101 protein-coding genes and 1 pseudogene (2 of these 102 running past the window's edge) are annotated in these 113,493 nt (G+C 61.7%); 36 read left to right on the top strand and 66 right to left on the bottom strand.

What is annotated here, in order from left to right; all coding sequences use genetic code 11:
* From M5B98_RS02850 to M5B98_RS02840, 3 genes are all read right to left on the bottom strand, one after another.
* Positions 1 to 640: the 5' portion of an anti-sigma factor family protein gene (locus M5B98_RS02850; RefSeq protein WP_248741745.1), read on the bottom strand. 119 nt of this gene lie to the left of the window's left edge; 640 of the gene's 759 nt are visible here — the first part of the coding sequence; the start codon lies at positions 638 to 640; its stop codon lies beyond the left edge, outside the window.
* Complete coding sequence (locus M5B98_RS02845) at positions 637 to 1,122, bottom strand: RNA polymerase sigma factor (protein ID WP_412548532.1); 486 nt, start codon at positions 1,120 to 1,122, stop codon at positions 637 to 639. The genes M5B98_RS02850 and M5B98_RS02845 overlap by 4 nt, the downstream gene beginning before the upstream one ends.
* Before the next feature lie 62 nt (positions 1,123 to 1,184).
* Positions 1,185 to 1,718: a tetratricopeptide repeat protein gene (locus tag M5B98_RS02840; protein WP_248741744.1), complete on the bottom strand. Its 534-nt coding sequence runs from the start codon at positions 1,716 to 1,718 to the stop codon at positions 1,185 to 1,187.
* 158 nt (positions 1,719 to 1,876) lie between these two features.
* Between M5B98_RS02840 and M5B98_RS02835 the strand changes: the two genes are divergently transcribed.
* From M5B98_RS02835 to nudC, 3 genes are all read left to right on the top strand, one after another.
* Positions 1,877 to 2,650, top strand: a complete 774-nt coding sequence (locus M5B98_RS02835; protein ID WP_248741743.1) for a class I SAM-dependent methyltransferase — start codon at positions 1,877 to 1,879, stop codon at positions 2,648 to 2,650.
* 82 nt (positions 2,651 to 2,732) lie between these two features.
* Positions 2,733 to 3,545: a crotonase/enoyl-CoA hydratase family protein gene (locus M5B98_RS02830; RefSeq protein WP_248741742.1), complete on the top strand. Its 813-nt coding sequence runs from the start codon at positions 2,733 to 2,735 to the stop codon at positions 3,543 to 3,545.
* Between the two features lie 6 nt (positions 3,546 to 3,551).
* Positions 3,552 to 4,382 carry an NAD(+) diphosphatase gene (nudC, locus tag M5B98_RS02825; RefSeq protein ID WP_085709994.1) on the top strand — a complete coding sequence of 277 codons (831 nt, stop codon included), beginning with the start codon at positions 3,552 to 3,554 and terminating at the stop codon, positions 4,380 to 4,382.
* On the opposite strand, the gene M5B98_RS02820 is transcribed toward nudC, so the two are convergent.
* Complete coding sequence (locus M5B98_RS02820; protein ID WP_248741741.1) at positions 4,350 to 5,129, bottom strand: TSUP family transporter; 780 nt, start codon at positions 5,127 to 5,129, stop codon at positions 4,350 to 4,352. The genes nudC and M5B98_RS02820 overlap by 33 nt on opposite strands.
* Before the next feature lie 256 nt (positions 5,130 to 5,385).
* Here M5B98_RS02820 and sfnG point away from each other — a divergent pair.
* A pseudogene (sfnG, locus tag M5B98_RS02815) lies at positions 5,386 to 6,480 on the top strand (dimethylsulfone monooxygenase SfnG).
* A gap of 39 nt (positions 6,481 to 6,519) precedes the next feature.
* Here the strand turns inward: sfnG and M5B98_RS02810 are convergent.
* Both M5B98_RS02810 and M5B98_RS02805 read right to left on the bottom strand, forming a co-directional pair.
* The gene (locus M5B98_RS02810) at positions 6,520 to 6,999 is read right to left on the bottom strand and encodes a DUF1348 family protein (RefSeq protein WP_085709991.1); all 480 of its coding nucleotides are present in this window, start codon (positions 6,997 to 6,999) and stop codon (positions 6,520 to 6,522) included.
* A 52-nt stretch (positions 7,000 to 7,051) separates the two neighbouring features.
* On the bottom strand, positions 7,052 to 7,618 hold the full coding sequence (locus tag M5B98_RS02805; protein ID WP_248741740.1) for a TetR/AcrR family transcriptional regulator: 567 nt from the start codon (positions 7,616 to 7,618) through the stop codon (positions 7,052 to 7,054).
* A gap of 205 nt (positions 7,619 to 7,823) precedes the next feature.
* On the opposite strand from M5B98_RS02805, the gene pssA reads away from it, so the two are divergent.
* The gene (gene pssA, locus M5B98_RS02800; protein ID WP_248741739.1) at positions 7,824 to 9,167 is read left to right on the top strand and encodes a CDP-diacylglycerol--serine O-phosphatidyltransferase; all 1,344 of its coding nucleotides are present in this window, start codon (positions 7,824 to 7,826) and stop codon (positions 9,165 to 9,167) included.
* 64 nt (positions 9,168 to 9,231) lie between these two features.
* On the opposite strand, the gene efeO (M5B98_RS02795) is transcribed toward pssA, so the two are convergent.
* From efeO (M5B98_RS02795) to M5B98_RS02765, 7 genes are all read right to left on the bottom strand, one after another.
* Positions 9,232 to 10,056 (bottom strand): iron uptake system protein EfeO, encoded by an 825-nt coding sequence (efeO, locus tag M5B98_RS02795; RefSeq protein WP_085709988.1) that lies wholly within the window; start codon positions 10,054 to 10,056, stop codon positions 9,232 to 9,234.
* A gap of 21 nt (positions 10,057 to 10,077) precedes the next feature.
* The gene (gene efeB / locus M5B98_RS02790; RefSeq protein WP_119428205.1) at positions 10,078 to 11,376 is read right to left on the bottom strand and encodes an iron uptake transporter deferrochelatase/peroxidase subunit; all 1,299 of its coding nucleotides are present in this window, start codon (positions 11,374 to 11,376) and stop codon (positions 10,078 to 10,080) included.
* A gap of 17 nt (positions 11,377 to 11,393) precedes the next feature.
* Positions 11,394 to 12,593: an iron uptake system protein EfeO gene (gene efeO, locus M5B98_RS02785; protein WP_248741738.1), complete on the bottom strand. Its 1,200-nt coding sequence runs from the start codon at positions 12,591 to 12,593 to the stop codon at positions 11,394 to 11,396.
* 8 nt (positions 12,594 to 12,601) lie between these two features.
* Positions 12,602 to 13,450, bottom strand: coding sequence for an iron uptake transporter permease EfeU (gene efeU / locus M5B98_RS02780; protein ID WP_248741737.1), 849 nt, complete (start codon positions 13,448 to 13,450; stop codon positions 12,602 to 12,604).
* A 117-nt stretch (positions 13,451 to 13,567) separates the two neighbouring features.
* Entirely contained in the window at positions 13,568 to 14,572 is a 1,005-nt protein-coding gene (locus M5B98_RS02775) for a DUF3829 domain-containing protein (RefSeq protein ID WP_248741736.1), read from the bottom strand.
* Entirely contained in the window at positions 14,569 to 16,233 is a 1,665-nt protein-coding gene (locus M5B98_RS02770; RefSeq protein WP_248741735.1) for a J domain-containing protein, read from the bottom strand. Before M5B98_RS02770 ends, M5B98_RS02775 begins: the two co-directional genes overlap by 4 nt.
* Positions 16,230 to 17,933, bottom strand: a complete 1,704-nt coding sequence (locus M5B98_RS02765; RefSeq protein WP_248741734.1) for a molecular chaperone HscC — start codon at positions 17,931 to 17,933, stop codon at positions 16,230 to 16,232. The genes M5B98_RS02770 and M5B98_RS02765 overlap by 4 nt, the downstream gene beginning before the upstream one ends.
* 153 nt (positions 17,934 to 18,086) lie before the next feature.
* Here M5B98_RS02765 and M5B98_RS02760 point away from each other — a divergent pair, with 153 nt between their 5' ends.
* The 6 genes from M5B98_RS02760 (at position 18,087) to M5B98_RS02735 (ending at position 24,825) form a co-directional block, all read left to right on the top strand.
* Entirely contained in the window at positions 18,087 to 19,103 is a 1,017-nt protein-coding gene (locus M5B98_RS02760) for an AraC family transcriptional regulator (protein WP_248741733.1), read from the top strand.
* Between the two features lie 141 nt (positions 19,104 to 19,244).
* Entirely contained in the window at positions 19,245 to 20,909 is a 1,665-nt protein-coding gene (locus tag M5B98_RS02755; RefSeq protein ID WP_248741732.1) for an AMP-binding protein, read from the top strand.
* A gap of 15 nt (positions 20,910 to 20,924) precedes the next feature.
* Positions 20,925 to 21,686, top strand: coding sequence for an SDR family NAD(P)-dependent oxidoreductase (locus M5B98_RS02750; protein WP_248741731.1), 762 nt, complete (start codon positions 20,925 to 20,927; stop codon positions 21,684 to 21,686).
* A 12-nt stretch (positions 21,687 to 21,698) separates the two neighbouring features.
* Positions 21,699 to 22,889: an acetyl-CoA C-acyltransferase gene (locus tag M5B98_RS02745; protein WP_248741730.1), complete on the top strand. Its 1,191-nt coding sequence runs from the start codon at positions 21,699 to 21,701 to the stop codon at positions 22,887 to 22,889.
* Between the two features lie 20 nt (positions 22,890 to 22,909).
* Positions 22,910 to 24,037, top strand: coding sequence for an acyl-CoA dehydrogenase (locus tag M5B98_RS02740; RefSeq protein ID WP_248741729.1), 1,128 nt, complete (start codon positions 22,910 to 22,912; stop codon positions 24,035 to 24,037).
* Between the two features lie 14 nt (positions 24,038 to 24,051).
* A complete protein-coding gene (locus M5B98_RS02735; RefSeq protein ID WP_134827028.1) occupies positions 24,052 to 24,825 on the top strand; it encodes an enoyl-CoA hydratase in 774 nt (257 codons plus the stop codon).
* Between the two features lie 209 nt (positions 24,826 to 25,034).
* Here the strand turns inward: M5B98_RS02735 and M5B98_RS02730 are convergent, their stop codons facing one another.
* The 14 genes from M5B98_RS02730 to arnB form a co-directional block, all read right to left on the bottom strand.
* Positions 25,035 to 26,186 (bottom strand): acyl-CoA dehydrogenase family protein, encoded by a 1,152-nt coding sequence (locus M5B98_RS02730; RefSeq protein WP_085709979.1) that lies wholly within the window; start codon positions 26,184 to 26,186, stop codon positions 25,035 to 25,037.
* 3 nt (positions 26,187 to 26,189) lie between these two features.
* On the bottom strand, positions 26,190 to 27,296 hold the full coding sequence (locus M5B98_RS02725; protein WP_248741728.1) for an enoyl-CoA hydratase/isomerase family protein: 1,107 nt from the start codon (positions 27,294 to 27,296) through the stop codon (positions 26,190 to 26,192).
* Between the two features lie 190 nt (positions 27,297 to 27,486).
* Positions 27,487 to 28,173, bottom strand: a complete 687-nt coding sequence (locus M5B98_RS02720) for an HPP family protein (RefSeq protein ID WP_114883244.1) — start codon at positions 28,171 to 28,173, stop codon at positions 27,487 to 27,489.
* Positions 28,174 to 28,332: 159 nt separating this feature from the next.
* Positions 28,333 to 29,511 carry an MFS transporter gene (locus M5B98_RS02715; RefSeq protein WP_248741727.1) on the bottom strand — a complete coding sequence of 393 codons (1,179 nt, stop codon included), beginning with the start codon at positions 29,509 to 29,511 and terminating at the stop codon, positions 28,333 to 28,335.
* A gap of 100 nt (positions 29,512 to 29,611) precedes the next feature.
* The gene (locus tag M5B98_RS02710) at positions 29,612 to 30,130 is read right to left on the bottom strand and encodes a GNAT family N-acetyltransferase (RefSeq protein ID WP_248741726.1); all 519 of its coding nucleotides are present in this window, start codon (positions 30,128 to 30,130) and stop codon (positions 29,612 to 29,614) included.
* Positions 30,131 to 30,192: 62 nt separating this feature from the next.
* On the bottom strand, positions 30,193 to 31,791 hold the full coding sequence (locus M5B98_RS02705; protein WP_248741725.1) for an ArnT family glycosyltransferase: 1,599 nt from the start codon (positions 31,789 to 31,791) through the stop codon (positions 30,193 to 30,195).
* Positions 31,788 to 33,167: a UDP-glucose dehydrogenase family protein gene (locus M5B98_RS02700; protein WP_248741724.1), complete on the bottom strand. Its 1,380-nt coding sequence runs from the start codon at positions 33,165 to 33,167 to the stop codon at positions 31,788 to 31,790. The genes M5B98_RS02705 and M5B98_RS02700 overlap by 4 nt, the downstream gene beginning before the upstream one ends.
* Positions 33,164 to 33,577 (bottom strand): 4-amino-4-deoxy-L-arabinose-phosphoundecaprenol flippase subunit ArnF, encoded by a 414-nt coding sequence (gene arnF, locus M5B98_RS02695; protein WP_248739790.1) that lies wholly within the window; start codon positions 33,575 to 33,577, stop codon positions 33,164 to 33,166. The genes M5B98_RS02700 and arnF overlap by 4 nt, the downstream gene beginning before the upstream one ends.
* Positions 33,574 to 33,918 (bottom strand): 4-amino-4-deoxy-L-arabinose-phosphoundecaprenol flippase subunit ArnE, encoded by a 345-nt coding sequence (arnE, locus tag M5B98_RS02690; protein WP_065257283.1) that lies wholly within the window; start codon positions 33,916 to 33,918, stop codon positions 33,574 to 33,576. Before arnE ends, arnF begins: the two co-directional genes overlap by 4 nt.
* Positions 33,915 to 35,564 (bottom strand): lipid IV(A) 4-amino-4-deoxy-L-arabinosyltransferase, encoded by a 1,650-nt coding sequence (gene arnT, locus M5B98_RS02685; RefSeq protein ID WP_248741723.1) that lies wholly within the window; start codon positions 35,562 to 35,564, stop codon positions 33,915 to 33,917. The genes arnE and arnT (M5B98_RS02685) overlap by 4 nt, the downstream gene beginning before the upstream one ends.
* Complete coding sequence (gene arnD / locus M5B98_RS02680; RefSeq protein WP_085709968.1) at positions 35,561 to 36,445, bottom strand: 4-deoxy-4-formamido-L-arabinose-phosphoundecaprenol deformylase; 885 nt, start codon at positions 36,443 to 36,445, stop codon at positions 35,561 to 35,563. The genes arnT (M5B98_RS02685) and arnD overlap by 4 nt, the downstream gene beginning before the upstream one ends.
* Entirely contained in the window at positions 36,445 to 38,436 is a 1,992-nt protein-coding gene (gene arnA, locus M5B98_RS02675) for a bifunctional UDP-4-amino-4-deoxy-L-arabinose formyltransferase/UDP-glucuronic acid oxidase ArnA (protein WP_085709967.1), read from the bottom strand. Before arnA ends, arnD begins: the two co-directional genes overlap by 1 nt.
* Entirely contained in the window at positions 38,433 to 39,455 is a 1,023-nt protein-coding gene (gene arnC / locus M5B98_RS02670; protein ID WP_248741722.1) for an undecaprenyl-phosphate 4-deoxy-4-formamido-L-arabinose transferase, read from the bottom strand. The genes arnA and arnC overlap by 4 nt, the downstream gene beginning before the upstream one ends.
* The gene (arnB, locus tag M5B98_RS02665; RefSeq protein WP_192551789.1) at positions 39,452 to 40,603 is read right to left on the bottom strand and encodes a UDP-4-amino-4-deoxy-L-arabinose aminotransferase; all 1,152 of its coding nucleotides are present in this window, start codon (positions 40,601 to 40,603) and stop codon (positions 39,452 to 39,454) included. Before arnB ends, arnC begins: the two co-directional genes overlap by 4 nt.
* A 466-nt stretch (positions 40,604 to 41,069) precedes the next feature.
* On the opposite strand from arnB, the gene xerC reads away from it, so the two are divergent.
* Complete coding sequence (gene xerC, locus M5B98_RS02660; protein ID WP_240789138.1) at positions 41,070 to 41,915, top strand: tyrosine recombinase XerC; 846 nt, start codon at positions 41,070 to 41,072, stop codon at positions 41,913 to 41,915.
* Positions 41,916 to 41,922: 7 nt separating this feature from the next.
* Here xerC and M5B98_RS02655 read toward each other — a convergent pair whose 3' ends face one another.
* The 6 genes from M5B98_RS02655 to M5B98_RS02630 all read right to left on the bottom strand — a co-directional run bounded on the left by M5B98_RS02655 (position 41,923) and on the right by M5B98_RS02630 (position 49,978).
* Positions 41,923 to 42,981 (bottom strand): ABC transporter ATP-binding protein, encoded by a 1,059-nt coding sequence (locus M5B98_RS02655; protein ID WP_248741721.1) that lies wholly within the window; start codon positions 42,979 to 42,981, stop codon positions 41,923 to 41,925.
* Positions 42,978 to 44,573: an ABC transporter permease gene (locus tag M5B98_RS02650; RefSeq protein WP_248741720.1), complete on the bottom strand. Its 1,596-nt coding sequence runs from the start codon at positions 44,571 to 44,573 to the stop codon at positions 42,978 to 42,980. Before M5B98_RS02650 ends, M5B98_RS02655 begins: the two co-directional genes overlap by 4 nt.
* A gap of 3 nt (positions 44,574 to 44,576) precedes the next feature.
* The gene (locus M5B98_RS02645) at positions 44,577 to 45,590 is read right to left on the bottom strand and encodes an iron ABC transporter substrate-binding protein (protein ID WP_085709962.1); all 1,014 of its coding nucleotides are present in this window, start codon (positions 45,588 to 45,590) and stop codon (positions 44,577 to 44,579) included.
* A 202-nt stretch (positions 45,591 to 45,792) separates the two neighbouring features.
* Positions 45,793 to 47,322: an ArnT family glycosyltransferase gene (locus M5B98_RS02640; RefSeq protein WP_248741719.1), complete on the bottom strand. Its 1,530-nt coding sequence runs from the start codon at positions 47,320 to 47,322 to the stop codon at positions 45,793 to 45,795.
* Positions 47,319 to 49,031 (bottom strand): lipid IV(A) 4-amino-4-deoxy-L-arabinosyltransferase, encoded by a 1,713-nt coding sequence (arnT, locus tag M5B98_RS02635; protein WP_248741718.1) that lies wholly within the window; start codon positions 49,029 to 49,031, stop codon positions 47,319 to 47,321. The genes M5B98_RS02640 and arnT (M5B98_RS02635) overlap by 4 nt, the downstream gene beginning before the upstream one ends.
* A gap of 293 nt (positions 49,032 to 49,324) precedes the next feature.
* Entirely contained in the window at positions 49,325 to 49,978 is a 654-nt protein-coding gene (locus M5B98_RS02630) for a histidine phosphatase family protein (protein WP_114883219.1), read from the bottom strand.
* Positions 49,979 to 50,294: 316 nt separating this feature from the next.
* Here M5B98_RS02630 and M5B98_RS02625 point away from each other — a divergent pair, with 316 nt between their 5' ends.
* Positions 50,295 to 51,605 (top strand): sensor histidine kinase, encoded by a 1,311-nt coding sequence (locus M5B98_RS02625; protein ID WP_248741717.1) that lies wholly within the window; start codon positions 50,295 to 50,297, stop codon positions 51,603 to 51,605.
* On the opposite strand, the gene M5B98_RS02620 is transcribed toward M5B98_RS02625, so the two are convergent.
* The 5 genes from M5B98_RS02620 to M5B98_RS02600 all read right to left on the bottom strand — a co-directional run bounded on the left by M5B98_RS02620 (position 51,566) and on the right by M5B98_RS02600 (position 57,784).
* A complete protein-coding gene (locus tag M5B98_RS02620) occupies positions 51,566 to 52,114 on the bottom strand; it encodes a membrane integrity-associated transporter subunit PqiC (protein ID WP_248741716.1) in 549 nt (182 codons plus the stop codon). The two genes, M5B98_RS02625 and M5B98_RS02620, sit on opposite strands and share 40 nt — an antisense overlap.
* A gap of 16 nt (positions 52,115 to 52,130) precedes the next feature.
* On the bottom strand, positions 52,131 to 53,786 hold the full coding sequence (locus M5B98_RS02615; protein WP_248741715.1) for an intermembrane transport protein PqiB: 1,656 nt from the start codon (positions 53,784 to 53,786) through the stop codon (positions 52,131 to 52,133).
* A 96-nt stretch (positions 53,787 to 53,882) separates the two neighbouring features.
* Complete coding sequence (locus M5B98_RS02610) at positions 53,883 to 55,184, bottom strand: NAD(P)/FAD-dependent oxidoreductase (protein WP_248741714.1); 1,302 nt, start codon at positions 55,182 to 55,184, stop codon at positions 53,883 to 53,885.
* Complete coding sequence (locus M5B98_RS02605) at positions 55,181 to 56,269, bottom strand: polyamine ABC transporter substrate-binding protein (protein WP_248741713.1); 1,089 nt, start codon at positions 56,267 to 56,269, stop codon at positions 55,181 to 55,183. Before M5B98_RS02605 ends, M5B98_RS02610 begins: the two co-directional genes overlap by 4 nt.
* Before the next feature lie 156 nt (positions 56,270 to 56,425).
* Complete coding sequence (locus M5B98_RS02600) at positions 56,426 to 57,784, bottom strand: glutamine synthetase family protein (RefSeq protein WP_065257395.1); 1,359 nt, start codon at positions 57,782 to 57,784, stop codon at positions 56,426 to 56,428.
* 162 nt (positions 57,785 to 57,946) lie between these two features.
* On the opposite strand from M5B98_RS02600, the gene M5B98_RS02595 reads away from it, so the two are divergent.
* Both M5B98_RS02595 and M5B98_RS02590 read left to right on the top strand, forming a co-directional pair.
* Positions 57,947 to 58,852, top strand: a complete 906-nt coding sequence (locus M5B98_RS02595) for a helix-turn-helix domain-containing protein (RefSeq protein ID WP_248741712.1) — start codon at positions 57,947 to 57,949, stop codon at positions 58,850 to 58,852.
* A gap of 82 nt (positions 58,853 to 58,934) precedes the next feature.
* Positions 58,935 to 60,119, top strand: coding sequence for a DUF2252 family protein (locus tag M5B98_RS02590; RefSeq protein WP_248741711.1), 1,185 nt, complete (start codon positions 58,935 to 58,937; stop codon positions 60,117 to 60,119).
* 7 nt (positions 60,120 to 60,126) lie between these two features.
* Here M5B98_RS02590 and M5B98_RS02585 read toward each other — a convergent pair whose 3' ends face one another.
* Positions 60,127 to 60,873 (bottom strand): anti-sigma factor family protein, encoded by a 747-nt coding sequence (locus M5B98_RS02585; protein WP_248741710.1) that lies wholly within the window; start codon positions 60,871 to 60,873, stop codon positions 60,127 to 60,129.
* A complete protein-coding gene (locus M5B98_RS02580; RefSeq protein ID WP_248741709.1) occupies positions 60,866 to 61,378 on the bottom strand; it encodes a sigma-70 family RNA polymerase sigma factor in 513 nt (170 codons plus the stop codon). Before M5B98_RS02580 ends, M5B98_RS02585 begins: the two co-directional genes overlap by 8 nt.
* A gap of 154 nt (positions 61,379 to 61,532) precedes the next feature.
* Between M5B98_RS02580 and M5B98_RS02575 the strand changes: the two genes are divergently transcribed.
* Entirely contained in the window at positions 61,533 to 62,504 is a 972-nt protein-coding gene (locus M5B98_RS02575) for a metallophosphoesterase family protein (RefSeq protein WP_248741708.1), read from the top strand.
* A 14-nt stretch (positions 62,505 to 62,518) separates the two neighbouring features.
* Positions 62,519 to 62,827, top strand: coding sequence for a cupredoxin family copper-binding protein (locus M5B98_RS02570; protein WP_248741707.1), 309 nt, complete (start codon positions 62,519 to 62,521; stop codon positions 62,825 to 62,827).
* Between the two features lie 43 nt (positions 62,828 to 62,870).
* On the opposite strand, the gene M5B98_RS02565 is transcribed toward M5B98_RS02570, so the two are convergent.
* The 12 genes from M5B98_RS02565 to M5B98_RS02510 form a co-directional block, all read right to left on the bottom strand.
* The gene (locus tag M5B98_RS02565) at positions 62,871 to 63,920 is read right to left on the bottom strand and encodes a hypothetical protein (RefSeq protein WP_248741706.1); all 1,050 of its coding nucleotides are present in this window, start codon (positions 63,918 to 63,920) and stop codon (positions 62,871 to 62,873) included.
* A gap of 30 nt (positions 63,921 to 63,950) precedes the next feature.
* The gene (locus tag M5B98_RS02560; protein ID WP_248741705.1) at positions 63,951 to 65,768 is read right to left on the bottom strand and encodes a hypothetical protein; all 1,818 of its coding nucleotides are present in this window, start codon (positions 65,766 to 65,768) and stop codon (positions 63,951 to 63,953) included.
* Between the two features lie 3 nt (positions 65,769 to 65,771).
* Positions 65,772 to 67,064, bottom strand: a complete 1,293-nt coding sequence (locus tag M5B98_RS02555) for a hypothetical protein (RefSeq protein WP_248741704.1) — start codon at positions 67,062 to 67,064, stop codon at positions 65,772 to 65,774.
* Between the two features lie 19 nt (positions 67,065 to 67,083).
* Positions 67,084 to 68,004 (bottom strand): hypothetical protein, encoded by a 921-nt coding sequence (locus tag M5B98_RS02550; RefSeq protein ID WP_119428163.1) that lies wholly within the window; start codon positions 68,002 to 68,004, stop codon positions 67,084 to 67,086.
* Positions 68,005 to 68,069: 65 nt separating this feature from the next.
* Positions 68,070 to 70,439 (bottom strand): hypothetical protein, encoded by a 2,370-nt coding sequence (locus M5B98_RS02545; protein ID WP_248741703.1) that lies wholly within the window; start codon positions 70,437 to 70,439, stop codon positions 68,070 to 68,072.
* A gap of 10 nt (positions 70,440 to 70,449) precedes the next feature.
* Positions 70,450 to 71,592: a hypothetical protein gene (locus tag M5B98_RS02540; RefSeq protein ID WP_119428161.1), complete on the bottom strand. Its 1,143-nt coding sequence runs from the start codon at positions 71,590 to 71,592 to the stop codon at positions 70,450 to 70,452.
* A complete protein-coding gene (locus M5B98_RS02535; protein WP_248741702.1) occupies positions 71,571 to 73,016 on the bottom strand; it encodes an alkaline phosphatase family protein in 1,446 nt (481 codons plus the stop codon). The genes M5B98_RS02540 and M5B98_RS02535 overlap by 22 nt, the downstream gene beginning before the upstream one ends.
* Positions 73,006 to 74,238, bottom strand: coding sequence for a metabolite traffic protein EboE (eboE, locus tag M5B98_RS02530; protein ID WP_248741701.1), 1,233 nt, complete (start codon positions 74,236 to 74,238; stop codon positions 73,006 to 73,008). The genes M5B98_RS02535 and eboE overlap by 11 nt, the downstream gene beginning before the upstream one ends.
* Positions 74,235 to 75,119 carry a TatD family hydrolase gene (locus M5B98_RS02525; protein ID WP_248741700.1) on the bottom strand — a complete coding sequence of 295 codons (885 nt, stop codon included), beginning with the start codon at positions 75,117 to 75,119 and terminating at the stop codon, positions 74,235 to 74,237. The genes eboE and M5B98_RS02525 overlap by 4 nt, the downstream gene beginning before the upstream one ends.
* A 36-nt stretch (positions 75,120 to 75,155) precedes the next feature.
* Positions 75,156 to 75,911, bottom strand: a complete 756-nt coding sequence (locus tag M5B98_RS02520; RefSeq protein WP_248741699.1) for an EboA domain-containing protein — start codon at positions 75,909 to 75,911, stop codon at positions 75,156 to 75,158.
* The gene (locus M5B98_RS02515) at positions 75,908 to 76,798 is read right to left on the bottom strand and encodes a UbiA family prenyltransferase (RefSeq protein WP_248741698.1); all 891 of its coding nucleotides are present in this window, start codon (positions 76,796 to 76,798) and stop codon (positions 75,908 to 75,910) included. Before M5B98_RS02515 ends, M5B98_RS02520 begins: the two co-directional genes overlap by 4 nt.
* Positions 76,795 to 78,669, bottom strand: a complete 1,875-nt coding sequence (locus M5B98_RS02510) for a 3-dehydroquinate synthase (RefSeq protein WP_248741697.1) — start codon at positions 78,667 to 78,669, stop codon at positions 76,795 to 76,797. The genes M5B98_RS02515 and M5B98_RS02510 overlap by 4 nt, the downstream gene beginning before the upstream one ends.
* Positions 78,670 to 79,305: 636 nt before the next feature.
* Between M5B98_RS02510 and M5B98_RS02505 the strand changes: the two genes are divergently transcribed.
* From M5B98_RS02505 to M5B98_RS02480, 6 genes are read left to right on the top strand one after another with little or no spacing between them, the layout of a single operon-like run.
* Positions 79,306 to 80,478: an acyl-CoA dehydrogenase family protein gene (locus M5B98_RS02505; protein ID WP_248741696.1), complete on the top strand. Its 1,173-nt coding sequence runs from the start codon at positions 79,306 to 79,308 to the stop codon at positions 80,476 to 80,478.
* Positions 80,475 to 81,668 (top strand): acyl-CoA dehydrogenase family protein, encoded by a 1,194-nt coding sequence (locus M5B98_RS02500; RefSeq protein WP_248741695.1) that lies wholly within the window; start codon positions 80,475 to 80,477, stop codon positions 81,666 to 81,668. Before M5B98_RS02505 ends, M5B98_RS02500 begins: the two co-directional genes overlap by 4 nt.
* 14 nt (positions 81,669 to 81,682) lie before the next feature.
* On the top strand, positions 81,683 to 82,465 hold the full coding sequence (locus M5B98_RS02495; protein WP_248741694.1) for an SDR family oxidoreductase: 783 nt from the start codon (positions 81,683 to 81,685) through the stop codon (positions 82,463 to 82,465).
* A 1-nt stretch (position 82,466) separates the two neighbouring features.
* Positions 82,467 to 82,955, top strand: a complete 489-nt coding sequence (locus M5B98_RS02490) for a MaoC family dehydratase (protein WP_248741693.1) — start codon at positions 82,467 to 82,469, stop codon at positions 82,953 to 82,955.
* On the top strand, positions 82,952 to 84,154 hold the full coding sequence (locus M5B98_RS02485; protein ID WP_248741692.1) for an acetyl-CoA C-acyltransferase: 1,203 nt from the start codon (positions 82,952 to 82,954) through the stop codon (positions 84,152 to 84,154). The genes M5B98_RS02490 and M5B98_RS02485 overlap by 4 nt, the downstream gene beginning before the upstream one ends.
* On the top strand, positions 84,155 to 84,538 hold the full coding sequence (locus tag M5B98_RS02480; protein ID WP_248741691.1) for a steroid Delta-isomerase: 384 nt from the start codon (positions 84,155 to 84,157) through the stop codon (positions 84,536 to 84,538).
* A gap of 42 nt (positions 84,539 to 84,580) precedes the next feature.
* Here the strand turns inward: M5B98_RS02480 and M5B98_RS02475 are convergent, their stop codons facing one another.
* Complete coding sequence (locus M5B98_RS02475) at positions 84,581 to 85,036, bottom strand: SRPBCC family protein (protein ID WP_248741690.1); 456 nt, start codon at positions 85,034 to 85,036, stop codon at positions 84,581 to 84,583.
* A 23-nt stretch (positions 85,037 to 85,059) separates the two neighbouring features.
* Positions 85,060 to 85,833, bottom strand: coding sequence for an SDR family oxidoreductase (locus M5B98_RS02470; protein ID WP_248741689.1), 774 nt, complete (start codon positions 85,831 to 85,833; stop codon positions 85,060 to 85,062).
* A 162-nt stretch (positions 85,834 to 85,995) separates the two neighbouring features.
* Between M5B98_RS02470 and M5B98_RS02465 the strand changes: the two genes are divergently transcribed.
* Genes M5B98_RS02465 through dmpG form a run of 4 tightly spaced genes read left to right on the top strand, consistent with a single transcriptional unit; the run spans position 85,996 to position 89,601 of the window.
* On the top strand, positions 85,996 to 86,838 hold the full coding sequence (locus tag M5B98_RS02465; RefSeq protein ID WP_248741688.1) for an alpha/beta fold hydrolase: 843 nt from the start codon (positions 85,996 to 85,998) through the stop codon (positions 86,836 to 86,838).
* A complete protein-coding gene (locus M5B98_RS02460; protein ID WP_248741687.1) occupies positions 86,835 to 87,626 on the top strand; it encodes a fumarylacetoacetate hydrolase family protein in 792 nt (263 codons plus the stop codon). The genes M5B98_RS02465 and M5B98_RS02460 overlap by 4 nt, the downstream gene beginning before the upstream one ends.
* Positions 87,627 to 87,644: 18 nt before the next feature.
* Complete coding sequence (locus M5B98_RS02455; RefSeq protein WP_248741686.1) at positions 87,645 to 88,553, top strand: acetaldehyde dehydrogenase (acetylating); 909 nt, start codon at positions 87,645 to 87,647, stop codon at positions 88,551 to 88,553.
* Between the two features lie 13 nt (positions 88,554 to 88,566).
* A complete protein-coding gene (dmpG, locus tag M5B98_RS02450) occupies positions 88,567 to 89,601 on the top strand; it encodes a 4-hydroxy-2-oxovalerate aldolase (RefSeq protein WP_248741685.1) in 1,035 nt (344 codons plus the stop codon).
* Positions 89,602 to 89,680: 79 nt separating this feature from the next.
* Here dmpG and M5B98_RS02445 read toward each other — a convergent pair whose 3' ends face one another.
* The 3 genes from M5B98_RS02445 to M5B98_RS02435 all read right to left on the bottom strand — a co-directional run bounded on the left by M5B98_RS02445 (position 89,681) and on the right by M5B98_RS02435 (position 92,284).
* Complete coding sequence (locus M5B98_RS02445; RefSeq protein WP_167443775.1) at positions 89,681 to 89,848, bottom strand: hypothetical protein; 168 nt, start codon at positions 89,846 to 89,848, stop codon at positions 89,681 to 89,683.
* Positions 89,849 to 89,977: 129 nt separating this feature from the next.
* Positions 89,978 to 91,108: a helix-turn-helix transcriptional regulator gene (locus tag M5B98_RS02440; protein ID WP_248741684.1), complete on the bottom strand. Its 1,131-nt coding sequence runs from the start codon at positions 91,106 to 91,108 to the stop codon at positions 89,978 to 89,980.
* Between the two features lie 132 nt (positions 91,109 to 91,240).
* Entirely contained in the window at positions 91,241 to 92,284 is a 1,044-nt protein-coding gene (locus M5B98_RS02435) for a Rieske 2Fe-2S domain-containing protein (RefSeq protein ID WP_134826979.1), read from the bottom strand.
* Between the two features lie 143 nt (positions 92,285 to 92,427).
* Here M5B98_RS02435 and M5B98_RS02430 point away from each other — a divergent pair, with 143 nt between their 5' ends.
* From M5B98_RS02430 to M5B98_RS02420, 3 genes are read left to right on the top strand one after another with little or no spacing between them, the layout of a single operon-like run.
* Entirely contained in the window at positions 92,428 to 93,267 is an 840-nt protein-coding gene (locus tag M5B98_RS02430; protein ID WP_248741683.1) for an SDR family NAD(P)-dependent oxidoreductase, read from the top strand.
* Complete coding sequence (locus tag M5B98_RS02425; protein WP_248741682.1) at positions 93,254 to 94,180, top strand: alpha/beta hydrolase; 927 nt, start codon at positions 93,254 to 93,256, stop codon at positions 94,178 to 94,180. The genes M5B98_RS02430 and M5B98_RS02425 overlap by 14 nt, the downstream gene beginning before the upstream one ends.
* A complete protein-coding gene (locus M5B98_RS02420) occupies positions 94,177 to 95,289 on the top strand; it encodes a 3,4-dihydroxy-2-butanone-4-phosphate synthase (protein ID WP_248741681.1) in 1,113 nt (370 codons plus the stop codon). Before M5B98_RS02425 ends, M5B98_RS02420 begins: the two co-directional genes overlap by 4 nt.
* 46 nt (positions 95,290 to 95,335) lie before the next feature.
* Here the strand turns inward: M5B98_RS02420 and surE are convergent, their stop codons facing one another.
* The 3 genes from surE to M5B98_RS02405 all read right to left on the bottom strand — a co-directional run bounded on the left by surE (position 95,336) and on the right by M5B98_RS02405 (position 99,343).
* Complete coding sequence (gene surE / locus M5B98_RS02415) at positions 95,336 to 96,286, bottom strand: 5'/3'-nucleotidase SurE (RefSeq protein ID WP_248741680.1); 951 nt, start codon at positions 96,284 to 96,286, stop codon at positions 95,336 to 95,338.
* 76 nt (positions 96,287 to 96,362) lie between these two features.
* A complete protein-coding gene (locus M5B98_RS02410) occupies positions 96,363 to 97,742 on the bottom strand; it encodes a DUF1329 domain-containing protein (RefSeq protein ID WP_248741679.1) in 1,380 nt (459 codons plus the stop codon).
* Positions 97,743 to 97,765: 23 nt separating this feature from the next.
* Positions 97,766 to 99,343: a DUF1302 domain-containing protein gene (locus M5B98_RS02405; protein ID WP_248741678.1), complete on the bottom strand. Its 1,578-nt coding sequence runs from the start codon at positions 99,341 to 99,343 to the stop codon at positions 97,766 to 97,768.
* A gap of 274 nt (positions 99,344 to 99,617) precedes the next feature.
* Between M5B98_RS02405 and M5B98_RS02400 the strand changes: the two genes are divergently transcribed.
* Positions 99,618 to 101,363 (top strand): FAD-dependent oxidoreductase, encoded by a 1,746-nt coding sequence (locus M5B98_RS02400; RefSeq protein WP_248741677.1) that lies wholly within the window; start codon positions 99,618 to 99,620, stop codon positions 101,361 to 101,363.
* On the top strand, positions 101,360 to 102,229 hold the full coding sequence (locus M5B98_RS02395; RefSeq protein WP_248741676.1) for an SDR family NAD(P)-dependent oxidoreductase: 870 nt from the start codon (positions 101,360 to 101,362) through the stop codon (positions 102,227 to 102,229). The genes M5B98_RS02400 and M5B98_RS02395 overlap by 4 nt, the downstream gene beginning before the upstream one ends.
* Before the next feature lie 39 nt (positions 102,230 to 102,268).
* Here the strand turns inward: M5B98_RS02395 and M5B98_RS02390 are convergent, their stop codons facing one another.
* The 6 genes from M5B98_RS02390 to M5B98_RS02365 all read right to left on the bottom strand — a co-directional run bounded on the left by M5B98_RS02390 (position 102,269) and on the right by M5B98_RS02365 (position 108,803).
* Entirely contained in the window at positions 102,269 to 103,840 is a 1,572-nt protein-coding gene (locus M5B98_RS02390) for a FadD3 family acyl-CoA ligase (protein ID WP_248741675.1), read from the bottom strand.
* 69 nt (positions 103,841 to 103,909) lie between these two features.
* Complete coding sequence (locus M5B98_RS02385; RefSeq protein ID WP_114883131.1) at positions 103,910 to 104,656, bottom strand: SDR family NAD(P)-dependent oxidoreductase; 747 nt, start codon at positions 104,654 to 104,656, stop codon at positions 103,910 to 103,912.
* Between the two features lie 100 nt (positions 104,657 to 104,756).
* The gene (locus M5B98_RS02380; RefSeq protein WP_248741674.1) at positions 104,757 to 105,842 is read right to left on the bottom strand and encodes a ferredoxin--NADP reductase; all 1,086 of its coding nucleotides are present in this window, start codon (positions 105,840 to 105,842) and stop codon (positions 104,757 to 104,759) included.
* A gap of 13 nt (positions 105,843 to 105,855) precedes the next feature.
* Complete coding sequence (locus tag M5B98_RS02375; protein WP_248741673.1) at positions 105,856 to 106,611, bottom strand: glucose 1-dehydrogenase; 756 nt, start codon at positions 106,609 to 106,611, stop codon at positions 105,856 to 105,858.
* Positions 106,599 to 108,278: an FAD-binding protein gene (locus M5B98_RS02370; protein ID WP_248741672.1), complete on the bottom strand. Its 1,680-nt coding sequence runs from the start codon at positions 108,276 to 108,278 to the stop codon at positions 106,599 to 106,601. Before M5B98_RS02370 ends, M5B98_RS02375 begins: the two co-directional genes overlap by 13 nt.
* Positions 108,279 to 108,287: 9 nt before the next feature.
* On the bottom strand, positions 108,288 to 108,803 hold the full coding sequence (locus M5B98_RS02365; RefSeq protein ID WP_248741671.1) for a flavin reductase family protein: 516 nt from the start codon (positions 108,801 to 108,803) through the stop codon (positions 108,288 to 108,290).
* A 257-nt stretch (positions 108,804 to 109,060) separates the two neighbouring features.
* Here M5B98_RS02365 and M5B98_RS02360 point away from each other — a divergent pair, with 257 nt between their 5' ends.
* The 4 genes from M5B98_RS02360 to M5B98_RS02345 all read left to right on the top strand — a co-directional run.
* Entirely contained in the window at positions 109,061 to 110,245 is a 1,185-nt protein-coding gene (locus M5B98_RS02360; protein WP_248741670.1) for a flavin-dependent monooxygenase, read from the top strand.
* A 124-nt stretch (positions 110,246 to 110,369) separates the two neighbouring features.
* Positions 110,370 to 111,491 (top strand): LLM class flavin-dependent oxidoreductase, encoded by a 1,122-nt coding sequence (locus tag M5B98_RS02355; protein WP_248739736.1) that lies wholly within the window; start codon positions 110,370 to 110,372, stop codon positions 111,489 to 111,491.
* Positions 111,492 to 111,716: 225 nt separating this feature from the next.
* Positions 111,717 to 112,613 (top strand): VOC family protein, encoded by an 897-nt coding sequence (locus tag M5B98_RS02350; RefSeq protein ID WP_248741669.1) that lies wholly within the window; start codon positions 111,717 to 111,719, stop codon positions 112,611 to 112,613.
* Between the two features lie 11 nt (positions 112,614 to 112,624).
* Positions 112,625 to 113,493, top strand: the 5' portion of a protein-coding gene (locus tag M5B98_RS02345) for a CoA transferase subunit A (RefSeq protein WP_248741668.1). 13 nt of this gene lie beyond the right edge of the window; the window shows 869 of its 882 coding nt (coding positions 1–869); the start codon lies at positions 112,625 to 112,627; the stop codon falls past the right edge of the window.

Genomic DNA, 113,493 nt, shown 5'->3' with positions numbered 1-113,493 from the left:
GCCGGCGCTCATGGGCCAGCGGCTGGCTGCCGCTGTTGGAGCGGGTAACGCACAGTGCGAGCGGGCCGTGGGCGGCATCGAGCCAAGTCATCTGTGCAATCGGCACGCCGTCGTATTCAAGCAGCTGCGCACGTTTGAACTGCGCACCGGGCAGTTTCAGCTTCGCGGGCGACAGGCTCAGGCCCAGCCGTGCGTCGACGGTGCGCAATTGCGCCAGTTGCGAGGCTTCGTCGGTGGCCAGATGTTCAAGGGTTTGCGGTACATACAACGCCATGTAATCGCCCACCAGCTCGCGCCAGCTATGCGATTGCCGCGCTTGCCAGCCGAGGAACAATCGATCCGCCGCGACACCTGCGAGCGCCACGCCCGCTGCTGCCGCGCCGATGAACCAGCGACGGCTGAATCCGGGCCGTTGCGGAGAGGGCGCGGCATCCAGTCGGGCTTGCAAACGATCGAGCGGTGCCTGTCGGGCCAGCTCGTCGTAGGCGTCGCGATAGGGCAGGTTGCTGCGGCTCAACCACTGCACGCGCAGGTTGAGCAGCGGATCGTCGGCGATGAGGCTGTCGAGCTGGCTGCGTTGTTCGCGGTCCAGTTCATCGTCCAGATACGCCACCAGTTGCTCGTCGGAAGGCGTATTCATTGCCGGTCTCCTGCGGGGGTGTTCGGTACCGCATGTAGCGGCGGGTATTCCGCCAGTTTCAGGCGGGCGGTGGCGAGGCGACTCATGACGGTGCCGATCGGCACTTGCAGGATGTCGGCGACTTCGCGATAGGACAGACCCTCGACGTAGGCGAGATAGACCGTTTCGCGCTGGGTTTCCGGCAGCGCATCGACGCGGCGGATCACCTGCGCCGCCATGACGTGGGTCTGTGCGGCGTATTCGCCGTCGAATGTCAGCTGGCTGTCGGCGTCCACCACGCCCTGGCCCTGGCGCACCCGGCGGGCGCGCACTTCATTGAGCCAGATCGAATGCAGAATGCTCAGCAGCCAGCGATCCATGCGCGTGCCGGCCACGTACTGGCCCGAACGTTCAAGCGCCCGTACGCAGGTGGCTTGCACCAGATCCTCGGCCACGTGCCGGTTGCGCGACAGCAGCAAACCGTAGCGCCACAGGCGCGCCAGGTGTTGTCCGAGTTCGGCTCTGAAGGCCTGTTCGCTGAAAATGTTCGCCTCCGCGTGTCGTGTCAGGTTTTCGATGAATCGTTGATGGCTTCGGCCAGGTCCCGGTATTCCTCGCAGGTCGTGCCGCAAATCTTCTGGATATGCTGCAACTGTTCCTGCGCCAGATCGACCCGCCCCTTGATGACATAAGCCTCGCCCAGGTATTCGCGGACTTGCGCGTACTGCGGATCGAGCTTCACCGATTGCAGGTAATAACCGATGCCTTCGTCGGTGCGCCCCAATTTGCGCGTGGCGTAACCGCGATAGTTGAGGGCCTTGGCGGTGTTCGGCTGTTTCAGGGTGTCGAGCAAGGCCAGGGCTTCTTCATAGCGACCGTCCTTCGCAAGACGATAGGCGTAGTCGGTGCGGTCGGCATCCGGTACCAGACTGCTGGTCTGCGTCACGCATTTGTGCGTTTTGCTGTCGTACACCTGACCTTTCGGGCAGTTGGGTTTCTGCACCGGCTCGTCTTCATCACCGTGGGCCAGGGCCAAAGGGCTGGACAACATGGCGGCCATCAGCAACGGGGCGGCGAACATAACGGAACGGATAGTCATGGGCAAGGCTCCATAGTGGGGTCATGTGTCACGTTGAACACCGCAAGGTGAAGTTTTATTCATTGCTTTGTCAGGTGCCATTCAAGGAAAGCTCAAAGTCGCGGGCTATGCTCGTGTCGTCTGTCGTCAATCCGCCGTTCTACTCCTGGAGTTGCGCCATGAAAGATCAGGTTCACCACTCCGCTGCCGCCGGTTACAAGACCGCAGCCGATACCTACGTCAAAGGCCGGCCGGACTATCCGCCGGCGGTGACCGATTGGCTGACGGCAACCCTGGATCTGGATGGCCACAAGACGGTTATCGACCTCGGCGCCGGCACCGGCAAGTTCACCGGACGATTGGTGGCGACCGGTGCCCAGGTGATTGCCGTGGAGCCGGTGGCGCAGATGCTGGCAAAACTGTCTGCCAACTGGCCCGATGTGCTGGCTGTCAGCGCCATGGCGACGGACTTGCCGTTGCCTGACGAGTCGGTGGATGCCGTGGTCTGCGCCCAGGCCTTTCACTGGTTCGCCAGCACCGAGGCGCTGGACGAAATCGCCCGGGTGCTCAAGCCCGGCGGCAAGCTCGGGCTGATCTGGAACCTGCGCGACACCAAGGTCGGCTGGGTACCGAAGCTCGATGCCATCGTCAACGCCCGGGAAGGCGACACGCCGCGCTATTACACCGGCGCCTGGCGCAAGGTGTTTCCGCACCCGGCGTTCGGGCCGTTGCAGGCCGAGCATTTTCACCACGGCCATACCGGCTCGCCGGAAGATGTGATTTTCAACCGGGTGCGTTCCACCAGTTTCATCGCGGCGCTGCCGGATGCCGAGCGTGCACGGATCGATGAGCAGCTGCGGGCGTTGGTTGCGTCCGATCCCGAACTGCGAGGCCGGGATGTGATGACCGTGCCCTACGAGACTGCCGCGTTTGTGGCGGTGAAGGGCGGCTAGAGTCCTGCATTTGGCCGAACCGCCGTTCTGAGGCCTTGATATAGTTCAGGCCTCATTTTCAGACCGGTAAAGGATTTCTGCCATGACTCAATACACCGCCTTCAGCGTCGAACTGGCCGACAACATCGCCCATGTGCAGATCAACCGTCCGGAAAAGATCAACTCGATGAACGCCGCGTTCTGGAGCGAAATCGTCGAGGTGTTCCAGTGGATCGACGACACCGACGAAGTGCGGGTGGTGGTGCTCAGCGGTGCCGGCAAACACTTTTCCTCGGGCATCGACCTGATGATGCTGGCCGGCGTCGCCAATGAACTGGGCAAGGACGTCGGCCGCAATGCGCGCCTGCTGCGCAAAAAGATCCTGACCCTGCAAGCCTCGTTCAATGCCGTCGACAATTGCCGCAAACCGGTGCTCGCGGCCATTCAGGGTTACTGCCTGGGCGGCGCCATCGACCTGATCGCGGCCTGCGACATGCGCTACGCTGCCGAAGACGCGCAGTTCTCCATCAAGGAAATCGATATCGGCATGGCAGCCGACGTTGGCACTTTGCAACGGTTGCCACGGATCATCGGTGACGGCATGCTGCGGGAGCTGGCTTACACCGGTCGAACCTTTGGTGCCGAAGAGGCCCGTAGCATCGGGCTGGTCAATCGCGTCTACAGCGACAAGGACAGCCTGATCGAAGGCGTGATGGACATTGCCCGGGACATCGCCAGCAAGTCGCCGATCGCGGTCACTGGCACCAAGGAAATGATCAGCTATATGCGCGACCACCGTATCGACGATGGTCTGGAGTACGTTGCCACCTGGAACGCCGCCATGTTGCAATCCACCGACTTGCGCGTGGCCATGGCCGCCCACATGAGCAAACAGAAACCCGAATTTCTGGATTGAGAAACCATGACACCTCGCTGGACCACCGCAGTACTGGACACCGATCAACCCGGCGGCTGGGCCGTCGCGCGCAGCCCCGAGGGCTTTCTGTTCGATGACAATGGCGCGCTGTTCCCCCGGGAATGGCTCAAGCGCCAGGACTTGTCGATCCTCGCCGAGCACGGCATCGGCCACCTCGATGGCGAGCCGGTCTATCTGTTGGAGCTACGCAGTACCAGCGAGGTGCCGGGTTGCAACTGGAAAGGCCTGCGGGCATTCATGCTTGACGGCGATCACACGATCTACAAAGTGCTGGGTTACGCGGCGCAGATCGGGACGTGGGCCCGTGAACACCGGTTCTGCGGCAACTGCGGTCAGCCCATGACCCAGGTGCCGCGGGAGCGGGCGATGTATTGCCAGCCGTGCGATTTGCGCAGTTATCCGCGCATTTCACCGAGCATGATCGTGCTGGTGACCCGGGGCGATGAAGTGCTGCTGGCGCGTTCGCCGCGTTTCGTCACCGGGGTCTACAGCACGCTGGCCGGGTTTGCCGAGCCTGGGGAGTCGGCTGAAGACTGTCTGATTCGCGAAGTGCGCGAAGAAGTGCAGATCGAAGTGAAGAACATCCAGTACATGGGCAGCCAGTGCTGGCCGTTCCCGCACTCGATGATGCTGGGCTTCCATGCCGAATACGCCGGCGGCGAGATTGTCTGTCAGGAAGACGAGATCGAAGACGCCCAGTGGTTCAACGTGCACGATCTGCCGCCGTTGCCGGCGTCAAAATCGATTGCACGTTACCTGATCGACGTCTACGTGGCGCGGCGCTTAGGCCACGCTGAACCAGTGCTGCCAGGCTAGACGCACGGTCAACCCCAGCACCACGGTGATGAACACCGGACGAATGAACTTGGCGCCACCGCTGATCGCGGTGCGCGCCCCGAAGAACGCGCCGACCATCACCGACAGGCCCATGCTCAGGCCGATGATCCAGTCCACCTGCCCGGAAAACACGAACACCGACAGCGCCGCAATGTTGCTGACGAAGTTCATGCTGCGCGCCACGCCGCTGGCCTTGACCAGATCGATCGGGTACAGCAGCAGGCTGCTGACGGTCCAGAACGCGCCAGTGCCGGGGCCGGCCACACCGTCGTAGAAACCAAGGCTGAAACCCTGACTCGATTGCCACTTTTTCTTGATCGGTGCGTCGCTGTCCAGCGGTGCTTTCGGCGTGCCGCCAAACAACAGATACAGGCCGCAGGCGAAGACGATCACCGGCAGCATCTTGTTCAGCCATTCCGCCGGCAGATAGTGAGCAACGATGGCGCCGGTCAGCGCGCCGACCAGCGTGCCGACGATGGCATGCATCCACTGCCGTGGGTGAAACAGCTTGCGCCGGTAGAAGGTGAAACTGGCGGTGGCCGAGCCGAAGGTCGAACTCAACTTGTTGGTACCCAGCACCAGATGCGGCGGCAGGCCGGCGGTGAGCAACGCAGGCGTGGTCAACAGACCGCCACCGCCGGCAATGGCGTCGATGAATCCGGCAATGAAAGCGACAAGGGCCAGAACGGCCAGGGTGGTGAGGTCAACGCTGAGTTCGAAAGGCATGGAATCGGCTTATTCGGCAGGTTGCAGAGCTGGGCTGCGGGGAGGGCAGTCATGTTACTCATTTCCAGGTGTTGCGGCGACCCATAAGGCCCGGCCACCGGCTGCTCAACTGTTGCCCAGCCAACACGTACACAACAAATCACCCTCCCGTCATGCATCCCGATCACCTGAAGCCTCAATAAAACCGGGCCATCGAGGCTGGCACGCTTGCTGCTCTACCTCTCTCACCGTCATCAACTGTCCCGAGGACACGCCAATGAGTCAGCAAGCCGTGAAATTTGCCTACTGGGTGCCGAACGTCAGCGGTGGGCTGGTGGTCAGCAAGATCGAGCAACGTACCGACTGAGGCATCGACTACAACCGTAAACTGGCGCAACTGGCCGAGGCGGCGGGATTCGAATACGCCCTGACCCAGATCCGCTTTACCGCCGGCTACGGCGCCGAGTTTCAGCATGAGTCGGTGGCGTTCAGCCATGCGTTGCTCGCCGCCACCAGCAAACTCAAAGTCATCGCCGCCATTCTGCCCGGCCCGTGGCAACCGGCGCTGGCGGCAAAACAGTTGGCGACCATTGATCAACTCACTAACGGGCGGATTGCGGTGAACATCGTCAGCGGCTGGTTCAAGGGTGAATTCCAGGCCATCGGCGAGCACTGGCTGGAGCACGACGAGCGCTACCGTCGTTCGGAAGAGTTCATTCGCTCGCTGCGCGGCATCTGGAGTCAAGACAACTTCACCTTCCGTGGCGATTTCTATCGTTTCGACAACTACAGCCTCAAACCGAAACCGCTGGGCCACCCGGAAATCTTTCAGGGCGGCAGCTCCCGTGCGGCGCGGGACATGGCGGCACGGGTGTCGGACTGGTATTTCACTAACGGCAACAGCGTCGAAGGCATCAAGGCGCAGGTCGACGACATTCGCGCCAAAGCGGCAGCGAACCAGCATTCGGTGAAAATCGGGGTGAATGCGTTTGTCATTGCCCGGGATACGGAAGAGGAAGCCAAAGCGGTGCTGGCGCAGATCATTGATCAAGCTGACCCGGAAGCGGTGAATGCCTTTGGTGATGCGGCGAAACAGGCGGGAAGGGCGTCGCCGGAAGGCGAGGGCAACTGGGCGAAATCGACCTTTGAAGATCTGGTGCAGTACAACGATGGCTTCAAGACCAATCTGATCGGCACGCCGCAGCAGATTGCCGAGCGCATCGTCGCATTGAAAGCGGTGGGTGTGGACCTGGTATTGGCGGGGTTCCTGCACTTTCAGGAAGAGGTGGAGTATTTCGGCCGGCGAGTATTGCCGTTGGTGCGGGAGCTGGAAGCCAAAGCGCAATCGGTCCCGACTGCCGAAGTTGCCTGAGAATCCCTCCTGCATTTTGTGCAGGAGGGATCGGCTGAATTACAGACCGAGTTCGGACAACCCCGGATGATCATCCGGGCGCCGGCCCAGCGGCCAGTGGAACTTGCGTTCGCTTTCCTTGATCGGCATGTCGTTGATGCAGGCATAACGCTGGAACATCAGACCATGCTCGTCGAATTCCCAGTTCTCGTTGCCGTAGGAGCGGAACCAGTTACCCGAGTCGTCGTGCCATTCGTAGGCGTAGCGCACGGCGATACGGGTGTCGGAGTACGCCCAGAGCTCCTTGATCAGGCGGTAATCCAGCTCCTTGGCCCATTTGCGGGTCAGGAAGGCCTTGGCTTCTTCGCGGTTGTTGGCGAATTCGGCGCGGTTGCGCCATTTGGTGTCCAGGGTATAGGCCAGCGACACGCGCTGCGGGTCGCGGGAATTCCAGCCATCTTCGGCCAGGCGAACTTTTTCAATGGCCGATTCACGGTTGAAGGGTGGCAATGGCGGACGCACTTCGGCTGCAGTAGACATGTTTGTCTCCCGATCAAATTAACGATTTAACAACTTGTCGCTTATTGAGGCTTTACAGGTCCAATAACTTTCGCGCCATGCATTGCGCATTATCGGCGGCACTGTGATCACCCATCACAAGCGCTACGGTAATGGCGCCGTCAATCAGGATCAGCAACTGTCTGGCCAGCAGTTGCGGGGCCTCGGCACCATGTTCGGTACACAGCTCGCACAGGTAGTCGAGCAGCTTCTGTTTGTGGTCTTTGGCGACCTGGCGCACCGGATCCTGCGGATCGCCGGTCTCGCCGCTGGTATTGATGAAGGCGCAGCCCCGGAAGCCTTCCGAGGCGAACCACCCCTTGAGCACGGTAAACAGGTTGAGCAGGCGGTCGGCCGGGGTTTCGGCCTGATCGACGGCGCTTCTGTACCAGTGCATCCAGCGCACGTCGCGGCGTTGCAGGGCGGCGACGGTCAGCTCCTCCTTGTTGGCGAAGTAGCGGTAGATACTCTTTCTGGAGACACCGGCGGTTTTCACCAGAAGATCCATGCCGGTGGCGGCGATGCCACTTTTGTAGATCAACTTTTCGGTGACATCCAGAATGATGTCGCGGGTCGTGTCGTTGCTGGTTATTTCGTTCATGTGGCGAACAGTAGAACGATCGTTCTCCTTGGTCAAGTGCTGATTTTGAAATGGCTTTCGCGAGCAGGCTCGCTCCCACATTGGAAATGTGATTCACGTGGGAGTCAGGCTGCTGGCGATGAAGTTATTACAGACACTCACAAGACCCGAAGGAGTTGATGGTGTAAGCTCTCGGGTTCTTCGGATTCGACCCATTGCGAGCCCTATGCCGTTGCTTTTCAAACGCTCTCTGCTGCCCAAGTTGCGCAGCTTTCCGCTGACCGCCGAGGCCGTGACCATTCTGTCCGGTGCCGCCGAGTTCCGTCGTTGCCTGCTGGAGAAAATCGCCCGGGCGACCCAGCGCATCTACCTCGTCGCGCTCTATCTGCAAAACGATGAAGCCGGTCAGGAAATCCTCGATGCCTTGCACGCCGCGAAACTCAAGCATCCCGAGCTTGAAATCGTTGTGGTCGTCGACTGGCTGCGTGCCCAGCGCGGTTTGATCGGTGCCGGCAAGCAGCCGGGCAACGCAGCCTGGTATCAGGAAATGACCCGCACCCACCAGAGCGTGGTGCCGGTCTACGGCGTGCCGGTGCAGACCCGGGAACTGTTCGGCGTGCTGCACCTGAAGGGCTTCGTGATCGACGATTGCGTGGTCTACAGCGGTGCGAGCCTGAACAACGTTTATCTGCACAAGTTCGACAAGTACCGCTTCGACCGTTATCACGTGTTGCAGAGTCGCGAACTGGCCGACTCGATGCACCATCTGGTCAAGCACGGCCTGATCGAATCGAAAGCGGTGCATCGCCTCGACCTGCCGCACCTGCCGACCACCCGCAGCCTGCGCAACGACATTGGCGATCTGCGCAGCCGCCTCAAATATGCGGCCTACGACACCAGCGCCGGCAGCACGGCGCATACCGGCCTGTCGGTCAGCCCGTTGCTCGGCGTGGGCAAGAACAACCCGCTGAACCGGGTGATTCTGGAGCTGATCGCCAGCGCCCAGAAGCAACTGACCATCTGCACGCCGTACTTCAACCTGCCGCTGGGGGTGATCCGCGAGATCAACCGGGCGCTGGCCCGTGGTGTGAAGATCGACATCGTGGTCGGTGACAAGACCGCCAACGACTTCTATATTCCGCCGTCCGAGCCGTTCAAGGTAATCGCCGCGCTGCCGTACCTGTACGAGATCAGCCTGCGCCGTTTCGCCAAGCGTCATCAGCGCAACATCGACAGCGGCCAGTTGAACCTGCATCTGTGGCGTGAGGGCGACAACAGCTATCACCTCAAGGGTATGTGGATCGACCAGCGCTACACGCTGCTGACCGGCAACAACCTCAATCCGCGGGCGTTCCGTCTCGATCTGGAAAACGCGCTGCTGATCGACGACCCGAAAGGCGAGTGGCTGGAGCCGCGCCGTCTGGAGCTGGAAAACATCTTCGAACACACCACGCGGATCGAGCGATTCCAGGATCTGGAAGCCTTGCCGGATTACCCGGCCGGGGTGGCCAAGTTCCTCAAGCGCGTGAGCCGGGTGCGGGTCGAGCGGTTGCTGTACCGGATTCTGTAACGCCGGAAAACAAAAAATCCCCCGAATGCAGAACGCGTTCGGGGGATTTTTTTGTGCGTAGAAATCAGTTCAGACCGAGTTTGCCACGCAAGGTCGACAGATCTTCAGCCAAGGTATTGACCGGACCCACCAGCGCCTTGCGGTCGTTGTCCTTCACTTTGTCATAGGTCTCGAAACCACCATCCTTGGTCTTGTACTTGGCCAGGATCTTGTCCACGGTGGCGAAGTTCTTGTCGACTTTGGCCACGAAGGCCTTGTCCTGTTTCTCGATCTGCGGACGGAACAGGTCGACGATTTTCTTCGCGCCGTCGATGTTGCCCTGGAAGTCATAGAGGTCGGTGTGGCTGTAGCGGTCTTCCTCACCGGAGATCTTGGTGGCGGCGACTTCTTCCAGCAGGGCGGCAGCGCCGCCCACGACTTTCTCGGGCGGGAAGGTCAGGCCGGCGACGCGGGTCTGCAGGTCCTGCACGTCTTTATCCAGCTTGTCGGCCAGATCGTTCAGGCCCTGGGTGCTCTTCTCCGAGAACAGCGAGTACTCGAGGCGGTGGAAACCGGTGAAGTCTTCGGCCTTAACGCCTTTTTCGTGGTCGTCGACGCGGGAGTCGATGGACGCATCGAGGTCACTGAACAGCTCGGCAATCGGCTCGATCGACTCGTAGTAGACGCGGGTCGGTGCGTAGAGCTTCTGCGCGGTAGCCAGGTCACCCTTTTTCACCGCATCGGTGAATTGTTTGGTGTGGGTGCCCAACTGGTCCAGTTGCTCGGTGACGTAGATCTTGTAGTCCGAAACCGGCCCGACCAGATCCAGCGGTGCAGTCGCCGCGAACGCCGACAGCGGGGTGTTGAGTAGACCAAGGGTCAGCAATAACGCGATGGGCGTCTTTTTCATGGGGGCGGCTCCTGTTGAATGCTATGCAGTTGTTTTTGGTTGGGTAGCGTTGAGCAGCGAGCGACCGATGAAATCCTTGTCGCCCGTAACACCCGGCAGGGTGAAGAAGTAACCGCCGCCGACCGGCTTGAGGTATTCCTCCAGCGGCTCGCCGTTGAGGCGGGTCTGTACAGTGATGAAGCCTTTTTCCAGGTCGGCCTGGTAGCAGATGAACAGCAGGCCCATGTCGAGCTGGCCGTTCTTGTTCACACCGTTGGAGTAGTTGAACGGCCGGCGCAGGATCAAATTGGCCTGGCTCGCGGCGGTGCGCGGGTTGGCCAGGCGGATGTGCGCGTCGAGTTTGGTCAACTTGCCTTCCGGGTCCTTGCTGTAGTCCGGGACTTCGGTCTCATGGCTGGCGCCCATCGGCGCGCCGGTGGTTTTCACCCGGCCGATGATGCTTTCCTGTTCCTGCAACGGCGTGCGGTCCCAGCGCTCGACGAAGTTGCGGATGATCCGCACCGCCTGATAACTGCCGTGGGCCGCCCAGGCCGGCTCGTCGCTGCCCGGTTGCACCCAGACGATGCGATCCATGGCCTTGCCGTCGTTGGAATCCGGATTGGCCGAACCGTCGCGGAAACCCAGGAAGTTACGCGCCGATTGCGCCGGCACACCGGGCTTGGCCGGGGCTTGTGGGGGTACGCTGCCTTCCTGTTTCCAGCGCACCAGCAGCAGGTCCGGCAGGTTTTTCACGATGTCGCGTAGGGCGTGGATGTTGGTGTCGGCGGTGTTGGAGCAGAACTGCAGGCTCAGGTCGCCGTGGCAGCAATCGGCTTCCAGCGCATCGTTGGGGAAACCGACCATGCGGATCAGGCGCTTGGGCTTGGCAGCGGCGAGGCCGAAACGCTCGTCGAACAGCGATTCACCTACCGACACGGTGATGGTCAGGTTGTCCGGGGTGACCACCGGGCCGAGGATGCCGGAATCCGGCGGCGGCAATTTCGGGTCGATCTGTGCCACCGGGCCGCCCTTCATCAGGAACGCGATGCGCTCGTTGAGGGTGCGGAACAGACGCTCCAGATCTTCACGGTCGCTGGCCAGCACATCGAACGACACCAGCATGCCGGACGCCGGCCGCGGGGTGACGATGCCGGTCTGGTGCACGCCATGAAAATCGTGGTGATCCTGGGTCTTGTCGCTGCTCGGTGCTTCGGTGACTTGTGCAGGCGCAGCGGCCATGGCCGGGCAGCTCAGGGCGGTGCCGGCCAGGGCGACACCGGCGGCGCCCATGCCCATCAGTACGCGACGGCGTTGCAGGTTGAAGTGTTCGGAATCGTTCATCGGTATTCGTCTTCTACTTACAGGCCGGAGAGGCCGAGGGCGGGATCGATGCCGTCGAGAGCGTCGGCCAGGGTCTTGGCCTTGTCGGCGATCTGTTTGCGTTGTTCACCGCTGACGGTGTCGTAACTTGCGTAGCCGTCCTTGACCTTGAAGCCGTTCAGGGTGTTATCGAAATCAGTCAGCGCGCTGTCGATTTTCGGCAGCAGGTCGGTGGCGGATTTCGTCAGCAGCGGGCGCAGCAGTTCGACGACTTTGTGCGCCGTCTCCAGATTGGCCGCGAAGCCGTTGAGATCACCGTGGCTGTAGCGTTCCTCTTCGCCGCTGGCGGCGCGCACGTCGGCCAGGGTGTTGAGGTTGCGCACGAGGATTTCCACCAGTTGCTCCGGCGGCAGCGATTGGGCCAACAACTGTTGTTTCAGCGTGTTGACGTCGCCCAACAGCCGCTCGGCAATTGGCGACAAACCGTCGAGGTTGCGTTGCTGGAACAGCGCGTACTCGATGCGATGGAAGCCGACGAAGGCCGGATCCTGCTCGCGTTTCTCGAAGTAATCGGCGCGGGCGTTGATGCTGTTGTCCAGCTCGGCCAGGCGTTGTGCGGCCGGGGCCAGACGCTGATATGCCGCGCGGGCCGGCAGGTACGCCGCTTGCGCCTGGGCCAGATCACCGCTGGTGATCGCCTGATTCAGTGCCGTGACGGCCCTGATCAGCACGCTGCCCTGGGTAGCCAGATACACCCGGAACTCCGACAGCGGCCCGACGAAAGCGACCATCGACGGCTTGGCCTTGGCGGCGGCATCCGAGGCAGCGGTCGGCGTCACATGTAGCACGCCGCGCGGGTTGCTCAGCAGGCCGCAGGTGATGGTGTAGTCGCCGGGTTGCAGGTTGGCGTTGATCACCTGGCTCAGGCCCGGCGCGATGTTTTCGCGTTCTTCGATCACCAGCACGCCGTCGAGGATTTCCCATTCCACCGCCCGGTCGGAGCGGTTGACGATGCGGAAACTGGCGCGGCCGGCCGGCACGCTCAGCTCGTTGGGCTCGCAACTGCCGGGGTGGATGTTGACCACCACTTCGTCATGGTTGTGCTGACGCTTGGCCGCAGCCATTTTCGAGGCGTAGTAGAACAGGCCGCCGGCGGCGATCATCACGACCACCGAACCGGCCACCGCCCAGCGCAAGGCGCGGGGAGGGGATGCCTGGGGAGTATTAGGCTTTGACATGGAGGCCCTTATTGGCTGGAAGCGGAATTCGAGGCGGCGGTTTTGGTCGCCGGGGCGGGAGCCGGATAGAAGAACATCACCAGCGCCACCACCAGATAGATCAGGTACGCGCCGAGAGTGCTGACGGTCGGCGCATCCTGATAACCGAACATGCCGGCCAGCACCGAGCCCAACGGGCCGTCCATCGGCAGCGTCGCGCTGAAATCGAAGAGCACGGTTTGCAGGTGATTCCAGACGCCGGCTTCATGCAGTGCCTGCACCGAGTTGGAGAGAATTCCGGCAGCGACCACCAGAATGAACAGCCCGGTCCAGCGGAAGAACGCCGAGAGATTCAGGCGCATGCTGCCGCTGTAGATCAGGAAGCCGACGACGATCGCCAGGATCAGGCCGAGCAGGGCGCCAATCGGCGCGCCCGGACCTTCGCTTTGCTGGAACACGGCGAGCAGGAAGAACACCGTTTCCAGGCCTTCCCGGGCGACAGCGAAAAACACCATGGCGATCAGCGCGATGACCTGATGCTTCGACGCCGTCAGCGCATGATCGAGGGACGCCTGCAGCGAATGCTTGATCGAACGCGCCACCTTGCGCATCCAGAACACCATGGAACTGAGAATGCCCACGGCGACGAGGCCGACCACGCCTTCGAACAGTTCCTGCTGTTTCTGCGGGAATTCGGCGCTGACCAGCTCCAGGCCACCGCCCACCAGCAAGGCCAGCGCAGCGGCAAGAAACACGCCGATCCACACCGCCGGCATCCATTGGCCACGACCGGTCTGTTGCAGGTAGCTGGCGATAATGCCAACGATCAGTGCGGCTTCAATGCCTTCGCGCAGCATGATCAGAAAGGGAACGAGCATTCGGCACCGTGTCATCGCAAGAGGAGATGACAATTTGTAACATAATGACACTCATTCTCAAACGGGCGCTATTGACAATTAGCTGAACGCAAGCTGAACGCATTGCTCAAGTGCAGGTTAAAACAGTCTGGAAACCTGGCTGTTGTAGACCTCGATCAGTTGGTCATAAGCACGGCCAATCCGCTCGAAATCGTCGCTCAATTGCTGGGCGGGCGCTTTCGACACCCAGTCTTCATGCAATCGGTTGACTGCGAGCAGGTAACGCTCGCCGGGTTCCCGCACATGATTCCAGATGCTCTCCGGGTAATCGGCGCTGCTGGTTGCCGTATTGAGCTGCATATACCGGTTGCCCGAATCCCAAGCGTTGCGCAACGCGATTGCGCCATCACTCAAATCATCGAGGGCCAGGCTGCGTTCGCGAACGCGCTCGTCGAGATCGAGCATGAGCGTCTGTGCTTGCAGCATGTAGTTGAGGATATGCGCGTATTTGAACTGCTCGCGGCCCTTCAACTGTTCGAGTTGGACCCGTCGCAAATCCTGTTCTTCAAGTGAGAGCGCCCGGCGCAGTTGGTCGGAGGCGTCGAGAAAAGCTTCGGCCAGCGGAATGAAACGATTGTCGCGTTCGGCTTTTTCGTCAGGGCTCACGGCATAGCGCAGCCTGTAACTGAAAAAATCGAAGCTTGCCGCCACCTCGTTGGCTGCCTTCAAAGTGGTTTCGAAGCGGTTCTGCAGCGGAAGCAGCTCGGGGGTGGACGTTTGCAGACTGGTTTTTTGCGCCGCATTCAACTGGCAGCCATACGCATCCTGAACACGGGCAAAGTTCAGTTCCTCGTAGATTTTGGCCATTCCGTCGAAATCCTCCGGAAAGCGTTGTTGCAAGGTCGTGTCGGCTTTCAGATCACGGTTGAGGTAGCTGTTGTAGGCGTGACGCCAGCGCGCGTCAGCGATGTTCAGGCAGGCAATCAACGGCCGCAGGGCGGCGGATTTTTCGCGCTCGGCGAGATCCGGTTGCTGCAGCCAGCGCTGGAGCGGCACGAGCACTTCCTGGTGATCTTTCACCAGATTGAGAAAGGCTCCGCTCAGCACTACGGCCAGGACGACCACGTTCACACGTTTGTTCATCGACGTGCCTCCTGCGCTTGTGAATGCCCGTACCACTGCTCCCGAGTGGGGGCGATCCGGCATTCCGGACGACTGTCGAACGCGCCGCCGCAGGCTCGCTGGGCAAACGGCTGCAGCCCTTGATCGGGCCCCATCAGTTGGGCGCGGACAACCAGAAAGACCAGTACGGTGATGCCGATAACACACGCCATCACGGCAATTGACCCGGCCGTGCCGAGGGCCGGAAAGCGCAATGCGGGTCGACTGACCGACAGGGTTTTGAACCGGTCGGTCCGGCTCAAGGCGCTCGCCGCCACCATCCCGGCGGCGTATCCGGCAAACGCTATCGGGCCGCAAGCAATCCAGGTCAGTGCCGCGATCAGCCAGCAGGGCACGATTTCACGAAGCAGCAGCGGCGAAGGGCGTCTGAAACTGAGCTGCGGCGACAGGACGCGACTCAAGCGCTCGTCCAGCGTCCAGATCCGGTCCGCCAGCGGGCGCCACGCCCACAGTAATGCTGCAGCGGCCCCTGACAGCACGCATACCCAAAGCAGCACCGCAACAAGGGTGGTGATGAGTACCGATTGATCGAAAATCAAAGGGCTGATCAATAACCCAAGCGACGCCCCGAGGATCCCGGCAGACATGGGCCATTTCTGGCCCGGCGGGACCAGCGCCTTCCAGAAAAATACATCGCCGTCCGGCATCTGCCGGACCCGCTCCGGGTTCATGCGCTTGAGTTGTTCGCTGAGTGTGAGGCAGGCATTCCAGTCCGCTTCCAGAAACCGCCGGGCGAAGGATCGGCGTTCATCGTTGCTCATTGGCGCGAGCAGCATGCGGGCGGCGCGGTTTTCGGGCACGCGGTCATTCAGCTCCGCGAGGCGCTCCAGGGTTTCAATGAAAACCTGCTCATCCCGGCGCTTCGACAATCTCGGCCAATAAGCACGCGGGCAGCGTGACTCGTCGTCGCTGGACCACTGTTGATGGGTACTGACCGTTTCGAACAGCTGCGAAGACCAGACGGTCGATTCCGCGAGCAAACGGGCCAGGGTGTTGTTGAACCAGTCGTGGCGTTCGAACGGCTGGAGCCAGTCGGCACGCTTGAGTGCCAGAAAACGCTCCGTGAAGTCGGCGATCCGCCCAGCGTCGAGCAGCTCACGCAGCTCCTGATACACGTGATCACAGTATTTCTTGAGCAATATTTCCAGGACCGTCGGTGACAGTCCCTTTCGCTGCCAGACATTGAACCAGTTGAAATGCTCCATTCCCCAGGCCGTCAGTTGCATGCGGTCATCGCGTGCCGAGAGGCACATCGCCAACAACCGGTCTTCGAACTCCCGCTCACAATGCGCCACACGTGCCTGAGCGAGCCGCTCGGCAAGCTGTTCGACGTGCACGTCCACCAGTAATTCTTCAGCCCGTTGTGCTGCCGGGTCGCGTGGTGCGAAATCGGCCTGCTCCAGTAACGAAGTCGGCAACGGACGTTCGATCACCGGCTCCAGATGAATCTGTGCAATCGCGCGATGGTTCAATTCCACCGCCTGCTCGTAGGCTTCACGCAGGCGCTGAAACCCGCTCGGGTCTTCATCCGGGCGATGCACTTTGAGCAATGCGGCGTACTGACGTCGGATGCTGCGTAAATCGCTATCGGGCTCCAGCCCCAGAATGGCCCAGCAGTTCAATGCCACACACCTTGTTCGAGTTCATCCAGCTGTTGTGTCAGTTGCAGGCGCATTTCGCGTATCAGGCGTTCATCCTGAGTGTCGAGTACTTGCTGAAAGCGGTGCGCCATCTGGTCGATTGTCTGGCGCAGATCGCCGAGGCTTTCCTGGTACAGACGTTCGAGGCGGGCGTTCAGCAGGCTGTTGACCTGTTGATCGCGCGGGTGAACCTTGAGGTTGGCCAGTTCCGCCAGACGTTTCTGGATCTCTTTCGGGTCCAGGACCCCGGGATTGTTTTCGATGACCAGAACCCGACGTTCGCCGGTACGCTGGATTAGCGCCTCGGTTTCGAGCAAGCCGTTGTTGTCGTAGGTGAAACGCACGTCGATGGCAATTTCGCCCGCCTGCGCCGAAGGCACTTCGACGACAAGTTCACCGAGCAGAATGTTGTCTTTTACCCAGCGACTTTCGCCCTGAAAAATATTCAACTGCACTCGGCGCTGTCCATCGCGCAAGGTCGAAACCGTTTTCACCCGACTGACCGGAACCACGCAGTTGCGCTCAATGATGGGCAGGTAATGCCCCGCTTCAACGCCTTTTGCAAGATCGACCGCGACTTCAATTCCCAGGGTGTAAGGGCAGACATCGGTCAGCACCACCTCTTCGAGCGCCGCGTCGCGAGCCTTGAGTGCAGCCTGCACTGCAGCCCCCAGTGCAATCGATTCATCCGGATTGAGCGCAATCGACGGAAACCGGCCAAACAAACCGGCGACCATCCGCCGGATCATCGGCATGCGTGTGGTGCCACCCACCAGCAGCACCTCGTCCAGTTCCGAAGGGCGGATGCGTGCGTCACGCAGTGCGGTTTCGATCGGCGTGCGCAGGCGTACCAGCAGCGGCGCGCAGAGCTCGGCCAGTTGCGCCTGGGTGAACGTCTGCTCCCACTGGCCGGAGCCATGGCGCAAGACGAAAGTCGCGCTGTCGGCTTGGCCAAGGGCATGGCGAACGCGTTCGGCTTCGCGGCGCAGGCGCTGGGCGATTTCGGCTTGCGTGAACGAGGGCATGTCCTTGCGATCGGCGTGTGCACTGATAAAGGCCTGGATCAGCACGTTGTCGAAATCTTCACCGCCGAGGAAGTTGTCGCCGGCGCTGGCGCGCACTTCCATGACCCCGTCGAACAGCTCGAGAATCGATACATCGAAGGTGCCACCACCGAGGTCGAACACCAGAAATGAACTGGCGCTGTCGCGCTGATGCAGCCCGTAGGCGAGGGCGGCGGCGGTCGGCTCGTTGATCAGGCGTTCGACCTTGAGACCGGCCAGCTCGCCAGCGATTTTCGTGGCTTTGCGCTGTGCATCATTGAAATAGGCCGGAACGCTGATCACGGCTTCAGTGACGGTTTCGCCATAGCGGCGTTCAACGTCCTCCTTGAGGCTGCGCAAGACCAGCGCCGAGAGTTCTTCAGCGCGAAAGGTACGCTTGCCGAGGCGGGTTTCCTGAGCACTACCCATGTGCCGCTTGAACAGGGCCGTGGTCAGTTGCGGATGCGTCTGCAAACGTTCCCGGGCGGCCTGGCCGACCAGCACGCGGCCCTCGTCATCAAGGCCGACGACACTGGGAGTCAGCAGGCATTCCAGTGCATTGGGCACCAGTACCGGCGCACCATCGTGCCAGACCGCTACGAGGCTGTTGGTGGTGCCCAGATCAATGCCAACCATCATACGTTTACGACTCCCTTTCAATTCCGCAATTCGCGACTACAACCTATCGGCCATCGGGTCGGGTAATTGAGTACGACGTTGCACAGGGCTGGCTTTTTACTCAGTGCTGCCTAAGATGGCCGACAGATAATCCGTACCCCCGAGTGACGTTCAATGTCGGAAAAGGACACCATTTCCATTCAACTGGTGCGCGAAGCACTGCAGCAAAGTTGTGCCCCGGGCGTGGCCACGGAAGAAGTCTTGAACAAGGTCGGCATCGATCCGGCGCTACTGGCCACCGACGACGCCCGCGTTCAGGCCAGCCAGTACGCGCGGTTATGGCGATTGCTGGCGCGGCGGGGCGATGACGAGTTCTTTGGCATGGACCCGCGCAAGCTGAAGTCCGGCAGCCTGGAATTCCTCTGCCGCAGCGCGATGGCCCAGCCGAATCTGGCTGCGGGATTGAGTACCGGTCTGAATTTCCTGTCGCTGATGCTCGAACGCATGCCCGCGCAACTGGTGCACCAGCAAAGTCTGGCGGAGATCGTGCTGCTGGAGGATGACCCCGAGCCGCGCCGCGCCTTCACCTATTTCACTTACTGGATGATCGTCCACGGCGTGGCGTGCTGGCTGGCGGGGCGGCGGATTCCGATCCTTGCCATCGAACTGCGTTGCCCGGCGCCGGATTTCTGCGATGACTACCGGGTGATGTTCTCGGAAAACCTGCGCTTCGACCGGCCGCGCACGCGGATGATTTTCGCCGCCGACGTGCTGGATCTGCCGATCAAACGCAGTGCCGAGGAGTTGAAACGCTTTCTGGCCCATGCCCCGGCCAACATTCTGGTGAAGTACCGCGACCCGGAAAGCCTCGCCAGCCGGATCAAGCAGGATCTGCGACAGTTGCCCGCCGAGCAGTGGCCGGAAACCGACGCACTAGCCCAGCAGTTGTGCATGTCGGCCTCGACCCTGCGTCGGCGTCTGGCAGAAGAAGGGCAGACCTATCAAGGCCTCAAGGACAGCGTGCGCAAGGAACTGGCGATCACCTGGCTGGCGGAACCTTCAATCAGTTTTGTCGACATCGCCACACGCCTGGGATTTGCCGATGCGAGCTCGTTTTACAAGGCGTTTCGCAAGTGGTCGGGGACCAATCCGGGGCACTATCGCAGCCTGATTCTCAACGAAGCGGTCTGATCCTCGAATCGACGCAAACCTTGGCCAAACCAGTCATCCACTTTGAAGGCTTTGGCCATTGCCGCAACCGGCGTGCGGCGCGAGTATTCCTCTGATGTTTACGGTTCCCCGACCTAATAAAAACACAGAGGGATTCTGGCAATGCGCGATTACTTGTCTGCCACCGAACAGTTCAATTATCAGCACACCGTGGACGCCGCACTCAGCGGCTCGCTCGAGGCGCTCAACGCCTGCGTCGAATGTTGTGACCGCCACGCCTTGCCGGGGCGCATCGCGCTGTTCTGGGAAGGCCGCGATGGCGCCAGTGCGACCTACACCTTCAGCGACCTGCAGGACAAGGCCGCGCGTTTCGCCAATTTCCTGCTCGCCCAGGGCGTGCAGAAGGGCGACAAGGTCGCCGGCCTGCTGCCGCGAAATATCGAACTGCTGATCACCGTGTTCGCCACCTGGCGCATCGGCGCGGTGTATCAACCGCTGTTCACCGCGTTCGGCCCCAAAGCCCTCGAACATCGCCTGAACAGCTCCGGCGCCAAAGTCGTGGTCACTGATGCAGTCAACCGGCCGAAGCTCAGCGAAGTGGCCGATTGCCCGACGCTGGTCACCGTCGGCGGCGCGAAAGGCCAAGGCATCGTCCGGGGTGATTTCAGTTTCTGGGCCGAGTTGCCCAACCATTCCAGTGTCTGCGAACCGGTGATGCTGACCGGCGAAGACCCGTTCCTGCTGATGTTCACCTCGGGCACCACCGGCCCGTCGAAAGCGCTGTCGGTGCCGCTCAAGGCAGTCGTGGCGTTCCAGAGCTACACCCGCGATGCCGTGGATCTGCGCCCGGAAGATGCATTCTGGAACGTCGCCGATCCGGGCTGGGCCTACGGCATCTATTTCGGCGTGACTGGCCCGTTGTCGATGGGCCATCCGATCACCTTTTACGATGGCCCGTTCACCCTCGAAAGCACCTGCCGGGTGATCAACAAATACGGCATCACCAACCTCACCGGTTCGCCCACGGCGTATCGCCTGCTGATTGCCGGTGGTGATGAGTTCGCCAGGTCGATCAAGGGCAAACTGCGCATCGTCAGCAGCGCTGGCGAACCGTTGAACCCGGAAGTGATCCGCTGGTTTGCCGACAACCTCGGCGTAGTCATTCACGACCATTACGGCCAGACCGAACTGGGCATGGTGCTGTGCAACCACCATGGCCTCGAACACCCGATCCACCTCGGCGCCGCCGGGTTTGCTTCGCCGGGCCATCGCATCGTGGTGCTCGACGATCAGTACAACGAACTCGGCGTCGGTCAGCCCGGCATCCTCGCCATCGACCGCACACAGTCGCCGATGTGCTGGTTCGCCGGTTACGAAGGCGCACCGACCAAGGCATTCGTCGGCGATTACTACCTGAGCGGCGACACCGTGGAGTGGAATCCGGACGGCAGCATCAGTTTCGTCGGTCGCAGTGACGATGTCATCACCACTTCCGGCTACCGGGTCGGCCCGTTCGACGTGGAAAGCGCGCTGATCGAGCACCCGGCCGTGGTCGAAGCCGCCGTGGTCGGCAAACCCGATCCGGAGCGCACCGAACTGGTGAAAGCCTTCGTCGTGCTCAACCCGCAATACCGCGCCGAACCGGCGCTGGCCGAAGAGTTGCGCCAACACGTGCGCAAGCGTCTGGCCGCGCATTCGTACCCCCGTGAAATCGAATTTGTCAGCGAGTTGCCGAAAACCCCGAGCGGCAAATTGCAGCGCTTTATCTTGCGCAACCAGGAAATCGCCAAGGCTCAAGAGGCCGCGGTGCACAACGTTTCAGCTTGAATCAGGAAGTCAGTCATGCAGATCGAGAACAAGGTTTTTATCGTCACCGGCGGCGCGTCCGGCCTGGGTGCCGCCACCGCTGAATTGCTGGTGAGCGCCGGCGCCAAAGTGATGCTGGTGGACATGAATGCCGACGCCGTCGCCGCCCAGGCTCAGCGTCTTGGTGCGCAAAGCGTGGTAGCCGACATCAGCAACGAAGCCGCCGCCGAAGCCGCTGTGCAGGCGACCCTGAAAGCCTTCGGCAGCCTGAATGGTCTGGTGAATTGCGCCGGCATCGTTCGGGGCGAGAAGATCCTCGGCAAGAACGGCCCGCACGCGCTGGCTAGCTTCGCCCAGGTGATCAACGTCAACCTGATCGGCAGCTTCAACATGCTGCGCCTCGCAGCGGCAGCGATTGCCGAAAGCGAAGCCAACGCCGACGGTGAACGAGGCGTCATCATCAATACCGCGTCCGTTGCTGCATTCGATGGCCAGATCGGTCAGGCCGCATATTCCGCCTCCAAAGGCGCCATCGCCAGCCTGACCCTGCCTGCCGCCCGTGAACTGGCGCGCTTCGGCATCCGCGTGATGACCATCGCCCCGGGCATTTTCGAAACCCCGATGATGGCCGGCATGACCCCGGAAGTGCGTGACTCCCTGGCCGCGGGCGTACCGTTCCCGCCGCGCCTGGGCAAACCGGCCGAGTACGCCGCGCTGGTGCGGCATATCATTGAAAACAGCATGCTCAACGGCGAGGTGATCCGTCTCGACGGTGCCTTGCGCATGGCCGCCAAGTAAGGAGGATTTCTCATGACCATCTCCAACGATCCGATTGTCATCGTCAGCGCCGTCCGCACCCCGATGGGCGGTTTTCAGGGCGAACTGAAAAGCCTGACCGCGCCGCAACTGGGTGCCGCTGCGATCAAAGCTGCCGTTGAACGCGCCGGTGTGGCCGCCGATGCGGTCGATGAAGTGCTGTTCGGCTGCGTACTGCCGGCCGGTCTCGGCCAGGCGCCTGCGCGTCAGGCTGCACTGGGCGCCGGGCTGGACAAATCCACCCGCTGTACCACGGTCAACAAGATGTGCGGCTCGGGCATGGAAACCACCATCCTCGCCCACGACATGCTGCTGGCCGGCAGCGCCGATGTGGTGATCGCCGGCGGCATGGAAAGCATGTCCAACGCGCCGTACCTGCTGGACCGCGCCCGCGCCGGTTACCGCATGGGCCACGGCCGGGTGCTGGACTCGATGTTCCTCGACGGCCTCGAAGACGCCTACGACAAGGGTCGCCTGATGGGCACCTTCGCCGAGGATTGCGCTGAAACCAACGATTTCAGCCGTGAAGCTCAGGACGCATTCGCCATCGCCTCGACCACCCGCGCCCAGCAGGCGATCAAGGACGGCAGCTTCAAGGACGAAATCGTTCCGCTGACCGTGACCGTCGGCAAGGAACAAGTGGTGATCAGCAACGACGAGCAGCCGCCAAAAGCCAAACTGGACAAGATCGCTTCGCTGAAACCGGCGTTCCGCGAGGGCGGTACGGTAACCGCGGCCAACTCCAGCTCCATCTCCGACGGCGCCGCCGCACTGGTACTGATGCGTCAGTCGCAAGCGCAGAAACAGGGGCTGAAACCGCTGGCGGTGATTCACGGCCACGCAGCCTTCGCCGACACACCGGGCCTGTTCCCGGTGGCACCGATTGGTGCGATCAAGAAGCTGATGAAGAAAACCGGCTGGTCGCTGGATCAGGTCGATCTGTTCGAGGTCAATGAAGCCTTTGCCGTGGTCGGCATGGCGGCGATGACCCATCTGGAAATCCCCCACAACAAACTCAACATCCACGGCGGCGCCTGCGCTCTGGGCCATCCGATCGGTGCCTCCGGCGCGCGGATTCTGGTGACCTTGCTCTCGGCCCTGCGCCAGAAAGGCCTGAAACGCGGCGTCGCGGCGATCTGCATCGGCGGCGGCGAAGCCACGGCGATGGCGGTCGAGTGCGTCTGAACCCGAGTTAAGGATTTGCCATGATTCCCAATGACGACCAGCAACAAATCCGCGACATGGCCCGGCAGTTTGCCGAGGAACGGCTGAAACCGTTCGCCGCCGAGTGGGATCGCGAGCACCGCTTCCCGAAAGAAGCCATCGGCGAAATGGCCGGGCTGGGCTTCTTTGGCATGCTGGTGCCGGAGCAGTGGGGCGGTTGCGACACCGGTTACCTGGCATACGCCATGGCCCTGGAAGAAATCGCTGCCGGCGACGGCGCCTGCTCGACCATCATGAGCGTGCACAACTCGGTGGGTTGCGTGCCGATCCTCAAGTTCGGCAACGACGACCAGCGTGAGCGCTTCCTCAAACCGCTGGCCAGCGGCGAGATGCTCGGTGCTTTCGCGTTGACCGAACCCCAGGCCGGCTCCGACGCCAGCAGCCTGAAAACCCGCGCACGGCTGGAAGGCGATCACTACGTGCTCAATGGCTGCAAACAGTTCATTACCTCCGGGCAGAACGCCGGGATCGTGATCGTGTTTGCCGTCACCGACCCGAGTGCCGGCAAGCGCGGGATCACGGCGTTCATCGTGCCGACCGACTCGCCGGGCTACAAAGTCGCCCGCGTCGAAGACAAGCTCGGCCAGCACGCCTCGGACACCTGCCAGATTCTGTTCGAAGACGTCAAAGTGCCGGCCGCCAACCGTTTGGGCGAGGAGGGCGAAGGCTACAAGATCGCCCTGGCCAACCTTGAAGGCGGCCGTGTCGGCATCGCTTCGCAATCGGTGGGCATGGCCCGCGCCGCGTTCGAAGCGGCCCGTGATTACGCCCGTGAACGCGACACCTTCGGCAAGCCGATCATCGAGCATCAGGCCGTGGCCTTCCGCCTCGCTGACATGGCCACCCAGATCGCCGTGGCGCGGCAGATGGTGCATTACGCGGCCGCCCTGCGTGACAGCGGTCAGCCGGCGCTGGTCGAGGCGTCGATGGCCAAGCTTTTCGCCTCGGAAATGGCCGAGAAGGTCTGCTCCATGGCCTTGCAAACCCTCGGCGGTTACGGTTACCTCAACGACTTCCCGCTGGAGCGCATCTACCGCGACGTGCGGGTCTGCCAGATCTACGAAGGCACCAGCGACATTCAGCGCATGGTCATTTCGCGCAATCTTTGAGAAGGAATCTGCACATGAGTTACGAAACGATTTTGCTGGAAACCCATGGCCGTGTCGGCGTCATCACCCTGAACCGCCCGCAGGCGCTGAATGCCCTGAACGCGCAACTGGTCAGCGAAGTGAACCGCGCCCTCGATGGTCTGGAGGCCGACGCGAACATTGGTTGCATCGTCATCACCGGTTCGAAGAAAGCCTTCGCTGCCGGCGCCGACATCAAGGAAATGGCCGAGCTGACCTACCCGCAGATCTACATGGACGACCTGTTCAGCGACAGCGACCGCGTGGCCAACCGCCGCAAGCCGATCATCGCGGCGGTCAACGGTTTTGCCCTGGGCGGTGGCTGTGAACTCGCGCTGATGTGCGACTTCATCCTGGCCGGCGACAACGCCAAATTCGGCCAGCCGGAAATCAACCTCGGTGTGCTGCCGGGCATGGGCGGAACCCAGCGCCTGACCCGCGCCGTGGGCAAGGCCAAGGCCATGGAAATGTGCCTGAGCGGGCGTTTGATCGACGCGGTGGAAGCCGAGCGTTGCGGCATCGTTGCGCGCATCGTGCCGAGCGACGAGTTGCTGGATGAAGCGCTGAAAGTCGCGGCGGTGATCGCCAGCAAGTCGCTGCCGATTGCGATGATGGTCAAGGAAAGCGTCAACCGCGCGTTTGAAGTGAACCTGACTGAAGGTGTGCGCTTCGAGCGCCGGGTGTTCCATGCGGCGTTTGCGACGCAGGATCAGAAGGAAGGGATGGCGGCGTTTGTGGCCAAGCGGTCGCCGGAGTTCCAAGGCAAATAACGCGGCGGACTTACAAAATGCCCTCACCCCAGCCCTCTCCCGGAGGGAGAGGGAGCCGACCGAGGTGTCTCAGGTCTGACATCGACCTGAGAGGCCGAGTCGATTATGGATTCACCAGCGATTGCTCAAGTCGGCGCAACTCGCGAATCTCGGTCAGTCCCCTCTCCCTTTGGGAGAGGGTTAGGGTGAGGGGGAAGGGGCCGACACGGTTACAACTGATAGTTCTTCAACTCCCGCGCAATCACCATCCGCTGTATCTCGCTCGACCCCTCATAAATCTGGGTAATCCGCGCATCCCGGTAATACTTCTCCACCGGGTAATCCTCCAGATACCCATACCCGCCATGAATCTGAATCGCTGACGAGCACACCTTCTCAGCCATTTCCGACGCAAACAGCTTGGCCTGCGAAGCCTCCGACAGACAGGGTTTGCCCGCCGTGCGCAGTCGCGCCGCATGCAGGATCATCAAGCGCGCCGCGTTGATCTGCATCTGCATGTCCGCCAGCAGGTTGGCGATACTCTGGTGTTCGACGATAGCCTTGCCGAACTGCACCCGATCACGGGCGTAACCCAGCGCTGCTTCGAACGCCGCACGGGCGATGCCCAGTGCTTGCGCGGCAATGCCGATGCGCCCGCCTTCAAGGTTGGAAAGGGCAATGGCCAGGCCTTTGCCGCGTTCACCCAGCAGATTGGCTTCGGGAATACGGCAATCGTTCAACGTCACCGCGCAGGTGTCGGAAGCGCGGATGCCCATCTTGTGTTCGGTGCGGTCGACAATGAAGCCCGGGGTATCGGTCGGCACCAGAAACGCCGAGATACCGCGCTTGCCCAGATCCGGATCGGTCACCGCAAACACGATCGCCAGTTTCGCCCGCTTGCCATTGCTGACGAATTGCTTGGCGCCGTTGATCACCCATTGCCCATCGCGCAGTTCGGCGCGGGTGCGCAGGTTGTGCGCTTCGGAGCCGGCCTGGGGTTCGGTCAGGCAGAAGCAGCCGATCACCGCACCGCTGGCCAGGTCCGCCAGCCAGGTCTGTTTCTGTTCTTCGCTGCCGTAATTGAGCACGGGGCCGCAGCCCACCGAGTTGTGGATGCTCATGAACGCGCCGGTGGCGCCGTCACCGGCGGAAATCTCTTCCACCGCCAGCGCATAAGCCACGTAGTCGACATAAGTGCCGCCCCATTCTTCCGGCACCACCATGCCCAGCAGGCCGAGTTCGCCCATCTTCGCCACCAGACCGTCATCGATCCAGCCTGCCTTTTCCCAGGCTTGTGCGTGGGGCGCGATTTCGCCACGGGCGAAGTCCCGGGCCATGTCGCGGATCATTACCTGGTCTTCAGTCAATTCGAGATCGTGCATGGCTCAGCTCCCGCTCTCTTCGAAACCGTGGAAGAAACTCGCGATGTGCTCGGCGTGCAGCGCGGCAAGGGTCGGCGGGTTCCAGCGTGGTGATTTGTCTTTGTCGATCAGCAGGGCGCGCACGCCTTCGATCAGATCGCCGCGTTCGAACCACTGGCGATCCAGATGCAGTTCGAGGGCGAAGCAGTGTTCCAGGCTCAGGTGCCGGCCGCGACGCAGCATTTCCAGGGTCACGCCCATGGCCAGCGGCGAGCGGGTTTCCAGCAGATCGGCGGTGGTGGTTGCCCATTCGTGGCTGTCGGCAACGGTCACGGCGCGCAGTTGTTCGACGATGCTCGGCACGTCAGGCAACGCAAAGAAATGGTCGATGGCCGGGCGCAAGGCTTCCAGCGGCGCATCCGGCAGGGTTTGCACGGCGTGGCGGGCCAGCAGGTTTTGCAGGTCTTTCAGCGGCGTGTCGTGCCATTGCAACTGGTCGAGCTGTTCGTCGAGGGTGCCGAGTTTGCTGCTGTCCAGATACCAGTCGGCGAGGCCGCAATACAGCGCATCCGCCGCACGAATCTGCACGCCGCTGACACCCAGGTAAATCCCCAGTTCGCCGGGAATGCGCGGCAGGAAATAACTGCCGCCGACATCCGGGAAATAACCGATGGCCACTTCCGGCATTGCCAGTCGGCTCTTCTCGGTGACCACCCGCAGATCGGCGCCTTGCACCAGACCCATGCCACCGCCGAGAACGAAACCGTCCATCAGTGCCAGCACCGGTTTGCGGTAGTGGTGGATCGTCAGGTCGAGGGCGTATTCCTCGACGAAGAAATCTTCGTGCAGCGTGTCGCCGCTTTTATGGCTGTCGTACAGGGAACGAATGTCGCCACCGGCACAGAAGGCTTTTTCGCCGGCACCGCGCAGTACCACGGCGTGGATATTGGCATCAGCCGCCCAGGCGTCCAGGTGTTGCTGGAGCTGGCGCACCATGTCGAGGGTCAGGGCATTGAGGCCGGCGGGGCGGTTGAGGGTCAGGTGACCGATGTGATTGCGAACCTCGGCCAGCACTTCGTTTTGCGTGGCATCCATGGACGAAGTCCGCGGGGATGAAGCCTGAGCAGTCATCACTAACTCCCTGCTTTTATTGTCTTTATTCGAGAAGCCCGCGCGCGGGCGTTAGCGGATCGTAACAGTGCAAATTTGCCGTGTACAACGGGGATATGTGCATGGGGTGTCTGCATTTTTGCCTTAGGCTGAATGCACGGGATCGCGGCTTCTTTTCAATCGACAACGCTGACAGGGGCAGGCTCTGGACTTAACGGAACACCTGGCCAATGCTCCGCCGCCTGGCGTGCAATTCACTGGCATGAATCAACTGTTCCAGATCCTCCGGCGTGACATCGATGAACGCCTCCATGTCCGCCAGTGCCAATTTCAGATCCTCGGCCGTGATGGCCTGAGAATCGACCGGCGCCACGGCCGGCGCGGGTTCGGCGGGGCGTTTCGGATAACGGATACGGGTCAAGTTGTTGTAGGCCAAAGCGGCGAGCAGCATGCACGCGGCGCTGAGCATCACCGGCTCCAGGGCTTTCCAGTCCATGGCGATGGTCGTCGGATCGGCCAGCACCATCGTCAATGCCACCGCGCCGGCCGGCGGATGCAGACAGCGCAGCCAGCACATCAGGATCAGCGCCATGCCCGCCGCCAGGCAGGCGCTGCCGAGGGTTCGGCCGAGCACATGAGCCACCAGCAACGCGACGACGCCCGCACACAGGTAACCGCCAATGATCGACCACGGCTGGGCGAGGGCGCCGGAAGATACAGCGAACAGCAACACCGCCGATGCACCCAGGGGGCCGATCAGGTGGTAGGCCACTTCGATGCCGAACACCTGACTGCAGGCCCACACGCTGAACAGCGTGCCGAGTGCCATGCCGATGGCGGCACGGCTCCATTCGGTGGGGCGGGTGTTGATGGCAGCGGGCAACCAGCGAGCGAGCATGAAGAAGCGATCCTTTGAAGAAAACCGAAGGCAAAAAAAAGGACTTGTCCGTCAATCCGGAAAGTCCTTCGAAGCGTTCCAACTATTGGGGGAGGAACGCGTACAGTGTGCCAAGCAATCTCGATGCTGACAAATTCATATAAATGCATCTTCAGTGCATTATTTTTGAACTGTTTTAATTCGACGGCCACTGACCACACATAAGTATCCTCCCAGCGCAGCCAGCGCACTCAGCGCATAGAACATGCTCGGTGCCGGGGTGTGCATCAACAGGAATCCACACATCACCGGGCTCAAAGCCCCGCCCAGTGCGGCGAGGTTCTGCGCGCCGTAGTAGCTGCCGCGCAGGGCTTCCGGGGCGAGGGTGTCGACGAACAGGAAGTCCGCCGGATAGATGATCATCTCGCCAAGGGTGAAGATGAACATCGCTATGCACCAGCCGATGAGACTGTCGGCCATGCTGAAACCGATCAGCCCGCCGATGAACAACGCTGTGCCGCCGGCGATCCAGCGCCGCAGATGTTCACGCTTGAGCAGACGACCGATCTGGTATTGCAGCAGGATGACGGTAATCGCATTGCAGGCGAGCAAAGCGGCCATGGTGTCGAGCGTCTGCTGCTGGGTGTGGGTGACCAACAGATACTGCGACAGGTACAGGGTGAACCGCCCGTGAACCAGTGTGCTGAGCAGGCAGCCCAAAGTGAACAGGACCATCGTGCGGTCGTTCTTGAGGATTTTCAGGGTGTCCAGGAAACTCTGCGGCTGTTTGCCCGACGATTGCGGATCGGCTTCCCGCGAGACACCGAGCAGCAGAAACATGCTGCCGCAGGCAATCGCGCCAGCAACGATAAACGGCGCGGTGGGCTGGATGCCGGCAATCACCACCCCAATCATCGGGCCGATGGCGTAGCCGATATTGGTCAGCGTGTAATTCAGCGAGAACGCTTTGACCCGTTGGCCGACGGGCAGGTTTTCACTGAGGATCGCCTTGGAGCCAATCAGGAACAGCGCCGAAGCGGTTTCGCTGATGATCAGCACCAGAGTGACCAGATACAGGTTTTGAGCGAACGTCAGCAGAATCAGGCCAACGCCGCTCGACAGCATGGTCAGGATCAGCAACCGACGTTTGTCGAGGCGGTCGATGATGTAGCCGCCATAAAGTGACAGCAGCGTGGCGCTGAACACCGCGATGCCCAGCAATAGACCGACGTCTTGAGGATCGAGCCCCAGTTTGTTGCTCAGGAACAGGGTCAACAGAGGGCTGATCAGGGCGCGGCTGATGACGATGGTCAACGAGGTGATCATCAGCCGGCGAATTAGGCGCGAGTAAGTGGCCACGAAAAGATCAATGTCCTTATTTCAGATTCGGATACGAGCGGCGTAGCCATCCTCACCGCGTGCCGGTTACCGGTCAAGCGTGCGCAAGGAGGTCGTGATTTCAGGGAAGCGACAGGCGCATGGCGCAGCGACGTTCACCGGGAAGGCCGTGGGCAATTTCGTCGCGCAAGGCCTCGGCAAGATGAGTTCCGATATTTTCGTCGTCCAGTACGACAAACCCCATTCGCTGATAAAACGGCGCATTCCACGGCAGGTCGCGAAAAGTGGTCAGCGTGATCGCCTCAAGTTGCTGTCGTCGCGCGTGTTCAATCACGGCCAACAGTAACTTGCGACCGATGCCCTGGCCCTGAAAGTGTTGGCTGACGGACAGCTCTTCGATGTGCAACTGGTTGTCGATTTCAACGGCCCTTAAAAAACCGGCAAGTTGTCCGACAGTATTTTCTGCAATCCATACATGTCCTTGCTCGATGGCCTGCAAATGCTGCGCGGCGTCGGGTACATCGCTGTCGGCCAGCCAGGCCAGGGTCGGGTCGAGGCGGAACAGCTCGGCGGCCGAACGTTCGATGGCGGGGAGGGTGGCCGCGTCTGCGGGCCGGGCGGGGCGAATGAGAAATGTCATGCGGGTACTGCCGATGGCTGCGATCCTGGGAAGCTCCGCAAGATCGCAGCCTTCAGCGAGGTCTACAAGGGTTTCAGGTACAACAGCACGTAATCGTTCTTGTCGAAGCGACCGCTCAGTACCGGTTGCAGGCTTGCCAGCGGCGTGCCTTGCAGTGACTGCATATCCTTGCTGTCCATGATCAGCCAGGCCGGCCCCTGGAGTGCTTCCAGTTGCTGGACGGTTTCGGTGAACTGCGGTTGCAGGTCCTGCTCGACGTTGACCATGAACTTGATCGCCTTGGCGTCCTTGCCCATGCCGTGCAGCACCAGCGGGGCCGGGTTCTGTTGAACCTGGGCGAACGCCGCACGACTGAAAGAACGGGTGTCATAGAGCGCGCGTTCCACCGGCTCGAACACGGCGGCATAGACCGTCCACAGCGCCAGTACCGCGCTCAGGGCCAGCACTTCGGCACGCCAGCGCGTCTTCCATAGTCGGGACAGCGCCAGCAGTTGCAGCACGCCCAGCACGATCAGCACCGGCATGACACCGGTCAACAGCTCCGGGAACTTGCGTCGCGCAACCAGCAGGGCAACGATCAGCAACAGCGGCGTCAGCAGCCACAGGGCCTGAATGATCCCGCGCAGCCAGGCGAATACCCGGCCGTGAGCCACCTGGAACGGATACGCGGCGATGATCGCGGCCATCGGCAACATCGGCAGCAGGTAACGCGCCTTCTTCGCCTGCGGAATCGACAGACCGATCATCACGATCAACCCGGCCGCCGCGCAGTATTGCACCAGGCGCAACGCCGGTCCGCGCTGATGCGGTTTGCTCAGCCACGCCGCCGCCAGCACCACAATGGCCAGCGGGTAAGCCAGCGCGTAGTTGCCCAGCGAACTGGTGAAGTAGTACAGCGAACCGCTGACACCTTCACTGCCATCCATGCGTCCCATGAACTGCATGCGGATCACGTCTTGCAGGAAAGCCTCGCCACCGCTGAGCTTGGCCAGCCACAACAACAGGCCGACACACGCCGCGAGCAGGATCGACGCCAGCACGCCGAACACGAACAGCCGTGTCCACTGACGGTTGAGCAGGTAATAGCTGCAGAGCATGCCGGTCGGCACCACCAGCCCGATCGGCCCGCGAATGCCGAAACCCAGTAACAGCAGGACGAAAATCAGCGGCCAGCGTCGGCCGGAGCCGAAATGGTCGTGCGCGTAACCCAGGTAGAACACCGACAGCGCGACGGCGGCCAGCATCAGGTCTTGCGATACCGCGCGGACTTCCGTGATGAACGTACTGGTGAGCATCAGCAGCGCAATGCTGATCAATGCCCAGCGTTGTGAATGCACCGCCAGCAAGCGGTACATCAACATCACGATCACCCCGCCGGCAATGGCGCTGGGCAACCACGCGGTCAGGGTATTGATCGCGCCGAAAGGCAACGCCAACAGCCAGATGAACAGCGTCGATAACGCCGAATAATCGGCGTACGGCTGGCTGTAGGTGGTCGGGAATACCGTTGGCCCGTGTCGCAGCATTTCCTGGGCAAACAGTACAAAGCGTGAATCAAAGCCAATGGGTGCCTGTCCATAAACCCCGGCGATAAACAACAACAGTGCCAGCAGCCCTGCGATCAGGGACTGCCGGCGGATGGCAGGCGACAACGTAATCAAGCGACGTCCGCGGAGTTAGGCCATTGTTGCAGCGGGATCGGCAGTTTGCGCGAGTCCCCACGGCCGATCGGGAAGTACTTGAAGCCATTGCGCGCCAGACGATCGGCGTCGTACAGGTTGCGGCCGTCGAAGATCACCGGATCCTTGAGGCGTTGCTGGATCAGGTCGAAATCCGGCGCCTTGAACTGTTGCCATTCGGTGCAGATGATCAGCGCGTCGGAACCGGCAAGTACCGATTCAGGGGTGCCCATCAGCATCAGTTTTTCTTCGTTCGGGTACAGATGCTGGGTTTCCTGCATCGCTTCCGGGTCGAACGCGCGAACGCTGGCACCGGCGGCGAACAGCGAGTCGAGCAGGACGCGGCTTGGCGCATCGCGCATGTCGTCGGTGTTCGGCTTGAATGCCAGGCCCCACAGGGCGAAGGTCTTGCCGCGCAGATCACCCTTGTAGAACGCATTGATGCGGTCGAACAGCTTGTGCTTCTGACGCTCGTTGATCGCCTCGACCGCTTGCAGCAGGTCGCTGGAGCAATGGGCCTGTTCGGCACTGTGGATCAGCGCGCGCATGTCTTTGGGGAAGCACGAGCCGCCGTAGCCGCAGCCCGGGTAGATGAAGTGGTAACCGATGCGCGTATCCGCGCCGATGCCCTGGCGAACCGACTCAATGTCGGCGCCCAGGTGTTCGGCCAGTTCGGCGATCTGGTTGATGAAGCTGATCTTGGTCGCCAGCATGCAGTTGGCGGCGTACTTGGTCAGCTCGGCGCTGCGCAGGTCCATGAACATGATGCGGTCATGGTTGCGGTTGAACGGCGAGTACAGATCGCGCATCACGTCGCGCACTTCATCGCCTTCGCAGCCAATGACGATGCGGTCCGGACGACGGCAGTCGGAGACCGCCGAACCTTCCTTGAGGAATTCCGGGTTGGAGACGATATCGAACTGCAGCGCGCGACCGACCTTGTCCAGCGCGGCCTGGATATGGGCGCGCAGGGTGTCGCCGGTGCCGACCGGTACGGTGGATTTTTCCACCAGGATCAGCGGTTGCTCGCGATGACGGGCAACGGCGTCGCCCACCGACAGCACGTATTTCAGGTCGGCCGAGCCATCCTCGCTGGAGGGTGTGCCCACGGCAATGAAGGCGACGCGACCGTGAAGCACGGCGGTTTTCTCATCGGAAGTGAAGTGCAGACGACCGGAATCCAGGCCTTCACGGACCAGGCTCGACAGGCCCGGTTCGAAGATGCTGACGTGACCCTGGCTGAGCAGCTCGACCTTCTTCTGATCGATATCCATGCACACGACATCATGGCCGACCTCGGCCAGAACCGCGGCTTGCACCAGGCCGACGTAACCGCTTCCAAATACTGTGATTTTCATGGAGCACTCCTCAAATCGGGCGCTTGTGCCGGACGAGTGTTGATAGTGATGACACCGAGCATGACCAGTGCCACGCCCAGTGATTTGGTGAAACTGAAGGATTCGTTGAACAGCGGCAGACTGGCCGCCAACAGGTACACCAGCGCATAGCTGATGCTCAGTAGCGAATAGGCCCGGCCCAGCGGCAGGTCGCGCAGGGCGGCGAGCCAGCAGAGCATCGACAGTGCGTAGGCGAGAATGGCCGTGAACACCACCGCCAGCGCCGACAGATCGACGCTGCCGCTGCTCAGGGCTGACAACCATTGTTCCGGCTGCGGCAGGCGCGTCATGCTCCAGCGCATGCCCAGCTGGGCGCCACTGACCAGCAAAACGCTGCCCAGGGCGAAGCCGATTCCGCGACCCTGACTCATGACTGTTGCCCCAGCAGTGCTACGCCGCCGATCACCAGCGCCACGCCGATCCAGTGCTGGCGATCGATCGGTTCGCGAAACACGAAACGCGCGATCAAGGTGATCAGCACAAAGTTGAGGCTGAGCATCGGGTAAGCGATGCCCACTTCAAGGCGTTGCAACACCAGCAGCCAGACCAGCAGGCCCGAACCCAGTGCGAACAGCGCCAGCCACAGCCACGGCGAGCGCAGTTTGTCGGCCCAGGACGAATCGACACCACGCCAGCTCTCCACCGCGTACTTCTGTGCAACCTGGCCCAGGCACGTCAGCAGACACGCCGTCAGCAACAGCAACCAGCTCATGACGGATCCTTGGGCAGGACGATGATCACCAGGTTGCCTTGCTCGTAGCGGGTGCCGTCCTTGGGCAGCAGGTCGACTTCATGCAGCTCGTCGTCGCCCTTGACCCGCATGACTACGCCGACCGAGCCGGTGCGGCGGGCATCGCGTACCCACTGCTGGACTTCATCGGTGGTGATCCGCTGTTCCGCGCCTTCCGGATAGCTCAGGCCGTACTTCAGCTCGCCCACGGTGTTGTACAACGCCACCTTGGGTTGCTTCAGGCGCCAGGCCAGTGCCGAAGCGGCACCGAGATCGTTGCTCAGCAGGTGCGTGGTGCCGGACAGTTCGTCGAGGTGATGCAGGATGAACTGGTCCGGCGTTTTGTTGGCCACCACCGACTTCGGCAGCGCGGCCGGCAGCACGCCGATCAGCAGCAGACTGCCGAGCGCCGGAGCGGCCCAGCACTGCAGCGGCAGAAACGCCTGCGCAAGGTTGGCGATGATCCAGCCGATCAGGGCAATGAACACCAGCACCATGCTGTGCAGCTCATGGTCGTACACCGGTTTTTTCAGTTGCAGGTAAACCAGTGCGATCAGCGTGACGACACCCAGCACCAGGTTCAGCAAACCGTTGATGCTCAAGGCCCGGCCCTGTTCCAGACGCAAACGGTCGGCCAGGGCATGACCCAGCAACAGCGCCAGCGGCAGCAGGCACGGCAGGATGTAGGTCGGCAGTTTGCCGTTGGCAGTGCTGAAAAACGCCAGCGGCATCACCAGCCACAGCAACAGGAAGGCAATGCCCGGTTGGCTACGGGTCTGCCAGGCTTGCTTGAACGCCGGCACCAGCATGCCGACCCACGGCAGGCTGAATGCAACCAGCAGTGGCAGGTAGAACCACCAAGGCGCGTCGTGTTGGGCATCGTCACCGGCAAAGCGGCGGATGTGTTCGTGCCAGAAGAAGAACCGCCAGTAATCCGGTTCCTGACTGTGCACGGCCAGCACCCACGGCAGGCTGACGACGATCGCCACGGCAACCGCCACCGGGCCGTAGATCAGCAGTTCACGCCAGCGTTTCTGCCAGAGCATCCAGGGCAGGGCGATCAGCACCGGCAGCAGCCAGGCGAGAAACCCCTTGGTCATGAACCCCATGCCGCAGGCCAGCCCCAATACGGCCCAACTGATCACGCGTTGCCGGGTGCTGCGACTGTCGACGGCAAACCACAGGGCCACGAGGCTCAGGTTGACCCAGAACGTGAATTGCGGATCGAGGTTGGCATAACCCGCCTGACCGGCAACCACCGTGAAGCTCATGTAGAGGAGGGCGCAGATGAAGCTTTTGCTCGGCTCGTTCCACAGGCGACGGGCAACCAGGAAGCACAACAGCACGCTCAAACCTGTGCTGAGGGCCGAGGCGAAACGCACGCCAAACAGGTTTTGCCCGAACAGTTCCTGGCCCAGCGCGATCATCCAGTAACCGGCAATCGGTTTCTCGAAATAACGCAGGCCCATGAAATGCGGGGACACCCAGTTGCCGCTCAGCAGCATGTCCTGACTGATCTGGGCGTAACGGGTTTCATCGGGAATCCACAGGCCATGGGTGCCGAGTGGCAGCAGGTAGGCGAGCAGAAACAGTCCGATCAGCAGCGGCAGTGCCCAGCGCTTGCTCATGCCCCTTGTACTCCCAGCCAGCCTTCACGGCCTTCGAGGACGCCACGCTGCACACGGCCGACAGGCAATGTGTTGAGAAACTCGGGCAACAGATCGCCCAAAGGCTTGAACTCGATTTCTCGCTGGCGTGCATCGGCCAGCAAACGGCGAAAATCGTCGGCCATCAGAATCCCTTCTACTTCGGCATGAATGGTGTAGTTGTTGAGGTTGTCCGGGCGGAACCGGTCAAGGATGAAGGCGTTGAAGTCCTTCGCCGCCACGGTCGGGCCGACCACCTCGTCGAAGGTCGGCATGTCCACCGGAATCTGCGGAGCACCCACTGAACCATCGGCCAGCAGTGGTCGAAACAGCCGATTCCCGCGGCAATCGCTGTTATAGCGAAAACCGAAGGTTTCTTTGGCTTCGACCACGCGCTCGTCCGCGCGCCATCCGGCAGCGGCCGAGCACTGGATTTTCTCGCCGATGATGTCGCTCAGGGTGTCGACGCCACGACGGATCTGCTCGATCAGTTGCGCGTCGCTCCAGGTGCCGGCATTGGCCTGCCAGCCGTGGTGATCCCAGGCGTGCAGGCCGACTTCATGGCCGGCGTCCCGGGCCTGACGCATCAGGTGCCCGAGGTCGCGACCGATCGGTTTGCCCGGCCAGGCGGTCCCGGCCAGCAGGATGTCCCAGCCATACAGGCCGGCGGCGTTGGAACGCAGCATTTTCCAGAGGAATTGCGGACGGATCAGGCGCCACAGATGTCGGCCCATGTTGTCCGGGCCGACACTGAAGAAAAACGTTGCCTTGACCTGCGCTTCGTCGAGGATTTCCAGCAACCGGGGCACCCCTTCACGGGTGCCTCGGTAGGTGTCGACATCGATACGAAGACCTGCCTGCATTAACGCTTGTCCGCGATTTCGAGCATGGCTTCACGCAGGAAGAAGTCCAGGGTGTTGCCGATGGTCTCGCGCATTTCCACGGTCGGCTCCCAGTTCAGCAGGCGCTTGGCGTTGGCGATGCTTGGCTTGCGGTGTTCCACGTCCTGGTAACCGGCACCGTAGAACGCCTTGCTTTCCACGTCGCGGAAACCGGCGAACGGAGGGAAGTTGCTGCGCAGCGGGTGAGCTTCGAACTGACGCAGCAGTTCTTCGCCCAGCTGACGGATGCTGGCTTCGTTTTCCGGGTTGCCGATGTTGATGATCTGGCCGTTGCAGACATCGTTGTCGTTGTCGATGATGCGGGCCAGTGCCTCGACGCCGTCGGCGATGTCGGTGAAGCAGCGCTTCTGCTCGCCGCCGTCGAACAGACGGATCGGGGTGCCTTCCACCAGGTTCAGGATCAGCTGGGTGATGGCGCGGGAGCTGCCGATACGGGCCGAGTCCAGACGGTCCAGACGCGGGCCCATCCAGTTGAACGGACGGAACAGGGTGAAGTTCAGGCCCTTGGCGCCGTAGGCCCAGATCACGCGGTCCAGCAGTTGCTTGGAAACCGAATAGATCCAGCGCTGCTTGTTGATCGGGCCGACGATCAGGTTGGAGCTGTCTTCGTCGAAGTTCTTGTCCTGGCACATGCCATAGACTTCCGAGGTCGACGGGAAGATCACGCGCTTGTTGTACTTGACGCAGTAACGAACCAGTTTCAGGTTCTCTTCGAAGTCCAGTTCGAATACGCGCAGCGGGTTGCGGGTGTATTCGATCGGGGTGGCGATGGCCACCAGCGGCAGGACCACGTCGCACTTCTTGATGTGGTACTCGATCCACTCGGAGTGAATGCTGATGTCGCCTTCGACGAAGTGGAAGCGTGGGTGGTCGCGCAGGCGGTCGATGGCGTCGGAACCGATGTCCAGGCCATAGATCTCGTAGCGGTCGTCACGCAGCAGACGCTCGGACAGGTGGTTACCGATGAAGCCGTTGACGCCCAGGATCAGCACACGGGTGCGACGTGGCGCACGGCCGGATTCGGCACCGCGCAGCAGCGAGCCGTCGACCAGACCCAGTTCATTGGCCAGTTGCGGGCCGCTCAGGTACAGGCCGTTGTCGTTGCGCTGACCGGCGTTGATCACCAGCGAGTCTTCACCGCAGGCAATGCGCAGCGGATCGACGCTGATCACACGGCCAGGGGCCTGGCCTTCGTTGCCCTTGACGACTTCGGCGCTCCAGACGATCAGCTTGTGCTCGCCCACGGCGCAGAAGGCGCCCGGGTACGGACGGGTCACGGCGCGAACCAGGTTGAACAGCTGCTCGGCCGGTTTGGCCCAGACCAGTTTGCCGTCCGCCGGAGTACGACGGCCGAAAACGGTGGCCTTGGATTCGTCTTGCGGGGTTTCGGTGATCTTGCCTTGCAGCATGTTCGGCAGGGTGTCGCGCAGCAGGTCGCTGGCGGCAGTGCGCAGTTTGGCGTGCAGGGTCAGACCGGTGTCGCTGCGCTCGATGGCAACGCGTTGCTGGGCAACGATGGCGCCGGCATCGGCGCGCTTGACCATGCGGTGCAGGGTGACGCCGGTTTCGGTTTCGCCGTTGACCAGCACCCAGTTGGCCGGAGCGCGACCACGGTAGCGTGGCAGCAGCGAGCCGTGCAGGTTGAACGCGCCTTTTTTGGCCAGTGCCAGCAGCGGCTCGCTCAGCAGGTTGCGGTAGTAGAACGAGAAAATGTACTCAGGGTCGAGCTTGGCGATGCGCTCGATCCACAGCGGGTGGTTGGCGTCTTCCGGGGCGTGGACCGGGATGCCTTTGCTGGCGCACAGCTGTGCAACCGAGGCGTAGAAGGCGTTTTCTTTCGGATCGTCGGCGTGAGTGAACACTGCTGCAATGTCGTAGCCGCTGTTAAGCAGGGCTTCAATGCCGGCGCAGCCAATATCGTGGTAAGCGAAGACAACAGTTTTTGCACTCATGAGAGAACCTGATCGGAAGTGGAATTGGAAGTAAGGCCGTCAACGGTGACCGCAGGTGCCGGGGAGGCCGGCTGGCTGCGCAACACCTTTTCAATGAAGAAGCGCGGGCGGGCGCGCACGTCGCTGTACATGCGTCCCAGGTATTCACCCAGCAGACCCATGCCGATGAACTGGCCACCGGTGAACACGAACAGCACCGCGAACAGTACGAACGTGCCGTCACCGGCCCAGCCTGCACCGAACGCCAGGCGCAGCACGATCAGCGCAATGGCGAACAGTGCGCCCAGACCTGCCATCGCGAAGCCGACGATGCTCAGCAGACGCAGCGGCGTGGTGGTCATGCAAGTGACCAGATCGAACATCAGGTTGATCAGGCGCATCGGGCTGTATTTCGAGTCGCCGTGTTCACGCTCGGCGTGGGCCACGACGATTTCGGTGGTGTGGCGGGCGAAGCTGTTGGCCAGGATCGGAATGAACGTGCTGCGTTCGCGGCAGGCGAGCATGGCGTCGATGATGGTGCGGCGGTAGGCGCGCAGCATGCAGCCGTAGTCGCTCATGGCCACGCCGGTGGAGCGCTGCACGGCGAGGTTGATCAGTTTCGACGGGTAGCGGCGCAGGGCCGAGTCCTGACGGTTGCCACGCACGGTGCCGACGACGTCGTAACCCTTTTCGGCTTCGGCCACCAGACGCGGAATTTCTTCCGGCGGGTTCTGCAGGTCAGCGTCGATGGTGATCACCACGTCGCCCTTGCACTGCTCGAAACCGGCCATGATCGCGGCGTGCTGGCCATAGTTGCGGTTGAGGATGACCGCTACGAACGGGCTGTTTTCGCGTCCGGCGGCCTCTTCCAGCATGTTGGCCGACTCGTCGCGGCTGCCGTCGTCGACCAGCACGATTTCGTAGTCATGTTTGAGTTGGGCGCAGGCCGCCTCTGTGCGCCGAAGCAGCTCAGGCAGACTGTCCTGTTCGTTGTAGACCGGGATGACGATCGACACGCATTTAATCGGGTAAGGTCTCACGAGCGTTTGTCCATAAGAGTGGCGATGGCGCCGACAACACGATCCAGATCCTGGTCGGTCATGTCGGGGAACAGCGGAATCGAGCACAGCCGCGCCGAGTTCCATTCGGTATTGGGCAGGTACAGGTCAGGGTCACGCTGGCGGTACCAGGTGTGCAGGTGGGTGGCGATGAAATGGATGCCGGTGCCGATGCCTTGCTCCTGCAGGCCCTTCATGAAGGCTTCGCGATCCATCCCGCAGCGCTCGCTGTCGATGCGCAGGATGAACAGGTGCCAGGCGTGTTGCTGGGCGTATTGCTGCGGCACGGCCAGCGGCTGTACGGGCAGGCCTTCGAGCTTTTGCAGGTACTGGCCAGCCAGCTCGGTACGGCGGGCGTTGATGGCGTCCAGACGCTCCAGTTGCACCAGGGCAATGGCGGCGTTGATGTCGGACAGGTTGTACTTGAAGCCCGGCTCAATGACCTGGGCCTGCGGTTTGCGGCCACCGGTCAGACGATCGTAGGCGTCGACGCCCAGACCGTGGAACTTGAGCATGCGCACGCGGCTGGCCAGGGCTTCGTCGTCGGTGACGAACATCGCGCCTTCGGCGCAGGTCATGTTCTTGATCGCGTGGAACGAGAAGATCGCCGTGCCCCGGGAGCCGACGTGGCGGCCCTTGTAGCGGGTGCCGGCGGCGTGGGCAGCGTCTTCGATGACGGCGATGCCGTGCTTGTCCGCCAGTGCGTACAGCGGATCCAGGTCGAACGCGGCACCGGCGTAGTGCACCGGAATGATGGCTTTGGTGCGTGGCGTGATGGCGGCTTCGATACGGGCGGCGTCGGTCATCAGGGTGTCGCGGTCGACATCGACGAACACCGGGGTGGCGCCCAGCAGGGAAATCATGTTGGCGGTGGAGACCCAGGTCTGCGACGGCGTGATGACTTCATCGCCGGGACCGATGCCCAGGGCCAGCAGGGTGATGTGCATGCCTCCGGTGGCAGATGACAGTGCAACGGCGTGCTTGCATCCCACGTACTGCGCGAACTGTTCTTCAAGTGCCTGGTTTTTCGGCCCGGTGGTGATCCAGCCCGAGCGCAGAACCTGCTCGACGGCCGCAATTTCTTCGTCGCCGATACTCGGGCGAGAGAAGGGGAGAAACGCCTGACTCATGGACACCTCATTGCGAAAAAAATGGACAGATCCATCTGTTCATCGGATCCAATCCCAGCGTAGACGCAAAAAACAGGTTTTGCATCAACGAGTTGCTTGGTAAGCATGACGTCGGGGGTTGGTTGACTTTTCAGGCGTTGCCCGGCAGGTTGGGCGGTACCGACTGAGGACCTATCTAGCTAAGGTTATTCCCGATTTTGTGAAAGGAATATGAAAAACCGGTCGGTGAATCGTTTATCTCAAATTCATACAGCCGCTGTTCAGATTTCCGCGGCTTTATCGGAAAAGTCCTACTACAAGACTCTTCCTTACATCAAGTTCATTGCAGTAGTTAGTTGTTGTGCTGGACTGTTTTTTACTCAAGGCCTTTCGTTTGAGCAGCTTATCCGTTACCTCTTCAGAGTCTATTGCAAGTAACCCTTTGTCCTTGTATTTGGCGCGTTTGGCACCTTCCAGCCAACTCACCATGCGGTACGTTTTACAGGATGCCGCCGATCGCCTCGGCTTTGAAGACATGAATGTCGAGGACATTCCCTGGCACGCCCTGCAACCCGAGGATGTTGTCGCGTTAGTCGCCGCTTTGCGCGCCGATAACTATGCTCCCAACACCTCTTCACTCTATGTAAACGCCATTCGCGGCGTCATGAACGAAGCCTGGCGCATGAGCCTGATCAGCCAGGATCACCTGTTGAAGATGCGCTCGGTCAAGGGGATTGCCGGTACGCGGCTGTCTCAGGGGCGCAATCTGAAGCGCACGCTGATTCATGAGTTGATGGAAGTCTGCGCGGCCGATCCGCGTCCGCAGGGGCTGCGTGATGCGGCGGTGATTGCGCTGTTGTACGGCACCGGCATGCGTAAGTCCGAGTCGGTGGATCTGGACCTGAACCAGGTGGATTTCACTGAGCGCAGTCTGTGCGTCACCGCCAAGGGCAACAAGCAACTGATCAAATATGCACCGGCCTGGGCGTTCGCCAAGCTCAATGCCTGGCTGGAGTTTCGCCGTTCAGAGCTCAAGGAAGGCGAGAGCGACGATACGTTTCTGTTCAACCGCATCCGCCGGGGCAGCCACATCACCCGCGAGCGCATCACCAAGCACGCGATCTATTACATCGCCCGCCAGCGCGGCACCCAGGTCGGGGTGAAGATCATGCCCCACGATTTCCGGCGTTCGTTCATCACCCGGGTGATCGAAGAGCATGACCTGTCGATCGCCCAGAAACTCGCGCACCACAGCAATATCCAGACCACCGCCAACTACGACGTGCGGGACGACAATGAACGGCGTCGCGCCGTGGATCGTTTCGATCTGTAGTCGAGTGTTACGACGCGTCGAAGACGTGGGCCGCCCCTAGAATCGACAGTTGTACCGCGCTGCCGGCCGGCGGCGCGTGCATCCCGGTGCTGCGTACCAGCAGCGAACGACCGGATTCTTCATTGGCTGCGGCACGCAACTCGACCGTCAGGGTGCACGTGTTGCCGCCGAAGTCGCGTTCGGTGACCACGGCGTTGCAACCCTCTGCATCGGCGGGAAGGTCGGACAGCTGAAGCTGTTCCGGGCGCAGCATGATCTGTGCGGGACCGGAGAAACCGTTGCTGTTCACCGCGATCCGCCCAAGATCGCAATGGGCCCAACCGGCCTCGATCTGCGCCGGCATGACCACCGCTTCGCCGAGAAACCGTGCGGTCTGCTCATCGTCCGGATAACGGTAGAGGTCCATCGGATGCCCTGACTGCACCAGTCGCCCGTCACGCATGACCGCCAACTGATCGGCAAACGACAAGGCTTCGCCCTGGTCGTGGGTGACCAGAATCGTCGTCACGCCGCTCTCTTCGAGCAGGCGGGCGACCATTTTGCGCATGGCACCGCGCAGGCCGGTGTCGAGGGCGGAAAAGGGCTCATCCAGCAGCATCAGGCGCGGTTGCTGGGCCAGTGCCCGGGCGAGCGACACCCGTTGCTGCTGGCCGCCGGACAATTCATGGGGCCAGCGGCTGGCCATGTTGGCGTTCAGGGCCACGCTGTCCATCAATGCCTGGATGCGTTCGGTTCTGGCGCTGCCGGTTTCACTCAGTCCGAAACCGATGTTGTCGGCCACGGTCATGTGCGGAAACAGCGCGCCGTCCTGCGGGACATAGCCAATCTGGCGCTGGTAGGCGGGCACGGCGTGGGTGCTGTCGACCAGCGTCTGGCCGTTGAGCGTCAGGCTGCCGGCATCGGGGAACTCGAAGCCGGCGATCATCCGCAGCAGCGTGGTCTTGCCGGAGCCTGACGGACCGACGATCACGGTGCGACTGCCGGTCGGAACGGACAGGTTGATGGTGTCCAGCGCGGTTTGCGCGCCGAAGGATTTACTGAGATTGATGATGTCGAGAGCGTTCATCGGCCGGCACTGCGCCTGGATTGGTGATAGAGGATGGCCGTGAGCGGCAGCGAAAGCACCACCATCAGCAGCGCGTAAGGCGCTGCGGCGGCGTAGTCGATTTCGCTGGTCATGGCCCAGAAACCGGTGGCCAGGGTGCGCGTGCCGTTGGGCGCGAGCAACAGGGTTGCGGTCAATTCATTGGTGATCGCCAGAAACACCAGCGCGGCACCCGCCGCCGCACCCGGTGCGGCCAGGCGCAGGGTGATCAGCCACAAGGCGCGCAGCGGCGAGCGGCCGAGGCTTTGCGCGATGTTTTCCAGCTCTACCGGCGCCTGGGCGAAACCGGCACGCAGGCTGACCAGTGCCCGTGGCAGGAACATCAGCAGATACGCCAGCAGCACGGTGATGGTGGTCTGATAGATCGGCCGGGCGAAGTGGATCGTCACGGTGACCAGCGCCAGCGCCACGACAATCCCCGGCAGGGAACTGGTGATGTAGTTGCAGCCTTCCAGTACACGTTGCAGCTTGCCGGGCGCGCGGATCGACAGCCAGGCAATCGGGATCGCCGCCAGACTGGTCAACACCGCACCGGCGACGCCGAACGACAGGGTTTGAAGCAAGGCCGGCAACAATTCTTCGCCTTGCCAGACTTCAGCGCCGCCAGCGATCAGCCATCTGCCCAACGTCAGCATCGGCACGCCGAGGGCCAGCAGGCAGGTCAGGATTTGCAGGCACAGGCCCAGGGCTGCGATGCCGGGTTTGAGACGCACGGTCCGCTGTTCCCGGGCGCTGCCGGAGCCGACCCGGGCATAACGTGCATGGCCACGGGCGGCAGACTCCACGGTCAGCATCGCCAGGCAGCACAGCGCCAGAACACTGGCGAGCATGTTGGCGGCCGGGCCGTTAAAGGTGGATTTGAACTGATCGAAAATGGCCGTGGTGAAGGTATCGAAGCGGATCATCGCGTACAGGCCATATTCGGCCAGCAAGTGCAGGCCTACCAGCAGCGCGCCGCCACAGATCGCCAGCCGCAATTGCGGCAGCACCACCCGGAAGAACACGGCCCACGGTTTCAGGCCGAGGGATTCGGCCACGTCTTCAATCGCCGGGTCGAGACGACGCAATGTCGCCGCAATCGGCAAATAAAGGAACGGAAAGTAAGCGATCACAGACACCAGTACACCGGCCGGCAGCCCATTGATCGACGGAACCAGACTGACCCAGGCATAGCTGTGCACGAACGCAGGCACGGCCAGCGGCGCAACCGCCAGCACTGACCACAATCGCCGACCGGGCAGATTGGTGCGTTCGGTCAGCCACGCCAGAGTGATGCCCAGCACAATGCAGATCGGCAGGGTAATCAACACCAGCAGCACGGTGTTGACCAGCAATTCGGCCACCCGAGGGCGGAAGATCAAGGCTTCGATGGTCGCCCAGCCGGTGTACCACGACACACCGACCACAAACCCGATCGGCAGTAACGACAGCAATGAAACACCGATCGCCAGTACGACCACCCAGGGGCTCCCGCGCCCGTTGAGGGCGCGGGACCTGCGTGAAAGGTTGGCGGAGGGCGCCGCAGCGATCCCCGCCGGCAGAGTTTCAGGCATCAATTAAAGCAGTCCCGCCTGAGTCATCAGTTCGACGGCTTTCTTGCTGTCGAGCTTCGATGCGTCGACTTTCGGTGCGTCCAGATCCTTCAACGGCACCAGTTTCGGGTTGGACGCCGAGTCCTTGCCCACGGCGTACTCAAAGGAATTGCCGGTGCGCAGCACCTCCTGGCCTTGCTTGCCGGTGATGTACTGGAGGAATTTCTGTGCTTCTTCCTGGTGTTTGCTGGACTTCAGCACGCCACCACCAGAGATGCTCACGAACGCGCCCGGATCCTGATGCTTGAAGTAGTGCAGGGCGGTGTTCTTGCTGTTTTCGCCGGTCTTGGACTGATCGACGAAAGCGTAATAGTGATAGATCACGCCGCTGTCCACCTGGCCGGCATTCACCGCTTTGAGCACCGAGCTGTTGCCACGGTAGGCGGTGAAGTTGGCTTTCATGCCCTTGAGCCATTCCAGAGTGGCGGCTTCGCCTTTCTGTTCCAGCACGGCGGCGACGATGGCCTGGAAGTCCGCACCGGCTGGGGATGCAGCCCAGCGACCTTTCCATGCCGGGGTCGCCAGATCCATCAGGGATTTTGGCAGGTCTTTTTCCGGCAGCTTGGCCGGGTTGTAGACAAAGACTGTCGAGCGAGCGGCGATGCCGACCCACTGGCCATGGGCCGGACGATAGGCCGAGCCCACTTGTTCAAGAGTGGCCGGAGCTACAGGGGCGAACAGCTTGGCATTGTCCACCAGCACCATGGCCGGGGAGTTTTCCGTCAGGAACACGTCCGCCGGGGAGGCTGCGCCTTCCTGCACGAGCTGGTTGCCCATTTCCGTGTCGTCGCCGTTGCGGATCGTGACCGGGATCCCGGTTTCCTCGGTGAAGCCGGCGACCCAGGCCTTGGTCAGGGTTTCATGCTGGGCGTTGTAGACCACGATGCCGACGGAATCGGCGGCAAACACCTGACCGGCTGCGAGCAGCGCGGTTGCCAGAGTAGCGTGCTTGAGAAAGGACGGAAGGGATGGACTCATGACGTAGCAGCTCCTGTTTTTTAGACGTTATGGGCAAGCATTCGCCGGAAAACTTCAATGCGAATGATTTGCATATGTTGGCTGGCTGGCAATGTAGAGAGGCAAATGAGAAAAAAACGTCAAACAAACCGTTAATACATGTCATTGCCATTCAGGTTAGCAGTCACTGGGCGGGGACGCCGGGCGAACCCGGCGTTGTCTTTCAGGAGCCTTGGGGCAGGTAGGCGACGCTTTGATCCTCGCGGCCATGGAACACTTGTTCGCCGCGGGTCGGGGTAGTCGTGATGACTTGATGGTCTTGACCGAGCCTGGAGAGCGGCACGGGTTCGCCGGTGCGGTACTGGGCAACGAAGATCGTACGCTTCGGATCCCAGTGCTTGCCGCTGGTGCGTTCCAGCCATTCGAACATCGCGGCAGCATCGCCATCGCGAGGGAAATCACGGGTTTCCGGCACGTAGTAGAACGGCTCGCCGCCGGTCTGCAGGTACATCGGAACCTTGTTGTCCACCTCGACCATGACGAAGTGCCATTGGCTCAACGGCGCACGCTGGCTGGCTTGCAGGCGCACGGTCTCGCCGAAACGGATTGCGCCGCCACCGCTGTTGGTCCAGGGGTAGAGCACGCCGAGAATCCCCAGCAGCAACACCGTGGTCACGGCAAAACCGATTTTCAGGCCGCGCCCGCCAAACGGGCTGACGGCGTTGCGCGCGGCCATGCGCCGGGTGATCCACCAGGCCCCAAGCAGTTGCGCGAACGGCACCAGTGGCAGCACGTAGTAACTGCGCCGGCTGCCGCTGGCGGTGAAGAACAGCATCAACAACCCGAGGCCCTGAATCAGCCAGCGGGTGTCCGGTTCGATGTGTTTCCAGTTCTTCGCCGCGACCCACAGGGCAATGATCCAGCACGGTGCCCAAGGCAAGGTGTAGATCGGCAGGTACAGCAAATAGGTGTAAATCGGGCCGATGTTGTCGAACGGCTGGAAAAACCGCACGACGTTTTCCCGCAACACCAGCCCCAGGCCGCTTTCCCCGTAGTTCGGCGCGCCGTAGAGGTGCGACAGCAGGAACGGCGTCATGTAGAACGCCCCGGCAATCACCAGCGCCGCAAGCAGGCGCAGGTTGAGATGGCGCTTCCAGCGGCCCTCACTCAGCAGGTGCGGCAGCAATACCAGCCCCGGCAGAATGAAACCGATCAGGCCTTTGAACAACGACGTCAGGGACAGCAGAACGCAGAACACCAGATAGCGCGAAAACCGCGTGTCGTCCGGCCCGCGCCAGTACCACCAGACCGCCGCCAGCACACCGCACACCGTCAGGATGTCAGCAGTGGCGACCCGCGCCCAGAACACGAAATAGAAGGTGGTCGCCAGCATCCACCCGGCGATCAGCCCCGTGCCTTTGCGAAACAACTGCTCGCCCAGCAGATACACCAGCCAGACGCTGAGCCACGCGGACACCACCGAAGACAGGCGCAGCGACCAGTGATCGAGACTGCCGGTCAGCCAGGCGGTCGCGGTGATCAGCCAGTACGACAAAAGCGGCTTGTCGTAGTAGGGATCACCCTTGAGGTACGGGTCGAAGTAATCGCCGCTTTGCATCATCTGCAACGCGATGTTCGCCCAGCGGGTTTCTGCGCCCCACAGTTCGCGGCTGCCCAGCCCGAGCAGCAACATCAGGGCGCTGGCGGCCAGCAGGAGCAGCAGGGCGCCCCGGTCGTTATTACGCAAGGTCATGGCTGGCGCTGCGGGAAGATGAAGATCTGCAGATTGCCGCGACGATAATGCTTGCCGTCTACCGGCAGCAATCCGACTTCCTGCTCTTCCTGCGTGCTGTTAACGCGCAAAACCACACCGACCGCGCCTTTCTTCCGCGCTTCGGTCATCCACTGGCCGACGCCGTCCATCGTGACTTTACGTGCTTCCATGGCCGGGTCTTCGAGGCCGTACTTCAATTCACCGATGGTGTTGAACAGATCCACCTGCGGACGCTTCAGACGCCACGCCAGTGCCGAGGCTGCGCCCAGGTCGTTGCTCAGCAGCGACGCGGTTTCACTCAGTTCCTGCTGATGCTCGGCAATGAACTGGTCGGGCATCTTGCTGTTGACGATTTGCCCCGGCATGGCCGCCGGCAACAACGCCACCAGCAGGCCGATACCCAGCGCCGGCATGGCCCACAACGTCAGCGGACGCAGCACTTGCAAGGCATTGGCGATGATCCAGCCCACCAGCACGATATAGGCCAGCGACAGACTGAACATCTCGGTGTTTTCGTAGATTTCCTTGGTTGCCTGCAGATAAAGCAGCGCCACCAGCGCCGCACTGGCGATGACGGTATTGATAACGCCGTTCAGGCGCAGGACGCGGCCACTGTGCTGATCCAGCCAGTTGACCACGGTCTGTCCCATCAACAGGGCGATCGGCAGCAGGCACGGCATAATGTAGGTCGGCAGCTTGCCGCTGCTCAGGCTGAAAAAGGCCAGTGGCAGCAGGAACCACAACGCCAGGTAGGCGGTTTTCGGGTCACGCTTTTCGCGCCAGGTGCGCAGGAGCGTCGAAGGCAGCAGAACGGCCCACGGCAGGGTGGAGGCAAACAGCAGCGGCAGATAGAACCACCATGGACGGGCGTGCTGCGCGGCATCGCCGGCGGCAAAACGACGGATGTGTTCGTGCCAGAAGAAGAATCGCCAAAAATCAGGTTCGCGGTAATGAACAGCCAAAACCCACGGCAGGCTGATCAGCACGCAAACCACCACGGCAACCAGCCCGTAACGCACCAGTTCGCCGAAGCGGCGTTGCCAGATCATGTAGGGCAGGGCGATCAGCACCGGCAGCAATAACGCCAGAAATCCTTTGGTCATCAGACCCATACCGCACGCGACACCGAGCAGCGCCCAGCCGCCCAGACGGGCGCGAGGGGTCTGGCTGTCGATGGCAAACCACACGGCGACCATGCTCAGGTTGACCCACAAGGTGAACTGCGGATCGAGGTTGGCGTAGCCGGCCTGGCCGGCAATCAGCCCGAAGCTCATATAAAGAAGGGCACTGGCAACGCTGATGCGCGGGTTGTTCCACAGCCGGCGGGCCATGAGGTAGGTCAGCCAGACGCTGACGCCGGTACTCAGGGCCGAAGCGATACGCACGCCGAACAGGTTTTCACCGAAGATCGCCTGGCCGATCGCAATCATCCAGTAACCGGCAATCGGTTTTTCGAAATAGCGGATGCCCATGAAATGCGGCGCGACCCAGTTGCCGCTGAGCAGCATTTCCTGGCTGATCTGGCCGTAGCGGGTTTCATCGGGGATCCACAGGCCGTGGGTCATCAGCGGCAACAGATAAAACACCACGAAAGCCAGAATCAGGCCGGGAATGGCCCAACGCTCGAAAGTCGTGGTGGGGGAGAAATGACGGGCAGCGTGTCGCAGCGGGTTGTTTTCAGACGTCATGACAAAGCCTTGGTGCCAAACGAAGTTCTTGTGTCGATGGCCTGCCCGGCGTGTTCCTGAGCGGGCGGGTCATCGTGTTGAATGAATGCAGGTGTGCGATCGGGGGACGGGCGTTTCCTGTATCCAGAGAGCTGCCGAACCTCCAGGCCGGAGTTCTCGCACTATAGCCAAGCTTAAAAAAAACCGTTGTCCAGTAAATCGGGGGCAGATACATCTTTCATTACAAATTAATGAAGTCCGTTCCTGACTAGTTGAAAAAAGTGCAACCTTGTCGGTTCGCCCAAACTAAAGCATTAATGACTATTGAGTTGAGACCAGGCATCGGCATTCATGATGCCCAACACTTTAAGTTGGCCTTTGTCATCGATGCGAGCAAACAGGGTACTACCGTATTCGGCGGCGACGGCGTGAGGAAAACCGGTCTGTTTTTCGAAGTCACTGATGCATCCGCTGTGGGTGACCAGCACCAGATTGCGCTTGGCAACCTTGTGCGCCACCACGTCGTTGCGCAGAGAAGAACCGCAGGACTCGAGCCAGATCTGGGTCGTGGCGTCCTGTCCGAACATGGCGCGCGCGGTCTGCACGGTACGGGTCAACGGGCTGGTGAACACCTGCGCCTGCTGCATGCCCAGACCCACGAAGCCTTTGCCTACAAGCGCTGCAGAGTCATTGCCGGCCTGGGTGATGCCGTCGGCCGGGCCCAGGCAGAGGTTGTCGGAACGGTCGCAGCGTTCGGCATGACGCACCAAAGCCACCACTTCGCCAGCCTGCCAGGCCTGGGTCCAGTCAGCCCGGGCGGCCTTGCCGGCGTTGCCCAGATCCACGGGCGAGCGGGTCACCCAGACGAAACCGCTGACCAGTCCGATGGCGACCACTACACCGATGCCGGTCAACAGTTTTCCAAGTCGAAGCGTGCGGCGTTGTTTATATGTCGCTGTTAATTGCATCTGTCGCTCCACGGCATGCCCCTTGACGTCGCAGGCGAGATTGGCCGGCGATTTAACCAATTTTTATAGTTGTGAACTTGAATAATGGCTGAACATTACGTTTGTGCACGTCGGGGGGCGGTGAAGAACATGTGAAAATTTCGCGAGAGTCGATAAAACACAACTAATCCGGTGTTTGATAACCAGACTCAAATACCCTTTTTTTACCGGCCAGTCTTAACAAATGTTTATGTTTGCGGTGAAGCTGCGCAGGTTCGGTCAATGTCGCTGTTTTTGACCGTGAAGTCTGAAATCAGCAGTGGAGTCATCGACCCGAATGGATCTCAAGCAAAGCCTGACGAAACGGATCGTCATCGTGTTCGCTTTGATGAGCGCTCTCGTCGCCGGGGTGTTTGCGCTGGGCATTGTCGCCGCCGTGCACGTCGTCGAGCACCGGCTTGCCACCAGCACCTTGAGCGGCGGTCTGCATCGCCTGCTGGCCATGGAGGACATCAATCGCTGGAGCCATCAGCCGGAAAAGAGCGAGTTGTTCTTTTTCGAAGGCGGCCCTGGTGCGATGGCTCTCATTCCCTCGTTGGCGTCACTGGCACCCGGTTTTCAGGAGATCAGCTTCGATGGCGATGACTTCTTTGCCATGGTCGAAGTGGTCGGTGGACGCAAATATGTGTTGTTGCGCGATCAGGAAAGCCTCGAGCAGCGCGAGCGGTTGCTGTTCATCGTGGTCACCGTCGGTTTTGTCCTGAGTGTACTGTTGGCGCTCGTGCTGGGGCGACTGCTGGCACGCCGGGTGATGGCGCCGGTGATTCGTCTGGCGCGTCAGGTGCGCCATCGCGATCAGTTGCTGGTGCTGGCGCCTCCGCTGCACCCGGACTATGCGGCAGACGAAGTGGGGGAGCTGGCGCTGTCGTTCGATCAGACCCTCGGGCGCCTGCGTGAAACCCTGAGCCGCGAAAAACTGTTCACCAGCGATGTCAGCCATGAACTGCGCACGCCATTGATGGTGCTTTGCGGCTCTTGCGAGTTGTTGCTTGCCAATCCGTCGCTCGATGCCCGTTCAACCGCGCAGGTCAATCGCATCGCCCGGGCCAGCCACGAGATGCGCCAACTGGTCGATACCTTCCTGATGCTGGCTCGCGCCGAGGACGATACCGGCAGCGACATTTGCGTCACGCTCAAGGACGTCGCGGATGCCCAGAGCGAGATCTGGGGCCGGCTGATTCGTGAAAAGGGCCTGGAGTTTTTCTACGAGGTGGAGCAGCCCTGCATGGAGCGCTTCAACCTGACGTTCCTGCAGTCGGTCATGGGTAACCTGTTGCGCAATGCCTGGCACTACACCGATCACGGGTTCGTCCGACTGACCCTGACCGGCAACGGTTTTGTGGTGGAAGACAGCGGCATCGGCATCCCGGAGGAACAGCGTCAGGCGGTGTTCCAGCCGTTCGTGCGTGGCGATGAGGGTCGCGGCGAGGGCCTTGGCCTGGGGTTGTCGCTGGTGCAGCGGATCTGCAAGCGTCAGCACTGGCGGGTGCAATTGAGCAGCGGCCAGTCCAGCGGCAGCCGCTTCAGCGTGGAATTGAAGCCGGCGACTCAGGACGGCGGGCAGCTGCGCGCATTGCCGGCGGCCTGACGGATCAGCTCGGCGAGGCGTTTGACGTTGTTCTGCTGAGCGTTCACCAGATCGTCGATGCTCGATCCGGAGGGCGTCTGCAGAATCGAACGGCAGGTGAGCAGACCGCTATCGCCCGCATCGGCCGGACGCAGGCGCCATTTCACGTCCATCAATCCGTATTGCCCGGGAATCGAATCGAAACGCTGCACATCGATGCGCACCGATGTTTTGCGCGGGACTCCAGCGTTGCTCAACTGATCCACCAACGCACTGCGCAGCTCGTCACTGAGGCTCGCGGCCCACCATTGAGTTTCCAGAATCGCCAGCCCGCTGTTGCCCTGGCGGATGACGATTTGCGGGCGGTCGACCTGGGGCGGCACGCTGATGCTTTCAATTGCGATGTCCTGTCCTGATCGGCCAGGCATCGGCTGTGCCGGGGTCAGGGTGTGGAAACTGATCGGGTCGCTGCGACAGGCACCCAGCAGCAGGCACGCGGCGAGCACGGTGAACTTCAGCGGTAAAGCCATGGCAAGGCTCCTGTGCTCAATTGCGCGGCGGTCCTTTGAGATCCAGTGGCGCAGCGTTGTCGGGGCGACCGCGAATCAGCGATTCCGGATGGCGTCCGAGGTAATCCGACAGTTCACGCAGCGAACGCGACATACGCCCGAGTTCGTCGAGGGTCTGGGTGAGTTTTTCTCGCTGCGGCGAATCTTCGGCCAGCGTCGAGTTGGCCGATTGAAGGGTCTTGCTCACGTCCGCCAGGGTGTTTTGCACACTGGGCAAGGTCTTGGCGTTGAACTGGGTCAGGCTTTTGCGCAGTTCGACGAGGTTGCCGTCGAGATTGCCGGCAATGCGCTCCACCGGTAGTTTGTTGAGCTTGTCGACCATCGCCTCGAGTTTTTCCTGCAACTGTTCGAGGCTGCCGGGAATGGTCGGAATGACGATCGGACGCGCCGTCGGGTCAAACGCGACTTTTTCGGCTTTCGGGAAAAAATCCAGAGCGATGTACAGCTGACCGGTCAGCAGGTTGCCGCTGCGAGCCTGGGCGCGCAGTCCGTTGTCGACGAAGGTGCCGATCAGGCGCACGGCGGCGGCTTCGTCTTCCGGGTTGTGGTTGAGCACCTTGAGCATCTTTTCGTGGGCCCGTCCGAGGCGTTGCGGGTAGATCACGATGCCGACGTTGACCGGGAAGCTGCGTTTCTTCTCGTCGTAGTCCAGGTTGATGCTCACCACACGGCCGATTTCCATGCCGAGGAATTCGACCGGCGCATCGACCTTGAGGCCGCGCATGGCCTGATCGAAGCGCAGGCTCAGGTACTGCGGTTTACCGGCAGGCGGGGCGAGGGCGGTCTGCTGGTCGTCGAACAGGTCGAAGGTTTTTTCATCCGCTGCCGCCACATCGTTGGGGCTGTAATCCGGCGCACGGAAGGCAATGCCACCGACCAGCAAGGTCGAGAGCGATTCGGTCTTCACCGCAAAACCATTGGCACCGACGTTCACGTCGATACCGCTGGCGTTCCAGAACCGGGTGTTCTCGGTGACGAAGGCATCGTTCGGCGCGTGGATGAACACTTCGATATTCACCCCTTTGCCATCGGGATCGAGCGCGTAGGCCACGACCTGACCGACCGGAATCTTGCGGTAATAGACCGGGGAACCGATGTCCAGCGAGCCCAGATCCGAGGAATGCAGGTTGAAGCGTCTGCCCGGTTCGCCATAGGTGATCGGCGGCGGGTTTTCCAGGCCATTGAAGTTTTTGGCGCGTGAATCTGACTGGCCGATGTCGGCCCCGATGTAGTCACCGGACAGCAACGTATCGATGCCCGACACGCCGCCAGCACCGATACGGGGGCGTACCACCCAGAATTTCGAGTCTTCGCGGGTAAAGGTTTCGGCCTGCTTGGCCAGTTTGATGGTGGCGTTGACGCTCTTCTGGTCGTCGGCCAGTTCGACGTCCGAGACCTGGCCGACCACCACGTTGCGGTATTTGACTTCGGTCTTGTTGGCGGTCAGACCGCTGCCGGTCTTGAAGGTGACGACGATGGTCGGGCCTTCCTGCATCAGGTTGTGCACCACCAGCGAAATGCCCACCAGCACCGCGACGATCGGCACGATCCACACCAGCGAAATGCTGAGGCGCCGGGTCTTGACCGGTGCCTGGCCGGGTGCTCGCGGTTGATCGGCGGCTGACGACTCCATCCATGACCTCCAGAGTGTGTTGGGCACTGAGCGTCAGGAACGCAAAAGCACTTCATCAATATAGAAGTGCTTTGCGATAGAGCAAATCGGCGAGCCTCAGCCCAGCATTTCCCGCAGGCGATACCAGAACATGCCCAGTGCCAACAGCGGCGAGCGTAACGCCGGGCCGCCGGGGAAGGTCATGTGCGGCACGCCGCTGAACACGTCCATGCCCTGACTGTGGCCGGCATGAATCGCTTCGCCCAACAGCTTGGCGCACCAGTGGGTGACGTTCAGGCCATGGCCGGAGTAACCCTGGGCGTAGAACACGTTCGGGTGCTGCTTGAGCCGCCCGACCTGGGGGAAGCGATTGGCAGTGATGCCGATCTTGCCGCCCCACTGAAACTCGATGCCCACGTCCGCCAGTTGCGGGAACACCTTGAGCATCTTCGGTCGCATGTAGGCGGCAATGTCCGCCGGATCCCGACCGGAATAGTGACAGGCACCACCGAACAGCAAGCGCCGGTCCGCCGAGAGCCGGTAATAGTCGAGGCCGACTTTCTGGTCGCAGAGCGCCAGGTTCTGCGGGATCAGTTCGGCGGCGCGTTCTTTGGACAGAGGCTCGGTGGCGATGATGTAGCTGCCGGCGGGCAGGACTTTACCGCTGAGCTGTTGCTCGAGTTCATCCAGATGCGCGTTGCAACCGAGCACCAGACTGCCGGCGCGCACCGTGCCCGAGGCGCAGCGCACTTTTACCGTCGCACCGTGGATGATTTCCAGCACCGGGCTCTGCTCGAAAATCCGCACCCCGAGCGAGGCTGCCAACCGCGCTTCACCCTGGACCAGATCCAGCGGATGCAGGTGGCCCGACCCCATGTCGATCAGGCCTCCTTTATAGACACCCGAATTGACGACTTGCCGGCGCATGTCTTCAGGGCTGACCAGTCGCGTTTGATGGGCATAACCCGAGGCCGCGAGACTGTCCTGTTCGGACTTGAACGCTTCGAACTGCGCCGGGGTGTTAGCCAGTTCGCAGAAGCCCCAGCGCAGGTCGCACTCGATGGCATTGTCTTCGATGCGCCGGCGTACCAGTTCCACCGAATCGACGCCGGCCTGTTGCAGGTAGCGCACGCCTTCGGCGCCGACATGACGGGCGAAGCCCTCGACTTCATGGCCGATGCCACGGATCAACTGGCCGCCGTTGCGCCCGCTGGCGCCCCAACCGATGCGCCGGCCTTCGAGCAGCACCACCGAGAGGCCGCGCTGGGCCAGCTCGATGGCGGTGTTGACGCCGGTGAAGCCGCCGCCGATCACGCAGACATCGGCGATCAGGTCGGCTTCAAGTGCAGGGTATTGCGTGCTCGCCCGAGCCGATGCAGCGTAGTAGGAGCGGGCGTGTTCCTGGGTGTACTGATTCATTTGTTCGACTTCACTTTGCTCCAGGAGCGGGTCATCAGACGCATGATCGACTGGGGCGGGGTGGTGGAAATATAGAGTTTGTCGAGGACTTCCTGAGGCGGATACACCTCTGGATTGTTGACCAGTGCCACGTCCATGTATTGCTTGGCCGCCGGGTTCGGGTTGGCGTAGCCGACCGAGGCGCTGACCTTGGCGATCACCTGCGGATCAAGCAGGTAATTGATGAAGGCGTGGGCTTCCTTGGTGTTGCCGGCATCGGCGGGAATCGCCAGCAGGTCGAACCACAGGTTGGCGCCTTCCTTGGGAATCGCGTAGGCGATGTTCACGCCGTTCTTCGCTTCCTTGGCGCGGTTGGCGGCCTGGAACACGTCACCGGAATAACCGAAGGCCACGCAGATATCGCCGTTGGCCAGATCCGACACGTATTTCGACGAGTGGAAATAGGTGATGTACGGGCGGATGCTCAGCAGTTTGGCTTCGGCTTTCTTGAAGTCTTCAGGGTTTTCGCTGCGCGGGTCCATGCCCATGTAGTTGAGGACGGCCGGGAACACCTCATCGGCCGAATCCATCATCGACACGCCGCACTGGGTGAGTTTTTTCAGGTTCTCCGGTTCGAACAGCACGGCCCAGGAATCGATGTGATCGACGCCCAGCACCTGCTTGACCTTGTCGACGTTGTAGCCGATGCCGTTGGTGCCCCACAGGTACGGCACCGAGTGTTCGTTGCCCGGATCGTTTTTTTCGAGCAGGGCCAGCAGTTTCGGGTCGAGGTTCTTCCAGTTCGGCAGTTGCGAGCGGTCCAGTTTGAGGAAAGCGCCGGCCTTCACCTGACGGGCGAGAAAGTGGTTGGAAGGCACGACTACGTCGTAACCGGTGCGCCCGGCGAGGAGTTTGCCTTCCAGGGTTTCGTTGGAGTCGAAAACGTCGTAGATCACCTTGATACCGCTGCCGGCCTGAAAGTCGGCGAGGGTGGTCGGACCGATGTAATCGGTCCAGTTGTAGATGCTGACCTGGGGTTCGGCTTGGGCACCTGCACTGCAGGCCAGAGCCAGGGCGGCGGGAATCAGGGATTTCAACAGACGCATATCGACACCTCTTCGAATTATTGGATTTTTCAGGTGATGGGTTGCTTCCTTGTGGGAGCGAGCCTGCTCGCGAAAGCGGTGTGTCAGTCGCCGTCTTCGTTAACTGAACTGGCCCATTCGCGAGCAAGCTCGCTCCCACAGGGGGTAGTGAAGGTCTCAGACGCTCAACAGCAGGAACTCACGCTCCCAGGAGCTGATCACGCGCTTGAAGTTTTCATGCTCGGCACGTTTCACCGCCACGTAGCCACGCACGAACTTGCTGCCCAGGTACTCGGCGACGGTGTCGCACTCTTCCATCTGGGTCAGGGCCTCTTCGATGGTGATCGGCAGGCGCAGGTTGCGGCGCTCATAAGCGCGGCCTTCGACGGCAGCGCTTGGCTCGATGCCCTCGACCATGCCGATGTAACCGCACAGCAGGCTCGCGGCAATCGCCAGGTACGGGTTGGCATCAGCGCCGGGCAGACGGTTTTCCACGCGCATCGCCTCAGGCCCGGAAGTCGGAACCCGCAGGCCGACGGTGCGGTTTTCTTCGCCCCATTCGACGTTGACCGGCGCCGAAGTGTCCGGCAGGAAACGGCGGAAGGAGTTCACGTTCGGCGCAAACATCGGCAGCACTTTTGGAATGAGTTTCTGCAGACCACCGATGTGATGACGGAACAGGTCGCTCATGCTGCCGTCGGCATTGGCGAAAATCGGTTTGCCGGTGGCGATTTCCACCACGCTCTGGTGCAGGTGCATGGCGCTGCCGGGCTCGTCGCCAATCGGCTTGGCCATAAAGGTCGCAGTGACGTTGTGCTTGAGCGCGGCTTCACGCAGGGTGCGCTTGAACACGGTGATCTGGTCGGCCAGATCCAGCGCGTCGCCGTGGCGGAAGTTGATTTCCATCTGCGCCGGGCCGTCTTCGTGGATCAGTGTGTCGAGGTCCAGGCCTTGCAGTTCGCACCAGTCGTAGACGTCTTCGAACAGTGGGTCGAATTCGTTGGCCGCATCGATGGAAAACGACTGACGACCGCTTTCGGCACGACCGGAACGGCCCAGCGGTGCTTTCAACGGCAAGTCCGGGTCTTCGCAGCGCTGGGTCAGGTAGAACTCCATTTCCGGCGCAACGATCGGCTTCCAGCCCTTGTCGGTGTACAGCTGCAGGACTTTCTTCAGCACGTTGCGCGGTGACAGTTCGATCGGGTTGCCGAACTTGTCGAAGGTGTCGTGGATCACGATGGCCGTCGGCTCGATGGCCCATGGCACCACGTACACCGCATCGCTCACCGGTTTGCAGACCATGTCGATGTCGGCCGGATCGAGCAGGTCGTAGTAGATGTCGTCGTCGACAAAATCCCCGGTTACCGTTTGCAGCAGCACACTTTCCGGCAGGCGCATGCCTCGCTCATGCAGGAACTTGTTGGTCGGTGCAATTTTGCCGCGGGCGATGCCGGTCAGGTCGCTGACCACGCATTCCACTTCGGTAATCTTGTGATCTTTCAGCCATGTGAACAGCTGATCGAAAGGGGCATTCATAAAGACCTCGTCGTTGGTTTTATTGACGCGGGGGAAATGCGATTTCATCTTTCGCAGGCTTCCCCTGTGGCGCGTTGACGACTATCTTGGGCGGGCCTTGCCGTTCCATCTATCCACTTTCAGCAGCACCAAAGCGCACCAAAAGAGTGCGCAAGGTCTCCCATGACAACGTGTAATCCGCTACAGGTTCAAGCTTTCAACACCGCCGATGTCGCCGAGCAGATCCGCGCGACACCGGGCTGGGTCCAGCATTACCAGCAGATGTCGCCGGGGCATTTCGCCGGGCGAATCCGCTATCTGGACCTGGAAGGCGTGGAGGTCTACGAAGAACAGATGAACACCCGGGTGGAGCAGAATTTCAGTGCGCCCTCGGGGTCTCTGGCGTTCTGTTTCGATCGCAGTGACAACGCGCTCTATCTGCTGAACGAAGAGAGCCGCAACATCTGGATCACCCCGGAGAACTACCAGGAAATCGCCGTGGTGTTCGGTCCGGAATTCGTCCGCCGCAACGGTCTTGACGTGGCCCGGCTGGAAGGCCTGTTCATGGCGCCGCTCAATGGCGCGCAGAATGCGCTGTTCAGCCGCTGGTTAAGCTCGACTCTCACAAAGTTGTCGCAAACCCTTGATCAGCCAAGCAAAGAGGCGCTGACCCAACAGCTGCTGGAGGATTGCCTGTTCATCCTCGACAACGCCCAGGTGTGTCTGGACAGCGGTGGTTTGCAGCGTCGCACCGAAGAGCGGCAAACCATGAAGCGCGTGGGTGAATGGGCGGCGGACTCGCCGGAGGAAACCCTCAATCTGCTGGAGCTGGCCCAGGTGGCCGGGGTGTCGTTGCGACAATTGCAACAGACGTTCAAGGCCTATACCGGGATGTCACCGACTCAATGGTTGCGTTTGCGCCGGCTCAACAGTGCCCGCCGGGAACTGCTCAAGGGTGCCGCTTCGGGCACCACGGTGGCCGAAGTGGCGATGAACTGGTCGTTCTGGCATCTGGGGCGGTTTTCCAATAGCTATCGGGCGCTGTTCAATGAGTTGCCGAGTGAAACCTTGAAGCGAACATGTCGCTGAAGAGACAGTTATTGCTCTGAAACAAATTGAAACATTCACGCGCACGAAGGGTCGATGGAATACACCCACTCAAGTATTTTCCATGAAAACCCCTCGACCCTCCCAGCGTCTGGAAACACTCAGCGAACTCAGAAATCTCAAGATGGCCAGGTCTGCCCATGCTTATGTCCGGGGCAGTACCGTTCAATTCTACGAATGGCTGCACAGCCAGCCCGGCAGGCGTTTGCCACGGGGGCCGGCGGTGTGGATCTGTGGCGATTGCCACGCCGGGAATCTGGGGCCGACGGGGGATTCGAAGGGCCGGATCGATATTCACATTCGTGACCTCGATCAGACGGTCATCGGCAACCCGGCGCATGACCTCGTGCGGCTCGCGTTATCCCTGGCGACGGCTGCCAGAGGCTCGGATCTGCCAGGTGTAACCACCGCCAGAATGCTCGAAGGCATGATGCGTGGTTACGAAAGCGCCTTTGAAGGCAACGTCGATGAAGACCCGACGCGCCCGCCTCAGGTCAAGGCCAGCATGCGCAGCGCCGTGCGGCGCACCTGGAAACACCTGGCCTATGAGCGTATCGAAAACACCAAACCTTCCATTCCTCTGGGCAAGCACTTCTGGTCACTTTCGCGAGCGGAACGCGCCGCGCTGAAAACGCTGTGCGCGACCGATGATGTCCATACGCTGGTGACGTCGCTCAAGGGCAGGTCGAAGGACGACAGGGTCCAATTGCTCGACTCCGCCTATTGGGTCAAAGGTTGCAGTTCGCTGGGACTGAAACGCTATGCGCTGTTGCTGGGTGTGGGGGCCGGAGACGATCAGGAGTTTTGCCTGCTCGATCTCAAGCAAGCCGTCGCCGCTGCAGCGCCACGTGTGCCGAAAGTCTCCATGCCGCGTGACAATGGCCGGCGGGTGGTGGAAGGGGCCCGACATCTCTCACCCGGTCTGGGCAATCGAATGATTGCAACACGCGTCCTGGACGAGGGTTTTTTCCTGCGCGAACTGCTGCCTCAAGACATGAAGCTGGAGTTGAACCAATTGAGCCAGTCTGAAGCGTTGCTTGCCGCCGCTTATCTGGCCAACGTCGTCGGCCTTGCTCATGCGCGGCAAATGGACCTTGCGACGCGAGCGGCCTGGATCCGCGACCTGAACAGTTGCCACACCAAGACGCTGGATGCACCGTCGTGGCTTTGGTCCAGTGTCGTGCAATTGGTGGGGCAGCATGAGCGCGGTTATCTGGAACATTGTCGTTTGTACGCGCTGCACCATTGAGGGACTCTCAAACACCATCCCTGAGTAACTTGCCGAACGTTTCCAGTTCGCCTTTTTCAACATCGGACACCAGCACGAAACGCATGTGGCCAGCCTGCCATGAAACCACGTTGAAACCGCGAATCGTCTGGCTCTGCGACGGTTTGTCGGCCTCGGTCGTCGGCAGGATAAACACATTGATGATGTGTTTGGCCCGGCCGTAACTCAGGGCGGCGGTGGTCTGGTGTTGCAGGTAATCGAGCCGCCCGCCGAGCAATGGAAAACCCTGTGCTGAGTAGTCGACGACGGGGGGCGAGAAGTCGAGTTTGCCGGTGAACCAGGGTTTTACCGTGTGGCGGTCGGAAGACACCACATCGTTCAGGTGCTGGCCCATCAACGAGCGCACATGGCTGGAGACGGCTTCATCCATCAACGGTTGTTCACTGCCGGGTGTTGCCACGTAAAGCACCATCGCCAGGGCCAGGGCCGCTGCGGAAAATGCCGGGGCGAACCATTTTCGCCAGCGTTCGAACGGGCTCGGCGAAGCCGGCGCAACGGCGGCAAACACGCTGGCCGTCAGTGATTCTGGTGCTGCGTAATAGGGCGCGTGGCGCTTTACGCTGATCTTCAGTACTTTCGCCTCGGCATGCAGTCGCGAACACTCGGCGCAGCTGATCAGATGCGCAGCCACTTGCGCAGCCGCCGCCGGATCAAGTTCCTGATCCAGAAAACCGTGCAGTTGCGTGCGGCAAATCGCGCAATCGAGTTCATTCATGATCGTGCCACTTCAGTAATTCGAGCTTGAGCATCGCACGGGCCCGGGCCAGCCTCGACATGACGGTGCCGATGGGAATATCGACCACCAGGGCAATGTCCTTGTAGGGCAAGTCTTCCAGGTCCTTGAGCACAATGACCTCACGAAACGCCGGCGGCAAGGCGCTCAGTGCCTGCTGGATCAATGCTGCGTTTTCCGTGTGAATGGCCAGCAGTTCCGGCGTGTGGTTGTGGCTCAATGCGCCTTCGTTGTGACTGGTTTCGTCGTCGATAGGCACCCAGTGGCGCCCGGCCGAAGCCTTGAGCCAGGTGTAGCTTTCGTTGCGCACGATGGTCAGGAACCAGGCCTTGGCGTTGCCATCGGCAAATCGCTGCAGAAACCTGAAGGCGCGCAAGGCGCTTTCCTGCACGACATCCCGTGCGGCGGCGTCGTTGCCCGTGATCCAGCGCGCGAGGTTGTAAGCCGCGTCCAGGTGCGGCGCAATCAGTTCCTCGAATCGATTCATAGTGGCTTCCGCACCGTCACACCCCTATAACCGTGATGCGTCGTGTTTTATTCCCTGAAAAGAATTTGTTTTGCGGCGTGGAATAAACGCCCGGACCGCAAAGTTCTCTCTGGTGTCAGCTACATCACTGTAGTCCGCCAGCGAGGACCTACCGATGGACAATCAAGCAAAACATCCACTGCGCACCGACGGCTTGCTGAGCAACCCGGACCGGCGAACGCTGCTCAAATGCTCGGCGTGGGCCGGGGCCGGGGTCCTCTGGGCCCTGAGCGGCGGCATTCCGAGAGCCTTTGCGATGGATGAGGCGGGCAACGTCAGCGATCCCAAGGCGTTGGCCAGCACTTTCCATTTCGTGCAGATCAGCGACTCGCACATCGGCTTCAACAAGGAAGCCAATCCGGAGCCGGTGAAAACCCTGCAAGTGGCGATCGACAAGGTCATTGCGCTGCCGAAACGGCCGTCGCTGATCCTGCACACCGGCGACATCACCCACCTGTCCAAGGCCGAGGAATTCGACACGGCGGCGCAAGTGCTCAAAGGCTTGCCGTCCACGGTGCATTACATCCCCGGTGAACACGACACCCTCGACGAGGGTGGCGGCAAGCTCTATCTCGAACGGTACGGCAAAGGCACCAAAGGCAATGGCTGGTACAGCTTCGATGATCACGGCGTGCATTTCATCGCGCTGGTCAATGTCTTCAACTTCCAGGCCGGACATGAAGCCAACCTCGGCGCCGATCAACTGGCGTGGCTGGCCGATGATCTGCGGGCAGTCTCGACCAGCACGCCCATCGTGGTGTTCACCCACATTCCGTTGTGGACGATCTATCAGCCCTGGGGTTGGGGCACCGAGGATGGCGATCAAGCGATTGCGATGCTGCGCAAGTACGGCTCGGTGACGGTGCTGAACGGGCATATCCATCAGGTGATCCAGAAGGTCGAAGGCAATATCACCTTCCATACCGCCCGTGGCACGGCTTATCCGCAACCGGCGCCGGGCGCGGCTCCGTCGCCGGGACCGATGACCGTGGCGGCCGATCAGTTGCGCAATTATCTGGGGATCACCGAAGTGCGCGCGACACAGGGCGATCATCCGTTGGCGCTGATCGATTCGACACTGGTCTAGGGGAGGGCGACTCAATGAAAGCGCGTCTGTTGGCAGTGCTGTGCCTGTTTTTGTCGATGCCGGTCTTGGCACAGGAAGTTAAGGTCGACATCAAGGAATTCATGTTCGGCCCCAAGGATCTGACCGTAGCGGTGGGCACCAAGGTGACGTGGGTCAATGACGACCAGATCCCGCACACCGTGGCCGAAACCCACAAGGTGTTCCGCTCGGGGGCGCTGGACACCAATGACAGTTTTTCCTGGGTGTTCAATACCCCGGGCGAGTTCGAGTATTTCTGCGTGCTGCATCCGCAGATGATCGGCAAAATTGTGGTGACTCAGTAAACAGAGGGCGCGGCTTCGATGAGGCCGCGCCCTTTTTCTGTTTTCAGAGCTGCACCCGACGCAGCCTGCCGCTCAACGCTACCACCTTGTTATCCGGCGTGGGCAAGGGTCGCCCGGTTAACCCCATGCCTTCGCTCACCAGTACCGCATCCTGTACCAGACACAGGTTGGACGGGGTATCCAGATCACGGGCGAGCACGGTCACTTCGCCGGTTTGCAGATTGCAGCTCAACAGTCGCCCGCTGAACCGGGTGAAGCCGCCATGCAGGGTTTCGCCATTCCAGTCAGGCGGCAACGGTTGTTGCAGACGGCTGCAAAGCTCCAGCACCAACACATTTCCTTGCGGACACAGTGCCAGCCCGGTGGGCAGTTGCAGGCCGCGAATCAGCACTTCGATCCGCCCGGTGTCGGGCCAGACCCGGATCACCTGGCCGGCCTGATCATCAAAGTCGATGCCTTTGCGGGCCGGGTCGCTTTGCAGCTCCCCGGAGAACAGGCTGATCAGCACCGCGTCTGTCGTCGGTTCGTACACCAGTGTGACGGGGACGGCTTCCTGTCCCATGTCCAGATCGGGCAATTCGACCAATACCTGTTCATCCTCGCCGCTGCTGAATTCCACCAGTTGGTTGGTATCGGGTTTGACCGCCAGCCAACTGCGGCGGGTCGGGTGATAACACAGCGCATTCAGATTGCCCCGGCTGTGAAACACCGCCTCCGGCGGGGTGTATTGCAGGTCCAGCAGTTTCGAGCCCGCGACATAGTCGGTCTGACTGACCAGACAGCGCCCGTTACCGCAGGCGATGTCCGACAGCCCCATGATTTCGTCGCGCAACATGCGGGCCTGCATGTTCATCGAGCGAAAGCCTTGCGCCAGTGTTTCCCGGGCAAGCCAGGCGCCGGGGTGGAGCGGGTCGGGTTGCAGGCGGCTGATGCGGCCGCTGAACGTCTGGTCCGGCAGGCCTGAACCGGCTTCGACCAGCAGCAAGCTGCCGTCTGCCTGCAGGCAGGCGCCACGCGGGTTCAGCAGGCCTTCGGCGATGATGGTGCTCGGGCGCAGCGTCTCGCGGGGGCGCGCAGGAATATGAACAGTCATAGGTTTTTCTCCATGGGCTGAGGGGCGCGATTACTGCGGCGGCTGCCACGGCTCGCCCGTGAGATAGGCCCGCAACAGCGCCCGCTGGCAGGACGACATCGACCTCACTACAGGCATGAACAGCGTGGTGCCCTTGTAGGCATCCGAGGTTCGGGCGAGGATCGGGTTCTTCGCGCCCATGATCGCGTCCGGCTGATTCAGCGGGATGTAGCGGGACATGGCCGGGAAGGCCAGATAGTGAAAACGCAGGACGTTCGGGTACATCTGTTCCCAGGTGATGGTGGTGCCCCTGGGAATGCCGAAGTCGGTCTCGGCGTATTTGCGGAAGTTGGTGAAATAGGTGCCGCTGTCCTGACCATTGACGGTGTAGGTCAGGGCGACGAAACCGGCGAGGGGCGCCGCTGCGGGTTTTACGTTGACGGAGAACGTGACGGACAACTGACCGGGGCTCACCGTCAGGGCCGGAGGGAAATAAAGGAAGTCGCAGTAGCGCTGTTGCGTGTAATACGGCCCCGAAGGCCCGGCGGTGAGATCGATTTCAGTCGTGCTGGTCACCGCAGCCCCCAGATACCGGACCTGCAGCGTAATCGACAGGCCCTGCGGGTAGTCCTCGGTATAGACGCTGCGTTGATCCGCGTAGATCCGATAGACAGACTCCGTGGCCTGCAACGTAGTCCCGGCGATCGAGCCGGGGGCGCTGATGCCCAGCGGCGAGGATCTGACCGCCGACTGCTGGGCTGTATTGAGCGGCAGATCGACAATGCCGCCATACACGTAATAGTCGAACAGGGGACTGCTGGTCGGATCGAGTGTGCCCAGGGTGGTCTCGCCGGCTGCCAGCGTGACAGTGCCGTAATTGCCGTTAGGCCCGATAGGGCTGGTGATGTCATCCCTGACGGCCCGGAACGTCTGTTTCGGAATGATATTGACCATGTCGACGCTCAGCATTGCCGGGTTGCTCAGGTCGGCATAACCGGTGCCGCCCGTGCCCTGATTGACGATTTGACGGCCCGCCTGACAGTCCAGCGGCTCATTGGCGAACGCCGGCGCCAATGTACCGATGACCCGGCCGATGCTCGGGTTCGGGGTGTCTCTGCCGGCGGCATAATCGGCTTGCAATTGGGGCGTGGTCATCGTCGGGCACATTTCGAACATCACGAAACGCAGGACGATACCGGTGGCGCCGGGCGCCTGGATGATTGATCGCAAACCGGCGCTGTTCTGGTTCCAGCTGACAATGCTGCTCAACGGGAAGGTCAGCTGGAAGGTGCCGCTGATACGGCAGGAACCGGGTGCATCCAGCTCCTTCGGCGTTGGCTGCAGCACCCGCTTGCCGAGATCCAGGCTGCTGCAGACTGCATTGTCGTGAATCAGCAACTGGATGTTGCTGCTGCCACCGATTTGCAGGCCACCGACAAATATCTGGGTGGTGGTGGTCGAGGTGGGGTCGAGGTCCACCATCATCGGGCCTGAAACCGGCTTCTGTCCGGTCATCGGGTCCACGGAGCCCAGCAGATAGACCGGCTGGCCCACCATATCCCCGGTGGTACTGACGCTGCCCGGGCTGCCCTGAGAACTGATCAGCGCATTCTGCATGTCGACGACATGTTGCCCGTAATGATTCCAGCCACCGGCGGTGTAGTAGTCGCCAGTAGGCGCATTGATCATGCTGTTCAACTGATTGTCGGTATAAGACCGGGCCCCCGATGCCAGGGTCGAAGTGGTCAGGTCAAAGATCGGCCAGTTGTCATCGCCGTCATAAGGAATGGTCGGTGAGTTGTTCGGCAGGCTGACATCCGTGCGGATGCCTCCCCAGAAATTCAGTCGCGGGCCGTTGAGGATGCTCATGATTTATTTCCCGTCCTTGATGGTTTTGCCGAGCGGCGAATTGGCGAATTTGAACAGGTAGGAGTAATCGGATTTGAAAGGGCTCTTGACCGGCGTCGCCATGGAATGGCAGTTCATGCAGCTGCTGTTGGGCTGGATGTAGCTTTCCATCGTCACGTTGGCCGAGAGTGCGGGCGTCGGCTGGCCCAGCGGGTTGCCGGGGTTGTCAGGCATCAGCGGGCGCTGGGTGGTGATGAGCTGGTAGTACTTCAACACGCTGTTTTGCAGCCCCGGATCGGCCTGGTAACTGGCGTTGATCTGGTTGGTGATGTCGGCGATCGGCGTGACCCGGTTCAGCGGGTTCGGGGTCTGGAACGTGGTGCCGGGTTTGGGCACGCAAACCTGATGCGGGCCCTGGGTCTGCCAGTCACACGGTGACTGGTTGAGGGACGCGGCGGGCGCGGCGGCGTTGAAATAGGAATAGGCCGTGCCCGCGACCGGCTGATCGACCCATTGGCCGTTCACCAATGCCTTGGGCGGAACGTTGTCGACCTGTTCGAACGTCGACCAGATCCACTGCGGATAACCGTTGGCCTTGGTGATGATGTGCAAGCCCACTAGCCCCAGAAACGCTTCGGTGACACCGTTCTTCCGGCCCTGCTCATCGAAGGTCGCCACCCGGGCAAGCATGGTCAGGTAACGGCTGGCGTTGTCGTGGGGAGTGAGGATGCGCCAGCTCGACTTGATCTCGATGACGCCCCACGGAAACGTGATGTTGTTGGCTTTGGAGACGACATCGGCGTTGTAGAAATTGTTGTTAACGATGTAGTTGTATGAAGTCTCGTTGGCCGAAATGTCGTAGTAGGTCGGGTTTTTCGCCTGATCGATCAACCAGCCACCGACCGCTTGGTCGACAGCGTTCACCTGAGCGCTGTTTTTCAAAGAGGCGATGTTGATGATGTTGAAGCTCTTGGCAATTTGCGGGGAATTCCACGGCCCGGGATTGGCAGCGTTCGGCAGAAAGATTTCCCCCACCGTCTTGTAGGTCTGCCAGACGGTGTAGCCGGCCGCACCGGGCTGTTTGGTGCAGTCGGGATTGCCGCGCTGCCCGCTCTTTGCCGGCCAGCTCAGGGCAATGAACATCTGCCAGCTGTATTGATCGAACTGATCCTGACCGGCCGTGGCGGCCGGTGCGGTGCTCGGCGGCTGGCAGTTCAACTGGCTGGCCTGCACCGATGGCATGGCTTGTTCCCTGGCCAGCACCGGCAGGCTGGCCAGACCCAGCAACATCACGGAAAAACAGAGTGTGGTTTTCATGGCGATCCTTCGTCGTTAATCACGGTTTACGCTGCATGAGCTTGTTCCATTGCGCCTTCTGGCCATTGCTCTGCGAAGCCGGCGGCTCGAACAACTGGCAGGGCGGCGGATTCGACGGGCACATGGCGGCGACCTGCGCCCAGGTCTGTTTCGGGTCCGGTTTGGCGATGCGGAAGTCGGTGTAGTTCTGGCTGACAATCGGCGCGTTGGCGACGCTGGTATCGCCGGAAAAGAAGAACGACTGCGGCGGCCGGTAGGGCGGTTGCCCCGACATTTTTTTGTAGAAGGCATAGCCGAACAGGATCGGTCCTTGCGGCGAGTCGAGATCCAGGGCGTAGGCCTGCACGCTGCCATCGAGGTTTTTGCTGCGCTCGGCGCTGTAGGGCAGGTGTTCGATGAAGTCCTGCCGCGGCGGATGATTCATCGGGGAAAACATGCAGCAGGCCGGCATGTCTTTCGGACGATCCTGCGGATAGGTCAGGAAGTACGCCTTGTTGCCCAGGGACACGAACGAGCAGGTGTAGTTGTTGTTCTTGATCGGGAAGATCGGCAGGCAGTATTTCTCGTAGTGCTCCATCATCGCGCCGAAACCGTCGCCGTCCGGCGGGATGTAGGTGGTGTCGTAGTAGCTGGTCCCGCGAGAGACGGTGTAGTCCGCAGGCTTCAGGGTTGTTGGTGGGTTGCTGTAGGGCGGCGGGTTGTTTTCATAGTTGTGCATCACCCGGTACATGGTCCAGTTACTGATCCAGAACGCCGGGAAGAACGGGTCGGAAGGCTCACCCGGATTGCGTTTGGCGATGCAGTTGCCGTTCTGTTCATTGCACCCCAGCGTGTTGTGTACGCCATTGGTGAAGTAGACGGCGCCGCTGTCCTGGGCGAATGCAGGCGGGCAGAACAACAGGATCAACAGCAACAGACGGTTCAAGAGGCTGACGTTCATGGGTCACTCCCTGGCAAGGCGCACTGCGGGCGCGAGGCCCGCAGTGGCTCATCTTTCCGGATGGATCAGAGGTCGTCGTAATCGCTCATCTTGAGTTGCATGGGCGGGAAGTTGCGCTTGACCAGTTTCTGCGCCCACAACTCCAGCACGGCGCGACGGCTTTGCGACAGGTCGCGGGTGATGGGCATCGCGAGGGTGCTTTCTTCCTGGTACTCCTTGCTGATCAGCCGGATCAACTGATCGACGGCGCCTTCCACCCGCGTGCGAGAGTTGAGCGGCATGAACTTGTTCATGATCGGGTACAGGTAATAGAACGTCTTCAGGACCCGTGGGTAGATGAAGTCATCCCAGATCGCTTCGGGCGCATTCTTGTTCTTGTAGATCTCGTTCCAGTAGTTGACGAAGTCCTGTTGCAGCTGCATGTCCAGAGGCAGGACGCGAAGGGGGGCGAGGAAGTCGATCTGGGCGTCCGTGAATGCGAAGCTGAAAGGGATGTCCGGGTCGCTGGCGCCTTCCTTGACGATGAAGCGCAGCGTAGGGAAACCCGGGGCCACAGCCTTGAAACTCACCTGGGCGATGCCGTCGCCGTTGGTGGTGGTGGCGACGTAGGAGTAGTCCACCGTCTGATCATTATCCAGCGTTCCGTGGGCGTAGACGCCGGCGTCGAATTCCAGGCAAGGAGTCAGGGGGACCGTGATCGGTTTACTTGAGCCATTCATGAATGACTGATAACTGACCTCAACGCCCACCGGTTTGTCTTTGGTTTCCAGATTGACCAGTCGACGACCGCTGCCGGTGGCCAGGTAGTTCGCTACAGGCGCCGTGCCCTTGAACTGTGGGAGGTTGGCGGTGTTTTTGTTGCGGTCTGCGTTGTCGTAGAACAGCGTGAAGTCGGGGTTATTCGAGAACGTAAGGTAGTAGTCGCTGGTGGTCACGTTGTAAGGGTTGCCGTATTCCACCACCCAGAGTGTGGTGTTGGCGGCCGGTTGACCATTTTTCTGCACCATGATGTTCAGCGTCTTGCGGTCGTTCACGTCGACGAAGGTGCCGCTTTCTACCACCTCGGCGGTCCAGACTTGCTGGGTGGCGGCTTTCACTGGGCCTGATGAAGTCTGTTGCTGCAACTCCAGCGGGCCGGATTGCAAGGTGGTCGCTTGTGTGGTGCTGAGGGGGATGTCCAGCAGGCCCGAACGTTTGTCGAAAGCCGACTGTCGATACTGCTCGAAACCGATGTCGACCACCGGCACGAAATTCCCGTTCTGCGATACGCCCAGCTTGAAGTCGCCGGCCTGGAACTTCTCGGCCGTCAGGACATCGGCGTTCTTGTCCAGCGGATAGAACGGGAACGTGTTGGCCAGATCCAGCGACAGCGTGTTGTTGGTGATCTGCGCCGAGGTCACACCCAGATTGGTGCTGGTCGGCTCAGACATGCCAGGGCGAGTGACCATGATCTTCTGGTCGGTGACCAGGCGCGGGCCGGCGGGCGCCGTGGGGTATTCGTGGTCGAACCACAGACCCAGGGTCGCGACGGTACGGTTGTAGGCGGGGTTGAAGAAAATACCGGAAACGTTGTCCAGCCCCTTTTGATACATCGCCGTCAAACGGGCCTGCGCCGCTGGGCCATTGTCGCGGGTGTCGACGTACGGGAAGTCGTTGAACACACCGTTCCTGTCGTAACAGGTGAGGTACGTGGCGAACCTGAACATCAGGCCCTGAGCGTTTTGCGCCTCCATCTGTTGCTGAAGATTGCTCAGCAGGACGGAATCGCCGATGACCCATTCCAGATTGTCCCGGGGAAAGCAGGTCTGCCAGGTGGTGGTGACATACACCAGACCACGGAAGTCGCCGGCCCAATTGAACGTCAGGAAGCGGTCGAGCATCCGGTATTGCCGGTTCAGGGTCAGGCCACAGGTGGCATCTCCCAGCTGCAACTTGTCGAAGTACAGTGCCGTGAAGGTGTTCTGCCACGGGCTGATATCGACGAAGCGGGCGGCCGTCGGGCTCTGACTGCCAAAGGGATTGCCGAGCAACTGGAAGTCCCTGCCGACCAGCGCGTCCTGAGCAATGTAGGTGTTGGCCTGCAACTCGCCGCCAATAATGGTCGAGCGGGTACTCTGGTAACTCACCGTCCCGCAGGCGTTGTCGCCAAACAGGTCCCATTCGGCGGGGATGAACGGGAAGGTGTTCGGGCCTCCGTTGCCCGGAACCTGCTGCACATAGGGCGGCAGATCATTCTGCTGCACGGGTGAAATGATCCAGGGCATCAGGGTGGTGGGAGCGTTCTCCTGGGTGATGTCGTAGTAGCGGGTAAACGGCCAGTTGATATCCATCTTCACCGCGTCATACAGCGGCAGCACATCATTGTTGTTGGCCGTCGGCGGGTTCCAGAACATATGGCCGTTGAGGTAGATCCGGGGGAAGTTCAATACGCTCATGTCGTGCTCCTTAGCGTTGCCACTGGGCGCGCTTCAGCGACCAGACAAAGTCCAGTTTTTTGTAGCCTTCGAAGTCGGAGGCCGGCAGCGGAGTGGTCGGGTAGACGATGCCGCCATCCTGTTTCATGGCGAAGTTGTAGTAGCCCTTGTCGTTCGAGTAGGCCGCTGTGCCGTGGCAGGCCAGACAGGACGAGGTGTTCTGGAACGCCGACTCCAGTTGCGAGTTGGCCAGCACCTGAGTGACGGGCTGGAACTCGACCCCGATCAGTTCGTACTTCGACAGCGTCGGGTTGCTCGCCTGGAAGCTGACGTTCACCGGTTTGGCGGCCGGGGTCGGCCCGGTGGTGTTGGTCATCGGCGTCGGCGTGGGGGCGTTGGTCACCGTGTATTTGCTGTTGTTGACGTTTTCGAAGGTGGTCCAGACCCAGTTGGCGTCCAGCTTGTTGACCACATGCAGCCCGCTCAACGCTGCATAGCCGACCTGATAGGTGCCGTCATCCTGCTCGTAATAAGCCTGGCCAATGTAGTAACCGTCGTTGGTCAGGGTTTGCCGGTAGGTGGTGTCCGAGCCGATCCACAGCCACGCCGCCTTCAACTCCCACGCGGTGGCCGGGAAGTTGAGGTTGTCCGGCAGCGCGGCCTGACCGTTCATGTTGTAGACCTGACGCTGCACGATGTAATCGAAGGTGTCCTGACCCATCAGCAGTTGAAAACGCACCGGATTGCCTTTCTGAGAAGCAGGCACGGCGCCGCCCATGTGCAGCGCCAGGCCGTCGACCTGTTGCGTGGCATTGATGTTGTGGAAGGTCCGGTTCAGGTCCATCCCCAGCGTACGGGCCTGTGTCAGCACCTCGGTCGGAGGCGGCACGGGACTGGCGTAGGCGCCGGGCGCCGCGCCATCGGGCAGGTAGACCTGGTCCGAAGGCTTCATGGTTTCCCACACCCGGTTGCTGGCCTGGGTGGGGCTGAACTGGTTCAGACAGACGAACCAGTTCCAGGCCATGGTTTCGGGACTCTGCTGGAACGCCGCCCGGGTCTTGGCGATGTCGGTTCCAAACTTGAGGAATTGATTGCAATCGAAACTGTTGGTGTCCTGTGCCTGAGCCAAACCGGCCAGTGCACTGAGAACGGTTAAAGAAATGGCTCGCCGCATGGAAGCTCCTTGGCATTGGCCGAGTGGTGGTAGAGGTGCCCCAGAAAATGCTGAAGGAGCAGTTGTTTCACCGCCGTAGCCGCCAGGGTTTGCGGCAGCGGCAGATCGCAATTGGTGATGAGCAGCGGGCCGGTTTCCTCACGCTCGGGCAGGCGGCCGTGACTGCCACGGACCAGTGCGGTGTCCAGTGGAATCAGGTCCATGTAGTAGCGGAAACCGAGTTTTTTCTGCAGCAGGCGGCGCGCGACTCGCAGTTTCGGAAAGCGAATGGCCGGGTCGATGAACAGCTCCAGCGGGTCGTAGCCCGGCTTGCGGTGGATGTCCACGGTGCGGGCAAAGTCGGGGGCCTTGCGATCGTCGAACCAGTAGTAGTAATCGAACCAGTACCCCGCTGCGGCCACGGCTACCAGCTCGCCGCTGCGCGGGTGATCCAGCGCAAAGGCCCGTTGCTCGGCCTTGTCCAGCACCTGCTCGATACCAGGCTGGCGTTGCAGCAACGCTTTGACGCGGGGTATGTCTTGAGCTTTTTTCACGTAGACATGGGCGATCTGGTGATCGGCCACGGCAAAGGCTGCACTGGCGCCGGGGTCGAGCAGTTCCCAGGTCAGCGACTGGCGTACTTCCAGCAAACCTTCCGAACGCAGGACGCGGTTGATGGACACCGATTGGCTGACCGCTTCGATCCCGTATTCCGACAGCAACATCACCGCCGCGCCCTGCGCCTCGGCAAAGGTCAGCAGCCGCCCGACTTCCTGGTCGATGGCCCGCACCTCATCGGCAATCGACGGATGCTCGGGCCCCACCCGCTGCAAGCTGTAGTCGAGGTGCGGCAGGTAGATCAATTGCAGGTCGGGCCGGTCGAGCTGGAATTCGGTGATGGCGCAATCGACGATCCAGCGGCTCGACGCAATGCCCGCCGCCGGCCCCCAGAACCCGGGAAAGGGAAACTCGCCGATCTGCCGTTCGATGGTTTCGTGCAACGAAGCCGGTGACGAATACAGGCCGAACATCTTGCGGCCATCGGCGGGGTAGTGAGGGCGTGGGGTGATGGCGGCGTCCACGTCGGCGTACATGTTGTACCACCAGAACAACTGGCTGCAGCGAAACCCGGGAATCTCGCGCTTGAGTGTTTCCCAGACCTTTTCCCCCTGGATCAACGCATTGGGCTGCAGCCAGAACTTCACTTCGGCCTGATCACGAAAGTACCAGCCGTTGCCGACGATGCCGTGTTCGGACGGCGGCCGCCCGGTGAGGATCGAAGCCTGCACCGACGAGGTGACAGCCGGGAACACCGGTTGCAGGCTGGCCATTTTTGCGGTTTTGAGCAGGGCATTGATGTTCGGGGTCGCGTCACCCAGCAACGCCGGCGTCAGCCCGACCACGTTGATCAGCAGCAGCGGTTGGCGCGTTTGTTCAGAAGGCATCGGCGTACGTCTCCTGCGCTTGTGGCTGCAACAGTTGCCGTTGGTGCAACTGCTCCTCGACCCATTTCAGTTCCGCCGCGATGCCCTGCAGCTGGGCGTGTTCGGTGGTCGGGCGCAACTGGGCGGGGAGGACGCCCCAGCTGTAGGTTTCCACCTCCAGCACAGGGCGAAACTCCCGATGGTCGGCGAGATAGTCGAAGGTCTGCGCCAGAGCGACCTGACTGCCGCTCAGCTCGGGCAACACCAGTTGTTCGCTGAACAGCGGGATATGGAAATGAATACGCAACTCGGCATAGCGATCTGGATGCTTTGCGCAATCGTCGAGGGCGGCGGGCAGGTCCGCCCAGGCCACCAAGCGGTCCTGCGCGTCCAGCGCCTTCACCTGATGCAGGTAGGTGGTTTCGCAAAAGTCGCTCAAGGTCTTGAGGACCCGTTCACGACGGCTGTCGTCCGGGGAGGGCAGGCGACAGACCAGAGCATTGGAAAGCTGGATCTTGCCGATGGGCACCCGTGCCTGACGCAGCCTGACCAGCGAGCGATAGCAGTCTTCGTACATCACGGCCTGGTGGCAGACGTCAAAGCACAGCGCCAGAAACTCATGGTGCGGATCGGTGGTTTGCCAGCGGCGGAAGAAGGCGATGGCCTGATCGGTGTTTTCCAGCACGCATTCCGGTTCCATCTCCAGACAGAACACGATTTTCTTGCCGGTCTCCCGGTGCAGCCTGGCCAGTGACGTCGTGAGCTCGCGCAATTGAAACTCGGCACGTTGCTGCAGCGTCGGGCTCCAGGTGGCGGCGTATCCCAGCGGCACGGTGGAAATCACCCCTTGATGACAGTCCGCCGGCAACGCCTGCGCGAGGATCTGCGCCAGTTCGAGGCTGTACGCCAGGCGCTTCGGCTCGGCCCAGCTCGGCAGGTACACGGCGGCTTTCACCGCTCCCTCATGAAATTGCCCGTAGGGAAAACCGTTGAGCGAGGTCAGTCGCAGTCCGCTGCGTTGCAGCAGATCGAGGAACTCCGCCCGCGCGGATTTTTGCTGTAACCCGGTGGCGGCGAGGGCGCTGATCCACAGACCACTGTCCTGTTGTTTCAGCCCGCGTTGTGCGCGCACGCCCTGAAAGTGCTGTTCGATGGAGGCCTTCAGCCTGGCAAGGTCATGGGTCGGGTGCACGTTGCTGCAATACCCGACCTGCGCGGCAGCCCAACCCATGCCGGTACTCATTTGATCACCGGCTCCTGCCCGCGCAGGGCAGAGTTGTCCTGCCATTGCCGACGCTGGTCGATGGGCAGCGGCGTGCTGATCAGGGTTTTGTCCAGTTGGCCGCTCTGGGCGAAAAAATCCACCGGGTTGTGGAACAGCACTTGTTCGACCTGGGCCTCGCTGAAACCCGCCGCCAACATGGCCTGACCGGTTTTCGGCACTTTGAGCGGATCGCTGATCCCCCAGTCGGCGGCGCTGTTGACCACCATTTTCTCGGTTCCATACTCCTGGAGCAGGGCGACCATGCGTTGTTCCGACATCTTGGTGTTGGGATAGATCGAGTGGCCGCGCCAGCAGTCGCTGTCCAGTACCAGCGGCAGCGTCAGTTCGTTGAGGTGATCGATGATTACCAGATTTTCATTGATCCCCACCTCGCGAATCACCGCCAGCGTGCGCTTGGTGCCGCCGATCTTGTCGCGGTGCGGGGTGTGCACCAGCACCGGCAGGTTGAATTGTCTGGCCAGTTCCAGCTGTGCGGCGAGAAAACGGTCTTCCTCGGGCGTGATGTCGTCGTAGCCGATTTCACCGACCGCCACCACGCCGTCCTTCACCAGATAGCGCGGCAGGATTTCCAACACTTCATTGGCCACCGACAAATCATTGGCCTCCTTGGGATTGAGGCCGATGGTGCAGAAGTGATGGATGCCGAACATGCTGGCGCGAAAGCGCTCCCAGCCCAGCAGGGTGTCGAAGTAATCGATGAAGCTGCCGACACTGGTCCGGGCCTGGCCTTGCCAGAACGCGGGTTCGATTACCCCGGTAATGCCGGCGGCGGCTATGTTCTGGTAGTCGTCGGTGGTACGGCTGACCATGTGAATGTGCGGATCGAAATACTTGGGCATGGTGAATCCTCGTCAAGGGAAAGGAGACGTTGGGTATCAGTTCAGGTGGGCGCGCCATTCCGGCGGCAAACGTTGCTGCTGGTTCAGCTCGACCAGTCGCTGACGTTGCGCCGGGGTGAGCCGGTCGAAGGCAATCGCCAGGGGCAAGCCGACGGTCACCGCCCGGTCAGCCGCGAGTTGCTCTTCCAGCAGGTCTAAGGCCAGTTGATTGAGGGTGAGACTGTGTCGCTGGCTCAGGCCGATCAGGCGTCGCACATCGAGCCCCATGCCCAGTGCTTTCAGCACCAGTTGGTGGAAGGCCCGTTCCGGGTAATGACGGTATGGGTAGAGAGTGTCGAGGGCGAGGGCGGCAAACACCTGGCTGTTGCTGGTGCGTCCGGCCTGCAACGCCAGTTCCACGCAGTGCCCATGGCTGTCGAGCCAGTCGAAGGCTTTGAGGGTGGCGATCTTTTCCTGATCGTCACCCCACAGAAAAAGCTGGCGCAGCAAGGACAATTGTCCGCCCTCGGAGGACTGTTCAAGGACCTGTGCCAGCAATAAGGCGCGCGCCAGCTGGATCAGATTCCAGTGGCTGTCGGGCAGTGCCCGGTCACGCAGATGACGTTTGCACTGGCCGCTCAGGAGCGATGCGGTATTGGCGTCCGGTTGCCTGGCCAGTTGTTCCTGTGCCTGACGCCACCAGTTCAATTCGCTGTCATCGAGTTGCCGGGCGAGGACCTGATGGTGTTCGGCAAGGCAATCGCGGCGCATGCCGAGGGCCGCCGTCGGCGGCGCGGTGACGTCCATGTTCATGTCGGTTTGATCCAGCGTTGAAAGTGTGGGAGCAGGAAAAACACCAGAACACACAGCAGGCTGCCCAACGGCTGGTTGGCCACTGCCATCACCAGCGCATCGAACAGTGGCAGCGCCGCGAGCCCGGCACCGATAAAGGCGCGGACCTTGCGCTGCTGCGGGTCGGCAAGATGCTGCCGGTAATGCCAGCCCAGCCAGCCGAGCCAGAGCAACAGCACCGGCCAGAACCACAGGCTGTCGGCGTAGATCGCCAACGCGAGCGGGCTCAACATCAAGAGCAAGGGCAGGCGGCTGAGCAACTGGTTGTTGTGCTCATTGCGCGCCAGGTAAGTCAGCCCGCTGATGTAGACGCCCAGCAAAATCGCGCAGAGCCAGATCGGCTCCGGCGGCACCGCCAGGCTGGCGGCTGCCGTGAGGTACAGCGCCGAGCGACAGGCGCCCATCAACCAGACGCTGTGGGCATATTTTTTGTGCAGCACGTTGTAGCCAATGATGCAGCCCACCAGCAGGGTGACACTGGCCAGCAGCCAATGCGGCTGGTCGATCAGTTGACTCAGGCCCAGCACCGACGCTGCCGCCAATGTCAGTAACAACACCGTGGCGAGGCGCACTTGCTGGCGACTGACCAGCCCCAGCGTGATGGGCCGAGGATTGTGGTGTTGCTGATCCCAGTCGGCATCCAGCAGATCGTTCAGCAACATGCCGGCCAGATACAGCAGCGACAGGGTGAACAGCAGCAGAATCCACACCAGCCACGAGGGCGGCGCCAGTGCACCCGCGCTGCTGGCCAGCAGCGCGGCGGCCAGGGTGTTGGTCCACACCGTGGGCAGGTTGGAGACTCGGCCGAGGGTCAGCCAGGTCTTGAGGCTTTGCGGAGTCTGGCTCATTTCGCGAAACCCTCGCTAAGTCCGAGTGCTGGAGCGTTGCGGGCGGACAGCTTCTGCAGCGCCCGCTCCATCCGCGTGTCGTCGATTTCATGCAGGCCCACCGACTGGCCGATTCCGCTGAGCATCGGGATCGAGAGTTGCCCGCCGAGGTGCTGGCGGAACTCTTCCAGCCCGAGCAACACCGGTGAGCGACCTTGCGCATCTTTGAGGGCCAGTTCCGGCGGGCACAGGTTGAAACCGAGTCGGGTCAACAGGCTCATCACCCGTTCACAGTCGATATCGCTCAACAGCCCGAGGGCATTGGCGTAGAGCCCGTCGAGGGCCATGCCCACCGCAACGGCTTCGCCATGGCGCAGGCGATGGTGGCTGAGGTTTTCCAGTTTGTGCGCGGCCCAGTGCCCGTAGTCCAGCGGCCGCCCATTGCCGCGTTCGAAAGGATCACCGGCGCCGGTGATGTGCGCCAGGTGCAGTTCGGCACAGCGGCGAATCGCGTAACGACTGGCCGGATGATCGAAGCGGGCGAGGGCGTCGGCCTGTTGCTCCATCCATTCGAAGAATGTCCGGTCCTTGATCAGCGCCACTTTCACCGCTTCGGCCAGCCCGGCGATCTGGTCGCGGCGGGTGAGGCTGGTCAGCAACTGGAAGTCATTGATCACGGCGGTGGCGGGGTAGAAGGCGCCGAGCAGGTTTTTCTGGCCGAAGGCGTTGATGCCGTTTTTCACGCCGATGCCGGCATCGTTCTGCGCCAGCACGGTACTCGGCACACGAATCAGGCGGATGCCGCGATGGAAGGTGGCGCAGGCGTAGCCCACGGAATCCAGCACCGCGCCACCGCCAAGGGCCAGTACGTAACAATGCCGGTCCAGCCCGTGTTTCAGCATGTCGGCGTAGAGCTGCTCCAACACCTGTGAATCCTTGCTCAGCTCTCCTGCCGGAACGGCAATCGGCGGTGCCTGCAAATGCAGGTCCGCTGCATGGGCAGCAACGTAGCCATCGATCTGTGCCAGCAGGTGCGGCGCGCTTTTCAGCAGTTGTTCATCGGCGAACACCATCACCGTCACCCGGCCGTTTTGCCGGGCGGTGAGTTGTTGATGCAGGCAGGGGTTGGAAGCGTCGAAGAGGTGATCGGTGAACACCACCGGATAGTCGTAACTGACCTCGAACCGCCCGTGCAGCACTTGGCCGGCGCTGTATTTGCGCAAGGCCTTGAACAGGCTGTAGCCGGCGATGAACAGCCCCGGCAACACCATGCTGGCGAGAATCGTCACCAGCAACGCGTTCTCCTCGACGAGGAATGTGCCGATGGCGCTGTAGGCCAGCGCCAGCCCGGCGTTGGCCAGGGTGGTCACCAGCAGGAATGCGCGCAGCGGATAACGCTGCATGCCCGCCGCTACCACCGAGGTTTCCGCCAGTACCGGCACCCCGCGCAGGCAGACCAACGACAGCGTGCCCAGTCGATAGGCCATTTGCCCGGGATTGCGTTGATGCAGGCCGAGACGACTGGACAGCATCCGGAAATAACCGGCACCCAGTGCGTAACCCAACCCGGCGCCCAGGCACAGGCCAATGAAGATCACCAGATAACCGCCGACACTGCCGAGCATGGCCACGGCCAGCAGCGCGACCACGCTGGAAGGCACGGGCAACACAACGTCCAGCGCCAACAGGGCGATCAGTAAAAGCGCCAGGTTGAGTTGTTGGGTGGGGGAACTCGGCAGGTACAGGTCGAGATGATTGAGGAAGTCCTGGATCTGCTGTTCGAACAACAGAAAGCTGGCAATCACCAGTACTGCAAAGCAAAACAGTGACAGCCAGAAATGTCCGGCCGACGCATTTTTCGAGAGCGCACGATACCAACGGCTGTGCTTCATCAAGCATCCCTCTTGATTGTGATGACTGAGTTCCGTTCAGCAACTAAAGCAGCGTCTTGTTTGTTTCAGAAGAATGAACGCTCCCGCCGGGAGGGCTGTTTTTATTATTCGATTGATAGCGCTTGCGAAGATATTCATGAACCTAGACGGTTGTCGTGGTTTTGCAAGTCGATTGGGAGATGGCGTTTTTCAGAGGGTGTTTAGTGGGTGAGAGAGTGTCGCAAGGGGTCGGGACTTGCCTGTAGGTATTTTCAGCTTATTCAACAAGTTGAGCGCTTTTGTTGAAGTGATTTAATTACTGTTTAAAGCGCAAGATGAGAAACAATTTCAACTGAGTTTATTAGCAAGCTACTTAGATGGTGGCTAAGTGGCATTATTTTTTGTTATTTGAGTTATTGCGGCTGGCTATAAGTGTTCTTGATAGTTGAGTGAATTGCTCGGTTAGTTGGCCTTTGAACTTGCAAGTTAGCCTTGAAAGAAAGATCCGGATGAAAGCCGATTCGTTCAAAACTTTCGACAACCTCCATTCGGACTAGGCAAGCCTGACGATTCTGCCGTGCACCGCCCGGACCAGACTCGCTACTCAAAGGGGCACCACTTCACGGGTGCTCCGCCAGACGAACAGAAGGCGCCGCGATGGAGTTTGCATTCAGCGACGAACAGGAAATGATCCGCGAATCCGCCGAAGGTTTTCTGGCGGATGTCTCGGATTCAGCCGCCGTGCGCGCGGCGATGGTCAGTGAACGGGGTTTCGACGAGGCGTTGTGGCAGCGTCTGTGCAGTGAAATGTACTGGCCGGCGATTCATATTCCCGAGGCCTATGGCGGGCTGGGACTCGGATTTGTCGAACTGGGAATATTACTGGAACAGATGGGCCGGCGTTTGCTGTGTTCTCCGTTCTTTGCAACGGCCTGCATGGCCACTCCGGCGTTGCTGCTGGCCGCTGACGATCAACAAAAGCAGCGCTGGTTGCCGTTGATTGCCGACGGCAGCGTCACCGCCGCGTTGGCATTCAGCAGCGCCAATGGCCGGGCCGCCGAAGACGTGCAGGCCACGGTGGTGCAGGAGGGCGACGGTTTTGTGCTCAATGGCACGCTCAATCATGTGCTCGACGGGCATGGCGCTGACCTGCTGATCATCGCCGCCCGGCTTCCGGGAACCGTTGGCAAGGCAGGCATCAGCCTGTTCGCCGTGGACGCCGATCACCCCGGAATCGAGCGGCAGATGCTGCCGACCATGGACCAGACCCGTCGTCAGGCCCGCATCCGGCTCAATGGCGCGTACCTCGACGGGCAATGTCTGCTCGGCGAATTCGGCGCGGGCTGGCCGCACCTTGAACACGTGCTGCAACTGGCCTGCATCGCCCTGGCTTGCGAACAGACCGGCGGCGCGCAACAAGTGCTGGATCTGAGCGTCGCCTACATGCAGGAACGCCAGCAGTTCGGCCGGCCGATCGCCAGTTTCCAGGCCCTCAAACACCGTGCCGCCGACATGATGCTGCAAGTGGAGTGCGCCCGTTCGGCCAGTTATTACGCGGCCTGCGTCGCCCAGAAAGTACTCGATCCCGAAGGCGATTCGCAGGTAGCCGCCGAGTTGCCGACAGCCTCCGCGCTGGCCAAGGCCCAGTGTTCGGAAACGTTCTTTCACTGCGCCTCGGAAGCCATTCAGTTGCACGGCGGGGTCGGCTTCACCTGGGAATACGACGTGCACCTGTATTTCAAACGCGCCCGCGCCAGCGAGAGTTTTCTCGGTCTGCCGGCCTGGCATCTGGAGCGTATCGCCGAGGCGATTCTGGGGGAGCAGCCATGAAAATCAGTTTCAGCGAACACGATGAACGCTTCCGTCAGGAAGTGGCCGACTGGTTGCGCATCAACCTCAGCGGTGAGTTCGAAGCCCTGCGTTTTCGCGGCGGCCCGGGTGACGAGCACATGTTCCCCGAGGAGCGCAAAGCCTGGGAGCGCAAGCTTGCCGAGGGCGGCTGGACCTGCGTGGGCTGGGCTCCGGAGCACGGCGGCCGAGGACTGTCGATCAGTCAGCAAGTGATCTTCCACGAGGAATACGCCCGCGCCGGCGGTCCCGGACGCATGGGGCATATCGGCGAAGGCCTGGCCGGCCCGACCATCGCCGCTTTCGGCAGTGCCGAACAGCAGCAGCGATTCTTGCCGGGCATCGTCAACGGCACGGCGTTCTGGTGCCAGGGCTATTCGGAACCGGGCGCAGGGTCAGACCTGGCCAACGTCAAGACCCGGGCCGTGCTCGATCAGGACAACGGCACTTGGGTCATCAATGGGCAGAAGGTCTGGACCTCGCTGGCCCACGAGTCGGACTGGTGTTTTGTGCTGGCCCGCACCGAGCCCGGCAGTGTCGGCCATCGCGGTCTGTCATTCCTGCTGGTGCCGATGGCGCAGGCCGAAATCACCGTGCGACCGATCGAGCAACTGACCGGCACGTCGGAATTCAACGAAGTGTTCTTCGACGACGCCCGCACCGACGCCGCCAACATCGTCGGCTTGCCGGGCGAAGGCTGGAAGATTGCCATGGCGCTGCTCGGTTTCGAGCGCGGGGTGTCGACCCTCGGCCAGCAGATGCAGTTTCACAATGAACTGAACGAGATCATCGGCATTGCCCGGGCCAATGGTGCCGCGCGCGATCCGGCCTTGCGTCAGCGTCTGGCCCAGGCCTGGAGCGGCCTGCGGATCATGCGCTACAACTCGCTGCGCATGCTGTCGGGGGCCCAGGACGGTTCGCTGCGCAAGGAGGCGACCATCTACAAGCTGTTCTGGTCCACCTGGCACGCCAATCTCGGCAAGTTGGCGATGGATGTGCTTGGCGCCGATGCCGAACTGCTCGAGGCCGCGCCGTATCAACTCACGCGCCTGCAATCGCTTTATCTGTTCAGCCGCGCCGACACCCTCTACGGCGGCAGCAACGAGATCCAGCGCAACATCATCGCCGAGCGCGCTTTGGGCATGCCCAAAGAGCCGCGCCTTCCTGTGTGATCAAGGAGTTTTCCATGTCTGTTCCTCACTATGTCGCCGGTCACGGTCTGTTGCGTGACAAGTCGGTGCTAATCACCGCAGCGGCCGGCGCCGGTATCGGTTTTTCCGCTGCGCTGCGAGCCGCCGAGGAAGGCTGTCGTGCCCTGATGATCAGCGACATCCATGAAGGTCGACTGGCCGAGGCAGTGCTGAAAATCCGCGAAGCCACCGGTCTGCAGCAGGTTTTCGGGCAGGTCTGCAACGTCGCCGACGAAGCCCAGGTGCAACAGCTCATAGCCTGCGCCGAGCGCGACCTCGAAGGTGTCGATGTGTTGATCAATAACGCTGGCCTTGGTGGCTCGGCGTTGCTGGTGGAGATGACCGATGAGCAATGGAACAGGGTTCTCGATGTGACGCTGACCGGCACCATGCGCATGACCCGGGCCATGCTGCCGAAGATGATGGAGCGCCGCGCCGGGGTCATCGTCAATAACGCATCCGTGCTCGGCTGGCGGGCGCAAAAAGAGCAGGCGCATTACGCGGCGGCCAAGGCCGGGGTCATGGCATTGACTCGTTGCGCAGCCGTCGAAGCTGCCGACTACGGAATCCGCATCAACGCGGTGAGCCCGAGCATTGCGCTGCACGATTTCCTGCGCAAATCCGCGCCGCAGGCCGTGCTCGAGCAACTGGCGGCCAACGAAGCCTTCGGCCGCGCCGCCGAGGTCTGGGAAGTGGCCAACGTGATGATGTTCCTGGCCAGCGACTACAGCTCCTACATGACCGGCGAAGTGTTGTCGGTCTCCAGCCAGAGGGCGTGACATGCCGCGTATTTTCGACACGCCTTTCGCCCTGCGCGATGCGGTGGGAGAAGAGCTGGGCGTCAGCGACTGGCTGTTGCTGGCGCAAGACCGGATCAATCAGTTCGCGGATGCGACTGGCGATCATCAGTGGATTCACGTCGATCCGGTCAAAGCCGCCAGCGGTCCCTTCGGCGGCTGTATTGCCCACGGTTACCTGAGCCTGTCACTGGTCAACCTGTTTCTGCCGCAGATCGTCGAGGTGCGCGGCATCGCCATGGGCGTCAACTATGGCTGCGAGCGCGTGCGTTTTCCCACGGTGGTGCCGGTGGGCTCCCGAGTACGCGGTCGTGCGCAGTTGATGGCCGTCGACGAGGTCAAGGGCGGCGTCCAGGCGACGATCCGCGTCAGCGTCGAGATCGACGGCGAAGAACGCCCCGGCTGCGTGGTCGACACCATCAGCCGTTACTACCCGCAAGATTCAGTAGCACCTTCGAGGAGTCCCGCATGAAAGAAGCCGTCATTGTTTCGACCGCCCGTACCCCGATCGGCAAAGCCTTTCGCGGCGCGTTCAACGACACCGAAGCGCCGCTGCTCGGTGGCCATGTGGTGCGCGAAGCCGTGCGCCGGGCCGGCATCGAGCCCGGTGAAGTGGACGACGTGATCATCGGCGCGGCGGCGCAGCAAGGCACGCAGTCCTACAACCTCGGTCGCCAGTGTGCGATTGCCGCCGGCTTGCCGTTTTCCGTATCGGGCATGTCCGTCGAACGCCAATGCTCGTCGGGGCTGATGAGCATCGCCATGGCCGCCAAAAGCATCATGTGCGACGAAATCGACATCGCCGTGGCCGGCGGCCTGGAATCGATTTCGCTGGTGCAGAACAAGCACAAGAACCTCTATCGCAACCAGTCCGGCGCAGTGCTAGAGCGCGATCCGCACGCTTACATTCCGATGATCGAAACCGCCGAGATCGTCGCCGCCCGCTACGGCATCAGCCGCGAGGAGCAGGACGAATACAGCTACCACAGCCAGGTGCGTACCGCCCTGGCCCAGAGTGCCGGGCTGTTCGACCGGGAACTGGCGCCGATGACCAGCCGCAAGGCGATTTTCGACAAGGCCACCGGCGAAACCCGCTTCGAAACTCTCAGCCTGCAACGCGACGAGTGCAACCGCGTCGACACCACCCGCGAGAATCTCGCCGCACTGGAACCGGTCTGGGCCGGTGGCGAATGGACCGAGAAGGGCCGTTTCATCACTGCCGGCAATGCTTCGCAGCTGTCCGACGGCGCGTCGGCTTCGGTGCTGATGAGCGCCAAACTGGCCGAGAAGCGCGGGCTGGAGCCTTTGGGGATTTACCGGGGGATGGCCGTCGCGGGCTGCAATTCTGACGAAATGGGCATCGGCCCGATCTACGCGATTCCGAAACTGCTCAAGCGCCAAGGCCTGACCATGGACCACATCGGCCTGTGGGAGCTGAACGAAGCGTTTGCCTGTCAGGTGCTGTATTGCCGCGACACGCTGGGCATTCCTCAGGAGCGATTGAACGTCAACGGCGGGGCGATTGCGCTGGGGCATCCGTTCGGCATGTCCGGTGCACGGATGGTTGGCCACGCGTTGATCGAAGGCCAGCGCCGTGGCTTGCGCTATGTTGTGGTGAGCATGTGCATCGGCGGCGGCATGGGCGCTGCGGCACTGTTCGAGGTGGTCTGAATGATCAGCGCACAGCAGATTCAAACCACCATGGCCCGTTATGTGGAGTTGGTGGATGCCGGTGACATCGACGGGATTCTTGCGCTGTACAGCGAGGGTGCGACGGTCGAAGACCCGGTGGGTCAGCCGCCCATTCAGGGCCTCGCAGACATCGAGCGTTTCTACCGTCAGGGCCTGGGCGCGAGCAAGGTCTCGGCCACGCTGACTGGCCCGGTTCGCGCGACATTGAACGGATGTGGGGCGATGCCGTTTCGGGTCGACATGCAGTGGGCGGGGCAACCGTGCTCGCTGCATGTGATCGACGTGATGGCGTTCGATGACGACGGCAAGATCCGCTCGATGAAAGCCTATTGGAGCGAAGCCAACATCGGCCAGCAGCCCTGATTGCGGTTGCAGGCTGCGCCATATCGCAGCCTGCAACCCGATTCATTGCGCGATGCCGCTCTCGTAGTAAACCTTCAAATTCTCGGCAATCTGCCGCACCACCTTGTCGAACGCCTTGCCCAGCAGTTTTTCCATCAGCCTGCCGCCGCGCAGGCTGTAGTGCATCTGGGTGGTCATGCGGCTGAATTCACCCTCGCGCTGCAAGGCATAACTGAAACTGGCTTCGCGAAACGGGAAGGGCGCGCCGGCGCTGGCCTTGTGCAGCACCAGGACAAAACCGACCCCGTCCTGCCATTGCACCACGCTTTCATCCAGCCACTGGCCGCCCTTGCGAAACACCCGGCGACTGGCGCCAAGCCCTTCGACCGGCCCGGGGTGCAGCTGGCAGCCGGTGAGCCCCGGCACATAGTGGGGCGCCAGGCGCAGATCCCGCAGTTTGGCCCAGGCGGCGGGCGGAGACAGTTCGAGCAGAACGCTGTGGCAGGCAGTTGCCGGCATGCTGGATTTCCTTTTTGCTGAGCTCAATGAGATTGGGCAGCGTCGAGAAACGCCGGGCGTTCGCCACCGCCGTGCACGGTGATGTCCGCGCCGCTGACATAACGCGCCAGAGGGGAGGCGAGATACAGGCAGGTGTCACCGATGTCTTCCGGTGCCGCCAGACGTTGCAGCGGAATGGTTGCAGCCACGCGGGCAATACCGGCCTGATCGCCGTAATGCAGCGCAGCCTGTTCGGTGAGGATCAGCCCGGCGGTGACCGCGTTGACCCGCACTTTCGGCGCCCATTCCACGGCCAGCGAGCGGGTCAGGTTCAACAATCCGGCCTTGGCCGCGCCATAAGCCGCCGTGCCTGGCGAAGGGCGAACCGCGCTGACGCTGCAGATATTGATGATCGCACCGCCGTTGTCCTGCATCTGCATCACCCGATTGGCCTGCTGACAGAGATTCAGCGGGGCCAGCAGGTTCAGGCGAATGATCGCTTCGCTGAAACGCGGCGAAGCGCTGGCGGCATCGGCATTGGGCGAGCCGCCGGCATTGTTGACCAGCACGTCGAGCCGGCCAAAACGCTCGACGATGGTGTCGATCAACCGCCCGGACTGCTCGACATCGCGCAGATCGCACGGCAGGAAAACCGCCTCGCGTCTTGCACTCACCGGCAATGACTCCGGCGCCTCACGCCCGCAGATCACCACCTCGGCACCGCCGTCGAGAAACCGCTGACTGATGCCCCGGCCAGCCCCTTTGCCGCCCCCGGTGACCAGCACCACTTTGCCGCGAAAATCCAGCGCATCCAGCATGCAAAAGCCTCGTTCAGTCAAAGATCAATGCCCTCGATGCTAGGGGCGCGGGGGCCGCCGGCCAACGTCCGAAAAGACTAGGACGGCTAGTCCTGTCGGACGATGTTGGGGGGCTGGTCAGAGGAAATAATCCGGCCACAACAATAGCCGGGAGCACACCTTATGAGCGCAATGGCGCAAGGGCACTTCGTTACGCTGCCGCAGGGGTTGCGGCTGCATTATCTGGATATCGGCGGGGAGGGCACCGGCAGCGCCGAGACGGTGGTGTTCATTCACGGCAGCGGGCCGGGTGCCAGCGGCCACAGCAATTTCAAGCAGAACTACCCGCTGTTCGTCACCGCCGGTTATCGCGTGATCGTGCCGGACCTGCCGGGTTACGGCGCGTCCGACAAACCGGACACCCTCTACACCCTGGACTTTTTCGTCAGCGCCCTGAGCGGGCTGCTCGATGCCCTGGATGTCCAGCGCTGCATCCTGGTGGGCAATTCTCTGGGCGGTGCCATCGCCATCAAACTGGCTCTGGACCAGCCGCAGCGGGTCAGCCGACTGGTGCTGATGGCGCCGGGCGGGTTGATGGATAAGGAACAGTATTACCTGCGGATGGAAGGCATCCAGAAAATGGGCGCCGCGTTTGCCCGAGGTGAACTGCACGACGCCGACGGCATGCGCCGCTTGCTGACCCTGCAATTGTTCGACGAGTCGTTGATCAGCGCCGAGACCGTCAATGAACGGGTCGCGGTGGTGCGCGAGCAACCGGTCTGCGTGCTGTCGACCATGCAAGTGCCGAACATGACCGAGCGCCTGAAGGAATTGCAGTGCCCGATCCTTGGGTTCTGGGGCATGGACGACAAGTTCTGTCCGGTGTCGGGTGCGCAAACGATGATGCAGCACTGCCGGAACATCCGGTTTGTGCTGCTCAGCGAATGCGGGCATTGGGTGATGGTCGAGTACCGCGAGCTGTTCAATCGCGAGTGTCTGTTCTTCTTTCAGGAAGGCCAGCGATGAGCGCGCAATTGCGTCGCCAGTTCGGCGAAGAGTTGTATCAGGCGCTGCTTGCGGGCAATACCGTGGCCCCGCTGACCGAGCGCTGGCCGTCGATCAGCATCGAAGACGCCTACCATGTTTCGCTCTTTTGCATCGAACGTCGGGTCGCGGCCGGTGACCGGATCGTCGGCAAGAAGATCGGCGTGACGTCGGCAGCGGTCCAGCGAATGCTTAACGTGCATCAGCCGGATTTTGGCTTCATCACCCGACAGATGTCGTTCGGCAATGACGCGCAGATCTCCCTGTCGGCCAACCGGCTGATCCAGCCCCGTGCCGAGGGCGAGATCGCCTTCCGGCTCAAGCACGACCTGATCGGCCCCGGCGTGACCGAAGCCGACGTGCTGGCAGCGACCGAATATGTCACGCCGTGCTTCGAGGTCGTCGACTCGCGGATCCACGACTGGCGCATCCGCATCCAGGACACCGTCGCTGATAACGCCTCCTGCGGCGTGTTTGTGCTGGGCGATGTGCAAGCCGACCCGCGAGCGCTGGACCTGCCGAACCTGCACATGCGCGTATTCAAGAACGACGAACCACTGAGCGAAGGACTGGGCTCGGCGGTGCAGGGCAACCCGTTGACGGCGGTTGCCTGGCTGGCCAACACCCTGGGTGCCTTCGGCATTCCGTTCAAGGCCGGAGAGCTGATTCTCTCCGGCTCTCTGGTTCCGCTTGAGCCTGCCCGTGCGGGCGACCGTTTTTCTCTGACCATCGATGGCCTGGGTTCTGCCCGGGTGTCTTTCTGCGCCTGACCCGTGGGGTTTAACCGGATGAACAAGAAACTCAGAGCGGCCATTATCGGCCCGGGAAACATTGGCACTGACCTGCTGATGAAAATGTGTCGATCGGAATGGATCGAGCCGGTGTGGATGGTCGGCGTCGACCCCGAGTCCGAGGGACTCAAGCGTGCCCGCGAACTGGGGGTGAAAACCACCGCCGAAGGTGTCGACGGATTGCTGCCCCATGTGCTCGACGATGACATTCGCATCGCCTTCGACGCGACCTCGGCCTACGTCCACGAGCAGAACAGCCGCAAGCTCAACGAGCTGGGGGTGATCATGATCGACCTCACGCCGGCGGCCATCGGCCCGTTCTGCGTACCGCCGGTCAACCTCAAGGAACACGCGGCGTCGCTGGCGATGAACGTGAACATGGTCACCTGCGGTGGCCAGGCGACGATCCCGATGGTCGCGGCGGTGTCGCGGGTGCAATCGGTCAGTTACGGCGAGATCGTCGCCACGGTGTCGTCCGGTTCGGTCGGGCCGGGCACCCGGCAGAACATCGACGAGTTCACCCGCACCACGGCCGGCGCGGTGGAGAAGATCGGCGGTGCCCGTCGCGGCAAGGCGATCATCGTCATCAACCCGGCCGAACCGCCGCTGATGATGCGCGACACCATCCATTGCCTGACGGACAACGAGCCGGATCAGCAGAAGATTCGCGCCTCGGTGTTGCAGATGGTCGAGGAAGTGCAGCGCTATGTGCCGGGTTACAAGCTGATCAACGGCCCGGTGTTCGATGGCCGCAAGGTCTCGATCTTCATCGAGGTGGAAGGCCTCGGGGATTTCCTGCCCAAGTCCGCCGGCAATCTCGACATCATGACCGCCGCCGGCCTGCGCACCGCCGAAATGTTCGCCGAAGAAGCCCACAAGGGCGCCCTGCAACTGCCCGCCCGTTAAGTGGAGAATGACCATGAATCTGCAAGGTAAACGCGTTCGTCTGCACGACATGAGCCTGCGCGACGGCATGCACGCCAAACAGCATCAGATCAGCCTGGACCAGATGATCGCCGTGGCCACCGGCCTCGATGCCGCCGGCGTGCCGCTGATCGAAATCACCCACGGCGACGGCCTCGGCGGTGCCTCGCTGAACTATGGCATGCCGGCTCACAGCGACGAGGAATACTTCTCGGCGGTGATTCCACGGCTGCGCCAGGCGAAAGTCTCGGCGTTGCTGTTGCCCGGCATCGGCACCCTCGATCATCTGCGCATGGCCCATGAACACGGGGTGTCGACCATCCGCGTCGCCACCCACTGCACCGAGGCCGACGTCTCCGGTCAGCACATCGGCATGTCGGCAAAAATGGGCCTCGACACGGTCGGTTTCCTGATGATGGCCCATATGGTCAGCGCAGAAAAACTGCTGGAACAGGCGCGGCTGATGGAGAGTTACGGCGCCAACTGCATTTACTGCACCGACTCGGCGGGCTACATGCTTCCGGACGAAGTCAGCGCGAAAATCGGCGTACTGCGCGCCGGCCTGAACAGCGCGACCGAAGTGGGCTTTCACGGCCACCACAACCTGGGCATGTCGATTGCCAACTCCCTGGCCGCGATCGAAGCGGGCGCTGCGCGTATCGACGGCTCGGCGGCGGGGCTTGGCGCCGGTGCGGGCAACACGCCGCTGGAAGTGTTCGTTGCGGTGCTGGAGCGGATGGGCGTGGAAAGCGGCGTCAACCTGTACGGGATCATGGACGTGGCCGAAGACCTGATCGTGCCGATGATGGATCAGCCGATCCGTCTCGACCGCGATGCCCTGACGCTGGGCTATGCCGGGGTCTACAGCTCGTTCCTGCTGTTCGCCAAACGGGCCGAGAAGAAATACCTGGTGGCCGCCCGCGAACTGCTGGTGGAGCTGGGGCGGCGCGGCACCGTTGGCGGCCAGGAAGACATGATCGAAGACCTGGCGCTGACCCTGTCCCGGGCGCGTGGCTTCCTGCCGAGCTGATCCTCGGCAGACAACAAAAAGCACCGGCGCTGCTTGCAGGCCGGTGCTTTTCTATTTGAACAGGTCTATGGGCGCAGATTTATGGCAGCAGATTGCGTACCAGCGGCGGGTAGCAGTTCACCGCCGTGCTCGAACAACCCAGGAGCGCGGCACTCGGTCGATAGGCTTCGTTTCTGAACAACTGACACAGGCTGACGGAACTGCCGACGCAGACGATCAGCAGCAAGGCGCAGGTGGAATTTCGCATGGCGGGCCTCATACGGATTTTTATTGTTGTAGAGGCAAGGTAAGGCGGCGGGAGATCTTCGGCTTCGTCTGAATGGACTAGTTGTGAACAGAAGCCATCGCCCGGGCGGGCGATGGCGCGGGAGGCGTGTCAGCCCAGTGTCGCCACGCTGCGCAGGATCAGGCGCACCAGCATGGTCTGGCGGGTCACGCCGGTCTTGGAGAAGGTCGAACGCAGGTGGGCGCGGGCGGTGTTGCGGCTGATGCCCAGCTCTTCAGACGCTTCATCGAGGGTCAGCCCGTTGGCCAGCAACATCGCCAGTTGGGTTTCGGCCGGGGTGAAGTCGAACAGGGCGCGGACGATCTCCTGGGGCGCGCTGGACTGCTGCTCCGGGTCGCTGATGAAGATCACCACCGTCGGGCACTGTTTGCCTTCGCTCCACTCCGACAGCGGCACCGAACGCACGATGATGCCCAGGTCGGCGCGCCCGGACGGCCGTTGCACGCGCAGCGCCTCGACCATCGACGGGTTGCTGCTTTTCTGCGAGAGCAGCGACTGCTTCACCAAGCGGCGAAATTCCTGGGTGTCGCGGTCGGTACCGACCTGCAGGCCATCGTTGACCAGTTTGATGCCGTCCTTTTCCTGGATCAGCCGGTCGGCGACCTGGTTGGTCTGTAAAACTTTGCCGGCTTCGTCAAGGATGATCGTGCCGACTGCCATCTGATTCACCGCACCCGCGTAGAGGTTGCGTTCGACCTCGATGCGGTTGAGTTGCATGTGAACCTTGATCGAGCGCTCGAGGTGCGGAATGAAATGCGCGAGCAGGTTTTTCTCTTCATCGCCGAAAGGCTTGTCATCCCGGCCGCGACTGATGCGGATCCGGCACTGGGCGCCGTCGCAGGTGTTGATGTCGGCACCGAGGATATGGAACACGTCCACCGCTTCGAGGAAGTTCTTGTAGAACTCGGATTTCTGCCAGTCATCACTGGAGACGAATTCGGCGAGGGTCACCACCTGGCGATTCGGCAGGCCGACGAAGGGGTCGAGGGTGAAGAAGTGCGTGTTGTACGAAGCGACCGCTTCGGTGGAGGTGCCGGTGGTGTTGACCATCAGTCCGTCCACGTGGGTGCTGGGCGGCCGCAGGATGAAGGTCACGTATTTGCTTTCAAGATGAACGTTGAGCTGGTTGAGAAAGGTCGCCCAGGGAATGGTTTCGAGCGGCCCCTGATACAGGTTGCCGATGAGATCGCTGAACGTGTCGAGGCTGAGGCTCTGCTGCATGGGGAACCCGTTCTTATTATTAGTGGTTTGCGGTGCCCGAGAATAAGCGCCTGTATCGACCACTTGCAACGCCCAGGCACCAGGCCTGACCGGCGGCGGCCGGTCAGGCGCAGGATCGCGAAAACCCTGTAATCAGGCGTGTTCGCGGGCCCGCACGATGAACTCTTTGTGCTCCTTCACCTCCGCTGAAAGCAGCGCGACGTCGGTGTAGAACTGCTCGTACCAGCGGCGCAATTGATAGACCGGGCCGTCGCCATCGCACAACAGCGGGTTGTCGACGCGGGTCTTGCTGTGCCAGATCGACACGTCTTCGTAAAAGGCAGCCTGGGCCTGTTGCACATAGGCCTTGGCCATCGCCTGATTCTGTTCTTCGCTCAGGCCCGGGATTTTCTTAACCAGCACGCCGTAGCGCAGGGTGAAGCTGTCGAGGTCGATCGGCACATGGCAGTTGAGCAGGATCGAATGGATCGGCTGGCCGTTCATGGCACCGGTCATTTCGGTGATCTGGTAGGCCGGTCCGTAATAGGTGGCCACGGTGCTCAGCGCGCTGTCGCCGGACAGCCGCTCACTGCGGGCGCTCATGATCTGCGTGGCGAGGTGGCCTTCGAACACATTGCTGAAGGCCTCGACCGGGGCGCCGTGCACCGTGCCGAAGTGCGCCATGTCGGCGACGTTGTCGATCAGTTCGCGGCAGTTGGTGTCGATTTGCAATTCGGCGACTTCCCACTCGGCCCATTCGTTGCTGAAGCAGGCATCAATGCGCGGGATGCGTTGCTCGGGCAGCGGCGGGTTGCCTTCGGGGTCGTTCCACACGAACAGCAGATGGTTTTCTTCCATCAGCGGCCAGCTCTTGAGCTTGGCCCGAGGCGGAATGCGCTTGGCGTAAGGAATGTCATCGCAAACGCCATCGGCGCCCCAGCGCCAGGCGTGGAAAGGGCAGCGAATCGAATTGCCTTCGACGCAACCGGTGCTGAGGTCGGCGCCCATGTGCGGGCAATAACCGTCGAGAATGTGAAGCTCGCCGTCTTCGCCCTGAAACGCCACCAGCCGGGTGCCGAACACGTCCAGTCTGTGGGCCTTGCCGTCGCGGTAGGGGGCGGCCAGGCCCAGGCAGTGCCAGCCGCGGGCGTAGCGGTCTTCCAGCAGTTTGGCTTCGATACGGTGCAGGGTACTCATCTTGTTATTCTCCCAGGTTCACGGGTTTGAGCTTGCTGGAGATTCTGCCGCCCCTGTGAAAGCGGGCATCGTCTGAATGGACGATGGCCGGCCGAGCGGCGCCCGCTCTACTGACGTCATCGGACGTTTGTCAGGAGCAGGCAATGAATCAGCAATCAGGGCCGGTCGCGGTCATTACCGGTGCCGCCAGTGGCATCGGCCGGGGGCTGGCCGAACATGCAGCGAAACTGGGGATGCGTTTGGTTTTGGCCGATCTCGATGGGGTGCGGCTGGAAAAGCTTTGTGCAGAACTGCGAAGCGGTGGAACGCAGGTGGTCGCCTGCGTCACCAACGTCGGCGATCTGGAGCAGGTGGAACGCTTGCGCGATGTTGCCCTCGACCAATTTGGCGGGGTCGATCTGCTGTTCAACAATGCCGGCGTGATGCAGACCGGCTACAGCTGGGAAATCACCGCGCAGCAGTGGCAACGCATGCTCGACGTCAACCTCTGCGGGGTCATCAACGGCATTCGCTGTTTTGTGCCGTTGTTCCTGCGTCAGGGCCGTCCAGCCCATGTGATCAACACCGCGTCGCTGGCCGGTCTGCTCAGCAGCCCGTTGATGGCGCCTTACAACGTGACCAAGCAGGCGGTGGTCGCACTGTCGGAAACCCTGCATTACGAGCTGAGCATGCTCGGTGCACCCGTGTCGGTTTCGGTGGTGTGCCCGGGGCCGGTGGCCAGTGAAATCATGGCCTCCAATCAAGTGGTCGACGGCGCCGGTTCGTCCTTCAGCCAAATGCTCGACAGCAGCATCCGCCAGGGCATGACGCCTGCCGAACTGGCAGAGCAGGTGTTCGCCGCCATCGCCGAAAAACGCTTCTGGGTCTTTCCCCACAAAGGTTTCAAGGCCGCCCTGCAGCAACGGGTGCAGAGCATCCTCGAAGAGTCCAACCCACAATTCAACATGTCCGATGTAGAGGAAGATGCCCATGCCGCTCGATAAACAGATCGCGCTGATTCTCCAGCAATTCAGCGACCTGCCGGCACCCGATTACAGCCAGCTCGACGCGGCTCACTACCGGCAGTTCTGCGACAACATGCAGCCGGCGATTCCCGGCGTGCCGATGGCCGAGGTGCGCAATTTGCGAGTCGAGGGTGCGATTGGCGAACTGGATGCGCGTCTGTATCGGCCGTCGGAAGAGAGCAATCTGCCGTTGCTGGTGTATTTCCATGGCGGCGGTTTTGTCGTCGGCAACCTCGACACCCACGACAACCTGTGCCGCTCGCTGGCCCACCTGACCGACGCCGTGGTGGTGTCGGTGGCTTATCGACTGGCGCCGGAGCACCCGTTCCCGGCGGCACCGCTGGACTGTTACCGGGCGACCTGCTGGCTGGTGGAACACGCGGCGCAACTGGGCGTCGACGGCAGCCGGCTCGCGGTGGCGGGGGACAGCGCCGGGGGCAATCTGGCATTGGCGGTCAGTCAGTTGGCGGTGCAACGGCAGGGGCCGAAAATTCGTTATCAATGCCTGTTCTATCCGGTCACCGATGCCGGTTGCGACAGCCAGTCCTACCGGGAATTTGCCGATGGTTTCTTCCTCACCGGCGCCATGATGAACTGGTTCTGGCAGCAGTATTTGCAGGAAGACGGGCAGGGCGAGGACCCGCTGGCTTCGCCATTGCGCGCCGGGAGCGTGGCGCATTTGCCGCCGACGACGTTGATCACCGCCGAATTCGATCCGCTGCGCGACGAAGGCGAGGCGTTTGCCGAGCGTCTGCGTGCAGCCGAAGTTCCGGTGCGGGTGCAGCGTTGTGAAGGGATGATTCACGGCTTCATCAGCATGGCGCCATTTGTCGAAGGCGCCGCCCAGGTGTTGTCCGAAGCCGCTGCCGACCTGCGCGAGGCGCTGCAATGAGTCTGGCGTTCGACAGCGTGCCACAGCTGCTCGAAGCCATCGCGGCGGGGCAGATGGTGGTCATCACCGATGACGAGAACAATGCCGAAGGCTCACTGCTGATGGCCGCCGAGCGGGCCGGCGCCGAGGCTGTGACGTTCATGGCAGTGCAGGCACGCGGTTTGATCTGCCTGGCACTGACCGAGCAGCGTTGCCGCGAGCTGGGGCTGGACCTGATGGTGCCGCATTCGCGGGCGCAGCATGGCGTGGGGTTTACCCGCTCGATCGAGGCCGCTACCGGCGTATCCACGGGGATCAGCGCCGCCGACCGGGCGCGCTCGATCCAGGTGGCGGTGGACCCGGCCAGCGGCCCGGCGGATCTGGTGCAACCGGGGCATATCTTTCCGGTGCAGGCCTTGCCCGGTGGCGTCATGCAGCGGGCCGGGCATGTCGAGGCGGCCTGTGACCTGACCCGCCTCGCGGGCCTGCAACCGGCGGCGACGCTGGTGGGGATTCTCGACGAGGACGGTGAACTGGCCCGTGGCGAGCAGTTGTACGAATTCGCCCGCCGCCATGGCCTGCGCATCGGCAGCATTGCCGAGTTGATTCACTACCGCATCCTTCATGAAGGCACCATCGAGCGTGGAGAGGCCTATCCCTTGCTCACTCGCCACGGCGAGTTCCAGGTGACGGCGTATCAGGACACTTATCAAGGCGCGCTGCATCTGGCGCTGGTCAAGGGCCGGATCGAAAGCACTCAACCGGTACTGGTGCGGGTGCAAAGCATCGAAACCCTGCGCGACGCCCTGGGCTGCGAAAGCGAGAGCGGGCCGCAGCAATGGACCCTTGAACGTTCGCTGGCGAGTATCGCGGCGGCCGGCAACGGCGTGCTGGTGTTGTTGGCGCAGAAGGAAACCGCTGACGGTGTGCTTGAACAATTGCGTCAGCGCAGCGGCGGCAAATCCCGCCCGCCGCATTTTCCGCACCGTACATTGGGCATCGGCGCGCAGATCCTGCGGGATCAGAATGTGCGCAAGATGCGTTTGATGAGTTCGCCGGTGCCTTACAAAGCGGTGTCGGGGTTTGATCTCGAAGTCACCGAGTTCGTGCCGTTCCAACCCGCTGTCTGAAACCGTTCAACCCCTGCGGGTGATCACCTGCAGGGGTTGTGTCGTTTCAAGGCTGGACGCTTTTGAGCATTTTCTTCGCCTGATCCTGCACCGCCGGCGGCGCACTCATATTGCCGGCGATCACCGTAATCACGGCATGCCCTTGCCACAGCTGATACGCATCGGCCTGTTGCTGGGTGGCCGTAGGTTTTGGCGGTGCGACCAGGTTGACGTGAACCGTTCCATCGGCGCCGCGCTGTGAGGTGAAGTTCACCCGGTCCCAATTGCCGATCGGCGCAAAACTTACGCCTTTGACTTCATCGGCAGGCAACGCCGGGTAGTTGAGGTTCAGCCCGTTGGCGCCCGGCAGCCCGAGCACATTCAGTTTGCAGCTGTGCTTGGCGCAGCTCTGATGGGCCTGCTCGATGACCTTCACTGCAAATTTCGCGGTGTCGTCCATGGCGCCCAGAGTCTTGCGGTAGCCGGCTTGCTGGTCGCGCATGATCAGGTCCATGTCGATGGCCGTCGATACCGCCACCGCCGGAACGCCCTTGAACATGGCCCGAATCGCAGCGTTGAGGGTGCCGGACATCTGCGTCAGCGGGCCGACGTTCTCACCGAAGTTGATGCCCGACACCACCAGATCCGGCGGGGTGTCCTTGAGCAACACGTCCAGCCCAACGTTGACCGCATCCACCGGCGTGCCGATGGCCGAAGTCTTGCCGCTCGGCGGGGTATAGCCCTCGGGCGGGCCGACGCAGAATCTGCCGGGCGCCAGTTCAGTCACCGCCAGGGCCTGGCCGGGCACCACGACGCTGGCAGCGCTGATGCCGCTGCTGTCGTTCAACGGGCCGACCAGGGTGACGGTGTGGCCGGCGGCGGTCAGTGCGCGATACATCGCGTCGATGCCGGGGGCGCGGCAGCCGTCGTCGTTGGTCAGCAATATGTTCAAGGCGCTGGCCTGCATCGACAAACCGAGGCCGGCCACGGCTAGGGCCGCAGTGAGTAATCTGTTCATGGGCAGTTTCCATCAAGGTGCAAATTGAGAAAAAAACAACGCCCCGACCGAATGAATCGGTCGGGGCGTCGCGGGTTCAGCGGGTGCCGAGTTTGCGCAGGTTGCCAGGGGTGAATTCGTCTTCGGAGAAGGCGGTGGCATTGAGCTTGGCGGGTTTCTGATCGACCAGCAGACGGTCAACCAGATAGGAGCCGGCAATCAGGTCATGGTAGATGCCGAGGCGTGCGTGGTAGCGCTGGATGTCGTAGGCGTAGACCGAGGTCTGCATGTTGGTGCGCCACAACTGGCCACGAGCATCGTAGTTGTCGGCCATGGTTGCGGACCAGGTGTCTTCATCGAGGTACAACACGCGTTTGGCATAGACGTGGCGAGCGCCTTCCTTGAGCGTGGCCTGCAACACCCAGACCCGGTGTTTCTCGTAGCGCATGTACTGCGGATCGACGTGGCCGGTGGTCGACAGGATCTGATCCGCCGTCACGCTCGGGTCGTCGATCTTGTAGTTGTGGTACGGAATGTAGAGTTCCTTTTTGCCGACGATGGTCCAGTTGTAGCGGTCCGGCGCACCGTTGAACAAGCGGTCTTCGTCGTACACCCGGAAGCCCCCGGCACCGGTCGGCGAGTCATAACCGACGGTAGGCGCACGGCGTACCCGGCGCTGGCCGGGGCTGTACTGCCAGGCCTGGCGCGGCGAGGCCGTCGGGTTGATGAATTCGTGACCGACCACGATCTCGCCTTTCTTGCGCACCGGTTCCAGGGTGGTGATCAGGAAGTTGGTCAGGATGCCGTTGGCGGAGTCGAGGTTCTTGTCCGGGCTGGACCAGATCGAGAAGATCTTGTAGTTGACCTCTTCGAGCACTTTTTCCTTGTTGGCGTACACCACCGCCTGGCCATAGTTGGCCTCTTCGGTGTTGGCCCGGCCCTGCAGGGTGTGGTTGAACATCAACTCGCTGCCGTTCTTCGGAATCGGAAACGGCGAGGCGCCCCAGGCGTTCTTGGTGTCGTTGTTGTCGTTGTCGAGCTCTGCGGTCACCGCGTTTTTCTTGATCAGGTCTTCCAGACGCTGATCGGCGCGGAAGTCGCGATGGCTCGGGTACACCGGGATCTTGAAGGTCTCCGGGTAGCGCTTGAGCAGCGCTTTTTCGCCGTCGGAGAGGTTCTCGGCGTACTTGTCCATGTTCTTCGAATCGATCACGAACAGCGGTTTTTCCGAGGCATAAGGGTCCGGGTACGGCGTGCCGGGGCCGGCAAACTTCAGGCCCGGTGGCAGACCGCGCCACTTGCCGCTCCAGGCCGGGATACTGCCGTCGGCGTTGCCGGCTTTTTCGGCGCCCATCGGGGTCAGGTCCTGGCCCAGTCGCGCGGCCTCTTCGGGGCTGACCTTGGCGTAGGCCAGGCCACTGCCGAGCAGGCCGACGGTCAGCGCCGTGCTCAATAACGTTTGGGTGAATCGAGACATGCTGTGCTCCTCCGACAGGGGAATCAGAACCGGTACTTGAAGTTGAGGGCGACGTTGTCGCGGTCGGCCAACGGGCTGTTATTGGCGTTGCCCAGATAGGCGTTGTAACGGGCTTCGACGGTGAAGTTACCGAGGTAGCGCCACGAGCTGCCGATACTGGCGCGGTCGTCGCCTTCGCCCTGGTTGATCGAGCCGACGATCGAGCTGTCGCCGTGGGCCGCAGTGCTGTAGGTGATCGGCACGGACATGTCCCAGCCGCTGAACACGTCGTTGTAATCGAAGCTGACCTGCGCGGTGTAACCCCAGGCCTCGCGGTCGTAGACCAGGCTGTCGGTGCCCGGCAACGTGAGGCCCGGCGCCAGTGTCACGGGCTGCGACTTGTCGTTGCTGATGACGGTGTTGTAGACGACCTCGCCGGTCAGCGTGGTGTTGTCGGCAAAGGAGGTCGGGCCGAGCACGTAGATCATCGACGACTGCGCTTGCATCGTTTTGCCGCGTACCGCGCTGGAGAAACCGTTGTTGACCATCACCGGCGCACCGTCGCGGTAGCTGACTTCACCGGCCCAGCTGACATCGCCGATCACCGTGGAGAAACTGGCGCCGAACAGGTTGATGTTGTCGAAGTACACGGCACGATAGCGCCCCAGCTCGGACTGGAAGTCCAGCGACGGCGTCTTGTCGTGATAACGCGAGTAGTAGATGCCGAACTCGGTGTTGTTCAGCGACTCGGCGGCGTAGGTGAAGGCCACACCGTACTGGCCCTGATTGCTCGGTTTGTCGTTGGCCAGACGCGTGACGAAACCGCTGGCGTCGTTGTAGCCGCCCTCGTCGATGTAGTCGGTGGTGGAGAAGTAGCTGCCGACCCCGAACAACTGGGTCTTTTCCCATTTGTACTGGTAGTAGGCCTGGATATCGAGGCTGTCGGTGAGGCTGAACTGGGTGAACAGTTGCCCGACCGGCAGGAGGATTTCCTTGACCTCGACCCCGGGCGTGGTCGACTTGGTCGCATCCACCGGGCTCTGCGCCGCCGAAATGCCGGGGTAGAACAGGCTTTCACCCCAGCTCACCACCTGATTACCCAGTCGCGCATTGAGGTTGTGCCCGCCCAGATCCCAGGTGCCGTAGGCGTAGTAGTCGAGCATGCGCAGTTCATTGCGGTGCTGGTCGATGGTGTCCTGGGAGAAACGGTCCGGCCGGCTGCAATGGCCGCCGGCAAAGCAGTTCGAGGTGCCGGTGTTGTTGTCGTTGTCCTGATCGTAGACGTTGTCGTAGAAGCCCGTGGCCCGCACGAACACGCCGTAATCGTCCTGCCATTTGATGTTGGCTTCGGTGAGGAAACCGGCGCGGTTGTTGATCAGGCTGCCTTTGGCAAACGCATTGTCGCCGTCGTTGGCATCGGCGTTGGCCGTCAGTTTGTGATCGCGACCCTCGGTCCGCCAGGCGAGGCTGTAGGTCAGTGTGGTGTCCCAGTCGACGCTCAGATCTTCGCTCGGCTGGAAGGTCATCGCGCTGGCCTGGCTGCCCAGTCCACCGGCCAGCAGCAACACGGCCAGTTGTACGCGAGGGTGAAGCGATTGTGGGGCGATTATTGTTTTTATCATGTCGTCCTCATGCCCAGGTCAGACCTGCCCGACCTGCATTTCAGGGGGGAGTGGTGCCGTGGGCGACTATGCGGTCACCGATCTGACGCAACATCGTCCAAGCGGACTAAGCGATTTGCACGGGGCGATTTGCACAGGGGCAGGACGAACATTCCTTAGTCCCATCGGACGATGACCACCCGGCACACGCCCCCAACAATCCCGAGACCGACCGCGCCGGACGAAGATCCGGCCGGCGGTTTTTGCCTTGAAGGCGCTGAGCAAGGGTGATCGCATGAAAGCTGCCGAGATCAAATGGGATGAGTGCTGCGATGTGCTGGTGGTGGGTTCCGGAGCAGGCGGGATGACCGCGGCGCTGCGCGCTCACGACCTGGGACTGAACGTGTTGCTGATCGAAAAGAGCAACGAGTACGGCGGCACCTCGGCGGTGTCCGGCGGCGGGATCTGGATCCCCGGCAACCACCGGATCGAAGCGCTGGGTGGTAGTGACAGCGCCGCCGAAGCGATTGCCTATATCCGCGCGGTGACCCACGGCGAGATCGACGACGGGCGCATCGAAGCCTACGTCGAGCACGGCAAGGCAATGGTCGAATACCTCGAACAGAAGACCCGCGTGCGCTTCGAGGCCCAGGCCAGCTACGCCGATTACTACCCGGAAGTCGAAGGCGGCAAACCCGGTTATCGCTCCATGGACCCGCAACCGTTCGACGCCGCCGAGTTGGGTGAAGAGTTTCTGCGCATGCGTGCGCCATCCCCCGGCACGTTGATGATGGGGCGCATGGCGATGACCATGAAAGAGGCGCAGGTCTTGCTTTGCCGTGGCCCCGGCTGGTTGCGCCTGACGCTGAAGGTCATGTGGCGTTACTGGCGTGACCGCGAGGGCCGGCGCCTGTCGAAGCGCGATCGTTACCTGACCCTGGGCAATGCCTTGATCGGCGCCTTGCGCTGTTCGTTGCAGGATCGCGGCAAATCGCTGTGGCTCAACTGTGGGCTGGAAGAGTTGCTGATCGTCGGCGACCGGGTCGGCGGTGCGCGGGTCAGCCGCGATGGTTTGCGCTTGAACGTCAAGGCGCGCTACGGCGTGATCATTGCCGCCGGTGGTTTCGAGCGGAATCAGGCAATGCGCACGCAGTATCTGCCGCAACCGTCAAAGACCGACTGGAGCGCCACGCCGCCGCACAATACCGGCGACGGCATTCGCGCAGGGCAAGCCATCGGCGCCCGCACGGCGCTGATGGAACACAGCTGGTGGGCGCCGACCACCCATGTTCGCGGCGAGGAAAAACAACGGGCGATGTTCGTCGAACGGACGTTGCCTGGTTGTGTGCTGGTTAACTCGGCGGGCGAGCGCTTCGTCAACGAGGCCGCGCCCTACACCGATATCGTCGAGGCGATGTACGCCAGCAACCGTGAAGGCGCCGAGAGCGTGCCGTGCTGGATGGTGTTCGACGCCGAGTTTCGCCGCAAATACCCCTGCGGCGCGTTGTTGCCGGGATACGCCCAGCGCGACTGGCAACTGCCCGAACACCTGCGTGATTACTTCTTCAAGGCGCCGGATCTGCAGACCCTGGCGGAGAAAATCGGTATCGATGCAGCCGGGCTGTTGCGTACCGTGCAGCGTTTCAACGGTATGGCGGTGCGCGGTCATGACGAGGACTTCCACAAGGGTGAGTCGCTGTTCGACCGCTATTACGGCGATCCCCATATAACGCCCAATCCGTGCCTGGCGCCTTTGTTCAAGGGGCCGTTCTACGCCGTGCGCATCGATGCCGGCGACATCGGCACCAAGGGCGGTTTGCTCACTGACGTTCACGCCCGGGTCTTGCACGAGGACGGCCAGCCGATCAAAGGCCTGTACGCCATCGGCAACAGCGCCGCGTCGATGATGGGCCGCACCTATCCGGGGGCCGGTTCCACCATCGGCCCGGCGATGACCTTCGGTTACCTGGCGGCCAATCACATCAAACGCCAGAGCCAGAAGAGCGGGGCAGTGATCAGTCAGTTCGGGAGCGTCAAATGAAACGGCAAGTTGCAGTGGTGACCGGCGCCAGTCGCGGCGTCGGTCAAGGTATCGCCCTGGCGCTGGGTGCGGCGGGCATGCGGGTTTACGTCACCGGGCGTGCGCCGGCGGCTGCGGGTGCGCATCTATACGGACAGGCCCTGAATAGCTCGTTGGAGGACACGGCTGCCGCGATTACAGCGGCGGGCGGAGAGGGCGTTGCGGTGATCTGTGATCATGCCGACGATGGGCAGGTGACGGCGATGTTTGCTCAGGTAGAACGTGAATGCGGGCGGCTGGATTTGCTGGTGAACAATGCCGCATTCATTCATGACCAGTTGATCGAACCGGGGCCGTTCTGGGAGAAACCGCTGGACCTGGTGCGCATCCTCGACGTCGGCCTGCGCTCGGCGTACATCGCCAGTTATCACGCCGCGCCGCTGTTGTTGAACAGCCCGCAAGGGCTGATCTGCTTCACTTCGTCCTTTGGCGGCGGCTGCTACATGCACGGCCCGGCGTACGGTGCGCAGAAGGCCGGTTGCGACAAACTGGCGGCGGACATGGCCATCGATTTCGAGGGCCGTGGCGTGGCGGCGTTATCGCTGTGGCTCGGGCCGCAACTGACCGAGCGCACACGGATTGCCGGCGAACAGCATGGCGAGCAGTACAAGGCTTTTCTGGCGCACGCCGAAACCCCGCAATTCAATGGCCGGGTGATCCACGCCTTGCTCAATGATCCGCAGTTGATGGCGCTCTCGGGGCAGACGCTGATCACTGCAGAAATCGCTGCCGGTTACGACATCAGCGAAGACGGTGGCCGTCAGCCACCGTCCCATCGCGCCCTGCTGGGCGATCCGCGCCAGCAGCATCCCGCCCGGGTGATCTGAAGGTCATTCCCCCAGTGGGTGTCCACTGGGGGACAGCAGTCAGCTCAACGCCCACTCCCGCAACACATTCTTGGTCACTTTCCCCGCCGCGTTCAGCGGCATGCTCTCCAGCACCTGCACCCGGCGCGGCACCTTGTAGTTGGCCATCTTCTCACGGCACCAGGCGAGGAACCGGGCCTGCTCGATCTCGACACCCGGCGCCGGCAGAAGAAAGGCCATGGCCACTTCGCCCAGACGTTCATCCGGAATGCCGATCACCGCGACTTGCGCTACACCGGGATAGCCCAGCAGGCAATGTTCGATTTCCGCCGGGTAAACGTTGAAACCGCCGGTGATGAACATGTCCTTGAGGCGGTCGGTGATGCGCAGATAACCCTGTTCGTCGAGCACGCCGATGTCGCCGGTGTGCAGCCAGCCTTCGGCATCGAGCACTTCCTGACTGGCCTGCGGATCATTGAAATAACCCTGCATCAGGTTATAGCCGCGCACCTGGATTTCGCCGGGGACATTCACCGGCTGGTTGCGACCGTTGGCGCCGATGCAGCGTACTTCCACCCCCGGCATGGCCCGGCCGCTGGTGGATGCGAGCAGTTCCAGCGAATCTCCCGGCCGGCAAATCGTGGCGAAACCGCAGGTTTCGGTGAGGCCATAGGCCGTGACGATGGTGGTGAAACCGAGTTCATCGCGCATGCGGCGGATCATCTCTACCGGAATCGTCGCGGCTCCGGTGACTGCAATGCGCAGGGACGTCAGGTCGAATGCATCGCGCTGCGGGTGGGCGAGCAAGGATTGATAGAGGGTCGGCGGGCCGGGCAGCACGGTAATTCGCTCGCGCTGCACGCATTCGAGCACGGCCTGCACGTCGAAGATTTGCTGCGGCACGATGGTGCAGCCGCGCATCAGCGCCGCCAGCCAACCGGCCTTGTATCCGAAGGAATGGAAGAACGGATTGACGATCAGGTAACGATCGCCTTCGCGTAGACCGACCACTTCACTCCAGTCCCGCACCACTCGCAGGGTTTGCCCGTGATTGCTCATCACGCCTTTGGGCTTGCCGGTGGTGCCCGAGGTGAACAGCAGGTCGGAGAGGTCCTGCGGGCCGAGCGCTTGTTCGCGTGCTTGCAGGGTTTCCGGTGATACATCGCTGGCCATGACCAGGAACGCATCCCAGCTTAGCGTTTTTGAGTCATCGCTGCGCAAAGTGACGATCTGGCGCAGCGCCGGCAGCTCTTCGGCGGCAAGCATGCGCGGATAGTCGGCGCCGAGGAATTCGCCAATGGCAAACAGCACGCAGGCGCCACTCTGGCGCAGGATGAAACCGGCCTCGCTGCCTTTCATGCGCGTATTGAGCGGCACCAGTGCAGCCCCGACGCTTTGCAGCGCAGCGGCGGCAACAATCCATTCCCAGATATTCGGTGCCCAGATCGCCACGCGGTCGCCGGGCTGGACGTTCAACGCCAACAGCGCCCGGGCAGCCTGGCTGCGCAGTTGATCGAGTTGCCGGTAGCTGATTGAGCGCCCGTCATCCTCGATGGCCGGGCGGTCGCCATAGTTGCGGGCAGCGTTGGCGAACAGTTGGACGATGGTCAGTGCGTTTTCGACAGGCAGCATGGGGCCTCCTCGGCCAGAGGACAGGTGCGGAAGAAAGGGGTGTGCCGGGCGGGCGCCCGGCAAGGCAAATCAGGCGGCGGGCGGGGCGAAGCGGCGGCCGGCGGAGAAACCGCCGTCCACGGCGATCATCTGGCCGCTGACAAAGGACGCTTCGTCCGAGGCCAGGAACAGCGCGACGTTGGCCACCTCTTCCGGCTGCCCGGAGCGGTTGAGCATATGTTGCGAGGCGAAGAACGCGTGGAAGGCTTCGTGCTCGCGAACCATGCTGGTCATCGGGGTTTCGATCAGGCCGGGGCACAAGCCGTTGACGCGAATATTGGCGTAACCGAAGTCGATGGCCATCGAACGCGTCAACTGGTTGATGCCGCCCTTGGACACGTTGTACGCAACGTTGCCGTCGCAACCTTGCAGGCCGAAGATCGAGCCGATGTTGATGATCGAACCGCTGCGCCGGGGCTCCATCGAAGCCAGCGCGTACTTGCTGGTGAGCATGCTGCCGGTCAGGTTGATGTCCAGCACCCGCTGCCAGTTGGCGGTGCTGGTCTGGGTGACGCTGCCCTGGTCGGCGACGCCGGCCGCGTTGACCAGCACGTCGATATGGCCGAAATGGTTCACGACTTCCTGCATGACCTGTTGCACCTGCGCTTCATCGCGTACATCCAGGGTCATGAACAGGCCCGGGAAATCCGCCGGGGCGTTGCCGATGTCCAGGCCGACAACCTGCGCACCTTCGGCGGCAAAGCGCCGAACGCAGGCCAGGCCGATCCCCGATGCGCCGCCGGTAACCACCGCGACCTTGTTTTGCAAACGAGCCATAACTGCACCTCTTTTATTGTTTTTGGGCCAATGGGCTGGCCGAGTCTAACTGCAGATCGCATCCGGGAGATCGTCCGTTGAGACTATTGTCGACGGGCGCTCAATCCGGGAACTTTAAGCGCACCCGTGTGCCGGCCGGGCGGCTCTGGCAGGCCAGGGTCCAGCCTTCGGACAGTTCTCGGGGGCTGAGCACGTCGTTGCGGGCCATCCGGGTTTCGCCTTCCTCGACCACGCACATGCAGGCGCCGCAAAAACCTTCTTCGCAGGAGGAGGGCACGTCGAGGCCGGCGGCCTTGCAGCTTTGCAGCAAGGTGTCGCCGGGCTGGCAGGCAATTTCGTGTTGCTGACCATCGAGCACGATCACCAGCGATTCGCAGCGCGAGCCGAGGGAGGCTTGCCGGGCGGCGGCTTCTTCAGCCAGCAATTCGTCGGGATCGGGCGGCGAGACGAAGCGCTCGACATGGATGCGTTCAGCGGCTTCGCCCAGTTCCAGCAAGGTCCGTTCGACGGTGTCCATGAATGGGCCCGGGCCGCAGATAAAGTATTCGCCGCCGGCAGACCCTTTCAGCAAATGGCGCACCTGGGCGGCGGTCAGAAAACCTTGCACCGAGTCGAGCGCGTGCAGCACTTGCAGTTGTTCCGGATGGGCCTGGGCCAGTTGCCGCAGCTCATCCTTGAAAATCACAGACGCTTCATCGCGATTGGCGTAGATCAATTTGATCGGCCGCCGGCTGCGCTGCAGCGTCGATTTGATAATGGAAAACACCGGGGTGATACCCGATCCGCCGCCGAACAGCACCAAAGGTTTATCGTCATCCGGCTGATGCTCATCGAGGCAGAAATGCCCGGCCGGCGGCAGCACGTCCAGCCAGTCACCGACCTGCACTTCGTTCATCCGGTTCGACACCCGGCCGCCCTCGACCCGTTTCACCGTGACTTTGGGGCGCTCGTCGGTCAGCGGCGAACTGGCCATGGAATAGCAGCGGGTCAGCAGCTTGCCGGCACAAGGCACGCGAAACGTCAGGAACTGCCCCGGTTTGTAGGCAAAGCGCTCACGCAGGTCTGGCGGGATGTCCAGCACCAGCGAGCGGGCATCGGCGGTTTCATCAATCACCGCGCACACTTGCAATGAATGGCTGGTTGCCGTGGCTTGGGCCGGTGTCAGGTTCTGTTGTTGCGTGCCCATGTTCACCTCGGCCTCAGAGCCCGCTGATCAGTTGGGCGTTGTCGACGCGGATCTCGGCACCGTTGACGAAACGCGACTCATCGGTGGCGAGGAACAGCACCACATTGGCGATATCGGCCGGCGCGCACATGCGGTTCATCGGGTCCTGATCGAGGTCTTGCTGGTTGATCGCCACACCACCGGTGAGGGCTTGGGTCATCGGGGTGTTGACGCCGTCCGGGTGCACGCTGTTGCAGCGAATGCGGTAACCCTGTTGTTTGCAGTGCAGGGCAATCGAGCGGGTCATCGCCGCCACTGCGCCTTTGGATGCCGAGTAGGCACAGAACATCGGCATCGCGCCCAGCGCGGCCACCGACGACATGTTGATGATCGAACCGCCGCCGGTTTCCTTCATCGCCTGAATCGCGTACTTGCAGCCGAGGAAGTAGCCGTCGCCGTTGATTTTCTGCACCTGCTGCCACAGCTCCAGCGTGGTGTCTTCGATGCTGCCCAACGCCAGGATCGCGGCATTGTTGACCAGCACGTCGAGGCGCCCGAAGTGTTCCAGGGTGGTTTTGATCACGTGCTGCCAGTCGCTTTCGCTGGCGATGTCGTGACGGATGAACAGCGCGTTGCTGCCGATTTGCGCGGCCACTTCACGGCCGGCGCTTTCATTGAGATCGGTCAGCACCACCTTGGCGCCTTCGCGGGCCAGCAGCAGGGCGTCTTCGCGACCAATGCCGCTGGCGGCGCCGGTGATGATGCAGACTTTGCCTTCTACACGTTGCATTGTTGTTCTCCTGAGCGTGTGGTTTGAGCAGCAAGTTGTTCGGCCACATAAGCGGCGGCGCGCCGGCCGGAATAAATGCAATCGGCCAGGGACAGGCCCGAGACATACAGATTGGAAGCGACCCCGACCGCGTTGCGCCCGGCGCTGTACAGGCCGGCAATTGGCTGGTCGGCGTGGTTAAGCACCTGGCCGCTGGTTTCGCAGACTTTCAGCCCGCCGAGAGTGATGACGGGGCAGGGGAAGAGGCGGCTGGCAAAGGACAGGTCGAGTGCGTACCACGGGCCCTGATCCATGTCGGCGAGCATCGCTTGCGATTTGCCGAACGGATCGACGATGTCCCCGCGTGCAGCGCGGCTGTAGGTGTTTACGGTGCGTTGCAGGTTGTCGGGCAGTAATCCGCAGCGCTTGGCCAGATCCGCAAGGCTGCGGCTGCGTCTGGCGTTGAACAGCAGATTGAGCAGCACTGGCAAACGCTGGAAGGCCCAGACTTTGCCCGGACCGACCTGGCGCAGCGCTTCGCGCACCAGCGCCCGGTCGAGAATCAGGATGGCGCGACCGTCCTGATCTTCCACCATTGAATGGCCGAGGGTCGCGCCGTAGATTTCTTCGTTGGCGTAACGCTCGCCACGGGCATTGACGATCAGGCCCCGGGCCCAGGCCAGCGGCGGGTTGATAAAACGCCAGGCGCTGACTTTGTCCATCCGCGCCACGCGGCCGCCGGCACTCTGGCCCAGGGCGATGCCGCTGCCGTTGCAACCGGTAGTGCCCAGCGGCAGACCGGGCAGATAGCGCGGCGCATGCTGACGCACCCATTCGCGGTTGAAGATGAAACCGCCGCTGCTCAGCAGTACGGCGTGATCGGCGCGAATCAACTGACGTTCGGCACTGGCGAGCTCAATGCGCCGCAAGCGAGCGCGCAAGCGGTCGGCCACTGCCGGCGCGTACATGTGAATCGCCGTCGCCCAGCGTGACAGCCGGGCGTGTTGCCGCGCAGCACGACTGTCGGTTGGGAGGTGCCAGGCTTCGACACCCACCACCCGATCATTGGCATCAATCACCAGACGCCGGACTTCGCATTGGCTGCGCAGGCGGGCGCCAAGGCGCAAGGCGCTGGCTTTCAGTGGGGCGAACAGACTTGCTCCCGACAGGCCGGGGCCTTTGGTGCGGTGACCGCGTGGTGCCGCTTTGGCGATCGCGGCGTAGGCCGGGACGGCTTCGTTGCCGGAGTAGTAAAGGTAGAACTGGTCGCTCGGATAAGACGTCTTGTGCGGTGGCACGCTGGATTCGAACGCCACACCCTGGCGTTCGAGCCAGGCCAGTTGTTCGCAACTGCCTTCGCAGAAGTCGCGTAAGGTCTGCGGGCTCACGGCCTCGCCGACTTCCTGGCGCAGGTAGTTGAACATCGCGTCGGGGCTGTCTTCGTAGCCGGCCTGACGCTGATACGGCGTGCCGCCCCCGGCATACACCACGCCGCCGCTGATGGCCGTGGCACCGCCGCCGGCGAAGCGGTCCAGTGCCAACACCGACAAGCCGCGACTGGCCGCTTCAATTGCCGCGCAGGCACCGGCGCCGCCAAAACCGACCACCAGCAAATCGCAGCGATCGTCCCAGTCCAGCTGCTCGGCGCTGTTCACGCGCAATGGCGACAACTGTTGTTGAGCGTCCATGACCCGGCCTCAGCCCGCAGCAGCGAAGGCAGATGCCGAGTTGGCGGTGGTGGTGTAGCTGCCGTCGAGGTAGACCAGCGGGGTGATGGTGTCGCTGGTGTGGATTTGCAGGATCCGCCCGATAAACACGGTGTGGGTGCCATAGCTGAAATGGCCGTCCTGACGGCAGAGGATCGCCGACTGGGCGTCGCTCAGGTACGGAATACCGCCGGGGCTGGTCAGCCAGTTGCCCTGGTCGAAGCGCGCCTCGCCCTTGATCGAACCGCTGCAGCGATGGGCCAGACCTTGTTGCTCGACGCCAAGGATGTTCACGCAGAAGTCCGCGCCGGTGGCCAGTGCCGCGTGGGAAGAGGCGGTCTTGTTCACGCAGATCAGCAGCGACGGCGGCTCGGTGCTGAGGGAGTCGACCGCCGTGGCGGCCATGGCGAAACGCTCGGAGCCGTTGCTGGTACTGATGATAGTGACTGACTTGGCCAGACGGCGCATGGCCTGGAGCATGTCGGCTTTCAGATTGTCGTCGTTCATCGCACTCGTCCTGTGGTTGTACTGGAGTGCGATGGATTTTTGCGCTGGCGTGCCTGTGCAGCATCGTCCGAGGGGACTAGGCCTTTGGGTGGTTCGCGTACGTGCTTCGGATCATCGCCGACATGGTCCGTTTGAGGGATGTCCGCCTCTTTTCACATTGTTTGAATGCCGCACAGGAGGCAGACACCGCAAGTGCGGCACGTGCCTCGCTGCACGCGCGCCCCGGCGGACGGGGTGAACAATGGAGAACAATAAAAATGCTCAATCAAGACCTGATTCGCCAGCGTCTGAGCCAGCGTGCCCGCGAGCTGGTACCGATTCTGCGTGAGCGCGCCCTGGACGCCGCGCAAGCCGGCCAGTTGCCGGAAGAAACCCTGAAGGATTTTCAGGACGCGGGGTTCTTTCGCATCCTGCAGCCGGCACGCTGGGAAGGCTATGAACTGGAGCCTAAAGATTTCTTCGAAGTGCAGATGACCCTCGCCGAGGGCTGCATGTCTTCTGCCTGGGTGCTTGGCGTCGTGGCGATTCATAACTGGCAGATGGCGCTGTTCGATGACCGTGCGGCGCAGGATGTCTGGGGTGACGACTCCAGCGTGCTGATCTCTTCTTCCTATATGCCGGTGGGCAAGGTCGAACGGGTGGAGGGTGGTTTCAAACTCAGCGGGCGCTGGGGCTTTTCGTCTGGCAGCAAGCATTGCGAATGGGCGTTTCTCGGGGCTCTGGTCCCGGCGGAGGAGGCGGGTGGTGCGCCGGATTACCGGACGTTCCTGGTACCGCGCAGCGACTATCAAATCCTCGAAAACTGGAACGTCATGGGGCTCGAAGCCACCGGTTCTCACGACATTCTGGTGGAGAACGCTTTCGTCCCCGAATACCGCACTCATCGGGCGTTCGACGGTTTCATGCAGAACAGCCCCGGGAATGCGGTGAACACCGCGCCGCTGTTTCGCCTGCCGTTCGGGCAGATTTTCGTGCGGGCGGTATCGTCGGCGGCCATCGGTGCGCTGCAAGGCGCGGTGGATCAGTTTGTCGAACACAACCGTGCGCGGGTCGGGGTCAACGACGGACGCAAAATGGTCCAGGACCCGGCGGCGCAATCGGCGCTGGCCAACGCCATGGTCTGCGTCGACGAATGCAAGACCGTGCTCTATCGCAACTTCGCCTTGATGCTGGAACGGGCGCAAAAAGCCGAGCCGCTGAGCATGCCCGAGCGAGTGAAGATGCGTTACGACTCCGCGTTGGTCGCCGACAAATGCGCGAAAGCGGTGGGCGATCTGATGTTCAACAGCGGCGCCTCGACGATTTTCCGCAGCCACCCGATCAACCGCGCGTTCCGCGACATCCACACCGGCCGTGCCCATGTCGCCAACAGCCCGGCGAAGTACGCCTGGAACCTCGGCGCCGTGAGCATGGGCCAGGACAGCAACGACTTTTTCCTCTGAGCGTACTGCGCTGAATCGGCTAGTCCGTTTGCAGGATTCCGGCGCCCGGGCTTTCCCTGAGCATGAGCGCCAAGGCGTCGCTCACCCGCGCCGGTTGCGCATCCAACAAGTACAAGGATCAACCATGAAATTTTCTCTGATTTACGAAGCCCAGACGGTGGATTCCAGCCGTGAAGGCGATCGCAAGATTTTTGAAGACACCGTCGAACAGGCCGTGCTGGCCGACAAACTGGGCTTCGATACGTTCTGGTGCGTGGAGCACACGGCGCTCAGTAATTACTCGCACATGTCCGCCCCGGAAACCATGCTGGCGTTCGTCGCCGGTAAAACCGAGCGGATCGGCATCGGCCACGGCGTGGTCTGCCTGCCGCCGGCGATGAACCACCCGGTGAAAGTCGCCGAGCGCATCGCCACCCTCGACCTGCTGTCCAAGGGCCGCGTGCATTTCGGCGTCGGCAAGGGCGGCACCCAGCAGGAGGCCGGCACCTTCGGCTACGACCTGACGACGTTGCAGCCGCAGATCGACGAGATGATGTACCTGATCCCGAAAATGTTCGTGTTCGACGAAATCGAGCATCAGGGCGATTTTGTGCAGATCCCGAAACGACCGATCCATCCCAAGCCTTATCAGGACCCGCATCCGCCGATGTACCTGGCCTGCACCAACACTGATTCGCTGAACAAGGCCGGCAGCCGTGGCATGGGCGCACTGGTGCTGGGTTTTGGCGGCCCGGAAGAAATCGCCAAGAAGGTCGAGGTCTATCACCAGGCCTGGGACAACCGTGACGTGAAACATCAGGTGGGCTTCCGTCCCAACCGCCACATCGCCGCGCTGTGCCCGGCAATCGTGCTGGAAAACAACGAAGAAGCGCGGCGCATCGGCATCCGTGGCCAGCGTTATTTCATGGAGTCGCTGGGTTACTGGTACGGCGGCGGCGAGCGTCCGGACCCGGAAAAATGGAAGGACGACACCTTTGTCGATGGCAACGGGCAGAGCGTGATCAAGTCGCGGTTTGCCTCGGAAGAGGTCAGCGTCGATTTCTCCGACCCGACCATGGCGATGATGAACCCCAACCATGCTTACGGCACCGTCGAGGATTGCATTGGCTACGTGCAGCGGTTGATTGATGCCGGCGCCGACGAAATCCTGTTCATCTGCCAGATGGGTACCGTGCCGCAGTGGGCACAGCTGGAGACGTTGAAGAATATTGGTGAGAAGGTGATTCCGCATTTCCGCAAAAAGTAAGCGGACCGATGCCTGCTGTTGATCGCAATTAAGGTCTGGAACGGAATCCAGTCCCCATTTCCAACGGGTCCCCAAGGCCCGTTTTTTTATGCCTGCTTTCCGGGTCTGCGCTAGTCCCATTGGACGATGTTTCCCCCCGGCGAACCCGTTTGAATAGGCCTCGATACAGTCTCCCCGGCATTCGCCGTCGGGCGGCTCGGCCTGAGAACAACGAGGAGTGCATCCATGGATATCCGTGGTCTGGGTTACGTCACCCTGTTATCCAGCGATCTGGCGCAGTGGCGGCAGTACGCAAGTCAGGTGCTCGGCATGATGGTTGCCGGCAGCGATGACGATGAGCGCCTGTACCTGAAAATGGACGAGCGCCACCACCGGATTCTGGTGGAGAAAAGCCCCGAGAACGGCTTCGGCGCCTGCGGTTGGGAAGTGTCGGGCAAAGCGGCGCTGGAGCTGGCCGTCAGCGAGCTGGAACGCGCCGATGTGCAAGTCACCCGTGGCACCGAGGCTCAGGCCCGGGACCGTAAAGTCCAGGAACTGGTGCACTTCAGCGATCCCGACGGCAATCGCCATGAACTGTTCTGGGGGCCGTTGCAGGACTTCGCGCGCTTCGTGTCGCCGGTCGGCGTGAAGGGCTTCGTCACCAACGAACTGGGCATGGGCCATGTGGTGCTGCCGGCGCCGAGCTTCGACCGTTGCCGGGATTTCTACGAACAGGTGCTCGGTTTCGGCCTCTCGGACCTGATGAAAGTCCGCTTCACACCGGACCCGGCCGAGCCGCAAAAACGCATTCACTTCCTGCATTGCAATAACGGCCGTCACCACTCGCTGGCGATTTTCGAGTGCCCGATGCCTCACGGTTGCGTGCACATGATGGTCGAGGTCAACGCCCTGGATGAAGTCGGCCGTGCGCTCGACCGGGTGCAGGCCAACGGCGTGAAGATGTCCGCCACCCTCGGTCAGCACACCAACGACCAGATGATCTCCTTCTACATCAAGACTCCGTCCGGGTTTGACCTGGAATACGGCTGCGATGGTCTGGTGGTCGATTGGGATCAGCACACGCCGTTCGAAAGCACCGTGGTCAGCCACTGGGGCCATGACTTCAGTGTCGGTCGCCAATGAGGAATACGACGATGGACAAGCGAATGACCACGGCCGAGATGGTCGGCCAACTGCGTGACGGCATGACCATCGGCATCGGTGGCTGGGGGCCGCGACGCAAGCCCATGGCACTGGTGCGGGAGATTTTGCGTTCCAAGCTCAAGGACCTGACCGTGGTCGCCTATGGCGGCGCGGATGTCGGCATGCTTTGCGCGGCCGGCAAGATCCGCAAACTGGTGTTTGCCTTCGTGTCGCTGGATTTCATTCCGCTGGAACCGTACTTCCGCAAGGCGCGTCAGGACGCGGCGCTGCAAGTGATGGAAATCGACGAAGGCATGCTCCTGCTTGGCCTGCGTGCCGCCGCGATGAAAGTGCCTTTCATTCCGACAGCCGTGGGGTTGGGCACCGATGTGCTGAAGCACAACCCGCAGATCAAGTTGATCGACTCGCCTTATGCCGACAACAAGCAATGGGTCGCCATGCCGGCGCTCAAGCTCGATGCGGCGCTGATTCACGTCGATCGCGCCGATGCGCGCGGTGTCTGTCAGATCAGCGGCCCCGATCACTACATGGACGACTTGCTCGTCCGCGCGGCGACCCACAGCTACGTGACCTGCGACGAGCTGGTCGACAGCGAGTATTTCCATGCCGATCCGGCGCGGGCGCACCAGGTGTTCTGGGAACGCAACCTGACCACCGCCGTGGCGCACGTGCCGGGCGGTGCGCACCCGTCTTCCTGCGCGCCGCTGTACGGCTTCGATGTCGCGCATTTCAAGGCCTACAACGCGTCGGCCCAGGCTGCCGAAGGTTGGCAGGAGTACGCCCGCGACTATGTCGACTGCACCCAGGAACAGTACCTGGACAAGGTCGGCGGCCTGAACGCCATCCGCCAGCTTCCTCT

It is taken from the genome of Pseudomonas sp. MWU12-3088, from assembly GCF_023242405.1.
Lineage (GTDB): Bacteria > Pseudomonadota > Gammaproteobacteria > Pseudomonadales > Pseudomonadaceae > Aquipseudomonas > Aquipseudomonas kribbensis.
This window is presented reverse-complemented; position numbering and strand designations above follow the sequence as displayed.

What these genes read in the sequence shown, in the direction of transcription:
- M5B98_RS02510 (WP_248741697.1), bottom strand. Translation starts at nt 78,669, where the DNA reads ATGAAGCACAGCCGTTGGTATCGTGCGCTCTCGAAAAATGCGTCGGCC.
- M5B98_RS02605 (WP_248741713.1), bottom strand. Translation starts at nt 56,269, where the DNA reads ATGCGTCTGTTGAAATCCCTGATTCCCGCCGCCCTGGCTCTGGCCTGC.
- M5B98_RS02535 (WP_248741702.1), bottom strand. Translation starts at nt 73,016, where the DNA reads ATGCCTTCTGAACAAACGCGCCAACCGCTGCTGCTGATCAACGTGGTC.
- M5B98_RS02760 (WP_248741733.1), top strand. Translation starts at nt 18,087, where the DNA reads ATGTCGGAAAAGGACACCATTTCCATTCAACTGGTGCGCGAAGCACTG.
- M5B98_RS02400 (WP_248741677.1), top strand. Translation starts at nt 99,618, where the DNA reads ATGAAAGCTGCCGAGATCAAATGGGATGAGTGCTGCGATGTGCTGGTG.
- M5B98_RS02625 (WP_248741717.1), top strand. Translation starts at nt 50,295, where the DNA reads ATGGATCTCAAGCAAAGCCTGACGAAACGGATCGTCATCGTGTTCGCT.
- M5B98_RS02405 (WP_248741678.1), bottom strand. Translation starts at nt 99,343, where the DNA reads ATGATAAAAACAATAATCGCCCCACAATCGCTTCACCCTCGCGTACAA.
- M5B98_RS02730 (WP_085709979.1), bottom strand. Translation starts at nt 26,186, where the DNA reads ATGCACGATCTCGAATTGACTGAAGACCAGGTAATGATCCGCGACATG.
- M5B98_RS02755 (WP_248741732.1), top strand. Translation starts at nt 19,245, where the DNA reads ATGCGCGATTACTTGTCTGCCACCGAACAGTTCAATTATCAGCACACC.
- M5B98_RS02540 (WP_119428161.1), bottom strand. Translation starts at nt 71,592, where the DNA reads ATGCGGCGAGCCATTTCTTTAACCGTTCTCAGTGCACTGGCCGGTTTG.
- M5B98_RS02505 (WP_248741696.1), top strand. Translation starts at nt 79,306, where the DNA reads ATGGAGTTTGCATTCAGCGACGAACAGGAAATGATCCGCGAATCCGCC.
- M5B98_RS02375 (WP_248741673.1), bottom strand. Translation starts at nt 106,611, where the DNA reads ATGCAACGTGTAGAAGGCAAAGTCTGCATCATCACCGGCGCCGCCAGC.
- arnD (WP_085709968.1), bottom strand. Translation starts at nt 36,445, where the DNA reads ATGCAGGCAGGTCTTCGTATCGATGTCGACACCTACCGAGGCACCCGT.
- M5B98_RS02820 (WP_248741741.1), bottom strand. Translation starts at nt 5,129, where the DNA reads ATGCCTTTCGAACTCAGCGTTGACCTCACCACCCTGGCCGTTCTGGCC.
- M5B98_RS02410 (WP_248741679.1), bottom strand. Translation starts at nt 97,742, where the DNA reads ATGTCTCGATTCACCCAAACGTTATTGAGCACGGCGCTGACCGTCGGC.
- M5B98_RS02595 (WP_248741712.1), top strand. Translation starts at nt 57,947, where the DNA reads ATGACAACGTGTAATCCGCTACAGGTTCAAGCTTTCAACACCGCCGAT.
- M5B98_RS02420 (WP_248741681.1), top strand. Translation starts at nt 94,177, where the DNA reads ATGAGTCTGGCGTTCGACAGCGTGCCACAGCTGCTCGAAGCCATCGCG.
- M5B98_RS02645 (WP_085709962.1), bottom strand. Translation starts at nt 45,590, where the DNA reads ATGAGTCCATCCCTTCCGTCCTTTCTCAAGCACGCTACTCTGGCAACC.
- M5B98_RS02440 (WP_248741684.1), bottom strand. Translation starts at nt 91,108, where the DNA reads ATGCAGCAGAGCCTCAGCCTCGACACGTTCAGCGATCTCATCGGCAAC.
- M5B98_RS02550 (WP_119428163.1), bottom strand. Translation starts at nt 68,004, where the DNA reads ATGAACGTCAGCCTCTTGAACCGTCTGTTGCTGTTGATCCTGTTGTTC.
- M5B98_RS02765 (WP_248741734.1), bottom strand. Translation starts at nt 17,933, where the DNA reads ATGATGGTTGGCATTGATCTGGGCACCACCAACAGCCTCGTAGCGGTC.
- M5B98_RS02840 (WP_248741744.1), bottom strand. Translation starts at nt 1,718, where the DNA reads ATGACTATCCGTTCCGTTATGTTCGCCGCCCCGTTGCTGATGGCCGCC.
- M5B98_RS02725 (WP_248741728.1), bottom strand. Translation starts at nt 27,296, where the DNA reads ATGACTGCTCAGGCTTCATCCCCGCGGACTTCGTCCATGGATGCCACG.
- M5B98_RS02380 (WP_248741674.1), bottom strand. Translation starts at nt 105,842, where the DNA reads ATGGGCACGCAACAACAGAACCTGACACCGGCCCAAGCCACGGCAACC.
- M5B98_RS02430 (WP_248741683.1), top strand. Translation starts at nt 92,428, where the DNA reads ATGAATCAGCAATCAGGGCCGGTCGCGGTCATTACCGGTGCCGCCAGT.
- pssA (WP_248741739.1), top strand. Translation starts at nt 7,824, where the DNA reads ATGCCGTTGCTTTTCAAACGCTCTCTGCTGCCCAAGTTGCGCAGCTTT.
- M5B98_RS02805 (WP_248741740.1), bottom strand. Translation starts at nt 7,618, where the DNA reads ATGAACGAAATAACCAGCAACGACACGACCCGCGACATCATTCTGGAT.
- M5B98_RS02455 (WP_248741686.1), top strand. Translation starts at nt 87,645, where the DNA reads ATGAACAAGAAACTCAGAGCGGCCATTATCGGCCCGGGAAACATTGGC.
- M5B98_RS02565 (WP_248741706.1), bottom strand. Translation starts at nt 63,920, where the DNA reads ATGACTGTTCATATTCCTGCGCGCCCCCGCGAGACGCTGCGCCCGAGC.
- M5B98_RS02590 (WP_248741711.1), top strand. Translation starts at nt 58,935, where the DNA reads ATGAAAACCCCTCGACCCTCCCAGCGTCTGGAAACACTCAGCGAACTC.
- arnT (WP_248741723.1), bottom strand. Translation starts at nt 35,564, where the DNA reads ATGAGCAAGCGCTGGGCACTGCCGCTGCTGATCGGACTGTTTCTGCTC.
- M5B98_RS02390 (WP_248741675.1), bottom strand. Translation starts at nt 103,840, where the DNA reads ATGCTGCCTGTCGAAAACGCACTGACCATCGTCCAACTGTTCGCCAAC.
- M5B98_RS02495 (WP_248741694.1), top strand. Translation starts at nt 81,683, where the DNA reads ATGTCTGTTCCTCACTATGTCGCCGGTCACGGTCTGTTGCGTGACAAG.
- arnF (WP_248739790.1), bottom strand. Translation starts at nt 33,577, where the DNA reads ATGAGTCAGGGTCGCGGAATCGGCTTCGCCCTGGGCAGCGTTTTGCTG.
- M5B98_RS02700 (WP_248741724.1), bottom strand. Translation starts at nt 33,167, where the DNA reads ATGAAAATCACAGTATTTGGAAGCGGTTACGTCGGCCTGGTGCAAGCC.
- M5B98_RS02435 (WP_134826979.1), bottom strand. Translation starts at nt 92,284, where the DNA reads ATGAGTACCCTGCACCGTATCGAAGCCAAACTGCTGGAAGACCGCTAC.
- M5B98_RS02370 (WP_248741672.1), bottom strand. Translation starts at nt 108,278, where the DNA reads ATGGACGCTCAACAACAGTTGTCGCCATTGCGCGTGAACAGCGCCGAG.
- surE (WP_248741680.1), bottom strand. Translation starts at nt 96,286, where the DNA reads ATGAACAGATTACTCACTGCGGCCCTAGCCGTGGCCGGCCTCGGTTTG.
- M5B98_RS02520 (WP_248741699.1), bottom strand. Translation starts at nt 75,911, where the DNA reads ATGAACATGGACGTCACCGCGCCGCCGACGGCGGCCCTCGGCATGCGC.
- M5B98_RS02620 (WP_248741716.1), bottom strand. Translation starts at nt 52,114, where the DNA reads ATGGCTTTACCGCTGAAGTTCACCGTGCTCGCCGCGTGCCTGCTGCTG.
- M5B98_RS02500 (WP_248741695.1), top strand. Translation starts at nt 80,475, where the DNA reads ATGAAAATCAGTTTCAGCGAACACGATGAACGCTTCCGTCAGGAAGTG.
- M5B98_RS02360 (WP_248741670.1), top strand. Translation starts at nt 109,061, where the DNA reads ATGCTCAATCAAGACCTGATTCGCCAGCGTCTGAGCCAGCGTGCCCGC.
- M5B98_RS02750 (WP_248741731.1), top strand. Translation starts at nt 20,925, where the DNA reads ATGCAGATCGAGAACAAGGTTTTTATCGTCACCGGCGGCGCGTCCGGC.
- M5B98_RS02630 (WP_114883219.1), bottom strand. Translation starts at nt 49,978, where the DNA reads ATGCAATTAACAGCGACATATAAACAACGCCGCACGCTTCGACTTGGA.
- M5B98_RS02560 (WP_248741705.1), bottom strand. Translation starts at nt 65,768, where the DNA reads ATGAGCATCCTCAACGGCCCGCGACTGAATTTCTGGGGAGGCATCCGC.
- M5B98_RS02650 (WP_248741720.1), bottom strand. Translation starts at nt 44,573, where the DNA reads ATGCCTGAAACTCTGCCGGCGGGGATCGCTGCGGCGCCCTCCGCCAAC.
- efeO (WP_248741738.1), bottom strand. Translation starts at nt 12,593, where the DNA reads ATGTCAAAGCCTAATACTCCCCAGGCATCCCCTCCCCGCGCCTTGCGC.
- M5B98_RS02600 (WP_065257395.1), bottom strand. Translation starts at nt 57,784, where the DNA reads ATGAATGCCCCTTTCGATCAGCTGTTCACATGGCTGAAAGATCACAAG.
- dmpG (WP_248741685.1), top strand. Translation starts at nt 88,567, where the DNA reads ATGAATCTGCAAGGTAAACGCGTTCGTCTGCACGACATGAGCCTGCGC.
- arnE (WP_065257283.1), bottom strand. Translation starts at nt 33,918, where the DNA reads ATGAGCTGGTTGCTGTTGCTGACGGCGTGTCTGCTGACGTGCCTGGGC.
- M5B98_RS02570 (WP_248741707.1), top strand. Translation starts at nt 62,519, where the DNA reads ATGAAAGCGCGTCTGTTGGCAGTGCTGTGCCTGTTTTTGTCGATGCCG.
- M5B98_RS02615 (WP_248741715.1), bottom strand. Translation starts at nt 53,786, where the DNA reads ATGGAGTCGTCAGCCGCCGATCAACCGCGAGCACCCGGCCAGGCACCG.
- M5B98_RS02720 (WP_114883244.1), bottom strand. Translation starts at nt 28,173, where the DNA reads ATGCTCGCTCGCTGGTTGCCCGCTGCCATCAACACCCGCCCCACCGAA.
- M5B98_RS02480 (WP_248741691.1), top strand. Translation starts at nt 84,155, where the DNA reads ATGATCAGCGCACAGCAGATTCAAACCACCATGGCCCGTTATGTGGAG.
- M5B98_RS02350 (WP_248741669.1), top strand. Translation starts at nt 111,717, where the DNA reads ATGGATATCCGTGGTCTGGGTTACGTCACCCTGTTATCCAGCGATCTG.
- M5B98_RS02740 (WP_248741729.1), top strand. Translation starts at nt 22,910, where the DNA reads ATGATTCCCAATGACGACCAGCAACAAATCCGCGACATGGCCCGGCAG.
- M5B98_RS02485 (WP_248741692.1), top strand. Translation starts at nt 82,952, where the DNA reads ATGAAAGAAGCCGTCATTGTTTCGACCGCCCGTACCCCGATCGGCAAA.
- M5B98_RS02745 (WP_248741730.1), top strand. Translation starts at nt 21,699, where the DNA reads ATGACCATCTCCAACGATCCGATTGTCATCGTCAGCGCCGTCCGCACC.
- M5B98_RS02655 (WP_248741721.1), bottom strand. Translation starts at nt 42,981, where the DNA reads ATGAACGCTCTCGACATCATCAATCTCAGTAAATCCTTCGGCGCGCAA.
- M5B98_RS02385 (WP_114883131.1), bottom strand. Translation starts at nt 104,656, where the DNA reads ATGGCTCGTTTGCAAAACAAGGTCGCGGTGGTTACCGGCGGCGCATCG.
- M5B98_RS02610 (WP_248741714.1), bottom strand. Translation starts at nt 55,184, where the DNA reads ATGAATCAGTACACCCAGGAACACGCCCGCTCCTACTACGCTGCATCG.
- M5B98_RS02575 (WP_248741708.1), top strand. Translation starts at nt 61,533, where the DNA reads ATGGACAATCAAGCAAAACATCCACTGCGCACCGACGGCTTGCTGAGC.
- M5B98_RS02465 (WP_248741688.1), top strand. Translation starts at nt 85,996, where the DNA reads ATGAGCGCAATGGCGCAAGGGCACTTCGTTACGCTGCCGCAGGGGTTG.
- M5B98_RS02580 (WP_248741709.1), bottom strand. Translation starts at nt 61,378, where the DNA reads ATGAATCGATTCGAGGAACTGATTGCGCCGCACCTGGACGCGGCTTAC.
- M5B98_RS02445 (WP_167443775.1), bottom strand. Translation starts at nt 89,848, where the DNA reads ATGCGAAATTCCACCTGCGCCTTGCTGCTGATCGTCTGCGTCGGCAGT.
- M5B98_RS02460 (WP_248741687.1), top strand. Translation starts at nt 86,835, where the DNA reads ATGAGCGCGCAATTGCGTCGCCAGTTCGGCGAAGAGTTGTATCAGGCG.
- M5B98_RS02525 (WP_248741700.1), bottom strand. Translation starts at nt 75,119, where the DNA reads ATGCCCAAGTATTTCGATCCGCACATTCACATGGTCAGCCGTACCACC.
- efeO (WP_085709988.1), bottom strand. Translation starts at nt 10,056, where the DNA reads ATGAAAAAGACGCCCATCGCGTTATTGCTGACCCTTGGTCTACTCAAC.
- M5B98_RS02710 (WP_248741726.1), bottom strand. Translation starts at nt 30,130, where the DNA reads ATGACATTTCTCATTCGCCCCGCCCGGCCCGCAGACGCGGCCACCCTC.
- M5B98_RS02810 (WP_085709991.1), bottom strand. Translation starts at nt 6,999, where the DNA reads ATGTCTACTGCAGCCGAAGTGCGTCCGCCATTGCCACCCTTCAACCGT.
- M5B98_RS02830 (WP_248741742.1), top strand. Translation starts at nt 2,733, where the DNA reads ATGACTCAATACACCGCCTTCAGCGTCGAACTGGCCGACAACATCGCC.
- M5B98_RS02475 (WP_248741690.1), bottom strand. Translation starts at nt 85,036, where the DNA reads ATGCCGGCAACTGCCTGCCACAGCGTTCTGCTCGAACTGTCTCCGCCC.
- M5B98_RS02775 (WP_248741736.1), bottom strand. Translation starts at nt 14,572, where the DNA reads ATGAACAAACGTGTGAACGTGGTCGTCCTGGCCGTAGTGCTGAGCGGA.
- efeU (WP_248741737.1), bottom strand. Translation starts at nt 13,450, where the DNA reads ATGCTCGTTCCCTTTCTGATCATGCTGCGCGAAGGCATTGAAGCCGCA.
- M5B98_RS02835 (WP_248741743.1), top strand. Translation starts at nt 1,877, where the DNA reads ATGAAAGATCAGGTTCACCACTCCGCTGCCGCCGGTTACAAGACCGCA.
- xerC (WP_240789138.1), top strand. Translation starts at nt 41,070, where the DNA reads ATGCGGTACGTTTTACAGGATGCCGCCGATCGCCTCGGCTTTGAAGAC.
- arnT (WP_248741718.1), bottom strand. Translation starts at nt 49,031, where the DNA reads ATGACGTCTGAAAACAACCCGCTGCGACACGCTGCCCGTCATTTCTCC.
- M5B98_RS02545 (WP_248741703.1), bottom strand. Translation starts at nt 70,439, where the DNA reads ATGAGCGTATTGAACTTCCCCCGGATCTACCTCAACGGCCATATGTTC.
- M5B98_RS02640 (WP_248741719.1), bottom strand. Translation starts at nt 47,322, where the DNA reads ATGACCTTGCGTAATAACGACCGGGGCGCCCTGCTGCTCCTGCTGGCC.
- M5B98_RS02585 (WP_248741710.1), bottom strand. Translation starts at nt 60,873, where the DNA reads ATGAATGAACTCGATTGCGCGATTTGCCGCACGCAACTGCACGGTTTT.
- nudC (WP_085709994.1), top strand. Translation starts at nt 3,552, where the DNA reads ATGACACCTCGCTGGACCACCGCAGTACTGGACACCGATCAACCCGGC.
- eboE (WP_248741701.1), bottom strand. Translation starts at nt 74,238, where the DNA reads ATGAGTACCGGCATGGGTTGGGCTGCCGCGCAGGTCGGGTATTGCAGC.
- M5B98_RS02735 (WP_134827028.1), top strand. Translation starts at nt 24,052, where the DNA reads ATGAGTTACGAAACGATTTTGCTGGAAACCCATGGCCGTGTCGGCGTC.
- M5B98_RS02365 (WP_248741671.1), bottom strand. Translation starts at nt 108,803, where the DNA reads ATGAACGACGACAATCTGAAAGCCGACATGCTCCAGGCCATGCGCCGT.
- M5B98_RS02515 (WP_248741698.1), bottom strand. Translation starts at nt 76,798, where the DNA reads ATGAGCCAGACTCCGCAAAGCCTCAAGACCTGGCTGACCCTCGGCCGA.
- M5B98_RS02395 (WP_248741676.1), top strand. Translation starts at nt 101,360, where the DNA reads ATGAAACGGCAAGTTGCAGTGGTGACCGGCGCCAGTCGCGGCGTCGGT.
- efeB (WP_119428205.1), bottom strand. Translation starts at nt 11,376, where the DNA reads ATGAACGATTCCGAACACTTCAACCTGCAACGCCGTCGCGTACTGATG.
- M5B98_RS02425 (WP_248741682.1), top strand. Translation starts at nt 93,254, where the DNA reads ATGCCGCTCGATAAACAGATCGCGCTGATTCTCCAGCAATTCAGCGAC.
- M5B98_RS02355 (WP_248739736.1), top strand. Translation starts at nt 110,370, where the DNA reads ATGAAATTTTCTCTGATTTACGAAGCCCAGACGGTGGATTCCAGCCGT.
- arnB (WP_192551789.1), bottom strand. Translation starts at nt 40,603, where the DNA reads ATGAGTCAGGCGTTTCTCCCCTTCTCTCGCCCGAGTATCGGCGACGAA.
- M5B98_RS02555 (WP_248741704.1), bottom strand. Translation starts at nt 67,064, where the DNA reads ATGAAAACCACACTCTGTTTTTCCGTGATGTTGCTGGGTCTGGCCAGC.
- M5B98_RS02490 (WP_248741693.1), top strand. Translation starts at nt 82,467, where the DNA reads ATGCCGCGTATTTTCGACACGCCTTTCGCCCTGCGCGATGCGGTGGGA.
- M5B98_RS02470 (WP_248741689.1), bottom strand. Translation starts at nt 85,833, where the DNA reads ATGCTGGATGCGCTGGATTTTCGCGGCAAAGTGGTGCTGGTCACCGGG.
- arnA (WP_085709967.1), bottom strand. Translation starts at nt 38,436, where the DNA reads ATGAGTGCAAAAACTGTTGTCTTCGCTTACCACGATATTGGCTGCGCC.